Annotated in this window: 100 protein-coding genes and 5 pseudogenes (2 of these 105 running past the window's edge); 50 read left to right on the top strand and 55 right to left on the bottom strand. The window is 60.1% G+C overall.

What is annotated here, in order from left to right:
* Nucleotides 1-417, bottom strand: partial view of a glycosyltransferase gene (locus tag U5914_RS09050; protein WP_336135428.1) — the 5' portion only. It extends 819 nt beyond the left edge of the window; 417 of the gene's 1236 nt are visible here — the first part of the coding sequence; it begins with the start codon at nt 415-417; its stop codon lies beyond the left edge, outside the window.
* Between the two features lie 308 nt (nt 418-725).
* Between U5914_RS09050 and U5914_RS09045 the strand changes: the two genes are divergently transcribed.
* Nucleotides 726-2192, top strand: coding sequence for a right-handed parallel beta-helix repeat-containing protein (locus U5914_RS09045; protein WP_336135427.1), 1467 nt, complete (start codon nt 726-728; stop codon nt 2190-2192).
* Between the two features lie 56 nt (nt 2193-2248).
* On the opposite strand, the gene U5914_RS09040 is transcribed toward U5914_RS09045, so the two are convergent.
* Nucleotides 2249-3223 (bottom strand): glycosyltransferase family 2 protein, encoded by a 975-nt coding sequence (locus U5914_RS09040; RefSeq protein WP_336135426.1) that lies wholly within the window; start codon nt 3221-3223, stop codon nt 2249-2251.
* Between the two features lie 402 nt (nt 3224-3625).
* On the opposite strand from U5914_RS09040, the gene U5914_RS09035 reads away from it, so the two are divergent.
* The gene (locus U5914_RS09035; RefSeq protein WP_336135425.1) at nt 3626-4837 is read left to right on the top strand and encodes a glycosyltransferase family 4 protein; all 1212 of its coding nucleotides are present in this window, start codon (nt 3626-3628) and stop codon (nt 4835-4837) included.
* Here U5914_RS09035 and U5914_RS09030 read toward each other — a convergent pair.
* The 3 genes from U5914_RS09030 to U5914_RS09020 all read right to left on the bottom strand — a co-directional run bounded on the left by U5914_RS09030 (nt 4827) and on the right by U5914_RS09020 (nt 8627).
* Nucleotides 4827-6644: an ABC transporter ATP-binding protein gene (locus U5914_RS09030; RefSeq protein ID WP_336135424.1), complete on the bottom strand. Its 1818-nt coding sequence runs from the start codon at nt 6642-6644 to the stop codon at nt 4827-4829. The two genes, U5914_RS09035 and U5914_RS09030, sit on opposite strands and share 11 nt — an antisense overlap.
* Nucleotides 6645-6823: 179 nt before the next feature.
* Nucleotides 6824-7579: a hypothetical protein gene (locus U5914_RS09025; RefSeq protein WP_336135423.1), complete on the bottom strand. Its 756-nt coding sequence runs from the start codon at nt 7577-7579 to the stop codon at nt 6824-6826.
* A 169-nt stretch (nt 7580-7748) separates the two neighbouring features.
* Nucleotides 7749-8627 (bottom strand): aldo/keto reductase, encoded by an 879-nt coding sequence (locus U5914_RS09020; protein ID WP_336135593.1) that lies wholly within the window; start codon nt 8625-8627, stop codon nt 7749-7751.
* A gap of 310 nt (nt 8628-8937) precedes the next feature.
* Here U5914_RS09020 and U5914_RS09015 point away from each other — a divergent pair, with 310 nt between their 5' ends.
* Together U5914_RS09015 and U5914_RS09010 are read left to right on the top strand one after the other, a co-directional pair.
* Nucleotides 8938-9885, top strand: a complete 948-nt coding sequence (locus tag U5914_RS09015) for a glycosyltransferase family 2 protein (RefSeq protein WP_336135422.1) — start codon at nt 8938-8940, stop codon at nt 9883-9885.
* A 406-nt stretch (nt 9886-10291) separates the two neighbouring features.
* Nucleotides 10292-11116, top strand: coding sequence for a hypothetical protein (locus tag U5914_RS09010; RefSeq protein WP_336135421.1), 825 nt, complete (start codon nt 10292-10294; stop codon nt 11114-11116).
* Nucleotides 11117-11344: 228 nt separating this feature from the next.
* Here U5914_RS09010 and U5914_RS09005 read toward each other — a convergent pair whose 3' ends face one another.
* A complete protein-coding gene (locus U5914_RS09005) occupies nt 11345-12466 on the bottom strand; it encodes a Gfo/Idh/MocA family protein (protein WP_336135420.1) in 1122 nt (373 codons plus the stop codon).
* A gap of 224 nt (nt 12467-12690) precedes the next feature.
* Between U5914_RS09005 and U5914_RS09000 the strand changes: the two genes are divergently transcribed.
* Entirely contained in the window at nt 12691-13683 is a 993-nt protein-coding gene (locus U5914_RS09000; RefSeq protein ID WP_336135419.1) for a DUF1616 domain-containing protein, read from the top strand.
* A gap of 19 nt (nt 13684-13702) precedes the next feature.
* Here U5914_RS09000 and U5914_RS08995 read toward each other — a convergent pair whose 3' ends face one another.
* The 5 genes from U5914_RS08995 to U5914_RS08975 form a co-directional block, all read right to left on the bottom strand.
* Nucleotides 13703-14899: an FG-GAP repeat domain-containing protein gene (locus tag U5914_RS08995; RefSeq protein WP_336135418.1), complete on the bottom strand. Its 1197-nt coding sequence runs from the start codon at nt 14897-14899 to the stop codon at nt 13703-13705.
* 108 nt (nt 14900-15007) lie between these two features.
* Complete coding sequence (locus U5914_RS08990) at nt 15008-15601, bottom strand: zinc dependent phospholipase C family protein (protein WP_336135417.1); 594 nt, start codon at nt 15599-15601, stop codon at nt 15008-15010.
* 140 nt (nt 15602-15741) lie between these two features.
* Nucleotides 15742-16185: a hypothetical protein gene (locus U5914_RS08985; RefSeq protein ID WP_336135416.1), complete on the bottom strand. Its 444-nt coding sequence runs from the start codon at nt 16183-16185 to the stop codon at nt 15742-15744.
* A gap of 505 nt (nt 16186-16690) precedes the next feature.
* Nucleotides 16691-17044: a hypothetical protein gene (locus U5914_RS08980; protein WP_336135415.1), complete on the bottom strand. Its 354-nt coding sequence runs from the start codon at nt 17042-17044 to the stop codon at nt 16691-16693.
* Nucleotides 17045-17142: 98 nt separating this feature from the next.
* Entirely contained in the window at nt 17143-18381 is a 1239-nt protein-coding gene (locus U5914_RS08975) for a tRNA pseudouridine(54/55) synthase Pus10 (protein ID WP_336135414.1), read from the bottom strand.
* A gap of 163 nt (nt 18382-18544) precedes the next feature.
* On the opposite strand from U5914_RS08975, the gene U5914_RS08970 reads away from it, so the two are divergent.
* Genes U5914_RS08970 through U5914_RS08955 form a run of 4 tightly spaced genes read left to right on the top strand, consistent with a single transcriptional unit; the run spans nt 18545 to nt 23920 of the window.
* Entirely contained in the window at nt 18545-20431 is a 1887-nt protein-coding gene (locus U5914_RS08970; protein WP_336135413.1) for a DUF4129 domain-containing protein, read from the top strand.
* A complete protein-coding gene (locus U5914_RS08965) occupies nt 20428-21081 on the top strand; it encodes a DUF7269 family protein (protein WP_336135412.1) in 654 nt (217 codons plus the stop codon). The genes U5914_RS08970 and U5914_RS08965 overlap by 4 nt, the downstream gene beginning before the upstream one ends.
* On the top strand, nt 21081-22337 hold the full coding sequence (locus U5914_RS08960) for a DUF58 domain-containing protein (RefSeq protein ID WP_336135411.1): 1257 nt from the start codon (nt 21081-21083) through the stop codon (nt 22335-22337). The genes U5914_RS08965 and U5914_RS08960 overlap by 1 nt, the downstream gene beginning before the upstream one ends.
* Nucleotides 22334-23920, top strand: coding sequence for a DUF7519 family protein (locus U5914_RS08955; RefSeq protein WP_336135410.1), 1587 nt, complete (start codon nt 22334-22336; stop codon nt 23918-23920). Before U5914_RS08960 ends, U5914_RS08955 begins: the two co-directional genes overlap by 4 nt.
* 49 nt (nt 23921-23969) lie before the next feature.
* Here U5914_RS08955 and U5914_RS08950 read toward each other — a convergent pair whose 3' ends face one another.
* Nucleotides 23970-25247: an RNA-guided endonuclease InsQ/TnpB family protein gene (locus U5914_RS08950; RefSeq protein ID WP_336135409.1), complete on the bottom strand. Its 1278-nt coding sequence runs from the start codon at nt 25245-25247 to the stop codon at nt 23970-23972.
* Nucleotides 25248-25300: 53 nt separating this feature from the next.
* Here U5914_RS08950 and U5914_RS08945 point away from each other — a divergent pair, with 53 nt between their 5' ends.
* From U5914_RS08945 to U5914_RS08935, 3 genes are all read left to right on the top strand, one after another.
* On the top strand, nt 25301-25438 hold the full coding sequence (locus tag U5914_RS08945) for a hypothetical protein (protein ID WP_336135408.1): 138 nt from the start codon (nt 25301-25303) through the stop codon (nt 25436-25438).
* Between the two features lie 138 nt (nt 25439-25576).
* Nucleotides 25577-27337 carry a hybrid sensor histidine kinase/response regulator gene (locus tag U5914_RS08940; protein WP_336135407.1) on the top strand — a complete coding sequence of 587 codons (1761 nt, stop codon included), beginning with the start codon at nt 25577-25579 and terminating at the stop codon, nt 27335-27337.
* Between the two features lie 136 nt (nt 27338-27473).
* Entirely contained in the window at nt 27474-28649 is a 1176-nt protein-coding gene (locus tag U5914_RS08935) for a Fic family protein (protein WP_336135406.1), read from the top strand.
* 37 nt (nt 28650-28686) lie between these two features.
* On the opposite strand, the gene U5914_RS08930 is transcribed toward U5914_RS08935, so the two are convergent.
* A complete protein-coding gene (locus U5914_RS08930) occupies nt 28687-29640 on the bottom strand; it encodes an AAA family ATPase (protein ID WP_336135405.1) in 954 nt (317 codons plus the stop codon).
* A 116-nt stretch (nt 29641-29756) separates the two neighbouring features.
* Between U5914_RS08930 and U5914_RS08925 the strand changes: the two genes are divergently transcribed.
* The 5 genes from U5914_RS08925 (at nt 29757) to U5914_RS08905 (ending at nt 37445) form a co-directional block, all read left to right on the top strand.
* On the top strand, nt 29757-30944 hold the full coding sequence (locus tag U5914_RS08925) for a sugar phosphate nucleotidyltransferase (protein WP_336135404.1): 1188 nt from the start codon (nt 29757-29759) through the stop codon (nt 30942-30944).
* On the top strand, nt 30944-32734 hold the full coding sequence (gene glmS, locus U5914_RS08920; protein ID WP_336135403.1) for a glutamine--fructose-6-phosphate transaminase (isomerizing): 1791 nt from the start codon (nt 30944-30946) through the stop codon (nt 32732-32734). Before U5914_RS08925 ends, glmS begins: the two co-directional genes overlap by 1 nt.
* Nucleotides 32735-33092: 358 nt before the next feature.
* Nucleotides 33093-34235: a hypothetical protein gene (locus tag U5914_RS08915; protein WP_336135402.1), complete on the top strand. Its 1143-nt coding sequence runs from the start codon at nt 33093-33095 to the stop codon at nt 34233-34235.
* On the top strand, nt 34228-36057 hold the full coding sequence (locus U5914_RS08910) for a DNRLRE domain-containing protein (RefSeq protein WP_336135401.1): 1830 nt from the start codon (nt 34228-34230) through the stop codon (nt 36055-36057). The genes U5914_RS08915 and U5914_RS08910 overlap by 8 nt, the downstream gene beginning before the upstream one ends.
* Nucleotides 36054-37445, top strand: a complete 1392-nt coding sequence (locus U5914_RS08905; RefSeq protein ID WP_336135400.1) for a cohesin domain-containing protein — start codon at nt 36054-36056, stop codon at nt 37443-37445. The genes U5914_RS08910 and U5914_RS08905 overlap by 4 nt, the downstream gene beginning before the upstream one ends.
* Nucleotides 37446-37493: 48 nt before the next feature.
* On the opposite strand, the gene U5914_RS08900 is transcribed toward U5914_RS08905, so the two are convergent.
* The gene (locus U5914_RS08900; RefSeq protein ID WP_336135399.1) at nt 37494-38282 is read right to left on the bottom strand and encodes a glycosyltransferase family 2 protein; all 789 of its coding nucleotides are present in this window, start codon (nt 38280-38282) and stop codon (nt 37494-37496) included.
* 185 nt (nt 38283-38467) lie between these two features.
* Nucleotides 38468-39007 (bottom strand): hypothetical protein, encoded by a 540-nt coding sequence (locus U5914_RS08895; protein ID WP_336135398.1) that lies wholly within the window; start codon nt 39005-39007, stop codon nt 38468-38470.
* A 167-nt stretch (nt 39008-39174) separates the two neighbouring features.
* Here U5914_RS08895 and U5914_RS08890 point away from each other — a divergent pair, with 167 nt between their 5' ends.
* Both U5914_RS08890 and U5914_RS08885 read left to right on the top strand, forming a co-directional pair.
* Nucleotides 39175-39465, top strand: coding sequence for a ribbon-helix-helix domain-containing protein (locus U5914_RS08890; RefSeq protein ID WP_336135397.1), 291 nt, complete (start codon nt 39175-39177; stop codon nt 39463-39465).
* Nucleotides 39452-39742 carry a type II toxin-antitoxin system RelE family toxin gene (locus U5914_RS08885; protein WP_336135396.1) on the top strand — a complete coding sequence of 97 codons (291 nt, stop codon included), beginning with the start codon at nt 39452-39454 and terminating at the stop codon, nt 39740-39742. The genes U5914_RS08890 and U5914_RS08885 overlap by 14 nt, the downstream gene beginning before the upstream one ends.
* 23 nt (nt 39743-39765) lie before the next feature.
* Here the strand turns inward: U5914_RS08885 and U5914_RS08880 are convergent, their stop codons facing one another.
* The 5 genes from U5914_RS08880 to U5914_RS08860 all read right to left on the bottom strand — a co-directional run bounded on the left by U5914_RS08880 (nt 39766) and on the right by U5914_RS08860 (nt 44221).
* Nucleotides 39766-40518, bottom strand: a complete 753-nt coding sequence (locus U5914_RS08880; RefSeq protein WP_336135395.1) for a DUF4330 domain-containing protein — start codon at nt 40516-40518, stop codon at nt 39766-39768.
* A 158-nt stretch (nt 40519-40676) separates the two neighbouring features.
* A complete protein-coding gene (locus tag U5914_RS08875) occupies nt 40677-41264 on the bottom strand; it encodes a methyltransferase family protein (RefSeq protein ID WP_336135394.1) in 588 nt (195 codons plus the stop codon).
* Between the two features lie 136 nt (nt 41265-41400).
* The gene (locus tag U5914_RS08870) at nt 41401-42054 is read right to left on the bottom strand and encodes a hypothetical protein (protein ID WP_336135393.1); all 654 of its coding nucleotides are present in this window, start codon (nt 42052-42054) and stop codon (nt 41401-41403) included.
* Between the two features lie 28 nt (nt 42055-42082).
* Nucleotides 42083-44002 (bottom strand): heavy metal translocating P-type ATPase, encoded by a 1920-nt coding sequence (locus U5914_RS08865; protein WP_336135392.1) that lies wholly within the window; start codon nt 44000-44002, stop codon nt 42083-42085.
* 3 nt (nt 44003-44005) lie between these two features.
* Complete coding sequence (locus tag U5914_RS08860) at nt 44006-44221, bottom strand: heavy-metal-associated domain-containing protein (protein ID WP_336135391.1); 216 nt, start codon at nt 44219-44221, stop codon at nt 44006-44008.
* Nucleotides 44222-44368: 147 nt separating this feature from the next.
* Between U5914_RS08860 and U5914_RS08855 the strand changes: the two genes are divergently transcribed.
* The gene (locus U5914_RS08855; protein ID WP_336135390.1) at nt 44369-44893 is read left to right on the top strand and encodes an ArsR/SmtB family transcription factor; all 525 of its coding nucleotides are present in this window, start codon (nt 44369-44371) and stop codon (nt 44891-44893) included.
* A gap of 193 nt (nt 44894-45086) precedes the next feature.
* Here the strand turns inward: U5914_RS08855 and U5914_RS08850 are convergent, their stop codons facing one another.
* Both U5914_RS08850 and U5914_RS08845 read right to left on the bottom strand, forming a co-directional pair.
* Nucleotides 45087-45959, bottom strand: coding sequence for an SDR family oxidoreductase (locus U5914_RS08850; protein WP_336135389.1), 873 nt, complete (start codon nt 45957-45959; stop codon nt 45087-45089).
* Nucleotides 45960-46152: 193 nt separating this feature from the next.
* Nucleotides 46153-47397 carry an inorganic phosphate transporter gene (locus tag U5914_RS08845; protein ID WP_336135388.1) on the bottom strand — a complete coding sequence of 415 codons (1245 nt, stop codon included), beginning with the start codon at nt 47395-47397 and terminating at the stop codon, nt 46153-46155.
* 930 nt (nt 47398-48327) lie between these two features.
* On the opposite strand from U5914_RS08845, the gene U5914_RS08840 reads away from it, so the two are divergent.
* From U5914_RS08840 to mobA, 3 genes are read left to right on the top strand one after another with little or no spacing between them, the layout of a single operon-like run.
* The gene (locus U5914_RS08840; protein WP_336135387.1) at nt 48328-48765 is read left to right on the top strand and encodes a 4Fe-4S ferredoxin N-terminal domain-containing protein; all 438 of its coding nucleotides are present in this window, start codon (nt 48328-48330) and stop codon (nt 48763-48765) included.
* On the top strand, nt 48765-49265 hold the full coding sequence (locus U5914_RS08835; protein WP_336135386.1) for a molybdopterin-dependent oxidoreductase: 501 nt from the start codon (nt 48765-48767) through the stop codon (nt 49263-49265). Before U5914_RS08840 ends, U5914_RS08835 begins: the two co-directional genes overlap by 1 nt.
* A complete protein-coding gene (gene mobA / locus U5914_RS08830; RefSeq protein ID WP_336135385.1) occupies nt 49262-49918 on the top strand; it encodes a molybdenum cofactor guanylyltransferase in 657 nt (218 codons plus the stop codon). Before U5914_RS08835 ends, mobA begins: the two co-directional genes overlap by 4 nt.
* Nucleotides 49919-50048: 130 nt before the next feature.
* Here mobA and U5914_RS08825 read toward each other — a convergent pair whose 3' ends face one another.
* Nucleotides 50049-51887: a bacterio-opsin activator domain-containing protein gene (locus U5914_RS08825; RefSeq protein ID WP_336135384.1), complete on the bottom strand. Its 1839-nt coding sequence runs from the start codon at nt 51885-51887 to the stop codon at nt 50049-50051.
* Nucleotides 51888-52222: 335 nt separating this feature from the next.
* Between U5914_RS08825 and U5914_RS08820 the strand changes: the two genes are divergently transcribed.
* The 7 genes from U5914_RS08820 (at nt 52223) to U5914_RS08790 (ending at nt 61189) form a co-directional block, all read left to right on the top strand.
* Nucleotides 52223-53254: a 4Fe-4S dicluster domain-containing protein gene (locus U5914_RS08820; protein ID WP_336135383.1), complete on the top strand. Its 1032-nt coding sequence runs from the start codon at nt 52223-52225 to the stop codon at nt 53252-53254.
* Between the two features lie 4 nt (nt 53255-53258).
* Nucleotides 53259-54530, top strand: coding sequence for an NrfD/PsrC family molybdoenzyme membrane anchor subunit (nrfD, locus tag U5914_RS08815; RefSeq protein WP_336135382.1), 1272 nt, complete (start codon nt 53259-53261; stop codon nt 54528-54530).
* On the top strand, nt 54527-57784 hold the full coding sequence (locus U5914_RS08810) for a molybdopterin-dependent oxidoreductase (protein WP_336135381.1): 3258 nt from the start codon (nt 54527-54529) through the stop codon (nt 57782-57784). The genes nrfD and U5914_RS08810 overlap by 4 nt, the downstream gene beginning before the upstream one ends.
* A gap of 6 nt (nt 57785-57790) precedes the next feature.
* A complete protein-coding gene (locus tag U5914_RS08805) occupies nt 57791-58522 on the top strand; it encodes a TorD/DmsD family molecular chaperone (RefSeq protein WP_336135380.1) in 732 nt (243 codons plus the stop codon).
* Complete coding sequence (locus U5914_RS08800) at nt 58519-59598, top strand: P-loop NTPase (protein ID WP_418766757.1); 1080 nt, start codon at nt 58519-58521, stop codon at nt 59596-59598. Before U5914_RS08805 ends, U5914_RS08800 begins: the two co-directional genes overlap by 4 nt.
* Before the next feature lie 103 nt (nt 59599-59701).
* A complete protein-coding gene (locus tag U5914_RS08795) occupies nt 59702-60292 on the top strand; it encodes a hypothetical protein (protein ID WP_336135379.1) in 591 nt (196 codons plus the stop codon).
* Nucleotides 60293-60391: 99 nt separating this feature from the next.
* Nucleotides 60392-61189: a hypothetical protein gene (locus U5914_RS08790; RefSeq protein WP_336135378.1), complete on the top strand. Its 798-nt coding sequence runs from the start codon at nt 60392-60394 to the stop codon at nt 61187-61189.
* A gap of 197 nt (nt 61190-61386) precedes the next feature.
* On the opposite strand, the gene U5914_RS08785 is transcribed toward U5914_RS08790, so the two are convergent.
* From U5914_RS08785 to U5914_RS08750, 8 genes are all read right to left on the bottom strand, one after another.
* Complete coding sequence (locus tag U5914_RS08785; protein ID WP_336135377.1) at nt 61387-61794, bottom strand: DUF8118 domain-containing protein; 408 nt, start codon at nt 61792-61794, stop codon at nt 61387-61389.
* A 273-nt stretch (nt 61795-62067) separates the two neighbouring features.
* Nucleotides 62068-62349, bottom strand: a complete 282-nt coding sequence (locus U5914_RS08780; RefSeq protein WP_336135376.1) for a type II toxin-antitoxin system RelE family toxin — start codon at nt 62347-62349, stop codon at nt 62068-62070.
* Nucleotides 62342-62629: a ribbon-helix-helix domain-containing protein gene (locus tag U5914_RS08775; RefSeq protein WP_336135375.1), complete on the bottom strand. Its 288-nt coding sequence runs from the start codon at nt 62627-62629 to the stop codon at nt 62342-62344. The genes U5914_RS08780 and U5914_RS08775 overlap by 8 nt, the downstream gene beginning before the upstream one ends.
* A gap of 258 nt (nt 62630-62887) precedes the next feature.
* Nucleotides 62888-63505: a DUF6735 family protein gene (locus U5914_RS08770; protein ID WP_336135374.1), complete on the bottom strand. Its 618-nt coding sequence runs from the start codon at nt 63503-63505 to the stop codon at nt 62888-62890.
* A 68-nt stretch (nt 63506-63573) separates the two neighbouring features.
* Nucleotides 63574-64434 carry a transcription initiation factor IIB gene (locus tag U5914_RS08765; RefSeq protein WP_336135591.1) on the bottom strand — a complete coding sequence of 287 codons (861 nt, stop codon included), beginning with the start codon at nt 64432-64434 and terminating at the stop codon, nt 63574-63576.
* 264 nt (nt 64435-64698) lie between these two features.
* On the bottom strand, nt 64699-64836 hold the full coding sequence (locus tag U5914_RS08760) for a hypothetical protein (protein ID WP_336135373.1): 138 nt from the start codon (nt 64834-64836) through the stop codon (nt 64699-64701).
* A gap of 2 nt (nt 64837-64838) precedes the next feature.
* A complete protein-coding gene (locus U5914_RS08755) occupies nt 64839-65357 on the bottom strand; it encodes a type II toxin-antitoxin system death-on-curing family toxin (RefSeq protein ID WP_336135372.1) in 519 nt (172 codons plus the stop codon).
* A 55-nt stretch (nt 65358-65412) separates the two neighbouring features.
* On the bottom strand, nt 65413-66663 hold the full coding sequence (locus U5914_RS08750) for an RNA-guided endonuclease InsQ/TnpB family protein (protein WP_336135371.1): 1251 nt from the start codon (nt 66661-66663) through the stop codon (nt 65413-65415).
* 381 nt (nt 66664-67044) lie between these two features.
* Between U5914_RS08750 and U5914_RS08745 the strand changes: the two genes are divergently transcribed.
* Entirely contained in the window at nt 67045-68217 is a 1173-nt protein-coding gene (locus U5914_RS08745; protein ID WP_336135370.1) for a Fic family protein, read from the top strand.
* 297 nt (nt 68218-68514) lie between these two features.
* Here U5914_RS08745 and U5914_RS08740 read toward each other — a convergent pair.
* Nucleotides 68515-69755: pseudogene (locus U5914_RS08740) on the bottom strand (RNA-guided endonuclease InsQ/TnpB family protein).
* Between the two features lie 290 nt (nt 69756-70045).
* Here U5914_RS08740 and U5914_RS08735 point away from each other — a divergent pair.
* Entirely contained in the window at nt 70046-71494 is a 1449-nt protein-coding gene (locus U5914_RS08735) for a hypothetical protein (protein ID WP_336135369.1), read from the top strand.
* Between the two features lie 42 nt (nt 71495-71536).
* Here the strand turns inward: U5914_RS08735 and U5914_RS08730 are convergent, their stop codons facing one another.
* Together U5914_RS08730 and U5914_RS08725 are read right to left on the bottom strand one after the other, a co-directional pair.
* Nucleotides 71537-72046: a PIN domain-containing protein gene (locus tag U5914_RS08730; protein ID WP_336135368.1), complete on the bottom strand. Its 510-nt coding sequence runs from the start codon at nt 72044-72046 to the stop codon at nt 71537-71539.
* Complete coding sequence (locus U5914_RS08725; protein WP_336135367.1) at nt 72047-72349, bottom strand: hypothetical protein; 303 nt, start codon at nt 72347-72349, stop codon at nt 72047-72049.
* A 193-nt stretch (nt 72350-72542) separates the two neighbouring features.
* On the opposite strand from U5914_RS08725, the gene U5914_RS08720 reads away from it, so the two are divergent.
* The 3 genes from U5914_RS08720 (at nt 72543) to U5914_RS08710 (ending at nt 74277) form a co-directional block, all read left to right on the top strand.
* Entirely contained in the window at nt 72543-72833 is a 291-nt protein-coding gene (locus U5914_RS08720) for a UPF0175 family protein (protein WP_336135366.1), read from the top strand.
* Nucleotides 72834-73346 (top strand): DUF3368 domain-containing protein, encoded by a 513-nt coding sequence (locus U5914_RS08715; protein WP_336135365.1) that lies wholly within the window; start codon nt 72834-72836, stop codon nt 73344-73346.
* Between the two features lie 130 nt (nt 73347-73476).
* Entirely contained in the window at nt 73477-74277 is an 801-nt protein-coding gene (locus U5914_RS08710) for a phage NrS-1 polymerase family protein (RefSeq protein WP_336135364.1), read from the top strand.
* Between the two features lie 853 nt (nt 74278-75130).
* On the opposite strand, the gene U5914_RS08705 is transcribed toward U5914_RS08710, so the two are convergent.
* Nucleotides 75131-75370: a hypothetical protein gene (locus U5914_RS08705; RefSeq protein ID WP_336135363.1), complete on the bottom strand. Its 240-nt coding sequence runs from the start codon at nt 75368-75370 to the stop codon at nt 75131-75133.
* Between the two features lie 113 nt (nt 75371-75483).
* Here U5914_RS08705 and U5914_RS08700 point away from each other — a divergent pair, with 113 nt between their 5' ends.
* Complete coding sequence (locus U5914_RS08700) at nt 75484-75789, top strand: DUF433 domain-containing protein (protein WP_336135362.1); 306 nt, start codon at nt 75484-75486, stop codon at nt 75787-75789.
* A gap of 2 nt (nt 75790-75791) precedes the next feature.
* Complete coding sequence (locus tag U5914_RS08695; protein ID WP_336135361.1) at nt 75792-76136, top strand: DUF5615 family PIN-like protein; 345 nt, start codon at nt 75792-75794, stop codon at nt 76134-76136.
* 731 nt (nt 76137-76867) lie between these two features.
* Here the strand turns inward: U5914_RS08695 and U5914_RS08690 are convergent.
* The gene (locus U5914_RS08690) at nt 76868-78166 is read right to left on the bottom strand and encodes an RNA-guided endonuclease InsQ/TnpB family protein (RefSeq protein WP_336135360.1); all 1299 of its coding nucleotides are present in this window, start codon (nt 78164-78166) and stop codon (nt 76868-76870) included.
* Nucleotides 78167-78469: 303 nt separating this feature from the next.
* On the opposite strand from U5914_RS08690, the gene U5914_RS08685 reads away from it, so the two are divergent.
* A complete protein-coding gene (locus U5914_RS08685) occupies nt 78470-78682 on the top strand; it encodes a hypothetical protein (RefSeq protein ID WP_336135359.1) in 213 nt (70 codons plus the stop codon).
* Between the two features lie 64 nt (nt 78683-78746).
* Here the strand turns inward: U5914_RS08685 and U5914_RS08680 are convergent, their stop codons facing one another.
* The 8 genes and pseudogenes from U5914_RS08680 to U5914_RS08645 form a co-directional block, all read right to left on the bottom strand.
* Nucleotides 78747-79568, bottom strand: a complete 822-nt coding sequence (locus U5914_RS08680; RefSeq protein WP_336135358.1) for an IS5 family transposase — start codon at nt 79566-79568, stop codon at nt 78747-78749.
* A gap of 125 nt (nt 79569-79693) precedes the next feature.
* Nucleotides 79694-83272: an ATP-binding protein gene (locus U5914_RS08675; protein ID WP_336135357.1), complete on the bottom strand. Its 3579-nt coding sequence runs from the start codon at nt 83270-83272 to the stop codon at nt 79694-79696.
* Between the two features lie 552 nt (nt 83273-83824).
* A pseudogene (locus U5914_RS08670) lies at nt 83825-83980 on the bottom strand (transposase); the annotation flags it as partial.
* A gap of 144 nt (nt 83981-84124) precedes the next feature.
* Nucleotides 84125-84298, bottom strand: a pseudogene (locus tag U5914_RS08665) (DUF7342 family protein); the annotation flags it as partial.
* Between the two features lie 55 nt (nt 84299-84353).
* A complete protein-coding gene (locus U5914_RS08660; RefSeq protein ID WP_336135356.1) occupies nt 84354-84851 on the bottom strand; it encodes a type II toxin-antitoxin system VapC family toxin in 498 nt (165 codons plus the stop codon).
* A gap of 6 nt (nt 84852-84857) precedes the next feature.
* Nucleotides 84858-85169 (bottom strand): hypothetical protein, encoded by a 312-nt coding sequence (locus tag U5914_RS08655; RefSeq protein ID WP_336135355.1) that lies wholly within the window; start codon nt 85167-85169, stop codon nt 84858-84860.
* A gap of 359 nt (nt 85170-85528) precedes the next feature.
* Nucleotides 85529-86017 carry a hypothetical protein gene (locus U5914_RS16865; protein WP_418766756.1) on the bottom strand — a complete coding sequence of 163 codons (489 nt, stop codon included), beginning with the start codon at nt 86015-86017 and terminating at the stop codon, nt 85529-85531.
* A gap of 17 nt (nt 86018-86034) precedes the next feature.
* Nucleotides 86035-86586 (bottom strand): DUF7342 family protein, encoded by a 552-nt coding sequence (locus U5914_RS08645; protein WP_336135353.1) that lies wholly within the window; start codon nt 86584-86586, stop codon nt 86035-86037.
* A gap of 622 nt (nt 86587-87208) precedes the next feature.
* Here U5914_RS08645 and U5914_RS08640 point away from each other — a divergent pair.
* The 3 genes from U5914_RS08640 to U5914_RS08630 all read left to right on the top strand — a co-directional run bounded on the left by U5914_RS08640 (nt 87209) and on the right by U5914_RS08630 (nt 91090).
* Nucleotides 87209-88273, top strand: a complete 1065-nt coding sequence (locus tag U5914_RS08640; protein ID WP_336135352.1) for a transcription initiation factor IIB family protein — start codon at nt 87209-87211, stop codon at nt 88271-88273.
* A 274-nt stretch (nt 88274-88547) separates the two neighbouring features.
* The gene (locus tag U5914_RS08635; protein ID WP_336135351.1) at nt 88548-89075 is read left to right on the top strand and encodes a hypothetical protein; all 528 of its coding nucleotides are present in this window, start codon (nt 88548-88550) and stop codon (nt 89073-89075) included.
* Between the two features lie 806 nt (nt 89076-89881).
* Nucleotides 89882-91090: an orc1/cdc6 family replication initiation protein gene (locus U5914_RS08630; protein ID WP_336135350.1), complete on the top strand. Its 1209-nt coding sequence runs from the start codon at nt 89882-89884 to the stop codon at nt 91088-91090.
* Nucleotides 91091-91259: 169 nt separating this feature from the next.
* Here the strand turns inward: U5914_RS08630 and U5914_RS08625 are convergent.
* Nucleotides 91260-91553: pseudogene (locus U5914_RS08625) on the bottom strand (GDP-mannose 4,6-dehydratase); the annotation flags it as partial.
* Between the two features lie 258 nt (nt 91554-91811).
* On the opposite strand from U5914_RS08625, the gene U5914_RS08620 reads away from it, so the two are divergent.
* On the top strand, nt 91812-92942 hold the full coding sequence (locus U5914_RS08620; protein ID WP_336135349.1) for a glycosyltransferase family 4 protein: 1131 nt from the start codon (nt 91812-91814) through the stop codon (nt 92940-92942).
* Between the two features lie 119 nt (nt 92943-93061).
* On the opposite strand, the gene U5914_RS08615 is transcribed toward U5914_RS08620, so the two are convergent.
* The 3 genes from U5914_RS08615 to U5914_RS08605 form a co-directional block, all read right to left on the bottom strand.
* Nucleotides 93062-94201 carry a glycosyltransferase family 39 protein gene (locus tag U5914_RS08615; protein ID WP_336135348.1) on the bottom strand — a complete coding sequence of 380 codons (1140 nt, stop codon included), beginning with the start codon at nt 94199-94201 and terminating at the stop codon, nt 93062-93064.
* Between the two features lie 156 nt (nt 94202-94357).
* Nucleotides 94358-95989, bottom strand: coding sequence for an alkaline phosphatase family protein (locus U5914_RS08610; RefSeq protein ID WP_336135347.1), 1632 nt, complete (start codon nt 95987-95989; stop codon nt 94358-94360).
* Nucleotides 95990-95994: 5 nt separating this feature from the next.
* Nucleotides 95995-97116, bottom strand: coding sequence for a glycosyltransferase (locus U5914_RS08605; protein ID WP_336135346.1), 1122 nt, complete (start codon nt 97114-97116; stop codon nt 95995-95997).
* A gap of 61 nt (nt 97117-97177) precedes the next feature.
* Between U5914_RS08605 and U5914_RS08600 the strand changes: the two genes are divergently transcribed.
* A complete protein-coding gene (locus tag U5914_RS08600; RefSeq protein ID WP_336135345.1) occupies nt 97178-98101 on the top strand; it encodes a hypothetical protein in 924 nt (307 codons plus the stop codon).
* Nucleotides 98098-99246 (top strand): glycosyltransferase family 4 protein, encoded by a 1149-nt coding sequence (locus U5914_RS08595; protein WP_336135344.1) that lies wholly within the window; start codon nt 98098-98100, stop codon nt 99244-99246. Before U5914_RS08600 ends, U5914_RS08595 begins: the two co-directional genes overlap by 4 nt.
* Before the next feature lie 56 nt (nt 99247-99302).
* Here the strand turns inward: U5914_RS08595 and U5914_RS08590 are convergent, their stop codons facing one another.
* A complete protein-coding gene (locus U5914_RS08590; RefSeq protein ID WP_336135343.1) occupies nt 99303-100808 on the bottom strand; it encodes a sulfatase-like hydrolase/transferase in 1506 nt (501 codons plus the stop codon).
* A gap of 309 nt (nt 100809-101117) precedes the next feature.
* Here U5914_RS08590 and U5914_RS08585 point away from each other — a divergent pair, with 309 nt between their 5' ends.
* From U5914_RS08585 to U5914_RS08575, 3 genes are all read left to right on the top strand, one after another.
* The gene (locus tag U5914_RS08585; RefSeq protein WP_336135342.1) at nt 101118-102860 is read left to right on the top strand and encodes a carbamoyltransferase family protein; all 1743 of its coding nucleotides are present in this window, start codon (nt 101118-101120) and stop codon (nt 102858-102860) included.
* 22 nt (nt 102861-102882) lie between these two features.
* A complete protein-coding gene (locus U5914_RS08580; RefSeq protein WP_336135341.1) occupies nt 102883-104085 on the top strand; it encodes a glycosyltransferase in 1203 nt (400 codons plus the stop codon).
* Nucleotides 104086-104164: 79 nt separating this feature from the next.
* Nucleotides 104165-105655, top strand: a complete 1491-nt coding sequence (locus U5914_RS08575; protein ID WP_336135340.1) for an alkaline phosphatase family protein — start codon at nt 104165-104167, stop codon at nt 105653-105655.
* Here U5914_RS08575 and U5914_RS08570 read toward each other — a convergent pair.
* The 4 genes from U5914_RS08570 to U5914_RS08555 form a co-directional block, all read right to left on the bottom strand.
* Nucleotides 105652-106374, bottom strand: a complete 723-nt coding sequence (locus U5914_RS08570) for a class I SAM-dependent methyltransferase (RefSeq protein ID WP_336135339.1) — start codon at nt 106372-106374, stop codon at nt 105652-105654. The genes U5914_RS08575 and U5914_RS08570 overlap by 4 nt on opposite strands.
* A gap of 143 nt (nt 106375-106517) precedes the next feature.
* Complete coding sequence (locus tag U5914_RS08565; RefSeq protein WP_336135338.1) at nt 106518-107507, bottom strand: alkaline phosphatase family protein; 990 nt, start codon at nt 107505-107507, stop codon at nt 106518-106520.
* Nucleotides 107508-107711: 204 nt separating this feature from the next.
* Nucleotides 107712-109517 (bottom strand): ABC transporter ATP-binding protein, encoded by a 1806-nt coding sequence (locus U5914_RS08560; protein ID WP_336135337.1) that lies wholly within the window; start codon nt 109515-109517, stop codon nt 107712-107714.
* Between the two features lie 859 nt (nt 109518-110376).
* Nucleotides 110377-111786, bottom strand: a complete 1410-nt coding sequence (locus tag U5914_RS08555) for a sugar transferase (protein ID WP_336135589.1) — start codon at nt 111784-111786, stop codon at nt 110377-110379.
* Nucleotides 111787-111911: 125 nt separating this feature from the next.
* On the opposite strand from U5914_RS08555, the gene U5914_RS08550 reads away from it, so the two are divergent.
* The 3 genes and pseudogenes from U5914_RS08550 (at nt 111912) to U5914_RS08535 (ending at nt 114121) form a co-directional block, all read left to right on the top strand.
* Nucleotides 111912-113153, top strand: coding sequence for an MFS transporter (locus U5914_RS08550; protein WP_336135336.1), 1242 nt, complete (start codon nt 111912-111914; stop codon nt 113151-113153).
* Nucleotides 113154-113528: 375 nt separating this feature from the next.
* Nucleotides 113529-113726 (top strand): DUF7557 family protein, encoded by a 198-nt coding sequence (locus tag U5914_RS08545; protein WP_336135335.1) that lies wholly within the window; start codon nt 113529-113531, stop codon nt 113724-113726.
* Nucleotides 113723-114121 (top strand): annotated as a pseudogene (locus tag U5914_RS08535) (PIN domain-containing protein). The gene U5914_RS08545 and the pseudogene U5914_RS08535 overlap by 4 nt, the downstream one beginning before the upstream one ends.
* A gap of 80 nt (nt 114122-114201) precedes the next feature.
* Here the strand turns inward: U5914_RS08535 and U5914_RS08530 are convergent.
* Both U5914_RS08530 and aglF read right to left on the bottom strand, forming a co-directional pair.
* Nucleotides 114202-115191 carry a GDP-mannose 4,6-dehydratase gene (locus U5914_RS08530; protein WP_336135332.1) on the bottom strand — a complete coding sequence of 330 codons (990 nt, stop codon included), beginning with the start codon at nt 115189-115191 and terminating at the stop codon, nt 114202-114204.
* Nucleotides 115192-115239: 48 nt separating this feature from the next.
* Nucleotides 115240-115343: the final stretch of a UTP--glucose-1-phosphate uridylyltransferase AglF gene (gene aglF / locus U5914_RS08525; protein WP_336135331.1), read on the bottom strand. It continues 655 nt past the right edge of the window; the window shows 104 of its 759 coding nt (coding positions 656-759); its start codon lies off the right edge, out of view; the stop codon is at nt 115240-115242.

Genomic DNA, 115343 nt, shown 5'->3' with positions numbered 1-115343 from the left:
GGCTAGCGAAACCACATTCGCATGGTCTTGATGTGAAAAGAGCACCGCCGGCTCCTCCCTGCGGATATAGTCTACGAGGGCCGGAAGATTCATCGCCACGCCGAGGACGGGAGACCACGACGGCGGGAGCGCGACGATGTCCACCTCACTAGCGAGTTCGGACTGTAAGGACCCACCGGGCTGTGACAGGAGCAACTCGACGTTGTACCCTCGGGCCGAGAGGCCATTGACGAGGTTTATTGTCACCTGTTCGGCGCCGCCCTGTCCGAGGCGGGGAATAAAAAAGGACAGAAGCGGTGAATGTTTTTCGCCTCTATCCGCCAGCGCTCTATTCTTGGCCAACTTCGCCGGGCATTCCGTCTCGGAGCGCGTCGCTGACGCGGTTTCCGCTACGTGCCGCTCAGTCGTCTCTCGCATCTGGCTGGGAATTCGCCCAGGTGAGGTTTGTTATGAGTTCCGTAACCGGATATCTGACCATGCTGGCGGTATCAGTCTGATAGACGCCTCCAGTATCGGCCCGAAGAGATCCGAACGGTGTTGTGTCGGACGATCAAAACGAGCAGACAAACTGGAACCACGGATCCTCAGAGTAGAGCCGTGGACGGTGTCGTAGTTTTCTTAGGAAGCGCTTAACAATGCGTACAGCCGACCAGTTCGCCTATATCATATGGATAGCGACCCACTTTTTTACCCTCGTGTCACGCGATATAAGCCGCCTGCGTACCATGACTGACGAGCAGCGTGATCCGTCCCCGGGGCGAACGATGACTCGCCGGAAAGTGCTGGCTCTCGTCAGTACTGGCGCCGTCTCCGTCGGAGGAGGGATCTCCCGCTCGGTAACTGACCCGAACATCGAGTCCGACGTCGAGGAGACCGACAAAGAGCCCGAAGAGGCACCCCACGAAAACATCGAAGACCACGGCGGCATTGAGGGAGATCCTTCTATAGAGGCGGCGGAGACGAACGTCGCCGCGATTCACCGAGCGTCAGTCGCCAGCGACGAGAACACTGTGTATCTCCCCGAGGGAGAGTGGTACGTCGCCAACGAGGATTCAGGCCGATTCCTCCATTCGGGCGACCCAGACACCGACCGTGGCGCTGCCGGTTTGGGATTCGTCGGAGACGGTCCTGAAAAGACGTTTCTCACCGTGGCTCCACATATACCGACCCGATCTACGAATATGCAGGTTCGGTACTCCGAGGAGGCACACCACCCCGACGTCATGTGGCGAGACCTGACGTACGACGGGAACGACGACGCGCTGAATCTTCCGCCAGACAGGAGTCAGTGGGGCATCTACATTCGAGGACCCGGCAGCTTTCGTTTCGAAAACGTCCGGTTCCGGAATTTCCACGCCAACGGTATTCGCGGTACGTCGTCGGGAGGATACTCGATAGATATCAACCGCTGTAGCTTCTACAGGACCGCAATCGGACGGCACAACAACATGGACGGAAACACGGTCGGTCACCACCTCGCTGGCGCGATCGACAGCGACCAGTATCTGACTGTCAGGAACACAGAGTTCGAACTCGTCTCCGGGACCTGTCTGGACCTCAGCAGCGGTTCCAGAGGGCCCGTCACCTTCGAGAACTGCTGGGCACGGGGCTGTGGGGACGCGTTCATCAAGGTGCACGATGGCGGAACGACACGAATATCTCGGCTGTACTTCCAGAGCGCGTCGCCGGAACTGACCGACGCACTCGAGACCGACCCCGGGCTCGGCGAACACCACGGCCGACATTTCATCTATCGACTTGACGGCGACCAGTCGAACATCCCGCGATTCGTTCTGAACGACGTTGAATCTCGTAAGACGCCGTATCACGCGATACAGGTCCGGAGGGGCTACAGCATAGCCGTCGAGGGGGGGCAGGAAGGACCACTAGCGTTCAGCGATATCGCTGGGTACGAAAACTTCGACGGAGCGTTTCGGGACGACGCGGACGAGGAGTCGAAGATCCAGTTTAAGATCGGTGAGTTGTCGGTCCACAATACCGTCGGCGATGTCTTTAGGACGCCGAGTTCTCTAGGGACGATAGCGACTCTCAACAGGGGCGGAACCGGCGGGCTTGGTGACGTCGGTGATGTCAATATTTTGACCGATAATGACGGCGCCGTACCGTTCGCCCCGGATACGCCGTCGCGGGACGACGTCGGAATTAACAGTGCTGACGACGACCGCGAATGAGCGTAGTGAGCGGCGGTAAGAGTCAAATGTGCGACCGTCGAGAGGAGAGGTAAGCGTCAGGCAAACGAGGCTCGGAGCTTTGTGACCTTTTTCCGCAGGGACGACGCGGATTCATACGTCCACTTGCCACCGAGAGACGCGATGAGGTCCGGATACACCGGCCGGAACAGCGGGTTCGCGAGAAACGCCCACAGGAAATACTTCCGTGCCTCCTGGTAGCGACCGGCGTGGACCGCAGAACGTGCCAAATTCCGCCGCATCGTGGCGAGAAACATGCGGGCGAGATACAGCCCGTGTTCCCTCGCAAACGGATAATGTTTCTCGACGAACAGCGGATAGGCTACGTCCCGTTTCGCTTCGAAGTTACTCGTGATGTTGTTAGGGGTACCACCCCGTCTAAACGTGAGCGTCTCCCGGACGGGTTTGAAGTGGCAGTGTTTGGCGAGACGGAAGAACCACTCGCGGTCCTGCCAGGCCGGAAACCGCTCATCCGGGAGCCCCGCGGCCTCGATGGCATCGGCCCCTACCATGACCGAGGAGAACTGCCCGAAGTTCGTCCCTCTCAACAGGTCTTCAACGACATCGCCTTCGGCGGTCGGCGCCGAGACTGTCGTTCCGGCGGGGCTGTTCGTGCGTTTGCCGGTGTAGACGACGCCGACCTCCGGGGCCGACGACTCGAATGTTTCAACCTGCCGACTGACCTTCGACTCGTGCCAGCGGTCGTCATCGTCCAGAAACGCGACGTACTCGCCCGTCGCCGCTCGAATACCGTTGTTCCGAGCGACGTTTGCGCCCCTATTCTCATTGTGCCGGATGAACGTCACCGAATCGAGTCGGTCGAGGTCACAGCCTGTCAGGGTTTCAGCGACCGGCTCCGGCGAGCCATCGTCGACGATGAACAGTTCGATACTGTCGTAGGTCTGTTCGACGACGCTTTCGACCGCCTCTGGGAGGTACTCGCTGCGGTTGTACGTCGGGATGACCACGCTAACACGTGGCTGATTCTCGTCCGTTGGTGCCCCTAGTGTCATTCTCGTCTACGTTCCTTCGCTCTCGTAGATATTTAACTAATAGACGCCTAATGCGGCCGGCAGTGTGTTTCACGACCCAGTAACGGTGGACTCTCCGGGGAGGGAGGATGCTGCGTTTCTGATTTCCTGTCGACGAAGTCCGCTGCGTCTGAGTTTATACACGCTCGGCATCCGTAGCGACAGTTCGACGATTCGGTTGTCCGGAAACGGATACGTGACCGGGAGTTTCAGAGCAAGCCTGCGACGAAACCCGACACTTCCAGTTGCCGATGCTCGACCGGCTCGATGCGGCGTTCGGGTGACTGCGTGGCGTGTGAAAATCGACGGCAGAGGACCACTCGGCCAGTAGATAGCCTATAACTTTTCTAATCTGGGTCGGAGAGAGATTAAGGAGTCATCTTGATGTACACCGTTCTCGGAAGCGCGATCAATCATCCCGACGGTATCAACCCGTATCGCGGCATCTTCAACCACCGGATTCTCAAATCGCTCGCAGACGCGGGAATAGATCTCGACGTCGTCTCAGCTCGCCCGTTCGCGCCGCCGTGGGGGCCGTATTCCGAATACGCCTCGATTCCCGAAATCGAAAACTGGGGCGCATACACGGTTCATCATCCGCGTTTCTGGTATCTCCTGCCGAAACGGTTCTTTTACGGAATATCGGGTGAATCGTTCGCGAAACGGGTTCCGAAATACGTCGAGAAAACCTTCGCTCCACCCGACGTCGTTCACGCGTGTCACATCTACCCAGACGGCTACGGAATGTTGCCGTATGTCCGGAATCACGACCTCCCGCTTTTCGTCGTCGCCCACGGGACGCTTCTCAACTCGTTGGAGAACCAGCCCCGGGGCGTCGGTCGAAAGATACGAGAGACGCTCGACGCCGCCACGGGCGTGCTTTGCGTAAGCGACGAACTCTCGACGATAGCGGGCGATCTCACCGATACCTCGAAAGTGACAACCGTCCCCATCGGTGCGGACCCCGAAAAGTTCCCGGTCGACCAGCGACAGCGTTTACGCGACGAACTCGATATTCCACGTGATGCGACCGTGGTTCTCTTCGTCGGACAGTTCACCGCTGCGAAAGGCGTTGGCGAGATAATCGAACTGCTTCCGGAACTCGAACTCGAGGACACCGTATTCGTATTCGTCGGGTCTAGTGGGGCGCTGGAGACCGAACTGAGACAGGCCGTCGGAGAGAGCGCGTTTTCCAACAGGCACGTCTATGCAGGTCTGTCACCGCTGGCTCTCAGACGATGGTACGCTATCGCGGACCTGTTGTTGTTACCGAGTCACTCCGAGGGCCGGCCGACGGTCATCTACGAGGCGATGGCCAGCGAAACGGCAGTGCTCGCCTCGACGGTCGGCGGTATCCCCGAACAAGTCATCGACGGCGAGACTGGTGTATTGATTCCGCCAGGTGACGCGGCTGCACTCAAGTCCGCCCTCGAGTCGTTGACCCAAGACAGAGATCGACTGCGGCGCATGGGGAAGGCAGGTTTCCAGCGGCTTCACGACCAGCGGTGGACCTGGAGCGACCACGCCGACCGCGTGAGAAGGCTCCACGAAGAAGCCATCGAACACAGGGCGTCGACGCCCGAGATTACTCGGTGACGTTGGCGTTCGACTGAATGGTATACAGCTCCGCGTACTTCCCGTTATTGGCGACGAGCTCTCCGTGTTCGCCCTGTTCCGAAATCCGTCCGTTCTCCATCGTGTATATGCGATCGGCGTTTTCGACGGTCGACAGCCTGTGTGCGATTGCAATGATCGCATACTCGCTTTCCATCTCCTCGATGGACCGCTGGACTTCCTTCTCGAGGTTCGAATCCAGATCGCTCGTCGCCTCGTCGAGGACCAACACGTCCGCGTCCTTCAGGAGGGCACGAGCGAGCGAGACGCGCTGTTTCTGCCCGCCCGACAGTCGGACCCCATCATCACCAAGCTCTGAGTCGTATCCGTTCGGCAGGTCCTCGAGGAACTCGTCTACTTTCGAGATCTCACAGGCCCTCTCGATCTCCTCCTGGGTCGCCTCACGGTTGCCGACCGTGAGGTTGTACCTGAGCGTCTCGTTGAAGATGAACGGGTTCTGCCGAACGATAGCCAGCCGCTTTCGCCACTCGTTCGGCGACATCTCGTCTATCTGGTCGCCGTTGGCGAGGATACGACCGCTGTCGGGTTCGTAGAACCGAGCAAGCAGGGAGACGATCGTCGATTTCCCGGCACCGGATTGCCCGACGAACCCGATGAATTCGCCTTTCTGGATTTCGAAGTCCACCCCTCGTAAGACGGTCTCGTCGTCGTTGTACGAAAACCAGACGTCGTCGAACTCGACGGCATCGACCTCGGCCGGGACGGCTCTCTCTCCATCCGCGGGCTCTTTCCACTGGTCTATCTCCTGGAGATACTTGTGCGTCCGGACCATATGCGGCAGGTTGTTCTCGATCTGGTAGAACTGCTTGTTGAGGCCGCTAACCTTCGGTCCGAGCTGGAACATCACGAAAAGGAAGAGTCCCAGTTCACCGAACGACAGATTGGCGATCGAGAGCGCGAGATATATCAGAACGAAGACGAACACGGCGACGGCGAGATTGTAGAACTTGTTGAGTGCCGCCTCGTTTCGACGGAGTTTGATCTGGTCGCGGGTGTACCGGTCTACCGTGTCGCCGAAGGAGTCCCGAAGTTCGGCAGCTAGATTGAAAACCCGGATATCGCGGATTCCCATCACGCCTGCCTGTGCGATCTCCTGTCGACGCTGGTTCGCGCTGGCAACTCGATCACCGATATCGTATCCCGGTTCGACGACCCTTCTGAGAAGGTGCGTGATTCCACCGAGGGCGACGATCGCGATCAACGTGAGCATCGGCGATATCCACAGCGCGATGCCGAGATACACCAGGGTCAACAACAGTTGGTCGAACAGTTTTACACTCCTGTTGAGAACCTCCGAGGAGACTTTCGCCTCGGTGATTATCGCGTTCAGGATGTCGTCGGAACCCCGCTTGTCGAAGAACTCCACGCGGGTCTCCACCGCACCATTGAACAGTCGCTCCTGCAGGTCACGAAAGTAGTTGTATCGAAGTATGCCTCGAAACCAGTGAAGCAAGAAACTGGTCGTATACCGCAGGCTCATGACGAGTGCGACGCCGACTATAACGGACCCGAGCGTGAGGGGAGCCCCGAGTATCTGATAGAATCGTACGAACGCGAGCATGATGCCGTCTGCCTCGGCAGCAGGGTCACCAGCCTGAACGATCTCGATTATCGGGATGATGAACGTCAATCCGACGCCTTCGAGTACGGCCGATACGAGCCCGAGCGCGACGATAAGCAGGGCAAATTTCGGATTATAAAGGATCGCCGTACGGAGCGCTTCTATCTTCTCCTCTCGTGAGGTGGGTGCGGCATCTGTTGTATCCATAATCTTCCAGTTATTGTCCGCCAGCCATCAGGGTTGTTCGACGACCGATAGAGTTTGATTCGACAGGACCCGGGGACGCTGCTGTCATTGCCGAATCAAGGAAGGATAGATACGTTGTTATAGACGCTTTACTCTCGGGGCCATCCTTCCCTCCACGGTGTTCTCGGCGACGTTCAATATCACTGGACATCCGGCACCTCTGGATGGCTCACTTCGGGCGTATCCGGGTGGTGGAGATGTTCGTCGAGGTGGCGTATCTCGTCGGTCGAATCCGCATCGTAGAACGCGCGTCGGATATCCTGCCACTTCCGGTGTCTGAATCTGATCCGAACGGGTATGGCGTCGACGCCTACGATACTGGCGATCGTCCGTCGGTGGTTCCCCTGTCCGACGATCCACTCGCCGTTTCTGCCGAGGTGGACGATTATCGCCGAAGACGGGTCGTAGCCGTTGGTTTGTATGTCCTCGTATAACGCGTCGAGCGCGTCGAGGTACTCCCACAGGTGCTGTCTCGTGTTCGGCCCATCCAGATAGGGAAGCGGGTCACCGGCTTCCAGCCGTTCGATACTGAACTGATAGTACGTCGTCTCCTCCCACGCGTTTCCGTCCTCGAACCGTTCGCACAACCCACTCCAGAGTCGCGAGTCCCGCCATCGGTATTTGTGGGTATCCCAGTCGCCGTCGAGGATGCCGAATCGCGGATAGGTCCGGTCCTCGTCGAACATCTTGCTGGCCGACGTGGAGTACTCGATGTGCTGTGGGTCGACCCACAGAATCTCGTTCGGCTGGGGTGCCAAAGCGCCGTACTGCTGTTTATAAACGTACCTCAGCCATTCGTCCCTGATACGACTGGAGACGAAGTCCGTCAACGAATCGGCCAATTCGAAGAGTCCCTCGTCGCGGTAGATCTCCAGAGAGCGGGTAATCGTGTTCATCGAGTGAATAGAGATACGCCCGGTACGGTCGTGAGTAATTGGTGCTTACGTCCCGTTGTGGACGGAGCAGGAAGCATCCAGTTAACGGAGTCGGCTCGCACTTCGGCATGCAGCGACAGTCGAAAACCTGCTAGCCGCATTGTGGAGCTCCATTCTCGTACCTCACTGCTTATAACTTGCTGAGAACTGGCTCGGGTATCAGCGGTCCAACGATTCCGCGGGCCCGATAGAAGTGGCCACCTTCCCTGTTCTGTCGGTACCAGAACGGCCCCTCCAGTTCGGCTATCCTTTGCATCTCCCGTTCCGAAAGTTCGAAGTCGAAGACGTCGATGTTCTCCCGCGTATGTGCTGGCGTTACGCTCTTCGGAATCGTAACCACGTTGTCCTGCTGGATCAACCACCGTATCGCGACCTGTGCGGGTGATTTCCCGTACCGGGCGCCGATAGCGGCAAGCACCTCGTCGTCGACGAGTTCTCCTTCGCCGAGCGGACTGTACGCCGTCAGAACGATGTCGTTCTCCTGGCAGAATTCGAGGAGCTCCTCCTGCTTCCAGTAAGGGTGATACTCGATCTGATTCGTGAAGATCGGCGTCTCGGAAACGTCCATCGCCCGTTGGAGTTGGTCGACCGAGAAATTGCTCACGCCGACACGATCAACGGCTCCCTCGTCGACGAGCCGATCCAGCGCCGCGAACGTCTGTTCCATATCGCCTTTCGGGTTCCACCAGTGAATCAACAAGAGGTCGACGTGGTCGGTCCCCAGACGTGTGAGGCATTTCCGTGTCGCTTCGAGCACCCGATCGTAGTTCAGGAACTCCGGGTAGCCCTTTATTTTCGTCGTCAGGAACACGTCCTCTCGGTCGGTCGGCGAAGCCTCGATCGCGCGTCCGACCACCGCCTCGTTTTCGTAGGCCATCGCGGTATCGATGTGGCGGTATCCAGCATCGAGTGCGTCTCGCACGGCGTCGAAACACTCGTATCCACCTGTCCGAAACGTCCCCAAGCCAACTGAAGGTAGTTCAGAGGGAGGTGTGTGGTTCTCGGTCATTCGTCTTTCATGCCGACGAACGGTGTACTGTGTGATTGTTAAGCGGCCTATTACTCTCCGCCGTGCGCGATGTCTTTGGGCCGCCGGTCGGCAAAGCGCAGTCCCGCACAGAGCTACTGCTTTGAGGTTTCCGCGTGAGGTCCCGTCGTTCCCAAAACCGGGGGTTTCGGACGCATTATACGGTAAATAATTATTCATTCAGTAGCTCAACGTTGAGACAGAGTGCGAATGAAGAACAGCCCTACTCGCTGGATATCCGGGATGGAACCCCATGACGGCCGTCGACACCGGAAGTGTCTATAAGCCAGCCATGAACCCGAAAATCTCGGTGATTATCCCGACATATTATCGAAACGACCTGCTCCCGGGGGCCATCGAGAGCGTAGCAGGCCAGACGTACGAACCCGTCGAGTTGATAGTCGTCGACGATTCGGGGGAGGGACACGCCGAGCCCGTCCTGAACGAATACGAGTCGGTGATCGATCGGGCGATAATCAGAGACGAAAACGGCGGTTGGGCGGCGGCGTACACGACGGGTATCGAAGCCTCGACGGGCGAGTACATCCAGTTTCTCGACGACGACGACCGCCTTCTGGAAGGCAAACTGACGAAAACGGCCGAGATACTACAGGAGAAGCCGGAGGTCGGTGTCTCCTACTGTGGCGTACTGCGGGGCGACGAACCAAAACTCCCGAAGCCCAACGTGTCCGGGGATATCTTGGAACCGGCGCTCCGGTTCCAGACGTTTCCCCTGTGGACCGCGTCGATGCTCATGAGACGGGAGGTCCTCGAGGACTGTCTGCCGTTGGCAGGGATGGGCGAGGACGACGATTTGGATATCGAACTGGGTGATACGGACCTGAAAATCGAACTGGCGAAGCGAACCGAGTTCGATTACATCGACGAATGTCTCGCGTTCTATCGGCAGGAAGGCAACGAGCTCTGGACCGGACTGCGACGGCTCAAGAAGGTCAAGCAGAACGTCGAACACCAGCGCGAAATATACGACCAGTACCCGGAGATTCGTCGCTCGCTCCTCTCCAGTTGGTACGAGAGACAGGGAAACCTCTGGCTAGAGGAGCGTCCGTGGTCGCCGAGGGCAATCCTATGTTTCGCGAAGTCCACGTACTACGCCGACGAAAGCAGGCACCTGAAGGCCGCTCTGACGATGGCATCAGTATTCGGCCGCCCGGGAGTACGCGCCGCCAAATCGGGGCGGGAAGTCGTTCTCAGCGAACCTACCGCGAATTCGGGATAGGCTCGTTTTCGCAGTACGCACGAATCCCGGCTTACGTACACACGCAACCGTTCTGCACGGAGGCTGTGCTGTAAGTGGGTGCTTCGGGCGGTCCGTCAGGTATTCTAATCAATTGGGTTCTTTGAAATGATTAGAATTCGATAATTTTTTGGAACCGATTTCTGAATACAGAGATTCGGTCTTCCAGAGGGACGGAACCGTATTCCCAGTCGAGATAGTAGTACCGAAATTCCACCATACAGAGCGGCCTACAGTGGACAATTAACTATAACGCAGGTTCCCATAGAGAGAGGCCATGCGTGACTGGCATTCGCCCTCTTTCTGGAAGAACGCGGCTATTCCTCGGATTACAGACGTGTTGATGCGCAACTACTTCTCCCGTTTTCCGAGAGATAGGTCGAACGTTATGGACGAGGACTGGGACAATCTCCTTCTCTTAGACGCCTGTCGATACGATCTCTTTAAAGAGGTAAATGCCATCCAAGGAACACTCGAATATAGGTTGTCGAAAGGGTCATACACTGGCGGGTTTTTTGAGGGTAACTTCTCGGATACGGAACACCACGATACGGTCTATGTGACTGCTAATCCGGTACCCAGAGTGGAGGAATGGTGTAGTGTCAACGTGGACACTGTATTTCATGACGTCATAGATGTTTGGGAAACCAACTGGGACGAGCAAGAAAACACGGTACGGCCGAAACCCGTTGCAGATGCGATTGAAAAAGCACATGCGGACTACCCCGATAAACGGATTCTTGGGCATTTTATTCAACCCCATCAGCCGTTCATTGGCAAGACCGGGCAGAAAATAGACGAAACAGGGATGGAAGCATATAGTAGAATCACCGGAGACGAAAGGCCCGTCGGAAAACAGGTGTGGAAACAGCTGGAAGACGGTGAAATCCCCACTGAGGTTGTATGGCAGGCGTACACTGAGAACCTCGAACTGGCTCTCCCGTACGTTCAGGACCTCTGTACTGAATTGACCGGAAAGACGGTTGTTACCTCCGATCATGGAAACCTTTTCGGGGAATTTGCATGGCCGTTCCCGGTACGCAAATACGGTCATCCTGTAGGAGTACATACCAAAAAACTGATTAAAGTCCCCTGGCTGGAAACCGAATTTAAAGAGCGTCGTGAAATCACATCGGAATCGCCCAACAGAACCGAGTCAGAGACTGACGAGGAAGAACGCCTCAAGCGGCTTCAGCATCTCGGATACCGGTGAAAACGCCGGGGTCAGGGTATCGGGTATTTGTGAATGAAGTATTCGTCAGCCGATTTCGGTCGTCACCTGTCGCAGGAATCGCCAGTGGTGAACCCACACCAGTCTTCAGCACGACTCTAGCAAACCCTCAGTATTTGAGTATTTCAATAAATCCCATCGAATAGCAACACGTTCCCGTACCTCGTCGGTCGTAACCGAACGGAGACGATTCGGTCGGTTCGACGTGGGCTATGGGTTCGACGAAACGGTTCCCTCGGCTTCGACCATCGCTTGCAGTGGATTGTCGTCGATATCGAGCGGTAAGTCGACGCGCCCGCCCTGTCGGGCCGACTCCCAGCAGGCGAAGATGACCTCCGTCGTCTGCAGGGCGTTCTTCGCGGCGAGTTCCGGTGGGCGCCCCTCACGTAAGGAATCCACGACGTCCGCTATCGCACGGTCGACGTACGTCGGGTCGCTGAACAGCCTGTCTGGACCGACGGGCACCCGCTCGAGAATCCTATCGAAGGGGTGTGGCCCCGGCCGCCAGATGCCGTCCCGACCCGTATCGACGTCCACCCACTCGGCGCCGTCGACTCGAACCCGAAGCGGCGGGCCGCCCTCGTGGCCGACCTCGATAACCCCGTCATCGCCGAGGAGACGCAACTCACAGCGAACCATTCCGTCTTCGCCCGTCGATGCGAGCCCGTCGACGCCCGACTCGTAGCGCCACCTCGCTAGCGCCTGCGTCTCCTGGTGCAGTCCGTACAGGGTCTCCGTATCCTGACAGTCGACCGCTGCCAGTACCCATTCGGTCGGCGTCTGGTCGGTCAGATACCCGCACATATCGAACAGGTGCGTTCCGTAATCGAACAGGTCGTGACCGCCGATTTCTATCCGTCTGAGCGTCCCGATTCTGCCGTCATCCAGCATCGACTTCGCCTTCCGGTATGGGGCTGCGAACCGGCGCTGATGGTTGAAGGTCAACTGGACGTCGTGTCGGTCACAGGCCGCCACCATCTCGCGACACTCCTTCCACGTTGCGGCCATCGGTTTCTCGCAGTGTATCGCGTCGACGAGGCCACTCTCCGCACAGTCGATGACGATATCGGCGTGCGTCTTCGGCGGCGTACAGACGCTCACCACGTCGGGCGACGCCTCCTCGAGCATCGCCTCGTAGTCCTCATAGATTCCGGATTCGTCGATGTCGAACGTGCGCGCGAACGCCAGCGCGTTCTCCCTGACGATGTCCGCACAGGCGACCAGTTCACAGCCGTCAAGCCGTTCGTACCCCTGTGCGTGCCGGTAGGCCATCGCGTACCCGTCGGCGTTCTCAGGTGCTCCCGTCCCGATAACCGCGACCTCGTATACCATCTACAGTAAACCGAGGGATGTGCGGTAATCGTTATATCTCGGTTAATAGCTCGGTCGGTCGATGCGGGGAGTACTCGGACACAGGTGGCGACACAGTCCATCGTCCGGCCATACCACTGATGGTGCCACCGTTCCGCGAAGCGTCGACTCCCGGGCACGGGACGACGGAGCGACAGCCGGTTAGTCAGCATCTACTTATGCCGTTCCGGTGTTTCGGCCTCCCTATGTCGAAACGCTCGGGAACGCGGTCGTACGCGAGCACCGTCCCGTGGGACCTCGTTTTCGAGGTCGTCCTCGGGCTCTGGACGACCGCCATCGCACTCGGACTCGTCTCCACCGATGTCGGTCGGGTACTACTCGGTGCGCTCGCGGTGCTTTTCGCGCCGGGATACGCCCTCGTCGCCGTCCTGTTCCCGGGTCGGAGTACCGGTATCGACGTGTTCAGACGGCTCGAGCGCGGTGTCGAACTGGAACGTAGAGCGGTTACACCCCTCGAGCGGCTCGTGCTCGCGGTCGGCTTGAGTGTTTGTACGGTCCCGCTGATCGGAGTCGGGCTACATTACACGTCGGGTATCACCCAATCTAGTTTCCTCGGAACCATCGGCGTGATGACCACGCTGCTGGCTGTCGTTGCTGGCATCCGCCGGTATCGGGTATCGCCGGAGAAGCGCTTCGCCCCCCGGCTCGTCCGGGGTCCACTCGCGGCCGCAAGCCGTCTCGAAACCGGGAACGGCGGGGCGGCCATGAGCGTCCTCCTGATACTCGGGTTCGTCATCGCCGGCAGTGGAATCGGCATCGCCGTGCTGGGGGCAGAGCCCGGCGAGCAGTTCACCGAGTTCTACCTGACGACGGACGACCCGGAGACCGGAGAGGCCATAGCGGGCGAATATCCCGACGAAGTCACTCGAGGCGAAGCGGTGACGGTCGACCTCGGTATCACCAATCAGGAAGGTGAAAGGGTAGAGTACACCGTCGTCGTTCTCCTGCAGCGCTTCGACGGAGGCGGCGAGTTGGTGGCGGCGAACGGCTTGGATACGTTTACGACGACCGTCGAGGCCGGGGAGACGTGGGAGCGATCACACACCACCCGCCCGGAGACGACCGGTGAGGGCGTCAGGCTAACGTATCTGCTCTACGTTGGAGACCCACCGGCGGAAACGACCCCCCGAGCCGACAGCGCGTATCGGAGCGTTCACATCTGGATATCCGAACAGTAAACGGCGACAACGGTCCGTATCAGGTCCTGTTGTGCCAGACGTCGACGTGGGTGTTGGGTTCGTAGGATTTCCCGACGATGTCGATGCGGCCGTCACCGTCGATATCGACCGCTTTCGCCTCGTGGGTAGGGACACCGCGCTCGATAACGGTTTCTTCGAACCGGCCGTTCCCCCGATTTCGGAAGAGGAGGTGTTCCGCCTCCGAGTCGTGGTTGCCCAGTCCCATCTCGGCGACGTAGATGTCGAGGCGACCGTTCCCATCGAAGTCGGCGAGTTGGACGGAGTGGGGACAGTAGAGGTCGTTCCGGAGGATGTGGGCCGTCCAGTCGGGCGGGTCGAACCAGCCGACTCGCCCCATGTGGTTGCCGAGGAGTGGCGAGTCGCCTTCGGTGAACACCAACTCCAGTTCCCCGTCGCCGTCCACGTCGCCGGCTTCGACCCGGGTCCAGTCCCAGCCGGTGACGACGTCCTCACGGTGCCAGCCGTCGGCAACGTTCTCCTGGCCCCCATCGGCTTCGATGGAGTCCAGCGGCCGGTCTTTCTCGGCCGCTGCCCGTTGTCGATAGATGCTGGTCCCGGCGACGAGTTCGTTCTGTCCATCGCCGTCGATATCGACTATCTCGAGGCCTTCGACGTTCGTATCACGGGCGATGACGTGCCGGCACTCCTCGGGCCACGGTGACTGGTAGGGGTCCCCCGGAACGTCGTAATAAAAGACCGTCTCGCTATCCTGGGAGGCGCCGACGATCTCGGGGTGGCCGTCGTTGTCGATATCGCCGAACGCGAGGTCGTGATACTTCTCGAAATCCGAGGCAACCAGATGCTGTGGCCACGGCTGTCGGGGGTTTTCGGGCTGTTCGAACCAGTAGATGTCGTTGGCGCGGTATCCCTGGCCGACGATCAGGTCCGACCGGCCGTTCCCGTTTACGTCTCCCAGCGTCGACCCGAGCGCCCGGAGGTCGGACCGAGAAGAGATGACGTGTCGCTCCCAGCCGGGGTTCTCGTACCAGAAGAGGTCCGTTTCGAGACGCCGAAACAGTCGAGGAACCAGTGGGATGCCGCCGGGATACGGTCCCAGATGGTCGGAGAGCTTCTCGAATCCCATCCCACCGACGATCAGGTCCGGCCGTCCGTTCCCCGTGAGGTCGGTGTGCTGGCAGACGAACAGCCGTCCGCAGGGTGGGGACGCGTCGATGACTTCGTGGTCGAATCTCATGGCGATATTCGATTCGAAGGGGGCTGTCGGTGTTACTATTGAGCGGTTAACCGACCCGCGAGTCGTCGAATCCGGTCGTAAAGTTCGGTGAATCGTGGCTGCACACGGCTACCGGTTGGCAACCGCTGTGAGCGCGCGACGGAACGGGTCGGTGACCAATCGGAGTCCCGGGCGGCCGTCGTAGAGCCAGAGTCCGGTGCCGAGAACGACCGAAAGTAGCTGTAAGGTGAGAACAGGGGTCAGTTCGAAGGAGAGAAGTTGACCGATATACTGGGCGAAGAGATACTGGACGCCACCGCTGAAGGACTCGTGATTCTGGCTCACCGTCGGATTCCCGACGGGCCACAGGATGGGTTCGAGGTAGAGCCGGTTTCTCGACAGCGAGGCGGGGAGCACGTCACCAGCGAAATGGAGCAGGTAGCCGAACCCGAAGGCGATGCCGACGCGGTTGTGACCCCAGCGGCGCGCCACGGCATACACCAAAAGCGAGATTGGGACGGCGACGAATATCGAATGGGCGACGTTCCAGCCGGTTTCGAACAGCCCGAACTGCCAGGCGAGCGGTTTGTCGACGATATCGGGGAACACGGAGCCAAAGGCCAGCGCCACGACGGAGAACTCACCGGGCGGAACGCGGTACCAAAGATGGACGTACGCTGAAAAGAAAACGTAGGCGAACAGCGCGTGCTCCCAGGGCCACATTGTATCACCACCTGCGACTAAGCGTACTATAATTATACGTGGGATATCCGGCCGCCGTGGACAGTAGTGAGTCGAAACAGCACTCCGCTCTAGGCGCCACGGTCTATGGGACGACCAGTTCGGCTCGGGAAGAAACCGGATTATTCGAGATGGGGACGCTCCGTTCCGATGTAGACGCCCGCCTCGCCGTCGATCATCATATCGCGTATTTCACCGCTGAACCGGTATCGCCGCTCCTCGTTTCTGACGATTCCTTCGACACTACTGCCGGAGATGCGGACATCAGCGTCACTACTCGCATCCCTGCCGGGGGCGAGCCGCCCATCGACGGTCAATTCGTATCTCGTTACATCGTCGCGCCCACGTATCAGTAAGTGTCGTTCGAGCCCACCCGTCTGATTTCCCGATGCAGTATCCGATGCATCCGTCCGTCCCGTCCCCGTGATGAGAAACAGGAGACCCATCACCCCCATCTGAGTGTACGCTCTCCGGTTGATACGGACGGTGCCGGGTTCGTCGTTCGGTTCGTCGTTCGGAGAGGTGTCCCTCTCGATGTCATCGACCTCGTCCAGCCCGTGTGCCATGCGGGCGGTAATACAATCATACCCACAATAAATATTGGGATTATTATATATTCATCAGGCCGTGAGTAACCAACTGAATTATAATAACCCATAGTTCGAGTTCTATTTCATTTCGCACTATATCGCGCTTCTAGTGAAGGTATCAAAATCAGAATTCTCCATAATACCATATTAAGTATATAATACCGCCCCTTTCGTTACGGTTCGCTTATACTTCAGACGGGAGCAGGTCCGGCTGCTGTAGACGTTCAGCTTGAACCGTGGTATCCGATATACGAGTCAACCAGAAACTACTCCAGCAGTTCTGCTGGCAAAGGCCCCGAGCACTCCCCCCAGGTGCTGGCACACAGGCTGGCGGGTGAGTACGGAGGGGCCACTCTGACATAGACCATACGAAAGCATAAAACCACGGATAGCAGCGGTGCTAATTTTGGCCGAGACGCACCGAACCGATGCCGCGCGAAGTACGGAGGTGCGACGTATCTTCGTCGAACTCGTCCAGTGGTCACTCGCCGGTCGCGACGACCTCGTAGGACGTATACGCGATGTCATCCGGGGGTCCTGCGAGTAGCGGGTCGAGGATGTCGTCTTCCCACACGTTCCACCCGTCGGGGTACTCGGATTTCGGGACGGGGTCGTCGACCGGCCCCCAGAGCGCTTCCCACGTCTCCCGACTCTCGTAGGTCCAGACTGCGGTATAGCCGTCCGTTCGGTTGCCCTTGATGCCGCGCAGGAAACGATACTCGACGAGGCCCGGCAGGTCGAAGCAACCCCGACGTTCAGCCTCGGCGATGGCGGCCTCGAAATCCTCAGCTGTGGTGTCGACTCCCAACTCGTACCGATGGATGCTGATGATCACGAGTATCGTGATACGGGCGTCGAGGCGGTTAATCCTCCGGGGAGAGGCCGGTGGAGAGCGGACGGTGCTTTTCCCGCTTCGAGGCCGGTAGGCTGATGCTACTCCCCGGAAACGGGCTCGCCATCTCGCTCCAGCCGATACTCGTCGGTGAGGAACGGCTCGTCGACACCCTGTACCGAAATCACGTCGAGGGCAGAAACTTCGGCGTCGACGCCCAGTTCACCGGCGAGGCTCGGCTCCGTCCGCCCCTCGTCGCTACTGACGAGTTCCTTGATGTAGAGGCCGCCCTCGCCGTGGACGTCGACAGTCGCGGTGTATTCGTCCTCCAGTTCGCCCTCGATGGAGAGGACCTGTCGCTCGCGGACGAGGTCGGCCCGTCGGTGGTCGACCCGGTGGGGCGTCCGCTGTTCGATGGTCGCGCCGTCGAGTGCCTCCAGCGCCGCCTCGAAGTCGGCCTCGTCGACGGGTTCGTGGAAGTCGACGGTCGCCCGATAGGTCTTCGAGGCGTCGAGTTCCTTGACCCGTTCGACCATGTCGTAGCGGGCGAAGGCGAGGTTCTCGACTTCGGCCTTGCCGTCGGTGCTGGCGTTGACCTCGGCTTCGAGTTCCTTCAGGTCGGCGTCGCGACGGCGGGGGTTCTTGACCTCCAGCACGAACGGCCGGCCGGTCCCGAGCATGAGCGCGTCGACATCCTCGCGGCCGGCGCCGTGGAAGACGGCTTCCGTGCCGCGGAAGGCGCTCATGAAGGGCGGTGCGACCAGTTCCTCGACGCTCTCGTCGAACTTCACCCACTCGGTCTGGGGGATGTCGCGTTCGAGTTTCCGATAGCGGCCGTAGATGGCGATGGAGTTGCGCTGGACGTCGATTTCGTCGGCTTCGAGGTCGACGGTGAACTGGACGTCGGGGCGCTCGAAATCGACTTCGGCATCGAGTTTCGCGCCGACGCGACGGCCGACCTCGCGGTTGACCTCGGTTTTGAGTTGCTCGCCGACGTCCTCTTCGAGGCCGGCATCGAGGCGGAGCAGGCGGTCGTTCTCCTCGACGAGCGGCGGGACGCGGGTGCCGACCTGATAGGTGTACAGTTCGGTCTCGCCGAGCGCCTCGACGACGCGGTCGGCGAGTTCGTCGAACCGCTCGCAGATGCCCTCACAGACCCAACAGTCCTCGTCGGGGGTCTCGAAAGGGTCGTCGTCCTCCAGCGCGACGGTCGTCCGGAGCGCGCGGCCCCGTTCGGCGTTCGTCAGGCCGAAACTGCGGTCGGCAAAGGGGCGGCCGAGACAGGAATCACAGAGCGGCCCCGTCGCCAACAGCTCGCGGGCGTCGTCGATGACGGTCATTACCCTCCCTCGCAGGTGCGTGGCCTTCGGTCTTCCGTTACGGAGAACGGCACGGCGTCGCCCTCTTCGTCGCGCCCGGAAACCGAATGTCGGCATCCGATTCTTCGGAAAGACGTAAGGGGGTCGGGTTGGCAATCCGGGACATGCATCGGGGGTCGGGCGAGTGAGCAGTCGAGAGCCGTTTCGCGCGCTGGTGACCGTGCTGGCCGTCGTCGCGTTGGTCTTCGCCGCGGGGCTGTTGCCCGCCTTCGGCGGCGCGGCGCCGGCAAGCCAAATCGCCGCCGAGTTGCCCAGTGTCGGGGACGACGCGCCGAGTCCGTCCCAGCAGCAACCGCCCGGTCAGCAACCGGCGCAACGACCGCAGAGCGGGGAATCGGGGACCGGGCCGGAAATCGACCTCTCCGGGATGGACTTCGACCTCTCGGGCGCCGAGGGCTGGGGAAGCCCACCGAATAGCGGGGTTCTCGATGGCCTTCTGGACCTGTTTTCTATCGCGGGCGGCGGTCCCGGTAGCGGGCCGGGTGGCGGTGAAACGCAACCGAGCGACGCCGGCGACAGCGGTGAATCCAGCAGCGACGAATCGGATGGCGGAAGCGGTTCGGACCAACAGACCGGCGACGGTGGCGAGGGGACCGAAGAATCGGACCCCGCCGATTCCGAGCGGTGTCGCCCCGCCAACGACCCTTACGTCGTCTGTTTCGACGAGCAACTCGTCCCGGGCACGACGACCACGCTGCTCGTGTTGGACGGCAACGGCGACTCCGTCTCAGAGGTCGGCGTTCGCGTCAACGGCGAACCCGCGGGGACGACCGACGGGAACGGCCTCGTCGAGGTCGACGTCCCCTACGCCGAACGGATGACCGTGAGCATCGAGTCGGGCGGCACTACCTCGACCGGCGCCTTCTACGCGGTGAGCGCCGCCGAGGACGGCGCTTCGATGACGGTCGAATCCGAGGTCACCATCGAGTTCGCTTCCGAACCCGGCCCCGGCGAGGAGGTCGCCCTCCGAGCGACCGTCTCGGACCAGCCGTTTGCCGATGCCGCGGTGTTGGTCGACGGCGAGGAGCGAGCACGGACCGACGAAAACGGCGTGGCGACGGTGACGATGCCGGCCGAAACCGACGCGACGGTGACGGTGACCCGCGGCGACCTCGAAGGCCAGCGGGAGGTCACGCTCGCGGCGCCGCGTATCGCCCTCGACGGCGAGGGGCCGCTCGGTATCGCGCTGCCCGGACAGTCGGCGACGGTCGTCGTGACCGAATCCGGCGACCCCGTCGCCGACGCCGAGGTCCGCCTCGGCGGTGAGACGATAGGAACCACGGACACCCAAGGCCGCGTCAACGCGACCCTGCCGACCGCGCCGACCGCAACTATCGAGACGACGCTTCCCCCGGGTGTCACCCACGAGCGGACGGCCTATATCGGGCTGGTTCCGGGCATCGTCGGCGCGTTCGTCCTGTTCGTGGTCGCTGGCCTCGCGCTCGTCGTTCGACGGTCGAACGCACGCAGTCCGCGGGAACTCGGGACGGCACTCACGGCGACGGTACAGGGACTCGCCCGCGGCGGCGTCGACCGCGTGGTCGGCCTCGCGGCGACCGTCGAGGCGATGGGGGCCGCGCTTCGGGAGGCGCTAGAATCCCTCTGGGCGGCCCTGCGCTCGAAGGACCCCATCAATGCGCTGCAGGCGCTTTTCGCCCGGTTCCGACGGCGGGTTCGGAACGCCGGTACCGGCGCCGTCGAACGCGTCACGGCCATCGCCACTCGCGGGGGCAGTGGCGGCGACGCGGCCGCGACGACAGCAGACGACGGACCGCCCGTCGTCGAGCGCGCGTGGTGGTCGCTCGTCTCGCTTGTCGGCCTCCGACGCGTCAGCAGGCGAACGCCGGGCGACGTGGCCCGGAAGGCGAAAGCCGCGGGCCTGCCGGACGGGCCGGTCGACCGCCTGACCGAGGCGTTCCGCGCGGTGAAATACGGCGGTCGCGAACCCGAACAGTACGCCGACGAGGCAACTCGTGCGGAGGCCGAACTCGACGGGGGTGAGGACGGATGACGGAAAGACGGGGAGTCCGCAGCGGCATCGTCGCCGTCAGCCTCCTTGCCTTGGTCGGTGCAGGCGTGGCCGTCTTCGCGTCCGGGATGATACCGTCGCCCGTCATCGCCGCTGTCACGAGTCCGTCGCCGGGCGTCCTCATCGCGCTGGTGGCGGCCTTCGGCGGCCTCCTGTGGCTGGCCTCGCTGCAGGGGCGGACGCCCTACTCGGAGGCGCCGCTGGTGTCGCGCCGGGAGCCGACCCCCGAGGCGCCACGCCTCGGCGCCACCGTCGATGCGACCCTCGACCGGGCGACCGACCTCGATATCGCCCGCGACCGGCGCGTCACGACCCGCGAGGACCTCCGCGAGACGCTGTTCGACCTCGCGGTCGACACCTACGCGGGCGCGGCCGCCTGTTCATCGGCGGTGGCCGAACGCGCCATCGAGACGGGGGCGTGGACCGACGACCGGCGGGCGGCCGCGACCCTCAGCGACGACACGGGCCCGGACCTGCCGCTGTGGCTGTGGCTCCTCGACCTGTTCCGCGGCGAGTCGGCGTTCCGCCGTCGCGTCCGCCACACCCTGCGCGCAATCGACGAATTGAGTCGTGCCGACCCCGGCAGCATCGAGGCGTCCGACGAGCGGGCCACCGAGGAGGGCGACGCATGATGCGCTGGCGCGCGGCCGGCGTGGCCGCCCTCGCTGCCGGCACCCTCGGGTTCCTGTTCGGGAATCCGCTGTTTCTCATCATCGCGACAGTACCGACAGTCTACGCGGTGTACGGCTACCTGAGCGGCATCCCCTCGCCGGAGTTGGCCGTCGAGCGGTCGGTCGAGCCCGAGGCCCCCGAACCGGGCGAGGCGGTGACCGTCCGACTGACCGTCGAGAACGTCGGTGAGTCTCCCTTGCCGGACCTGCGGGTCGCGGACGACCCGCCGCCGGTGCCGGTCGACGGGTCGACGGAGGCCGCCAGCGCGCTCCGCGTCGGCGAGTCGCTGACGGTCGAATACGACCTCTCGCTGCCGCGCGGCACCCACGAGTTCGGCGACCCGAGGATAACCGCTCGGGGCGTCGCCGGCCGCCGCGGTGAGGAAGCCGACCACGACGTCGACGGCGCGACCGAAATCACCTGCCGGACGCTGCTCGACGATGTGCCGCTACGGGACCGAACCATCCACTACGTCGGCCGGACACCGACTGATACCGGCGGCAGCGGCGTCGAGTTCTTCAGCACCCGCGAGTACCAGCGCGGCGACCCGGTCAACCGCATCGACTGGCGACGCTTCGCCCGCACCGGCGAATTGACGACCGTCGACATGCGCGTCGAGCGGGCGATAACCGTCGTCTTCGTCATCGACGACCGGGCGGGCGTCCAGCGCTCGTGGCCCGGGTACGGCCCCGACACGCTGGATCTGACGACCTACGCGGTCTCGCGGGCGCTGCCCTCCCTGCTGGAGTCGAACCACCGCGTCGGCGTCGCCGCCTGCAGCGGCTTGGCGGCCGACGACCTCGCGAGTTACACCGACCCCGGCCGCGACGCGGCGACCCGGTCGGCGGCCAGCGAGACGGTCGAGTACGCACAGGCCGACGGCGGGGGCGTCTCGGCGGAGCGGGCGATTCGCGCCCTCCGGGAGCGCCTGCCCGCGAACGCGCAGGTGGTCCTGTGTACGCCGCTGACCGACGGCTTCGCCGAGGACCTCGTCGAGGAACTGGAAGCCGGCTCTCACGGCGTGACGATACTCTCGCCCGACCTGACGACGGCGGGCGGGGACCCCTCGCTCGGCGCGGCGACGGAAGCGCTCCAGCGCCGGGCGCGGGCCGACCGCCTGCAACGCCGCGGCGTCCCGGTCGTCGACTGGTCGCTCGAGGACCCGCTGGCGCTGACGCTCTCGAAGGTCTTCGAGACGTGGGGTGAGACCCGATGAGTTCGACCTCGCCGCTCGTCGAGGCCAGTCGCCCGACGCTCCGGCAGCGAGTCGCCGAAGCGCTCGACGACGCCCGCCATCGGTTGACGGCGCCGCGACTCAGCGACGCCGTCGCCGCCGCCGTCGCGGTCGTCGCGACCGCGCTGGTCGGCAGCCTCGTCCTCGGGGAGACGGTCCTCGTCGGTCTCGGTGGGGGCGCCGCCATCGCCGTCGCGCTGTATCTGCTCAACAGCGACCGAACGCCCGTCCGCTTTTTGGGCGGCATCGCCGTCTTCGTCGCGGGACTGGCGTGTGCACTCACGCTGGAGGCCGCCGTCGGCGCGCTGGAGACCTCGCCCGTGGCGGCCCTCGTCACGCTCGTCGCGACGGGCGCGACCGTCGCCGTCGGCGTCGCCGCGCCGCTGGCGGCGACCCGAGCGCCCGACCGCGGCCGGTTCCTCGTCGCGACCAAGCGGGCCGTCCTCGCCTTGCTCGGCGCGCTCGCGTTGCTCGCGGCGTTCATCTCGCCGAACCTCACGCTGGCGACGACGGCGCTGGACCTCGCGGTCGGCGTCGGCCGCTCGATTCTCGGCCATCTGCTGGCCTCGCCGCCGACCTACGCCGTCCTGACCGCGCCATTCGTCGTCCTCGGGGCGACGCTGGGCCTGCTGTGGGCGGTGCGGGTCGTCCCCATCGACGCGCTGGTGCCACCGTCCTCGCGGGACGCCGTCGTCAACGCGCTGGACGGCACCGAGCGAGCGCTGGGCTACCTCTTTTTGGCCAGTTTCGTCTGGATAATCGGCGTCGCCGGCCTCGTCGCCTCCGTCGGGACGCCCCGGCTACAGGCGCTTCTGGTCGCCGTCCCGCCGAACGCCGCACGGGCGCTGGCTCTCTTGGCGCTGCCGGCCGGCCTGCGGGTGGCACTGCTCGGCCTCACGACGGTCGCGGTGGGCGCGGGCCTTCTCACGCGCCTCCTGCGGCGCGTCCGCCGGATGAACGCCCAGTGGCTCGCCCGCGCGCTCGCACCGACGCTCGGCGGGGCGGCCGTCACCGCCGCGCTCGGCTGGTATCTCTCGCAGGGGGCCGGACTGGCGACCTTCCGGCGAGGGCTTCGGGCCGTGAACAACCCCGCCGCCGAGTTCCTCGCCACGCTGGGGCCGTATCGACTGGCCGTCGCGTTGCTTTTGGCCTGCGGCGTCGTCGCCCTGCTGGCGCTGTTCGGCTTCTCGGTGCTGACGGTACTGGTCCTACCGAACCGACTCACGGGGCCGGCACTGGCCGCCTTCGGCGTCTTCACCTGCGCGCTCGTGGCCGCACTCGTCGGGGCGGCCCTGCCCGCGCTCGTGGGCGCCGTCGCGGCCGTCGTCGTCTGGGATGCCAACACCTTCGGGCGGGAACTCCGCGACCAGTTGCCGAGCGGGCCCTCCTCGGCGAGAACCGAACTCGTCCATCTCGCCGGCAGTCTCGCGGTCGGCGCGGTCGCCGTCGGCGTCGCGGTTCTCGTCGCCGGGTCGGTCGGCACGGTCGCGGCACCGTCGGCGACCGCGTTGGTCGCGCTCCTGTTGGCGGCCGGCGCTGGACTGACACTTCTCAGCGTCTCATGACATCCTCCCCGCCGTGAACGGCGGGGTTTCCTCGCGCTGGGAGTATCGACTACCGGCCCACGGAGGCAACTTGCGGGTTCGTATGCTCCTCGTTGGGACGGGGAGAGTGTGATGACTCCAACCATTCGTGGTTGTCCCACTTGAGGCATACAGGCCGTGCCATCGGCCGTGTTACCGTTGTCTGCCGCCGAAGGAACGTCTCTGACGCCACGAGGTCGGCGTTCCCTTCGAAGCCACACGGACACGTCAGCGTATCGCGGTGGCGCGTCGTATCCTCTGTCGAACCACAGTTCGGACACTCCTGACTCGTCCACGCCTCAGACCGTACTTCCACCGAGATACCGTATTCCTCAGCGGTACACGCCAGTCGATTCACGAACGCTCTAAACGCCCAGAAGTTGTGCGTCTTGGCGTTCGTCTCTACCGACCAGTGCGTCTCAAGCACGTCCGTCAGCGCCCCGACGTACACTGTCGATACACCTTCGTCGTACAGGCGTTCGATGAGGTCACGGGCCAGTGCGTCTTGAGCGTGGTCACGTCGCTTGGTACGGCGGTCGTACAGGCGTCGGATTCGGTGACTGCTGTATCGACCGTCCTCCAAGAGTGATTGGAGTCGGGCGATTTCTCGCGTTGTCGCGCGGAATCGTTTGAACAGGTCGCGTCCTTCGTACAGGAGTTGCTGGCCGGTTGTTGTCGTGCAGGCGACGAGGTTGTTCGCACCAATATCCAGAGCGGCTTCTTCCGAAGCCAGTGGTTGTGCCAGTCGAGAATCATCGACAGTGACTGGCTGAAAGGCCCTGAATGTCTGTGCTTGCTCGTCGTAGAACAACTCCAACCGACCTTGCTTCTCGTACTCCTTCCAATTGGGGTCGCCTCGAACTTCGAGGCGTAGACGTTCGCGGTGTCCCAACCCGAACTCGTCTTTCAGGTCTTCCCCGACGAGAATTTCGAGGCGGGAGTATTCGCCCCACTCGACGGAGTATGACGTGTTTCGGATGTACGTTCGGAGTTCTCGTCCATCGTCTGCGTTACCCCAGAATCCGGGTTTGCCGTTGGCTTCGCCCTTCTTCTTGAGGCTGAAGAACGACTTCCACGCTTCGCGGTTCTTGCGTTCGATTTGCTGAACCGTGGACGCGCCGAGAACACCGCCATAGCAACCGCGATACTCGCTGATTCCCCATACGTCGCAGTCTGGGTCAGCGTAGTTCCCGCGGCGCTCGTAGTTGATTTCGTTCCAGAGAGCGGCAGAAGCGTCCAACAGGCGGCGAAGTAACTCCTCGTCCTCGTCGGACTGCGGAATCACCTCGAACGTGTTGGCTCGCTTCATCGACTACTGTTTGTATCGGAACACACATAAATATGAGGTTTGTGTGTTACTGTATGGTCGAAGTCCGAATCGAGTTCGATGACGAAGAACAGTACGGGCGATTGAAGGAACTGAAGAAACACCGAGGGTTGACGTGGAAGGGATTGCTCCTCGAAGGGGAGAAGAAGGTCAGAGAGGATACCCCGGAGTAAGCGTCGAGCGTGGTCTGTGTCGTGGAGTGTCGGATTCACGCCCGCGCTAAAGTGCGGGACTCTCTCCTTGATTCAGGTAGCGTCTCGGGGCCGAATTCGGCCTTGGAGTTTATGCCGCAGTATCCTTTATGCGGGGATATGGCCCGCCCAATCGAGGTTCTCCACGTCGACGACGACGCGGCGTTCGGAGACCTCGTCTCGGACGCTCTCGAGCGCGAGGCCGACTGGCTGTCGGTCCGCACCGAGACGAACGCGGCGGACGCGCTGGAACGTATCGAGGCCGAGTCGCCGGATTGTGTCGTCAGCGACTACGAGATGCCCGAGATGGACGGCATCGAGTTCCTCGGGGCCGTCCGAGAGGAGCATCCGGAACTTCCGTTCATCCTCTTTACCGGCCAAGGAAGCGAGGCGGTCGCCAGCGAGGCGATGTCGGCGGGCGCGACCGAGTACCTCCAGAAGACCACCGGCAGCAACCAGTACGAACTGCTCGCCAACCGCATCCGAAACGCCGTCGAGAAGTACCGTTCCCAGAAACGCCTCGAACGGGAACGGTCCCGGATGCAGTTCGCGCTCGAATCAGCGAACGCCGCCATCTGGACCCGCGATATCGAGACGGACGGAATGGAGATACACCCCACCGTCTGCCCGGTGTTCGACACCCCCATCGACTGCTTCGATGACTTCCTCGCCGAAGTCCACCCGGCCGACCGCGACAGCGTCGAGGAGACGGTGCGGTCCGCCGCAGCGAACGGCGACGCCTACTCGATGCAGTTCCGCTTTCCCGGCACCGACGGCACCCGCTGGGGCGAGATGAACGGCCGAACCATCCACGAGGACGGCACCCCCGCCTTCCAGACCGGCATCACGCGCGATATCACGCCGCAGAAGGAGCGAAAGCGCCGCTTCGAGACGCTCATCAGCAACCTGCCGGGGATGGTCTATCGGTGTCGGAACGAACCGGGGTGGCCGATGGAGGACGTCCGCGGCGACGTCGCCTCCTTTACGGGATACACCGCCACGGAACTGGAGACGGGAACGGTCCAGTGGGGTGAGCAGGTCCTCCATCCCGACGACAGCGAGTGGATCTGGGAGGCGGTTCAGTCGTCGCTGGAATCGACCGGCTCCTTCGAGGTCACCTACCGCATCCGGACCCGCGAGGGCGAGACGCGATGGGCGTGGGAGCGCGGCCACGGCATCTACGGCCCCGACGACCAACTGGAGGCCCTCGAAGGGTTCATCACCGACATCACCGACCAGAAGGAGCGGGAGCGGCGCCTCGAACGGCAGAACGAACGCTTCGACGAACTGGCGAGCGTCGTCTCCCACGACCTGCAGACGCCGCTTTCGGTCGCGCGCGGTCGGCTGAAGTTGGCCGCCGAAACCGGCGATATCGAGCACATCGAGGAAGCACGGTCGTCGCTGGACCGCCTCGACGACCTCCGCGAGGACCTCGTCGGGCTACTGCGGACCGGCGACATCGTCAGCGCGACCGAACGCGTCGACGTGGCGACGCTCGCGGCCGACGCGTGGGAGCGCGTCAACGCACCCGAAAGCGCGCGACTGGATGCCGAGGACGCGCCTCGAACCGACGGTGACCCCGATGCCATCCGTCGGCTCCTGCAGAACCTGCTTTCGAACTCGGTCGAACACGGACGCGAGGATGGTGACACGACTATTCGGGTCGGCGCCCTCGACGACGGTTTCTACGTCGAAGACGACGGCCCCGGTATCCCACCCGAGGACCGCAAGGACGTCTTCACGCCCGGCTTTACGACCAAGACCGGCGGAACCGGCATGGGAATGGCCAGCGTCGCCGGCGTCGTCGACGCCCACGGCTGGGACATCGACATTACCGACGCCGAGGAACTCGACGGTGTACGGTTCGAGATTCGGGAGTAATCGGGGGAGTCGCGCTCCTATTTCGCTTGAATTCATAGACGGGTAGATAGTGCAATAAAGGACAAAAACCACCCTCCTTGGTTGCATTAGAAGTAGTTAAATTCATGCTTCTCGGGTTTCTGCTATGGATAGATGCATGCAGAAGAGTGAGTTAGCAGAGACGGCGCCGGGGAAACTCATCTCATACGGGAGAGAGTCGTATTACAAACCGGACCCGTTGCCACCGTCCCGTGACCTCGAGTTAGAAACTGAGTTCTACGAAACAGTCGCCGACGCCACCTTTTGGCTCGGAAAACTGTGTGGCGTCAGTCTCGAGTTGGATTTCCCACCGGTCCTGTATACGTCCCTCCTTCGGAAAGAGGCGATGGAGTCCGCTGAAATCGAAGGCGCGGATGTCGATTACAACGCCGTTTATAGCCGCGAAACGCGCCGCCTCGACGAATCCACAGGAGCTGTTGGTACCATCTCCAATAAGACAGGGACGAAGGATACCCAAGAAGTTCTGAACTACGAGCGAGCAGTCACAGAAGGTATCGAGACACTGGATGCCGGTAACGAGATTACAACTACTCTCCTCCACGAACTTCACGAGACACTACTGACCGGTGTTCCGGATGACCGCGTTGACACCGATACGATTGGCGCGTATAAATCAACCCCGAACCACATAGGGGACTTCCTCCCACCTATCCCAAGCGTCGTTGACGGGTTGATGGATGCATTGATGACGTATTATCGTACTGGCGGCAGTTATCATGCACTCGTCGACCTCGCTCTGTTTCACTATCAGTTCGAAACGATCCATCCATATGGCGATGGAAACGGTCGTCTCGGCCGATTACTCATCACGCTCCAGTTGTACGATGCTGGCTATCTCGAACGCCCGAATCTCTACCTTAGTGAGTACTTCAACCGGAACAAGGCGGCGTACATCGACCGACTGCAGGCCGTTCGAACTGACGGTGACTGGGAGGCGTGGCTGTCGTTCTTCATCGAAGGGGTCGCCAAGCAGGCCGAAGAGTCAGTCACTCGAACCATAGCGTTGGACGAACTCCGACGCCGGTATGACGATGAGTACGGTGGTGTCTCGTACACAAAGAATCGTCTTGCCTGCACCCTTTTCGAGCAACCCTATGTCACCACCCAGACCGTCGCAGACAGGTTCGACGTCGAACGATCAACGGCCTATCGCGCGATCTCGAAACTGGTAGACGAGGATATCTTGGAGGAAGTAACTGGCAAGAAACGCAACAAGGAGTACCGTGCGAAGGAGATTTTCGACATCCTCGAACAGCCCCCCCAAACGTATTGAACCGCTTGGGTACCGGATACCTCGGTTACGACGACGACTACCCGTCCATCTCGGGGACGGCCACCCGGTCGAGGACGGCCTCGATGACCTCGGATTTCTCGGTATCGCGGACCTGTGCCTCCCCGGTGAGAACGAGGCGGTGGGCGAGGACGGACTGGGCGACGGCCTGCACGTCGTCCGGAGCGACGAACGACCGGCCTGAAAGGACCGCCCGCGCACGAGCGGCCTCGAAGAACCGCTGGACGCCGCGCGGAGAGACGCCCACGTCGACGCGGCTGTCCTGTCGGGTCTCTCGGCCGAGGTCGACGATGTACTCCCGGACGTTCTTCTGAACGTCGACGGTCTCGGGGACCGTCTGGAGGTCAGCGACCGTCTCGCGGTCGACCATCGATTCGGCATCCGGCGCCTTCTCCGTCCGGTCGGCGCGGCGGTCGATGAGTTCGAGTTCACCGTCGCGGTCCGGATAGCCCATCGAGGTCTTGACCGTAAAGCGGTCGACCTGCGCCTCGGGCAACTGGAAGGTGCCCTCCTGTTCGACGGGGTTCTGCGTCGCGAGCACGAAGAAGGGCGAGGGCAACTCGTGGGTCGTTCCGTCGACGGAGACCTGTTCTTCCTCCATCGCTTCCAGCAGGGCGGCCTGCGTCTTCGGCGGCGCGCGATTGATTTCGTCCGCGAGGACGACGTTGGCGAAGATGGGCCCCTCGGAGAACTCGAACTCCCGGTCCTTCTCGTTGAAGACGTGCGTGCCGGTGATGTCGGCGGGCAGGAGGTCCGGCGTGAACTGGATGCGGTTGAACTCCAGGCCGAGCGCCGTCGAGAGCGTCCGAGCGGTCAGCGTCTTGCCGGTTCCCGGCACGTCCTCCAAGAGCGCGTGGCCGTCCGCCAGCACCGCCGTCAGCACGGTTTCGAAGAACTCGCGGTCCCCGATGACGGTCCGTTCGACTTCGTCGAGTACCTCCCCACACACCTGCGACGCGTCCGCGTGATCCATACTCCAGAGGGACGGAGGGAACTACAAATAGCTACGCCTTGGGGCGGCGGTCGATAATCGCCGAGCATGCCACCGCCTGCCGACAGTTTGATTCGGTGGCAGGACAACCGAGAGATATGAACGTTGCAACAGGGGTCGTCCTCGCGGCGGGGGAAGGGACGCGGCTCCGCCCCCTGACCCACAACCGCCCGAAGACGATGCTGCCGGCGGCCGACCGGCCGATACTCGAACACGTCCTCGACGTCCTCGTCGAGGCCGGTATCGAGCGGCTCTGTCTGGTCGTCGGCTACCAGCGCGAACGCGTCCAGGAACACTTCGGCCACGCCTACCGCGACGTGCCCATCAGTTACGTCCATCAGGAGAAACAACTCGGGAGCGGCCACGCCCTCCAGCAGGCCGACGGCGACATCGAGGGGCCGGTACTCGTCCTCAACGGCGACCGAGTCATCGACGAGCGAATCGTCGACGACACGCTCGACACCTTCGACGGAAGACCGACCGTCGCGGTGCTCGACCATCCGACACCCTCCGAGTACGGCGCCGTCGAGGTCGACGGGGACCGCCTCGTCGAGTTGGTCGAGAAACCCGACTCCGACGAGTACGGCCTCATCAACGCCGGGGTCTATGCGTTCGATACCGACGTCTTCGATGCCATCGAGCGGACGCCCCGACGCGAGGGCGAACTCCAGTTGCCCGACGTCATCGGGACGCTGATGGACGACGGCGAGGTGCGGGCGGCCCGAACCGACGGCCTCTGGGTCGACGCCACCTACCCGTGGGACCTGCTGTATCTGACGCGAAAGCTCCTCGCGGAAGGCCGGGTCGACCTTCCCGAACGGGGCGAGTCGGGCGTCTGGGTCGCCGACAGCGCCCGGGTTCACGAGGACGCGACGCTGCAGGCACCCGTCGTCGTCGGTCCGGACGCCGAAATCGCCGCGGGGGCAGTCCTCGGTCCGAACGTCGTCGTCGGCCGGAACGCGACGGTCGGGTCGAACGCCACCGTCGAGGACGCCTTACTGGACGCCGACACGCGCGTCGGGGCAGGGTCGACGCTGATTGATTGTGTCGCCGGCCAGAGCGTCACCGTCGGCGCGGGAACCGTCGTTCCCGGCGGCCCCGCAGACGTTCGTGTCGGCACCTCCGTCTTCGAGACCCAGCGACTCGGTGCGGTGCTGGCCGACCGCGCGAGCGTCGGCGGCGGCGTCACCGTCGCACCGGGGACGCTCGTCGGCGCCGACGCAACGGTCGGTGACGGCGCGACCATCGCCGGGTGGATCGAAAACGACGTGGAGGTGGTCCGCTGATGTGCGGCATCATCGGCTGTGTCGGCGGTGACGGCACGCTGGATACCCTGATGCACGGCCTCTCGAAGTTGGAGTACCGGGGCTACGACTCGGCGGGCGTCGCCCTCGTGGGCAACGGCGGCCTCGACGTCGTCAAGAAGGCCGGCGAACTCGACGCGCTCCGGGAGACGCTCGAAACCCGGACCGTCTCCGGGACGGTCGGTATCGGCCACACGCGCTGGAGTACCCACGGCCCGCCGACGGACGCCAACGCCCACCCCCACCGGGATTGCTCCGACCGCGTCGCCGTCGTCCACAACGGCATCATCGAGAACTATCAGGAACTGCGGGACGAACTCGCCGGGTCGGGCCATACCTTCGACAGCGAGACCGACACCGAAGTCGTCCCCCATCTCGTTGAGGTCGGCCTCGGTTCGGGCCTCGACGCCGAGGCCGCCTTTCGGGAAGCTATCGAGCGACTGGAGGGCAGTTTCGCCATCGCGTGTGTCATCGAGGGCACCGAGACGGTCTTCGTCGCGCGCAACGACTCGCCGCTCGTGCTCGGCATCGGCGACGACGCGACCTACCTCGGCAGCGACGTGCCCGCCTTCCGGGAGTTCACCGACAAAGTGGTCTATCTCGAAGACGGCGAAATCGCGTGTCTGACCGCCGACGGCTGGGAGGTCTCGACGCTCGACGGCACATCCGTCGAGAAATCCGTCGAGACCGTCGAGTGGGACGCCGAGGAGACCGGCAAGAGCGGCTACGACCACTTCATGCTCAAGGAGATTCACGAGCAGCCGCGGGCCCTGCGGCAGTGCCTGCAGGGCCGGGTCGACGAACTCGCCGGCGAGGTGACCCTCGAGGAGTTGGGCGACCTCGAACTCGACCGCGTGCATCTGGTGGCCGCGGGGACGAGCTATCATGCCGCCGTTTACGGCGCCCAACTGCTTCAGGCCGAGGGCGTCCCCGCCCAAGCGTTCTTCTCCCACGAGTACGCCAGTTCGTCGCCGCCCACCGAGGACGCCCTCGTGGTCGGCGTCTCCCAGAGCGGCGAAACCGCGGACACGCTGGCCGCGACGCGTGCGGCGCGCCGACGCGGCGCCGAGACGCTCGCGCTGACTAACACCGTCGGCTCGACGATGGCACGGGAGTGCGACCACGTTCTCTACATCCGGTCGGGGCCGGAAATCGGCGTCGCCGCGACCAAGACCTTCGCCGGCCAGCAGGTCGCGCTGAACCTGCTGACGCTGGCGACGACCGACGGCGAGACCGACCGCGACGTCATCGCCGCGCTTCGGGACCTCCCGAGCGACGTCCAAGAGGTGCTGGATACCTCGCAGGCCGAGGCCGTCGCCGAAGAACTGCTCGACAGCGACGCCTACTTCTTCATCGGCCGCGGGCTCGAATACCCCGTCGCGCTGGAGGGCGCGCTGAAGATGAAGGAGATAACCTACGAACACGCCGAGGGCTTCGCGGCCGGGGAGTTGAAACACGGCCCGCTGGCGCTGGTGACCGGAAACACGCCCGTCTTCGCGACGGTAATCGGCGACGGCGAGATGGCCCGCAAGACCATCGGGAACGTCAAAGAGGTCGAAGCACGGGACGCGCCCGTCGTGGCGGTGACCGATGGACAAAGCGACGTCGAGCGATACGCCGACTACGTGCTGGAGATTCCCGAGACGCATCCGCGTGCGGCGGCCGTACTGGCGAACGTCCAGTTGCAGTTGGCGTCGTATCACACCGCCGCGAAGTTGGGCAGGTCGATCGACAAGCCACGGAATCTGGCGAAAAGCGTCACTGTGGAGTAGGTTCGAACTGCTTGCGGAACGCTCGGCCGACGAAGCCGTCGCCGGCACGTTTTCACACTTGGCCGCCCGGCATTGACCATACCGCACTAGACGTCAGGGTCTCGCAGGACGCGCTGGCCTAACCGGCGGTTGATTACAACTCAGTTACTGCGACGGCATTCCTTGCCGATTTACTCAAAACCGTCCCATTGCGAGTCGACAGTACGGCCAGCTTACTGAAGGCGACGTTCAGAGGAGACTGTATGCTGAATATTACTAAACGATAGCTACGGTATTGGTTTGGTCATGGTACCAGCTGCAGTTGAAGCATCGATAAAAGGGAACATCGGTTCGGGGAATCCGGGGCGATGGTGAACTGATGCGATCGAGTTATTTCGACTTCTTCGGGGAAGTTCTCCTCGAAGTTCGGGGCGAGGGCGGACGCTCTACCTCGCAGTTCCGGGAGATGTACCCGTACTTTGAAAGCGATGTTTCTGAAAGTGAACCAGACATCGTCGTCGAACGTACGACGGCAACTCCGGACCCCGATATCGTTCTGGGGGACCCGACGGATTACTACGGCTGGACTGGGGACCTGTTCGTGGTCCGGAACGGTTCGAACTTCATGGCGGTCGAACCCGGCTGGGAGCATATCTACGTCAGTCCCGGCTGGGAACCGTTCTACGCTACATACCCCATCGAGTTCGCCATTCGGAGCCGTCTAGTCGAACGGAACGAGGCGCTCATTCACGCCTCCGGGGTCGAACTCGACGGCGAGACCACGGTGTTCCCTGCCTGGCGCGGCGCTGGCAAGACCAACACGCTGCTGTCCCTGCTCCGGGCCGGCGGGCACTTCCTCGCTGACGACCGACTCTGGGTCGGTGCCGACGGCGACGCGCGCGGATATCCGCTCGGAGTCAACCTCCAGCCGTACAACGTCGAGTCGTTTCCGGAAATCGAACTCGAGTACGACGGTCTCGTCGACCGAGCGAAGCCCGAGATCGATCAGTACATCAAAGAGCACTTCGCCAGCGGTACCTCGATACCCGAGAAGGGCGTTCGATTCCTCGCCAGACAGGTCCTCGAATCCAACGAGCGGAACTTTACCCACATCGATTCGCTGTTCCCGGATGCGGAGTACACGGAAACATCCAGTATTGACAACGTCATTCTCCTCCGTGCGGCGCCGAACTCGGAGACCGTCTCCCTCGAACCGGCGTCTCCCGAAACCATGCTGCCAGCCCTTCGCGCAATAAACAACTACGAGTGGAACCATCGCCTCGGGGAGTACTTCAACGCGTACGACTCCCTCGTTCCGGGCGCCTCGATGGCCGACCGCCTGCACGACGTCATCGAACGCGAGGAGGAGATACTGGTCGACCTGCTTCGCCAAAAGAACACCTACGTTGCTGAGATTCCGCGTAATAAAGACTGGGGCGAGAGCGGAATCGACCGAGACGTCGTCGAGACGATTCGGTCGCTGGAGGGACGACACGACAGAGAGGTCGCGTACCATGACTGACCCAGAGACCGACTCGGGGGCACGATTCCCGGGGGAGACGACCCGACGGACGGTCCTGAAGACCATTTCTGTCGGGGCCGGACTGGCGACTATCGGCGGGACGGTCAGTTCCGCGGCGTCGGAGGACTACTGGACCGTCGTCGCGCTGACGGACACGCAGTTCTACGCGAGAGACGAGCGGTTCGGCCGCGAACAGACCGAGTGGATCGTGAACAACCTCGAGGCGGAGAACATCGTGTTCGTCTCTCACGGGGGCGACATCGTCAACAACGCCGACAACGACGACGAGTGGGCCTACATGACCGACGCGATGTCCCTTCTCGACGGGCAGGTACCGTACGGGACGGTGACCGGAAACCACGAGTACGAGGAGTGGTTCGACCGCAGTTCCTCGATCGAGAACTACAAGCAGTACTTCGGCCCCCAGAACTTCACGGACCGGGACTGGTACGGCGGTGCCGGACCCACGAACGGCGACCCGAACCGCGACGAGTTGAACTCCTATCAGCTGTTCTCGGCTGGCGGCTACGACTTCCTGCACCTGGCGCTGGAGTGGGAAGCCCCCGGAAGCGTCGACGACCCGGACACGCCGCTGGGCTGGGCACAGTCGGTCCTCGATGACTATCCCGACCGACCGACGATTCTGACGACCCACTCCTATCTCAGAGACGACACGGAGGACTGGTCGACCGTCGTCCAGGAGGTGGATGACGACGGCAACACCGGGGCGACGGTGTGGGAGAGCCTCGTGAAACCGAACCCGCAGGTGTTCATGACCCTCAGTGGCCACTGGTTCAACGACGACGGCGAGTATCGGCAGGTGTCGATGAACGACGCCGGCAGCCCCGTCTACCAGATGCTCGCGAACTATCAGGGGCGGGACTTGCGGGGAGAGGGATACCTCCGGCGAATCGAGTTCCACCCCGGCGGAGGGACCGACGCGCCCGACCGCATCCAGGTGCGCTCGTACTCGCCGGTCCTCGAGGAGTACTACGAGGACGCGGACAGCAAGTTCGGGTTCGACCTCGACTTCGACGAGCGATTCGACGCGTCCGGCTCGGATTCCGGTGACGACTCCGAGGCGAGCGCCGACTTCCGACAGGGAGTGGACGGCTACGCGGGCACGGTGGACACCAATCTCGTCGAGAAGGACCCCGAGACGAGTTTCGAAACGGCCTCGACGATCACCGTCGACGCGAAAGAGCCACAGGACACCCAGAACAGGGCACAGGCGCTCGTCCGCTTCGACGACGTCTTCGGCTCCGGTGAGACACAGGTACCGCCGTCCTCGACGATCACGAACGCGACACTGTCGGTCGAAACGGTCGACGAGGGAAGCGGCGCAGCGGTTCATCGGATGCTCACCGAGTGGAGTGCGGGAGAGACGTGGGATTCGGCTGGTGACGGCATCCAACCGGACGGCGAGCAAGCGACAGTCGACCCCGACACGGAGGTCGGTCCTGTCGGGACGGGGCCGACGTCTATCGATGTCACCGGAAGCGTCCAGGCATGGGCTGACGGCGAGACGAACGCCGGTTGGGCGTTCCTGCCGCTCGGAGACGACGGGTGGGACTTCGCGACCGCCGACAGCGAGAGTCCACCCCGCCTGACGGTCGAATACGAACCACCGGACACCTCCGAAGGCGGGAGTGGCGACGCCGACGGTGACGGGGATGTCGACGGCGACGATGTCGACGTCGTGCAGGAGCACATCGCGGACAAGGACGTCGACATCGACACCGAAGCCGCCGACGTGGACGGCGACGGTGACGTCGACATCGGCGATGCCGTCCGTATCCGGACGGAGGCCGGAGGAGAATGATGAACGAACGCTGGAAATCCGTCGCGACCGTGTCGATACTCGTCCTCTTGGTAGTCGCTTCCCCGTTTGCGGTCGCGTCTGCGGAGACGAGAGCCGGCACGGCTATCAGTATCGGCCCCGAGGCGAGCGACAGCCCCGACGGGACGGCCACTGAAGCCCCGGGTGAGACGATTACGCTGACCGTGTGGGCGAACGCCACGAACGTCTCCGGCTACCAATCGAGGGTGACCTTCGATTCGGACGTGCTAGCAGTCACTGACATCACCGGGACTTCGGACTTCGAGTCCCCGGTTGCGAACGTCGATAACGAGAACGGAACAGTGACGTTCAACCAACTCCGTTCGGACGAAGCGACGGACCCGCTGCTGGCCGAAATTTCGGTCGAGGTCGTCGGCACTGACGGCCAGCAGAGCGACCTGTCGTTCGATATCTCGGAGACGAAATTCAGCAACAATACTGGCGGGACGTTCCAACCCGATAGTTCGGGCTCGCTGACTATCAACGTCGAGTCGACGTCTACAGGGACCGAAACGCCGACCGAGACTACCACGGCGACACCCACCGAAACGGCGACGCCGACCGAGACGACCACAGCAACGCCTACCGAAACGACAACGCCCACAGAGACCACCACGGCGACGCCCACGGAGACTGAAACGCCCACCGAGACGGCAATACCAACAGAAACGGCGACGCCTACCGAAACGGCGACGCCTACCGAAACGGCGACACCCACCGAAACCGCGACACCGACCGAGACTACCACGGCAACACCAACACCCACCAGCGGTACTGGCTCGAACGCCGGTGGAGGTGGCGATAGCAGCGACAACAGCGGGTCCAGCGCTGGTGGTAGCACCGGTGGAGGGACCGAAAGACCGTCGCCTTCGTTCCACATCAGATCGGTGGAGATCAACAGGACCAACGCCACCGCTGGAGAGGAGGTAACAGTCGGGGCGGAGGTTCGGAACAGTGGCGGAGACGGAACCTACACAGTACAGTTCGCAGTCAATGAGACCGCGATCGAGACATCGAACGTCGACATCGATTCGGGAGACACCCGAACGATAACGTTCACACGACGGCTCTCGAATCCGGGGACCTACGAGTTCAGTCTCAACGGTCAAGCCGTCGGGACGACGAACGTTACGGCGGCGACATCGACCCCCACGTCCTCCCCGCAGGAGACCGACACGGAAACGTCGACGGCAACCGATCGCTCGACGCCAGCGCAGACCACGACTGACCCCGCGAATCAATCGCCGGGAACGACGACCGAAACGAGTGGGATAGTCGGCCGGTCCGGATCGGGCTTCGGCGCGTCCGCCGTACTCTCCGCGGTCGCGATACTCGTCAGCGGACTACTGCTCTACAGGCGTCAAAAGTGATAGCGTCAGACCCGCCACACCGCGGTTGAACTCGCCTCGGTGTGCCGGTTAGGTCTTCTCGGACCGATGGTCCAACTGCGGTATCGACTCGTCGCGTCCGCCGTTCGCATCGAGAATACCCCGAAGCTGTCCCGCAGTCCGGGAGATTCGTGCGCCTGTTTGAACGACGGTCGGGAGGACCCCTCGACGCACGTACTTGCGCGGATTCAACGAATTCGAGACGACTTGCCGGAGTTGGTCGCCGGTCGAGTACCCGTACTTGTGCCAGAGATAGGGGGTCTGGGTTTCGAGTTTGTACAGTTTTCGCCAGTAGTCCGTAACCGACTCGGCGTAGGGATGGTAAACGACGAGGTCCGGGTGGTATCTGATGTCGAATTTCTGGATGACGCGGTTGGCGAGTTCCTTTTCTTCGTGGCCCCAACCCATGTTCTCGTCCCACCCGCCGACAGCATCGAACACGTCGCGGCGTGCGCCCATGTTGTTTCCCCAGAACCGCTGTACGTACTGCGGTGAGTCGCCCCAGTCGTAGTGGCCGGTGAAATGCCGGGCGAAAACGTCGTCTCTCGGGTGGATAGTTCGTCCCGCGAAGGCGGCCTCCCGGTCGAGAATTTCGGATGCGAGCTGGAGGTAGTTTCGAGTCGGACACGAGTCGTCGTCAAGGAACACGAGCTTGTCGGCACTCGCGCGTTTGATTCCCTCGTTGCGGGCCCTCGTTACCGGCACGTCATCCCGAACGATGACCTCGAAGTCCTCGAACGTGCCGCGTTCGAGACACTGGACGGCCTCGATTTCGTCCCTCGGTTTGAGTGTCGGGATGACGATACTGATCTCTACCATCGAATCCGATTCAATATTCGCCTATGGCGTGTTTTAGTATCCACATCCTTCTCCGAACGACGTGCCCGAGTATGGCCCACTTAACGGGTGGATGGCATCGTCATACGACTCCCCGGGTTCGGGCTATCCCGTCCGATTCCGGAATCAGGCGCCGAGAATCTTCGACCACGCAACCCGTTTCGGCCTCACGACTCGTCGTCGCGCTCGGGCGGCTCCGGCGGCTCGAATGCCGCGATGAGCCCCCGCCCCACCCGCGTCTCGGCGAGTTCGGAGGCCGACCGTCGTTCACGGATCGCAAGAAGGCCGAACCCAGCCAACAGAAGCCAGCCAGCGGAGAGGCTACCGGAGACGAAACTGGTTGCCAGCCCGCCGAGCGCGAAGGCAAAGAGGATCCATCCAACGACGCTAAGCGGTTCGGCCTCGATGCGCTGGGTCGTCCGTCGCAGGGCGCTCGTGAGGCCGGTGCGTTCGGCCAGCCGGTCGCCACGCGCAACTGCCCAATCCAGCGCGCGGATAACCGGTCCCACCGTGTAGGTTTCCCGCAGGTCGATGACGATGACCTCCGGTTCCGGTTCGGCGAGAAACCACCGGACGATGCGAGAGCCACTGGCCCACTGCTGGAGTGTCGATTCGATTCCTTCGAACGCTCCGATTACGCGTGACCGTTCGACGGCGCTGGCCAAGCGGTCACGAAACCCCCCGAGATAGGTCCCCACCAGACTCATTCACGCGAAACGATGTCGCCCCGGAACTCGTATCCATCGGTTTCGGATCAGGATTGCCCGTCCATCCGACGCCACTCACCACAGACGGTAGGAGTTTCCTTCGTAACGTATCGAATAGGATCGACCCCACACGAACGCTTTTGTGACCGCAGATGTATCACACACGTATGTCAAAAGCCAATACAGGAGACGGAGGAAGAGATGACCCGGAGACGACGACGATCAACATCCGCGTTACCGAACGACAGCTCGAAGAGATCGACAGGGTCTGGAAAGAGGAAGGGTTCACCTCCCGAAGCGAATTCCTCCGACATGCGATCCGGGACGCGACCGAGAACCCCGGAGTGTCCCGGCAAATGCTTGCTACGATCGCCGCGGAAGAATACGCCATGCGACACGGTGAATCCGAGGCAGTAAGCCGAGAGGAAATCGTCTCGATGATGGATGACGACGAGTAAGGACTGGACGTGGGAGTTCAGACCACCGGCAGCAGACGCGTTCGATACCCTCGACGACCACGTTCAGAAACGCATCGTCAGAAAGCTCGACGAGATAATCGCTGATGAGTGGCGTGAGCCACACGAGCATATCGAACCGCTTCGCGGAATGCCCCACGGAAAGATTCGGGTCGGAGATTTTCGGCTCGGGGCTGCTGCCGACCGCGAGGACCGAACACTAACGATTTACGATATCGAGCATCGCTCTGGAGCCTACAAGCCCGGAGACGATGATTAGATACGGTTCAGATCGTCAGCCGTTCATTCCCGTTCGACGATGTCGCCCCGGAACTCGTATCCATCGGTTCCGAATCCGAGCGTCCGACCCAACCGCACCGGCCGGCCCGCGTAGTGTGGCGTCCCGTCGACCGCCCGAGTTTCGAGTTCGAGCGTGACTTCGAGGTCGCTGTGGGTCTCGTTGACGGCAGTTCGGTTGACGGCGGTGACCGCCGCGACAGCGTCGTAGCTGACCCGCTGGCGGTCGCCGTATTCGACCGCCTCGGCGACGGGCGTTCGAACCGTCGAGACGAGCGTGACGTTGGTGGTGTCGGTCTCGAAGCGCTCGTCGGTGTCGCGTTCGACGACTCGCGTCCCGGTCCGGAGCGTCTCGTCGGCCAGCGTGAGGCCATCGCCGAGACGGACCGGGTTCCCACCGAAGCGGAAGCCGGCCTCGGTTTCGTTTCCGTCGAGTTGTAGCCGGAGATAGGTTCGGGGACCCGGCGTTCGGTGAACGGCCGTTATGTTGGCCGGCGTGCCGTCGACGTTGATCTCGCCCGTGGATAGTTCGGTTGCCGGCTGCCCGCCCGTAACGACGGTCACGTACATCGTGCGTTCGGGCGGTTCCTCGGGTTCGGGCGTGGGTGTCGGTGTCTGTGCGGGTTGGTCGTCCGTGCCCCCGCCGCCGAAGACGAGCGCGGCACCGGCGACGATGATGGCGAGAGCGAACAGCACGACCAGCGCGTCGATGATGTTGACGCGGCCGAAGATGCGGCCCTGCTCGTCGAGGAGTTCCATTTGTCCGACGTGTTCGCGGCGTTTATAAACCAGTTTTGTTCGCGGGACGGGGCCGCATTGCTGTGGACCACGAAGCAACGGCGGGACCGGTAGGCGTCGAAAGAGGTCCGTTACGCATTGAGTGTCTCTGAAGCTCTTTTCCACGAACAGCCCCAACCTCAGTTCGAGGACGCTGCTGGACGGAACGTGCGGAAGCCGATGAATCGCGGGACACGCTCACGGTAGCGGTCGTACTCCTCGCCGAACTGCTCGCGAAGCCACGGCTCCTCGGCGAACGGTAGCAACACGACCCAGAAGATGTGCAGTATAGCAAGACCCGCGACTGACGGGGCGTTCACGAGCAGCGCGAACCCCGTAATGCCGATAATCATCCCGACGTACTGCGGGTTTCGGGACCGCGCGTAGGGGCCATCGGTGTACAGCGTCTCCGGATTCCCGCCAGAGGTCTCCTCGGCGTCCATCACCCGAACGCTGTAGCCGAACACGACGGCCCCCACCAGCGCCAAGCCGACGCCGATGACGAGCGAGGTCGGCCGCGGGAGCACCCACGAGTTCCAGTCCAGAACTGCCGTCCCGACGAGCGCGATGTTGAACACTGTGACAAGGCCCCAGTGCAGGCGGGCCTTCCACGCCGTTTCCCCGGGTGGCCAGAACCTGACGTCGCCGACGGTCGTCGCGAGAAGCGTCGCGAGGATACAGACCGCGGCAGCCGACCCGAGCGCGAATAGCCATCCCGCGAGTGCCATATCCGAACCCGCACTTCGCAGCCATTTGAAACCGTCGCCGGAGCCCAGTCTATCGGCGTTCTCGCTGGGTTCATCGCACAAGACGTCGTCGTTTCGATACACCGATTTCGGAGTCGATGATTCCGCTAACGGCCTGTTACATTGTTTCGATGGTGAAAAGCGAGTCGTCGCTGAGGACGACCTGTACGCGGCGGTGCCAGGCCTCAGCGAAGGCTGCCCGTTGCTGGTCGCTCGCCGTCCCGTCGAGAATCCCCTGGAGGTTCCCGATTGCAGGTCCACCGTCGGGAACGTCGCTGACGTGGTAGGTCACCTGCACCGTCTCGTCCGTGTCGGTTCGCCGGAACCGGAACGTCGGGTCCGCCGTGTCCGCGTCGAACGCGTCGAAGCACAGGAGGTCGCGACGCCCGCCGTAGCCGCCAGCGAGTCCGCCGAAGCCGTCGTCTTCGGTCGCGCCGGTCACGTACGAGATGATGCGGCTCATCACGCCGTACGTCGCGTCGTCCCGCGAGCGGGGCGCTCGCACCTCGATATCGCTTCGGACCGGATAGCTATCGGGATACAGAGCGTCGAGCCCGAGTTGGACGATCCGGTAGGCGCCCGAGGCGGTCGGACAGGAGTGTCCGGCCTCTTTCACCGCGTCCCTGTAAGTGACGACGAACGGGTCGCCCGGTTCGAGGACGCCGAGAGCTTCCGCGACGGGGTCGCGAATCTCGATCGGGGCGACGTCGTAGTCGACCTGCCAGTTCGTACTCTTCTGGGTCGTGTCGGTCGCAGTCGAATCTGTTGTCATGGGTGGTAGTTGGGTTCGTGTCGAGTAGTCAGTATCGGAGCAGTCGCATCCCGTTGAGGATGACTGCGAGGACGCTGGCCTCGTGGACCAACATTCCGGCGGCGAGGGTGACGTAGCTCGTGAGCACGCCCGCGAGAAGGACGGTCACGGTCAGCACCGCGAGTCCGACGTTCTCGAGGACGTTCCAGCGCGTCGCCTTGCTCAGCGTGACCGCGTACGGGATGCGTTCGAGGTCGTCGGCCATCAGCGCCATGTCCGCCGTCTCGATGGCGGTGTCCGTCCCCGCGGCACCCATCGCGATGCCGACGTCGGCGGTCGCCAGCGATGGCGCGTCGTTGATGCCGTCGCCGACCATCGCGACGACGTGCCCGTCGGCCTGATAACCCTCGATGACGGACTGCTTGTCCTCGGGGAGGAGTTCGGCACGGTACTCGTCGATACCGACCTCCTCGGCAACGGCAGCGGCCGTCCGCTCGTTGTCGCCGGTGAGCATCACCGTCTCGATGCCAGCGTCTTGGAGCGCCGCGACGACCCCAGGAGCGGCCTCCCGGAGCTCGTCCCGCATCGCAATCGCGCCGATGATGCCCCCATCGCGGACGACGTGGACGACCGTCTCGCCGCGTCCCTCACGCTCGCGGACGTAGTCGGCGACGCGCCCGGGGACGTCGGTGTCGCGGTCGTCCAGCAGTTCGCGGTTCCCGACGACTACCTCGTGGCCGTCGGTGTGGGCGACGACGCCCTTCCCGGCGACCACGTCGAAATCGTCCGGGTCTGGAATCGACCGGGCGTCCCGGTCCGCTTTGACCGCGTTCGCGACCGTTGCGCCGCCGTCCGTCGCAGCGGTCGGGCGCTCGCGGGCCGCGTCGACGATGGCGTCGGCGAGGTGGTGTTCGCTCTTCTTCTCGGCGGTCGCCGCGAGCGAGAGGACCTCGTCATTAGTGACGCCGAATCCCTCGACGTCGGCGACGGTGGTTTCGCCCTTCGTGAGGGTGCCGGTCTTGTCGAACGCGACGAGGTCGATCTTGCCGGCGCGTTCGAGGTGTTCGCCGCCCTTCATCAACACGCCCGACCGGGCGGCGTTGCCGATGGCCGAGACGATGCTGACCGGCGGCCCGATGACCAGCGCACCGGGACAGCCGATGACCAGCAGCGTCAGCGACAGGATCGCGTTCTGCGTGACTGCATACGCGCCGATAGCCAAGGCGATGACGGCCGGCGTGTAGTACTTCGCGAACCGGTCGATGAGACTCTCCGTCGGTGACTGTGCCTCTTGTGCCTCCTCGACGCGACGGATGATGCGTTCGAGCGTCGTATCCGAGCCCGCACCGGTCGTTCGGATTTCTAGCGCACCGTCCTGGTTGACCGTCCCGGCGTAGACCTCGTCGCCGTCGGCCTTGTGGACGGGCGCGCTCTCGCCGGTGACCGGCGCTTGATTGACGGCGCTTTCGCCGTCGACGACGGTACCGTCGACCGGGATCTTCCCGCCCGGTTTGACGATGACGACCTCGCCCTCCTTGACGTCGCGGGCGGGGACCTCCTGAAGTGTCCCGTCGCGGCGAACGGTCGCCGTATCGGGCGTCATCTCCAGCAGTTCCTGGAGGGCCGTCCGGGTCTTCCGCATCGTCCGGCCCTCGAGATAGCTGCCGAGGCTGAACAGGAAGACCACGGCCGCGGCCTCCCAGTACTCCCCGATGACGATGGCGCCGATGGCGGCCAGCGTCACCAGCGTCTTGATACCGAGCGTCCAGTTGGTGACCTCGTGGTAGGCGGTCTTGGCGATGTCGTAGCCCCCCACGACCGTCGCCAAGACGAGGATGGCGGCACCTGCCGTGTCGTAACTCGTGAGGTAGCCCAGACTCCAGCCGCCCCCGTAGAGCAGACCGCTCGTCGCCGTGACGACGGCCTTCCGGTGTTTCCGGTAGTACTGCGTGATCGTTTGTCCGTTCATGGTTCAGGCGGGTTGGGGCGTGTAGCCCTGGTTTTCGATGGCCTGTGCGAAGGCGTCGGGGTCTGCGACGCTATCGTCGTACTCGACCTCGACACGGCCGGTCGTGTAGTGGACCTCGACGTGCTGGACGCCGTCGACGTTCGAGAGGGCGCGTTCGACGGTGCTCGCACAGGTCGGGCAGTCGAAGTCGAGGACGCGGAACTGGGTTGTGTCGCTCATTACAGTTCGAAGTAGTTCCCATACCCCGATAAGTATTTTTTATATGATATGTTTGAATGTGTATATGAGTCGTTGGAACGGTCAAACGGGTCGTCTAGAGCTTTCGCTCCCGCTACCTTTTCCCGCGTGCTCACACTCAGTTCTCGTATGAGTAATTCCGGTACCGACCATCGTCTCGAGGACATCGCGGTGCGAGACACCCGGGTTTCGGACGCCATCGACGAACCGATGCGAGCGATGATTCTCGATATTCTGGCCGACGAGGCCCTGACCGCGACCGAGGTCCACGAACGCCTCGGCGAACGCGGCGTCGACCGCACGGAGAACACGGTTCGCCATCACATCAACGAGTTGCGGGACGCCGGCCTCGTCGACGTCGTCCGCTTCGAGGAGGGCCGCGGTGGGACGACGAAGTACTACCACGCGAACACGATCGTCCTCTCGTACTCCCTGCCGGATTCGGCCGACGCCGCCGTCGACGAAATGACCGACGCCGTCCAGCCCCAGATTACGGACGCGCTCACCACGCTCACCGACGAGTACGACGACGCTATCGAAGATATCGTCGCGGACATGCAGCCCTGTGAGCACTGTCGAACCCAGAAGTACGAGACGTACGTCCTCTTGACCGTCCTGCGACGGGCGTTCGTTCGCGCTCACAGGGAGTCCTAAGAGAAGAAAAATGCGGGTTTCTCGAACGCCGATTCGTCAGAGACGACACGGCACGAAACAACCGGTCGCTGAGGGTTCCTACGGGAGGGAGTTGTAACGGAATCGTTGGCTGGGACGTGCTGCACAGGGGACGTACGTTTCCTGTGGGTTCAGCTATCCTTCTTCGAAACCGTCGGCCATCTCGAATAGCCGGTCACGGCCAATCAGGGTCAACGCCGACGAGGTCGGCGCTTATCTCCCAGAGTTGCTGCCGATTCTCCGAATCGGTTGCTTCTGACGAGGGGGGCGTGATTCCGTCTCCGGTGACGTAGGTACCGGTTCGGTCACCGAATTCCGGGGCCGTGACGAGTTTGCAGAGTCGCTGTGCGCCTTCCCGTTGCGTGGTGCCGATACCAGGGATGATGGCTGCGGCGCGGATCATAAGCCGCGTCCAGAGAGGGGCGTCGCGGAACAGGTTCGTCGAGGGAACGAAACCGGGGTGAAAGCAGTTCGCCGTAATCTCGGTCCCTTCGAGTCGGTCGGCGAGTTCGACCGTGAACGCGATGGTGGCGAGTTTCGACCGGGCGTACGCCTGAAGCGAATCGTAGTCGTCGGCGAACTGGAGGTCGTCGAAATCGAGGGTGGCGCGACGGTGGATATCCGAGGCCGTGACGACGACCCTAGCTGGTGCTGAGGTTCCGAGTTGGCCCAGTAGTTCGTGTGTCAGGAGGTACGGGGCGAGGTGGTTAACGGCGAACGTGAGTTCGACGCCGTCCTCGGTTTCCGACCGGCGGCGAGACGAGAGTCCAGCGTTGTGAACGAGCGCGTCGATTCGGTCGTATGTATCGAGGAGTTCCGCAGCAAGGGACCGAACGGTCGCTTGCGTTGCGAGGTCCGCCCGATGGAATCGAATATCGCCGTCGAGCGTGGTCGCGTCAGCGGCGAGTGCGTCACCGCGCGTCTGGTCTCGTCCGATAACCGCAACGGTCGCTCCCTGTGCAGCAAGTTCCGTTGCGGCGATGCGGCCGATACCGCTTGTCCCCCCGGTCAGCACCACGAGGCGCTGTGTGTCCGTGGTCGCTGTCACGTGTAGTTGGGGGATTCAAACGGCAGACCCGTGTGAATTTCGGTCAGTTGTGCGATGGAAGCATGTCGGTGAGCGACCACAGGCGGTAGTGACTGTCACGGCCGAACCCATCGAGCGATGACGACCCCACCGAACCGACGCACACGTGGCGAGATGTACGCTCTATGCCTCCACAGCATCGTATGAGCGCCACTCACAGCAGAAACACGAAGACTGGATACGAGGTGACGATAGCCAGCGACGGCGTCAACACCCACATCGTTACGATACGCTTGGCCGCCCTCGGGTCGAAGAGACTCCGCTCGTCGAGGTCCGCGGGACCCTCCGCGCCGACGTCCGGGACGTCGGGAATCTCCTCCGGCTTTTCTGCCGGTTGCTCGTGACGAGCGATATCCCCGATGGTCGGGCTAGCCGGCGCCTCCTCGGCGCGTGAGGTGACCAACGCACCCGTCGCGACGTCCAGATCCGGACGGTCGGGCGCTGGCGTCGCTATCTCCGCCAGTGTCGCTGCCCGACTCGCCCGACCCCACCCGAGCCCGATGATCGTCGACGTCGTGCTGACCGCGAGACTCGCGGGAATGCCGAGATACGAGAGAATCGTGATAACGGTCCCACCGACGACGGAGACGATCAATGACGCGAGAATCGGTAACTCCGTGATATCGTCCCCGACCGTCTCCAGCGTGCGACGGGCGATCGTGAAACTGCCCAACCCGAACGCCGCCACCGCGAGCAGGACGCCCTGATTGACGGTGAGCGATCCCCCCGCACCGACGAGCGGGGCCACGGCGTTCGCCGCGTTCGAGGCCCCCGCCGAGAACGCCATATAGCAGGCGATGACGACCACCGAGAGCGACCCGACGATGTCCTGTGGCGACGCGTTCGGATTCACGTACGGCCGTGGAATCGTCCCCGAACGGTCGAGTTGGATGAAATGAAGATCGAATTTCGTGAACGCGATGTAGCGGTCGAGATACGGGTAGATGTAGCGTCCGACCACGAGCCCGATGAGGAAGCTCAACAGCGGTGCGGCGATCCACGCCGAGACGATAACGAACATCAGCGCCTGATTGAGGGTGCCGGACGCCAGACCCAATCCCACGATGGCACCGACAGCCGTCATCGATGTCGAGGCTGGAACGCCATAGAGGTTCGATACCAACAGCGACGCGCCGGTGAAAAACAGGACCGCGACGCTCGCGATGGGCGTGAACTGGGCTGCCGGCACGATACTGCTGCTCATCGTCGCGATGACGTTCCGACCGACGGTCCACGCACCTACGAAGCCGAAGCCGACGAACAGCGCCGCTGCGGTCGGCTTCCGAACGAGACGTGAGCCGACCGCCGGCCCGAACGCCACGCCCGTCGATGAGCCCCCGATGTTGAACCCGACGAAGACGGCGACAGCGATACCGACGACAGTTAGCAGCATCACCATCGTATCGTACCTGCTTGACACCCTCCCACTCCTTCAAGGGTGGGATTCCTACGGTGGGGATGTTGGCCATGCTGTACCCACGGAGGCAAGTTTCCCCCTGCGGGGACGCCGGTTTGTGCGTCCCTCACCCGTTCAGGGGCCAAAAGACGGTACTATCGGAAGCAAGCAATCGTTCTCTCTATCGAACTTGTATGTCTTTTTACAACCGATTCGACTGAAATAGCTGTATGAAAGAACATTCGCATCGTCAGTATCAGAACGAATACGGTTCTATCCGAACCAGAGAACACAACGAATTAGTTTTTCAGAGGGGCAATGGTACTCGATACAGGGATGCCCTCTGAGAAGACCTGCCCTGATTGCGAGGAACCACTGGAGCAGATGGAACTGCAAGGGACCGATGCCGTTGGCGAATTATCTATCGTCTCACCGTCGACGGACGACGGATTTCTTAGTAGTATCCGAGCGGATGACATCCTGACGCCCGTTCCATACGTTTGTCCCGACTGCCGACGAACCCTCTTGTATGCCGAAAAGTAGTCGATAGCTCAGCTCCCTACACCAATCGATTTCTCTCCAGTGTACCAACAAACGAGAGACCGGACCTCTCATGAGTAGCGAATGGGACTTGCGTCCGTTTGATCCGCCAGATAGGACCGAACATCCTGCTCCCTCCAGCCAAGTGGTGAAAGGACACTCTCGGTAGCCCGGTACAGGTTCACCCCACGCGTGGCCACCTCCGTCGATGTCGAGACGTCACTCGGACGACGGAGGACCCCAAGATTCCAAACAGTATTGGTGCCCGCACTATACCCCGAACGCCTCGTCGTATCTGTCCCCAACAGTATTGGAAGTACGCTCAACAACCGGGATTGCGTATCCCTACTTGTATGTCGACAATCGCCGTCGATGTGAAAGGAGGTGCTAGCCGTGAGTAGTACCGACGAGTGGCTTCCGGGGATCCCCGATGCGGGAATGAACGAGTTAGACCTGATGGCCGATGCGGAGCAGACAAATCCGCGAGAGGAACTCAAAAAGACCGACCACGACACGGAACTGGGGCTCGCGATGACCGAGGACGCACAACGGGTCTCGCGCGGTGAACTGTCCAGCGACGAGTACTGGAAGAAGTACGGCGAGATTTCGAACGCGGAGTTCGGGGAGGCGTACCGCGCGACGCCGAACCTGGCTATCGAAAGCCCGAATCAGACTATCTTCGTGGAGACCGTCGAGTCGCTGGAATGTTCGGTCGGGTCCGTGAACGGGGTCCCGTGTGGCCTGTCCGAGGGTAGTCAAGAGGCTGCCGCCGCCGAGCCAGCAACGTCCGGCGACGAAGTGGCGACTGAGACCGTACGAGGTGACGTCTGATGGATGGCGGCGTCGTCTTTGACGGTGACGACCCGAACGAACTTGCGGACGCGCCGACGAGCTTTGTTATCGGCAGCGGTGGTGAGCGGCGTGCGGTCGACGCCGCCGCCTGCGCCGACCGGTCGACCGTCACCCGCGAGTACACGATTCGCTGTGCGACCGGCGAGCGGACGACCGCCTCCTGGACTGGCGTCCCGGTGACCGACCTGTTGAATCTCGTCGACGCCCCGGCGGAGACGACGCATTTCCGTGTCGAGAGCGAGGACGGCTACGCGATCTGTGTCCCGGTCGCCGACGCACTCGACGGGGTCATCGCGTTCGAACGCGACGGCAAACAGCTTCTGGAGACGCGGCCGTACGCGCTGCGGTTTCTGGCCGGCGATATCGACGGCGAGCGACTGGTGAAAGGGGTCCACCGGATCGACCTGCTCAGCCTCCCGGCCGATGCTGATCCGGACCGGTACGAAACAGTGACCCTCGACAACCCCGAGTACGAATGAGCGACGAGCACAACCAGGACGACCGAAACTCCCGGGCCGTGTCGGTCACGCCCATCGTGCTCGCCGGCGGCGGAAGTGAGCGCTTCGGGCCCGAGTCGAAGTCGCTGGCGACGGTCCAAGATCAGCCGATGATCGCTCGCATCGTCGACGCGGTGCGGGCCGCGACCAGTCGGACGCCGCTCGTCGCCGTCGGCGATTCGGAGAAGCGGTCCGTCGTCGACCCAGTCCTCTCGCCGCCAGTCCGCTATCGGTACGATGTCGAGTGGGGACGCGGCCCGCTCGCGGGAATCGCGGGGGCGATCGATGCGGTCGAAACGGACGCCGTGTTCGTCTGCGGATGTGATATGCCCCAACTCGATCCCAGCGCGGTCGAGTGGCTCGTAGACGAATACGCAAGCCGACCCGCCGCCGCGATCATCCCGGCGACCGACGCAGGACACCACCCCTTGCACGCCGTGTACGACTGTCGGGCGCTGGAACGGTACTGTTCGCAGCAACCTTCGGACCTCTGCCTGCAGCGGCTCGTGTCCGAACTCGATGCAACGGTCGTGCAGGACCAGGACGCCCCCGACCGTGTTCCGCTGAACCGTTCGGTCTCGAATACGAACACGCAGGCCGAACTGTGTGCCGTGCGAACGCGAATCCGCGACTGACACGGTGCAAGCGGAAGCCCCCGGTTTCAGCCGTGGGAGGACATCAACTCTATCGGCCACTCTCACTCGACAGTGATAATCCACAACAGCAGACCGGCGAGGATGAACCAGAGTAGCGACGTTCGCTCAACTAAGTGGCTACCGTTCCGTCGAACAGTGCCTCGAAGAGTTTCTTTTCCGCGGCCCGAAGGTGCTGCGTGAACGTCGTCTGTGAGATGTCCATCATCGATGCGACTTCCTCTCCGCTGTGCTCACGGGGCCAATCGAAGAACCCTGAAAAGTACGCGGTTCGAGCTGCCTCTCGTTGTCGCTCCGTCAACGCAGTTGTCAGCTGTTTGCGAAAGGCGGCTTCAGTCTGTACGTCCCGCTCGCGCTCCCGCTGTGCGATCAGCGTCAGCCCATCGTATGTCGTTCGAAGCGCGTTGACGACGCTTCGAATGTCGTTCGAACTGGCTACCTGTGCGACCAGTCGTCCGGTGGTTCCGGTAATCGAAAACGACTCGATGCTTGCCCCGTACTGCGCTAACGTAGTGACGACCGACCGTTCGTCGACCGATAGCCGGAAAAGTGCCCGGTCGTCGTATGTGTAGACGTGCTGTACGGTACCGATGAAGTCAGCGTCGGTCGCGTACTCGACGACGGCGTCCGGCTCGGGCCCGGTAACGGTAACGTACTGAACCTGATTCTTGTCGCCGTCATCGGCGACGTGCTCGACTGTGACCGTACAATCGAGCTGTGCTGCCATCTTCGCCAACGGCTCGTCGACGCCGGTCAATTGGAATTCCAATTCAGTTACGCTGTTGGAAATAAGCGTCTGCTTGCTCTCGACAGCGCTGATGGTGTCCGCGATCGTTTGACCGAGTTCGACGAAAACATCCCGTTCGATCAGGTCGAACGCGTTCGGGTTGCTAGTCACTACACCGAGGACGCCATACTCCGCGTCGCGGTAGGCGAGCGGAACTACGACACACCGTTTTTTGCCGACTGTCTGCGATTGGTCGTCTGCTACGTCGGTAAACACAGGGTCCTGTCCCTCTAGTGCCTGCTCGACGGGTGTCGGATCGGTGTTACACATCGCTTCGATATGCGTCTCGAGGGAGGCGAGGTCGCTGCCGGCCCACGAGTGCGGACTAACTGTGCCGTCGACGAGTCCGCGACTACCGATCCAAGCGACATCGAAGAGATCCGACGAGGCGAACTGTTCACAGACGGCGGCCTCGATATCGTCGCGTGTCGACGCATCGACGAGTTCGCGGTTGATATCGCGGAGCACTTCGTTCGTGTTGTTCAGTACCGTTAAGCGCTCGTTCTGGTCTTCGATGCGTATTTCGCGCTCCTTTCGTTCGGTAATGTCGCGCTCGATCGCGACGTAGCGATTCACGTCCCCATCCTCGGTGATCGGTGCGATTGTTGCGTCTATCCACCGGAGTTCACCCGATTTCCGGCGATTCGTCAGCTCGCCCTCCCAGACCGACCCTGACGTGATTTGTTCCCAGAGATCGGTGTAGAAGTCGTCGCCGTGTTTCCCGGATTGCCAGAGCCGCGGGTTCTCTCCGATTACCTCGTCCCGCTCGTACCCAGTGACCGACTCGACAGCTGGGTTTGCGTACTCGATAGTTCCATCGGGGTCGGTGAGAAAGATCGCGTGCCCGGCGTGTTCGATGGCCTTCCGAAAGCTCTGGAGGCGCTCGTTCACCGTCCTAAACTCCGTCTTGAGCGCGTCTTCCTCAGTCACGTATTCCGAGAGATAGTACACCGTCAGCAAGGTGAGCGCGCTCACAACGAGGCCGGGAAGCTCTTCGAGTCCGGTACTCGCCGTTTGTACGGTGAGCAGTTGCCGAAGCGTCATAAATGAAAACAGCAGCGTCAAAAAGCCGAACCGTCGGTCGCGGGTGCGAGCGAGCAGCAGAACCGAATAACCGACGCCCAGCAGCCGCAGTCCGATCGATAGGGCGATAATCGAGTTCATAGGGTTCGCGTCTGCCTCTGACAGCTGAGGGTCCCTCGGTCGCGGAGCGTTCGTCCGCTTCGATTCGAGCGGTTCATACTCGGAGGTAACTGGCCTCTCCGAATAACCCCTGTGGTCGGTGCTTCGTTCGAGACGCGGCCCGATTCGTCCCCGACCCAAACAGTATTGGCACTCTCGATATGGGGTATCTCTCCGGTTTCGGGCCGACTCAGACTATATTGGTATCACCCTCTCCACGGGGAGCCCCGTACGAATACGTGTATGAGTTCCAGGACGAACCGGCCGACGCGGGAGCAGGTGCCCGTCGACAAGACGACCGGTGACGGGTGGTGGCGATGAGCACTACAGACGACGACACGCTTCCCGGTATTCCGAACGTCGGGAAAGCTGACCTCGACGCGATGGTCGAGAACGAGCGACCCGATCCGCGAGAGGAACTCGCAGACGTCGAGGCGGACACGGATCTCGGCGTCGCGATGGCCGAGGACGCACAGCGCGTCGCCCGCGGTGAAATCTCCGGCGACGAGTACTGGAAAAAGTACGATGAAGCCGCGGCCGCCGAGTTCGGCGAGGCGTACCAAGAGACACCGAACCCCGCGGTTGATGCTGGCGACCAGACAGTCTCGATGGAAACGGCCGAGTCGTTGAGCTGTGCCGTCGGGTCGATGGACACCGTTGCGGCGGAATCGACGCAGGGTGAAGGAGACGAGTCCGACGGTGGGATTGGCGCAGGCGACGAGAAGTGGGGGATGGTGATCGACCTGCAGAAGTGCGTCGGCTGTGACTCGTGTACGGTCGCGTGTAAGTCCGAAAACCGGACACCGCCCGGCGTTTCGTACAACGTGGTGATGGAAGAGGAACACGGCGAGTTCCCGAACGTCACGCGGACGAACGTGCCTCGACCGTGCATGCAGTGCGACAACCCGCCGTGCGTGCAGGTGTGTCCGGTCTCGGCGACGTACAAGATGGACGACGGCGTGGTCAACATCGACTACGACCGGTGTATCGGCTGCCGATACTGCAACATCGCCTGCCCGTACGGTGCGCGGTACTTCGACTTCGGCGAGAACTACGACGACGAGGTCGACGGAGCCGGCGAACTGACCAGCCCCGAGTACGGCGTCGACCGTGGACCGCGCGAGGAGGGGAAATCGCCGATCGGCAACATCCGCAAGTGCAGCTTCTGTACTCACCGGTTAGAGCGCGGCGAAGAGCCGGCGTGCGTCGAGACGTGCGTCGGCGACGCCCGCAACATGGGCGACCTCGAGAACCCCGACAGCGACGTCGCACAGATGGCCGACTCGTCACGCGCGTTTCAACTAAAAGAAGACGAGGGAACCGACCCCAACGTCTACTACCTCAAATAGACAGATGGCGACACAGAGTTCATATATCGAGTTCGATCCGGGGTTCGAAGACGAACGGCTGCGCGTCGCCTGGTACGCGATCGTCGGCGTCCTCGTCGCCGTCGGCGCGTACGCGACGTATCTGCGGCTCACGGGCGGGATGGCGAGTACCAACCTTACGAGCATCGTCCCGTGGGGCGCGTGGGTCGCCTTCTACATCTACTTCGTCGGCCTCTCCGCCGGCGCGTTCCTCGTGAGTACGATGGCCAACGTCTTCGAGGTCGAGGGAATGCACAGGATCGACCGCGACGCGCTGTTCGCGGCCATCATCAGCATGGCGGTGGCGCTGCTGTTCGTCTGGATCGACCTCGGGCGGATGGACCGCATGTACTTCCCGTTCATCTGGCGCCAACTGACCTCCGCACTCTCGTGGGAGGTCCACGCGTACGTGGCCTATATCGGAATCCTAGTCACAGAGCTGTACCTCTCGATGCGGGTCGACCTCGCGCGAGTCGCCGAGCGAACCTCGGGGCTCCGAGAGACGTTCTACGCGGCGCTCGCGCTCGGTCGACTGGACACGAGCGAGGAGTCCCAAGCGTTCGACCAGCGGTGGCTCAAGCGAGTCGGCATCGTCGGAATCCCGCTGGCGATCTTCATGGTCCACGGCGGTACCGGCGTGCTGTTCGCCGTCTCGAAGGCCCGTCCGTACTGGAACAGCGGGCTGTTCCCGGTGATCTTCGTCATCTCAGCGCTGCTCAGCGGGACCGCGCTCGTGATGATGATTTACGTGCTTCGGACCCGGCTGTTCGACGGCGAGTCGGTCGACCCGGATCTGCTGGACCGACTCGCACAGCTCCTGATAGGCTTCATCGTCGTTGACGCCGCCCTGACAGCTATCGAGATGTTCATCGCGATTGCCAGTCTCCACCCCCACGAAATCGAGACCTGGCAGGTCATCATGTACGGCCCGATGTCGTGGTCGTTCTGGTGGTTCATGGTCGGCTTTAGCTGGGTCTTCCCGATGGTCCTGCTGAGCAAGAAGTCGTGGCGGCGCACGCCGTCGGTGATGGTGCTCGCCGGACTGAGCGTCGTCGTCGGAATCATCGCGGTGCGGTTCAACATCGTCGTCCCGGCACAGATCATGCCGGTGATGGAGGGGCTCCCCCACGGGTCGTACTTCCCGACGCTGGTCGAGTGGGGGACGAGCATCGGCATGATCGGTGTCGGCCTGCTGTTGTACACGCTTGGAGCGGAGACGCTGCCGTTGACGCCACTTACCGGAGGTGACCACGAATGAGTACTGATGATTCAGGCGATAGCGGCGCGGGGGTTTCGCGTCGTGATTTCGTCAAGGCGGTTGGGAGTATCGGAGTCATCGCGGCGGCCAGCAATGCCGCGGTCGAGGTGGACGTCGACGACCTGTGGACGGACGACCAGCACCACTACGTCGGGGACGACTACGGCGAGTACGGCGCGAGCGACGTGATTCACACCACCTGCGGACAGTGTAACACGTTCTGTCCGATCAAGGTCCAACTCGCGGACGGGAGCGGGACCGGCGAGTACAGCTCCCTCGTCCGGAAGCTCGCCGGGAACCCGTACTCGTTTCTCAACACGCAGCCGTTCTCGCAGGTGCCCTACGAGAGCGACCCGGAGGACGTGGCGATGGGCGATGTCGAGGGAAGCGGCGACGTCGACACCGACCGCTGGTCGCTCTCTGGCGGCCGAATCTGCTTAAAAGGGCAGGCAGGCATTCAGACGGCCTTCGACAGCTATCGCGTCCGTCAGCCGATGAAACGGGTCGGCCCGCGCGGGTCGGGCGAGTGGAAGACCGTCTCGTGGGACCAGGTGATTCGAGACATCGTCGAGGGCGACGACGACCTCGGCCATCCCGGACTGGAAGACATCTGGGGATACGCCCCACAGGAGACGGTGATGAGCGACTGGGAGGCCGTCCAGAACGGCGAACTGTCCAAGTCGGCGTTCGACGAGAAGTACGCGGACGACCTCATCGACACCGACCACCCCGACCTCGGGCCGAAGTCCAACCAGATCGTCGATGTCGGCGGATTCCGACGTAATTTCATCCGGAACCGGCTCTGGCATCAGGGACTTGGGTCGATAAACAGCATCCACCACGCCGGAACCTGCGGCGTCTCGAGCGTGATGGGCAACGTTCGCTCCCACGCCGCCCAGAAGAAGCGGCAGTACCCCGACATCGAGAACTGCGAGTACCTCATCGTCTGGGGGACCAACCCGATGGTCGCCAACAAGGGCCCGACGTGGCTCGCCCCGAAGTTGACGAACGCCATCGAGGACGGGATGCGGATGGACGTCGTCGACCCGCGCCTGTCGAAGACCGCCGAGAAGGCCGACACGTGGGTGCCCGTCGAACCCGGCGCGGACGGGGCGCTCGCGCTCGGGATGGCGCGGTGGATCATCGAGAACGACCGACACGACCTGACGTACCTCCAGAACCCCTCACAGTCGGCCGCGAGCGACGACGACGAGCCCACGTGGAGCGACGCGTCGCACCTCGTCCTCGTCGACGAGGAGGCGGGGCCGAAGGCACGCGCCACCGACCTCGGACTCGTTCCAGAAGACGCCGACACCGCTGACGACTTCGTCGCTGTCGACGCGGCGACGGGCGAGCCGCACCCCGCAAGCGAGGTCGACACGGCCGTTCTCGACGTCGACGTGACCGTCGACGGGACGGCGGTTCGGAGCGTCTGGAGCCAGTACCGCGAGCGCGTCTTCGAACACACCGTCAAGGAGTATGCCGAGATGGCCGGCGTGCCGGCCGAACAAATCGCCGAAATCGCCGACGAGTTCACAAGCCACGGCAAGCGGGCGGCGATTATGGCCTACCGCGGCCCGGCGAAGCACACCAACGGCTTCTACAACACGCGGGCGATCGCCACCCTCCAGCACCTCATCGGGAACTACGACTGGAAGGGCGGCCAGATCACGCCCTACGCGGGCTACGACACCATGTCCGGGCGATACGAACTCGGCGCGGTCCCGGACGGACACACACCATGGGGGATTCCCCTGCTTCGGGGCGGCGTTAATTACGAGGACACCTCGTTGTTCGACCGCGACGACGGCTACCCGGCGAAGCGGCCGTGGTTCCCGGTCGCGCCGCCGCAGGCGACCCAAGAGCTCTACGGCAGCGCCGCCGACGAGTACCCCTACGGTGTGGAGGCGCTGTTCATCCGGCCGTACTCGAACAATCACGTGATGGCGATTGCCGGCGGCGACGAGATTCCGGCGATCCTCAAAGACACCGAGACGATCCCGCTGATCGTCGCCTCCGACACGGTCATCGGCGATACGAGCCAGTACGCTGACTACATCCTCCCCGAACCGACCTACCTCGAACGGTGGGAGAACTTCGGGACGTACCCGAACAAGCGGCTGGCCGACGAGAAGATCAGCCAGCCAGCCGTCTCTGTCGTCCCCGACGCGCGTCCGTTCGAGGACGTGCTCATCGAGCTGTGGTCGGAACTCGATCTCCCCGGCGTCGGTGAGGACGCCATCCCCGACGCGGACGGCGACCTGTGGCCCCTCGAACAGGCCGAGGACTTCTACCTGAAGCTCGCGGCCAACATCGCGTACGGTCGCGATCCCGTCGCGGACGCGAGCGAGGACGAACTGCGGGTGTTCCGCGAGAGCCACGAGAACGGACTCGGCGAGCAGTTCGATCTCGACCGCTGGAAGGCAGCGGTCACCGACGAGGAGTGGGCAAAGGTCGTCACGGTGTTGAACCGCGGCGGCCGCTTCGAGGAGCCGACCGAGGGCTACGAGGAGGCGTTCGCAGAGCACGGTCACGGATACGATTACGCCGAGCGCGCGGACGACTCGAACGCCTATGACGGCGAACACATGCGCTACAAGCTCGAGTCGCGGGTCGACTTCTACAGCGAGGTCGTCCCGAAGGGGAAACACTCCTTTACCGGCGAGCGGTTCGACCCGCTCCCGAGGATCGACGATGTCGAGCACTACGACGGAACCGTGCAGGCCGCGGTGAGCGGCGACGACAACCGGGAGCGCCCGCTCCGACTGATCAACTGGAAACCCCGGACCCAGGGGATGCACCGCACCCAGAACAGCCCGTGGCTCCGCGAGACCCGTCCGGAGAACCCCGTGTGGATCAACCCCCGCGACGCCGAGGATCGCGGCATCGAGAACGGCGACGACATCGTCCTCGATGCAGGCCGCAAGACCGTCGACGCGGTCGCGATGGTCACGAGCGGAATCCGCCCCGGTGTCGTCGGCGCGATGTGGGGGTGGGGGCGAACGGGCGGCGGTGCGACGTCCGAGACGATCGACGGCGAAACGCGGCCGGCGGTCGAGGCCGACGGACACAGCGACTACCAGTTCGACGAGCCGATGACCGAGGAAGCCGGGTACGCGAAGGGGCGCGACGCCGGCTTCGCGATCAACCACGTCCAGCCGTTAGACGAGGAGCTCGGGGACACTGGTCTCTCGGATCTGGTCGGTGGAAGCAACGCGCAGTACGACGCTTTCGTCAACGTGGAGCGGCGGTGATCTGAAATGCCCACGCACACAGCCGACAGCCACGACGAAGCGGCGATGGCGACGGCCCGTGCCCGCCTGTACGGGCTGTTGGCCGCGACCTTCGACGGCGAGACAGAGACGATTGCCGCCGCGCTCGAACGGGAGTCCTTCGCGGCTGTTGCCGAGGTGTTCCCAATCGACATCGAGACAGCGAATCTACGCGGCGACGACTACGACGCTGGCTCGCTGGCGATCGGGTACGACAACCTGTTCGTCGTACCGGGGACCCACTACGTCCCGCCGTTCGCCTCCGCTCACGCGACCGATCCGAGCGAGGCGTTCGAATCCGACTCACGGTATCACACCGCCGGGGAGGCTGGCGAGTTCCTCGGCGATCCGGCGGCCGACATGGCACAGTTGTACGCCGCCGCCGAGTTCTCGCCTGAGCGGGGAGACGACATCCCCGACCACATCGCCGCCTACTTCGAGTTCATGCGCACGCTCTGCGAGCGAGAGGCGGCGTTTCTCCAGGGCGACGAAACCGATGCGAACCTCAATGCCGTCCGTGAGCTTCAGGCTCGAACACTCTCCCATCTGGGCTGGATCGACCGGTTCGAAGAGGCTGTCGCGAGCAGTGACACGGTCGAAGGCGTCTTCGCCGCAATCGCTCGTCTCGCGCGGACGTTCACCGCGTGGGACGCACGAGAAGTCGTACAGACCGATCTGCAGCCGTCCGAAACCACATCCTCAGAACTCCCCGACAAATGACAACCACAGACATCTCAGACGCCGACCTCCGTAATCGCCTCCGCGCCGTCGATGACCCGGCGCTCGATACAGACATCGTCACTGCCGGACTCGTCAACGAGATTACCGTCGACGACGGAACCGCCGCCATCGAGCTCGCACTCGGCGCGCCGCACGCACCGGACGAGTCTGCCATCGCGGAGCGCGTCCGTGAGGTCGCCGATGAAACGGGAATCGACGTCGAACTCTCGGCGAACGTGCCGCTGTTCGATCCCGCCGAGTCGTCGGTTCTGCCCGGCGTCAAAAACGTGATTGCCGTCGCCTCCGGGAAGGGCGGCGTCGGGAAAAGCACCGTCGCTGTCAACCTCGCCGCCGGCCTCGCTGATCGCGGGGCGAACGTCGGGCTGTTCGACGCTGACGTATACGGGCCGAACGTCCCGCAGATGCTCGGCGCCGATACCGGTCCCGACGTGACGACTGTCGACGGCGAAGACCGAATTGAACCGCCGACCGCCCACGGGCTCAAGCTGATGAGCGTCGGACTGATGATCGAGGACGACGATCCGGTCGTCTGGCGTGGCCCGGTCGCGCAGAACACACTCACTGACCTCTTTGCCGACGTTTCATGGGGAACGCTGGACTACCTCGTCGTGGATCTCCCGCCGGGTACCGGTGACGTCCAGCTGACGGTGCTTCAGCACTTACCCGTCACGGGGACTGTCGTCGTCACGACACCGCAGTCCGTCGCCGTCGGCGATACCCGTAGAGGTATCGAGATGTTTGGTGAGTACCAGACCAACGTGTTGGGTGTCGTCGAAAACATGAGCGGCTTTGTTTGCCCTAGTTGCGGAGACGCTCACGAGATCTTCGGTGAAGGCGGTGGCCGATCTCTGGCCGACGCAGTCGATGTCCCGTACCTCGGATCGCTTCCGCTGGATCCGGCGGTTCGTGTAGGCGCCGACGACGGCGAGCCGATCGTTCGTCAGGACGACGCCAAGACCGCGGAAGCGTTCCAAGACCTAGCGGTAAGGGTTGCGAACAAAGTTGGCGTGCTGCGACGTCACCACCGCCAGACTGCTACAGACGGTGGTGAATAAACCCGGATCGGTTCGGAGACCGCCCTCGAAACGGGCCTGACCGAATTGCCGGTGGCGCGAAAACCGAAACCGGGACAAGGGAGACGTGCGGGCGATTCGCTGTATGCTGACCGACGTTGCACGGACGTATTCCGAGGTGTTCGCCCCCGAGTTCTTCGTCCTCATCTGTAGTCTGCTGGTCATCAGTTACGAATGGCGAGCCGACTCAGCGCGTTCCTTCACAGGACTGGGTGGTCGTGTGGGTGTTCTCGGTTTGGGATGGGTCGTCGCATTCGCCATCTATCAAGGCGTGCCACGGATACTGGGAGACCTTCCGGAGTGGGGAATGGATTTCACGGGGAGTGCCGGCTTGGGTGTCGGCATCCTCCTGATATGGTTCGTCTGGCGGCGCCGAGACTGGGGCGACCTCGTTCCGGCGTTCTCGCTGCTTCTCGTGGCTGTCACCGTTCCGCATCTCCTGATTACGCCGGTCTGGGACGTCTCGAGTCACGTCATCTACGCGGTGGTGCCGGCGGGCTACCTGTTGGTAGTGGACACGCGTTTCACGCCGGTAGCGTTCATCGCGGTCGGGATGGTGGTCGCCCGGCCACTCGCCGGCGCTCACACGTGGCTGCAGTCGATTGTCGGGCTGCTCCTTTCGGTGGTTGTTCTGGTCGGCCTCGTTCGATTCAGGTCGCTGCCGGAAAGGGAGTAAGCGGCGGACGATACTAGGTTGCATCGGCATCGGTCATCAGCAGCACCGAGTACGGAGGCGCAAAACCATTAGGCGACTGGGCCCGAGCGTCCGGTAGCGATGATTCGAGACGAGTCGGAACTCCTGGCACTCGTCTCGCGACTCCGGCGGGCCCAACAGGCGGGGAAGGGATTCTTCACGACCCATTCGCTCCCGGAGTACACGGCCGTCGACGAGTTGGACCTCACCGCTACAGAGGCCGCCCGATTCCTGACGCTGTCGCTCGTCCCATTTCACGCCCATCCATCCGGGCAGCCGAAACCGCAGGTCGGGCGGGCGGGATTCTGGCGCGTCTGTACGAACCTCTGGCAACAGCACCAGTGGGTGTACGATCCCCACCGACTGGTCACTAGCGAGGGTGAAGGCGAACTCGAGCGGTTCTTCGACCGGCTCTCTATCATGGACCCCTACGACGCACACTGGTGGTTCAGGTCCGCCGTCACACTGTACGAGCGGTTCGATGGGGGCCCGGAGGGACTCTTGCGCCAGGCCGACCATGTCGCACCGCATGCGGCGCGACTGGTCCGTCGCGCCGTGTTGCCGGGGATCGCAGACGCCGTCAGCACGCCGTTGTGGATACGGCTGATGCACGATCGCGTGGCGTCGCTGGCGGGGATGCGCTGGGTCTCGCTGCCGGTCGACCACACGCTGTTCGCGGTGACGACAGCCCTCGGCGACCTCACTGTCGACATCGAGAATCACGATGACCGCGAGACGATCCAGACGTTCTGGGACGTGTTCTGCGAGAAGCACAAACTCGTCCCAAGTCGTGTCGAGAAGCCACTCCGAATCGTCGGTCTCTACTGGCACCGCGGCGGCCGAGACTACGTCGAATCAGTGCTCGAAGAGTGTCGGTAGGATGGGCAATTCACGATATCATCCCCGTCCCACGTCAGAGAGTACGAGCGAGCGACGGGGACACTGAACAGTTTCTGCGCCGCAGTACCGACGTGATGAAGATCCTGATTGACGCCAGTTAGAACATCGAAGAGGGGTGCTTGAGAACGTTTCTGATTGCTTCGACAAAGCTCGTCGCGTCTTCGTTTTGTCGTGCTTCATTTTTTTGCTGCCTCACAGCAGCCCTCCAGATCTCGCTTTCGCATCGCTTCGGCGCCACAGGCCCGGCATCGGTAGTACTCCTCGCCGGTCCATGCGCCGTAGGCGTCGAATTCGGGGATAGGACCGCGAATTCGACTGGTAGCGTTCCCATCTTCTACCTGAGACTCAGCGGTTACACCGCCGTCAGAGGCGACTCGCTTCGGAATCCGACCATCAGGTGTCGGGACCCGTTTCGCGCGAATCTCCATCTCGACGCGGCGTCGATGCTTGCAGCCATTCTCCGGGTCGTTTTCCCGGTGATCTGCGCAGGTGCAGGTGTCCTCGATGACGTCGACGGTGTAGGTGTTCCCGGACTCGGCATAGACGGTGTACTGACCGCCAGCCCGTTCGAGTGTGACCTGCATCGATTCCGTGTACGCACGTCGCGTTCGTGGCTCGAGATCGTCGATACTGTTCGGTTGTGGGCTAAAGGCATCTCGTCGGTCCATGATCGAGCGAGAGCGCTATCTCACGCGCCCTCGCCCGTCAGGGCGCAAAATACACTCTGCGTCCTAACGGTTCATGGCAGGTACGTCATCGAGTGAGAAATGCTATCTGGTCCGCTGAGTGTTGATAACAGGTCCGGGGGTATACCCGAGACGTTGGGAATCAGCTGTCCGAATGAGTACGCCTACGAATCAGTCGTCATCACTGCGGTATGCATCTCCGCCGCGTTTTCGAATTCGCAAGACGTACAGGATCTGTTCGGTGCGGTCAACACGACATCCGAGTCGAAACGGACCGATACGAAGTTTTTCGTGGGGTGCCCCCTGCAACGGTTCGAGATGTTCGGGTGGGTCTCGCCATTCGTCAGTCACGATTTCGTCGAGTTTGGCGGCGATACGGTCACGTGCGTGATCGTCGAGGCCATCGAAATCCCGTCGTGACGTGTCGGTAAGTTCCCAGTCCCACTCACTCATCACTGCTACGCACTGTCTCGTCGAGACCGTATTCGGCCTTTACGTCGTCGCTATTGTGGGTGCGACCCTCGCGAATTTCAGCTTCGCTGGCGAGCATCGCCTTCAGATCTGCGCGGTTAAATTCAGGATGTTTGAGCGCATCGCGGAGGACGGCTCGGATGAACTCGCTTCGACTGTTGAAGCCGTATTCTTCCCACGTCGCGTCAACATCCTCCAAAAACGTCTCTGTCATCCGGATGTTCACCGTCGTTTTCTCGGGAGGTGATTCTGCTTCTGCCATAGGCTGTGTTGAATTTGTGTGTGAATAAGCATTACGACGAATAAGTCCTCTCTATCATCGACCGAATTGGGAGTGGCATAGTTCCAACGCGACGTGAGTGAGTCAACCGATTAAGGAGATCGGCAGTATTAGGTCGTGGCTGCGCGCGCAGTGAACGGAGTGAGCGAGCACGGAGCGGAGGGTGGGGCGGTGGCTGGCGGGTGGTGGCCGAACACGACCAACGCACCGTCGAAGGGACACATCGGCCCCTCGACCGACTTACCGAAGCTCCAGCAGCCGCCGTCCAGAGGAAATCACCTGGCCAGCAACCGGAACCTCGTTCTCTCGGGGATCCAACCCCGAGGCGAAGACGACGTCGTGGCCGCTCGCAGCATAGCCCGCCACGAGCCCACGAAGGCGGCTCCGAGCGGTCTCCGGGGCTAGGTCCCCCGCATCAACCAGTCCGCCGAGCATCGCTTTCGCCGCCTCGATGCTGGTACAGACTGTCCCATCCCCGACCGCCTCACCATCGACGTGTGAGACGCCGATGATGGCGCCATTGCCGAACGCATCGCTTTCGTAGACCGTCTCGCTCCATTCGGAGAGGCCGAACCAGATGGCCCGATACGGTCTCACCTCAAACCGGTCGGAGACCCTGACGACTGCCCCGAACCGGCTGAAATCGAGCCTGTCGACCATCCTCTGGAGCGACACCCCCTCCTCGAGCGGTGTTTCCTCCACGAGCGCCGGCTCGTAGTCGCCATCGCCATGTCCGTAGGGCGTCTCCGAACTGATACGTGCCGCCAACTGCAGGTTCCGTCCAATGTACGTCGACCGATGCGCAGCGTAGCTTCCGTCCGATGCTTCGTACAACACGAGTGCGTGCCGTTGATTCATTCTCATTGGCTCTCGCAGGCCAGTACAGGCCGGCCCGCACCCGTCAGGGCCAACAAAAACCGCCGCGTTCAGTTCATTACGTCCTCAAGATCCCGATACCGCTCTCGTACCGTCACGGTCGCGACGTCGGCTGCATCCGCGAGTTCCTGCTGGTTCAGGAATTCGCCGGTCGCTTGGGCGGCGAGATACAGCGCTCCCGCCGCAGAACCAAGGGGATTTCGTCCATTGGCGATTTGTGCTTGGTCTGCTCTCTCGAGGAGGGCTCGGGCCCGCCGTTGGGTTTCCTGCGAGGCGCCCACGTCCGAGGCGATTTGAGCGACGTACTGCGAGGGCTGGGCTGGCGGCACCGGCAGGTCCAGCTCCCGATTCATGACTGTATACCCGGTTTTGATGCGCGCTTCGGCGACCTTCGAGACGCGGGCGATCACTTCGAAGGACCGCGGATGTTCGTTGAGACGACAGACTGCGTAGAGACAGCCTGACGCGATTGCCTCGATGGAGCGACCCACGAGGAGTCCCGTCTCTTGGGCGCGACGGAAGAGTTGACACGCCTGATCGCGGACGCTCGTCGAGAGGCCGAGAGCAGCCGTCATCCGCCTGATCTCGGTGAAGCCGGTGATCCGGTTCTGATCGGCTTTCGAGCCGACTTTCGCCCGCTTGTGCTCGCGTCGCAGCCGGTTCAGGTGCCGGCGTTTCTTACTGTCGATCTTCCGGCCTTTCCAGTCGCGCTTCCGACCGATTTCGGTTCCAATGCCTCTGTCGTGACGGGCAACGGTGTTCGGCGCACCCACGCGGCGCCCGCTCCGGTCGTTCTCGAACTCGCGCCATTCCGGCCCGCGATCGACCTGCTGGTCGTCGACGACGAGGCCACACCCGTCGCAGACCGTCTCGTGGGTGTTCGATGTTACTCGGCCACCGCACTCCGGCAGGTGTTGTGTTCGTTCTGCTGTACGTCCTCGTCGAACGTCTGCTCGTAGATGTTTCTCGAAGCCATCTCACGTCACGAGGCACGCTACTGTGCGCCCCTCGCCCGTTCAGGGGCCAAAAAACCGAACCGTAGACGTATCCACTCTGACTACGGCTGAACGGAGAAGATGAGTCGGTCTACGTTATCGTCGACAGACTGCTCTTCGAGCCGTCCAAACCAGTCGCAAATCTCTCTATGTACTGGCGTACACAGGAAGGTATTGTGCTCACTCGGTGGCGAGCTCGTCGTAGATCTCCTCGTGTTCGTCGAGGTCTTGCCGTCCAAGGAACCGGATGAGATACTGCCGCGCCTCTTCAGGGGACATCTCATCGGGAATCTCGGGCTGGTCACTTCCGGCGGCCATACTCATTCCTCACTATGGGATTCGTGGTCATAATCGTTCGGTTCGTGGGATTCGTCGTCGACCATGTCGTGTTCCTTGGGTACCTGATCTGTACCTTCAATACGGGACAACCAGAGGTTGATAGTCGCCTCGTATTCTGGTGCGAGCGGTTCTGTGTGCGCTCGCAGATACTCAATTACGTCGTCCTCATCAACACTGCTCTCATCCGTCGCGAGCGCCTTCAGGATCTCTTTGATTGTCCGATTGTAATCGAATCGGAGACCGTTCAGCGCGTAGAAAATTCGGGTCGACATAAGCGCGGTTCGCTTGTTGCCATCGACGAATGGATGATTTGCCGCAATGAGCCGAAGCAGCTGGAATGCCTTCTCGTGGAGTGACTCGGGCACGTGACCGAAATGTCCGTCCTGGATGTGTTCAACGGTGTATTCGATATCGCCTGGCGAAGAGACGCCAGCGGTTGTCTCCGCGTTTGACTCCACGATTAACTCATGAATGTCGTGAATATCGTCCGCCGGTGACATCCTCCCCGCCGTGAACGGCGGGGCTTCCCGTACCGGAGGTGGGATATTTGCCGGTCTACGACACGGCCTGTTCTCTCGTGTGAAACGTCCCGCTCTCGCGGTCGAACAAGTGTGTCGATGGCTGTGCCACACAGCCGTTACTCCTATCCTCGCCGTGAGGACTCGGAGTTATCTTCTGACGCATATTCTCCGCTCCGTTGCAATCCGCGTTGGCTACCAACTCGCATGACGAGCAGACGTACAGTCCACGCTCGACACGGTTCGACTTCGTATCGTCACCACATCGTGAACACGTTTTCGAGGTTTCCCACTCGTTCTCCTTCAGCACCTCGACGCCACGAATCTCGCCTTTGTATTCGAGGTACTGGTAGATACGGTCGAACGCCCACGAGTGCAGCTTCTTGTTACCGGTCTTCCCCCAATCCGACTCACGCACGTCTTCAGGCCAACTCACCGCGAGCGTCCCAACACTGCGCTCGACACACTCCGTGATGATGGCGTCTGTCAGCGTGTGGTAGAAGTGTGTCTCGCGCTCTGTGAGTTTCCGACGTGCCCACATCGACTTTTCGGACGGCCCGTTCTCACCCTCGGTGTCGTACTCTGATCGGGTGAAGTAGTGCTTGTCTTCTTTGAGTGAGCTGCCGGGGTAGAGAACGTATTCGTCGGGGAAGGCGACCGTGGCGATGTTCTTGATGCCGAGATCGATTCCTGCCACACCATCGCCTGTTGAGCCGTTGGTTTCACATTCAACTTTGCAGACGAAGTGCAGCTCCCACTCGTCACCGTTCCAGACCGCACGAACGTTCTGTACCCGATTGACTTCTGAGCGGTCAACGTCTGGGCTGGTCTGGTACTCACAGAGCAGGAAGTCCGAACGGTGATCTTTCAGGTTCTTCCCCTTCGAGAGGCGAACGCGGTTGTTCTCTGGGTCGTGTTTGAACCCGTCTTCTTTGAACGTGACCGTACTCTGGGGGCGAGCGTCGCCGTGTTTGCGGTAGCCGGGCGGATTCGCCTCGTCGTCCTTGTGTCGCAAGTCGAACCACGACTGGAAAGCGTCGGAAAGTTCTTCGATGACTTGCTGACTGGATTGTGCGTTCAAATCTTTCCAGCACTCCCGGTTCTTCATGTACGCTTTGAGCGTTCCCTCGTCTGGGATTTCGCCTGTTTCGTCCCAGATGCGGTCGGCTGTCCAGCGGGCGACGTTCCAGATTTTGGAGGCGGAGTCTCCGAGCGAATCGAGGCCATCGTAAACCTGCCGCTGGTTCTGGATGGAACCAACGTAGGTGCGCGTGACCTCAATCGCCATACATAGCTTATGTCGATTAACTTACTTAACGGTGCGGGTGTGCGTTGAATATCCGGCCTGCCAGCGACAGTAGGGAGTTGTCGGATTCACTCCCGCCTTAAAGGGCGGGATTCTCTCCTCGTAGGAAGATAGCCAACATCCCCACCGGAGGAATCCCACCCCTTCAGGGGTGGGAGGATGTCAAGAAACAACTGTCCTAATCGCTCGAGTTGCAGACACACTGAGCAGGTGTTCCCCCGCAAAACCAGCGAAGAGATATATGCCTCCAAACCTCTCCCCAAAGATCCTGAGTAGTTGTAACAGCGCAATCAGCCAGACTGTTATTTTGATTTAGTACCAAAAATGCCAATAGTGGTGAATGTATTCGTAGGGATACCACTAATGGAGCGAGATGACTTCGACGAGGCAGCGCCCGGTGAGATCGTTCCCACGACGACATCGAAAGGGACGTATTCGGCGTTTCGACCTGACCCGCTTCCGCCCTCAATCAATACTGGACAGCTCATTACGCCGCTAGCGGAGGCAACACAGGCACTCGGTCGGCTCCATGGCATTGGTCCACGTGTCGGTTCGAGAGAAATCCTTATCGAGCCGTTCATCCGAAAAGAAGCGCTGGAATCCTCCCAAATCGAGGGGACACATGCTACTCTCTCGGATATCTACGCCTATGAGGCTGGACAGGAGGCTCTCATCGACGAAGACAGACAGCAGGGCACCCAAGAAGTCGTGAACTATCTGCACGCGCTGACGCACGGATTGGATGCAATCACAGCTGGCGATCCAATCACCGTCGAATTGCTATGCGAGATGCACGACCGGTTGCTTTCGGGTGTCCGTGGAGATGAGGCTGACCCAGGGGAACTCCGTTCGACTCAGAACTTCATCGGCAGTACGCCATACATCCAAGACGCCAGATACGTCCCGCCACCACCGAACGAGATTCTTGACCTTCTCGAAGACTTGCTCGAGTATGCGAACCAAGAGACGAATCTGCATCCACTTCTTCGAATCGGGCTAATCCACTACCAGTTCGAGACGATTCACCCGTTTCTCGATGGGAATGGACGACTTGGGCGACTATTGATCAGTCTCCTCCTGCAACGTGACGGTCTCCTGCCTGAGCCGTATCTCTACCTGAGTTCGTATTTCAACGCACGACGTTCAGCGTACGTCGATCATCTCTTGGCAGTCAGTCAGCACGGTGACTGGGAAGAGTGGCTCCTGTTTTTCCTGCGTGGCGTGCAGTCGCAAGCAGATGAGGCCCACCAGCGGGCCAACCTGCTAGTCGACCTCCGGGAAGACTATCAACAGCGCTATCAGAGCGAGCGATCTGAGAATATCCTTGAACTGGTGATGCGGCTCTTCGAAGATCCGTACCTGGACGTGAACACAGCAGCGGACTGGTTGGATGTCGAATACAGCACGGCTAACCGACTGATCGGACAGCTCGAAGATGACGGAATACTCGAAGAACTCACCGGGAAAGACCGGAATCGGTTCTACCGGGCGAGCGAAGTCTTCCAGATCATCAACAAGCCGATCGATCAGCTCTGAACGACTGAGCAGAGAGGGCTTGAGGCATACGCATTCAGATGTCCGGCCTCAACTACCAAGAACGTCCTGTCGTTCATCGAGCACGCCGAGAATCCGAAGCAAGTTATCGACGAGATCGAGGCGTTCGCTCCCGTCTAGTACTGGTTTTCTCTTTTATTGAACGCGAGTCGTGTAGTTCGGTTGCACGCGGTCGTGCCACGACTGAGACGGAGGTTCGATTCGTTCCTCGCGCACTCGGACCTTAGCTCGTCAACCGCCTCGGGGTCAAGCCCCGAGGCTTGTCAGTGGACTCCCGTTCTAACCGAGTAACTCGGCAGGCGTGTAATCGCCGTTCACGTTCAACGTCCCTGACTTGAGGGCTAGTTGACTGGTAGCCCATCCACCGCGAGACGTCTGCCCGCGATGGATATATCCGCAGTATCGGTTGGCGATGTTCTTCGCTGCGTTGTAATCCGCGTTCACCTCATACCCACAGTCCTGACAATTGAACTCCTTGTCGTCACGATTGTCCACGTGGGTAAACCCACAGTGCGAACACCGTTGACTCGTGTACGCAGGATTCACTGTATCCACGAACAACTCTGTAGATTCGACTTTGTACTCAACGAGTTCCACGAACTTCGCGTAGACCCACTGCTGGAACTTCGACCCATTAGCGATGTTCTCGCGAATGTGGTCAAGGTTCTCGAAAATAATGCCGTCAGCGTCAGCAGACTGGGCTTCCGCAATGAGGTGGTTCGCTCTGTTGTGCAACCAGTCCAACGACCAATCACTAAACCGGCTCCCGATGGATTGAATCGTGAGGTGAGCCGACCGTGTACCCGTCTGTTGGAGTCGGGCGCGGCGTCGCTCGTACTGGTCGCGCTTGTGGGTGAGGTAGTCCGCACTGCCAATGAACTCCCCCGTGGAGGTGACGGCGAACGCGCCAGTCACGTTCAGGTCCACGCCGAGAACCACTCCGTTCTCGGCTCCCTCATCATTGTGACTGGCTTCTTGGCGTTCCGTTCCGTCAACCGTGTAGTCAGGGTTCTTCAGCGTGACGTGTAGGTAGAACGTGTCGTCCTGCTCGTCATACTGAAGCGTGGCACTCGACGCATCCCACGCCTCGCTCTCGTAGTACCTGCCGAACGGCGTGTCTTCTCGCTCGTCTTCGGGCGGGAAGGGCGTGGAGAGTGTGGCGTGGTCGGCGTTGAATGTTGCGGAGCGTTTGTCGTGACGCTCCACGAGTCGAACTCTGGTTGACTCGTCTTTTCACCCTGTTTCAGTTTCTCGACGCCACCTGTGACGGCTTCGATGGCGCGACGGATGCCTTTCTGGACGAGGTTGGCGGTGAGGTCGGTTTCCTCTCGCAACTCGTCGTACAGGGCGTTTTCTGCTTTCGACTTGCTGGTGACGCAGTAGTCGTCGTAGCGCCACGCCCACTCGCTGGTGCGGTTGGCGCAGTGCAGGAATTGCTTCTTGGTTTGATGGAGGTCGCCACGACGCTCTTCGGGTACGTCGAGTTTGATGGGTACGGTGCGTCGTGGCGCGTCGTCCATCTGTAATTCACATTTTCGGTTGTTACCTAATAAAAGCTTACAGGTGAGGTGGGGGAGTTGGCCTTGCCATCGAGCGCGGTGTGTTTCATCGAGTGTCGGCTTCCTCCATGGGGTCAAGCCCCGTGGCATCCCCCTCGTACCGCCTGTGAAAGAACGACTCATCGGTGTTCCCGGTCTTGAGTCGATCAGACGCATCTACTGAGCGGTTCCGGATATCCTATCCCTTCGTGTCGAGCCACAAATTTACAGTTAACATAATTTTAAATACATTATATCCATATTTGATTGACATGGCTGCTGGAGGGCCTGACGATTCCAGTACACATGCTGAACCGACGACGGTCGTCGGCCGGAATCCGGATGACCTGACGCAGAGAGTCACTCTGCCAGATGGCGCGCTCGATGCTGGCTGTTACGTCGAGGGGGCTGAAACACATACGCAGACGGGGCTGTTGCAGTCCTGGTGCGTCCAGTGGGCAGAGGCGGGTCACGGCTTCTGTTATGTGCATCCGCGAGGGCCGGAGCCGTTCGACCTCCTGCGGCGGCTTCCGGAACACCGCCTCGACGACGTCGTCTGGGTCGATATCGACCGCCGCAAGAACGTCCGGCGGTATGGCCTGCCCCCACTCACCCGTGTCGCCATCGACCAGTTCGACGTTCCGTCCTCGGACGGCTATCGAATCGACCCGGTGACCCTTCGGGTGAACGCGTATCTCGACGCGTATGCGGCAGATTCGAAGTTCGACTGGGTGACGGCGTCGGTCCTGCAGGCGGTGCTCCCAACGCTGTGCAGCAAGGACGTACAAGTGACGGAGGTCACGAGGGCGCTGCGGAAAGCCGAACTGGACGGGGCGCTGGAACCCATCGAACGCTGCTTGACGGGATCAGCGGAACCACGGTCTGTCTTCCGCACAGCTCGTGCCCGGGATCCGACGGCATTCGTTCGGGCTGCGAGCATGTTGGGTATGCCACGCGATCCGTATCCGGAAAACCCGCTCATGCTGGAGACGACGTACGACCCGGCGAACGCCATCCGGAACGACGACATCCTGCTCGTGACAGGGGCGATTCCACCAGCGGAAGGCCAACTTGACGGCGCCCCCCGACCGATCGGCACGCGACTCCTGATTGCGGCGATATGTGCGCGGCTCTGGGAGGGCGCCAAGACGGCGGCTGCCGACACGGGGCTGTTTCCCCTCGTACTCGAGGGGCTCGGCGACATCGCGACAGGCGAGGGCGACCTCTATCGGCAGCTTCTCGCAAAGCGGGCGGACGAACCACTGGCGCCCGTTTATAGCGGCCCGACGACGACGGCGCTTCCGGATCCGCTCCGGTATGCGATCGGTGACCACGTCGGGACACGGCTCGTCGTCGCCGGGCAACCGGATGCCGCGTCACACCCCGGCCAGCCGGATGAATCAGGTCACGAGATCAGTGACGCGCTGCCGACGCCGTCGCTCGATGCCGTCGAACGGTATCTGCAACAGGAGGCGACCGGGGCGGTCGGCGAGGGAACCCTCTGTTGGCTCCAAACCGACGCGGCCGGCCGGCTCGTTGGAATCGACGATCTGGACCAGTCGATGCGGCCGGTGCGTCCGCCGTCGATGCCCGAGACCCGACACAATCCGACGGTCGCTGCAGAGGCGATCACGGCGAGCGTTCGGCGCCACGGCGCTGAACCGACGTACATGGATGCGGAGATGAAACAGCGAGCACGCGAGCGATACCGCGAACGATGACGATCCTATCGGTACACTATCGAGAGATACTGCTGGAGGTCGTCACTTCTCGAGCAACGAGCGGGCCCGTTGCACGTAGCTGTTCGCGCCCCAACTGCGAGCGTCGCTGATTTCGTCGAGGAAGGTTCGAGCGTCGGCTGCCGACAGGCGCTCGGTTCGAACGAGAATCGAGAGTAATGTCGGCGTCGTAACGAGCCGGGTATCAGCGAGCGAGGCGTGAATCAGACCGAGTTGGTTGAATTCGTCACAGAGCAGCAATGCCGCATCGAGTTCGTTTGCGAGTGTTACTGCCGCGTTCTCGCCATCATCGAGCGGAAACTCGGCATCGAGGTCGACTGACCGTCTATCGAGCGCAGCGGTTTGTTCGAGGATAGCAGTTGCAGCACGACCGTGCGCGTCGTCATATGAGGCCACCTCCCGAAGCTCTGCCATGACGGCCGCTGGCACGACGACCTCGTATCGAGCCAGACACAGCGAGAGCGGGTCGGGATCCACCTCAGCGACAACGCCGAGACTCACGAGCGCGGAGGCGTCTGCGACAAGTTCCGACATCTATGCGTCGACAACCTCGTCGATGAAGTCCTCATCCAGTTGCTGTTTCAACACCCGGAGATTCGCCGCCTCCTCGGCACCGACGAGCGCTTTGAGCTGTTCGAACGAAATCTCGTCGTCGTAGTAGGCGGCCGCGATCTCCTGAGTCAGCGCGTCATCGTGGGTGGCTTCCTGCAGATACTCCCGTAGCGCAGTCACGAGGATATCCGTTCGGTCCTCCCCAAGGACGTCCGCGAGGGCATCGGTCCGATCGATGAGTCGGTGCGGCGCCCGAAACTGGACGCGCTTCTTCTCGCTACTCATTATGTGTACATTGTGAGCCAATTTACTTAGCCCTTGGCGTGTGTACGACGTCAGCTATCGACTGTGGTTTGCGTAGTTGATTATCGGATTCATCCCCGCCCAAAGGTCGGGAATTTCTTCTTGATGCTCCGTAAGTGCAGTACCACGATTCTCCGACAAAGCCTTTGTATGCACTGCATACATTGTATACAGTATGGGAACGATCTCGACACGCGTCCCCGATGAGTTGGAGGCCGAACTCGACGCATATCTCGAGGAGGAGAACCTCGACCGGAGTACGGCCGTTCGGAAACTCCTCTCCGAGGGTCTGGAGGAGTGGCGGCGCGAACAGGCGCTCGACCAACTCGCGGCTGGAAGCATCTCGTTCAGTAAAGCCGCCGAGCTGGCAGGGATGTCGGTCTGGGACTTCGCGCAACTCGCCAAGGAGCGTGATATCACGTGGGTGGCGGACGACCATCTCGACGCGGATCTCGAGGCGCTATGAATGTGGGTCTTTGACGCCACGCCGCTCATCTATCTCGCGAAGGTCGACCGACTCGCGCTCGTCCAGCACCTCGAGGCGCCATGTGTGATTCCCGAGCGCGTCTACGACGAAGTCGTCGCCACCGGCATCGAAGAAGGGTATCCGGACGCACGTCGCATCGAGCGGAGCGTCGAAGCCGACGTGTTCGATATAGTGACGGTAGGGACGGGGCCGCTGCTGTCACGGCTCCAAGACAATAGCAATCTCAGCGACGCCGATGTCGCTGTCCTCGCCTACGCCGACGCACAGGACGGTGTGGCTGTCATGGACGAGACCTACGGTCGTGACGTTGCCGCCGCCGAGGGCATCACAACCCGGGGAACGGCGTTTCTCGTTCTGAAATTCGCGAAAGAGGGGGAGATCGGAGTCGACGACGCCCGGACTGTCATCGATGCGATGATCGACGCGGGGTGGTATTGTGCGCCCGATGTCTATACGAAAATCGTACAGAAACTCGAAACGCTTTCCGATTGACATCCTCCCCGTCCTGAAGTGAGGAGGGTTTCTCCTCGACGTTCCGAACAGTAGCTCGTTCGTCCGAGAACCCCACACGCATCGATGCGTTCACTTGCGTTGTGTTCGACGGCCATAAGAATCGTTTCTAATGATTTCGCACGTAAGCCCCTCGGGAACCGGCTATCACGTGCTCGTGGCCGGTTCGCTTCCGGCCAGCCGCAATCGCAAGGGCGAATTAGAACTCTACGAGTCGGCGCGATTCTTCACCGTGACCGCCGACCCCGTCGACGGAACGCCTGCGGAAATCAAGGACGCACTCGCGACGGTGTACGACGAGTATCTCGCCCCCAATGAGCCTGAGAATGCAGGGGCTGATGGCGGACCCCAAACCGAGCGTGGAACTCGGTCCCTCGACGATGAAGCCCTCCTCCAGAAGGCCAAGAACGCCGCGAACGGCGAGAAGTTCGAAGCCCTCTATCGTGGCACCACCAGCGGGTACGAGAGCCAGTCGGAAGCCGATATGGCGTTGTGCTCGCTGCTGGCGTTCTGGACCGGCGGCGATGCCCGGCAGATGGATCGACTCTTCCGTCAGTCGGGCCTCATGCGGGAGAAATGGGACGAACAGCACTTCGCAGACGGGAGTACCTACGGCGAGAAAACCATCGAGCGGGCGATTGCAAGCACGAGCGACTTCTACGAACCATCTAGCAACTCAGCCGAAACGTCGACGTCACCGGAGCAACCGACATCCGAGTCGGCAAATCGTGCTCCCCGTGAACGGGAACGACTCGACCGAATCGAAGAGCTGGAACAGCGACTTAGTGAGGTGCTCGAAGAGAAGGCCGAGTTGGAGGCCGAACTGGAGAAGGAACGCACTCGGCGGAAAGCCCTAGAAGCGGAATTGGAAGAGGAACGCGAATCGGATGGGTCGATCTTCAGTTGGCAGTAACACTCCACAATCAGGTCTCGTGTCCCAAATCGGGTTCTTAGTCCTTCTCGCGCTCAAAATAGCTACTTCTGATTGACGGGTAGACGGGAATATGCGAGGCACGAAACCGGCGATACCGCGCTCACGATCGGGACACAACTACCCACGCTGAATTCGGTTCTCGAGGATAACGCTCTCGACAAGGTATCTCGTCCCCGTCTGGATCACTACGAGAATCATGAAGATCCTCGACGATTCCTTGGCTGTCGCTAAACTGATTATCCAGTATCGAGCGAGCTACAAGATGTTTCATAATCAGTCTCAGGTGGTCTATCGCTCGAAAATTGACATCTGACTTTCAGAGCAAGCGTTCATATCTGGGTGCCTGTCCGCAAGATCCAATCCGTGGTTAATTCGATACGGAAGCTAGTCGGCCAAAGCATAGACAGTTATTACCCTTAATAGAGAGTCTCTCATAGTGTTTTAGCTACGTATCCTGTCTCTATTGAGTTGCTGGCTATGGGTTCGAGATCCGTTTGAGCGAGCGATCTATCCCTCCATAATCGGTTGCAGTCATGCGATTTTGATTGGAGCCGCTGTCGCAGCGCTTCATCGCGAGATTCATAATCCATCCATTTCGTTGTATATCCTGTTTACAGAGTCGTACGCAGGCGATTCGGATTTCATCAGTGATACCGAGATTCGTCTTCCTAACTCGGGGTCACACCCGGGAATACCCCAAGCTTTCGGACGATACGGCCGATTATGAAGATTTGGCGACGTCGAGATTCTTCCTTTCTGCGAGGAGAAAACCCCGCCGGGGACGGCAGGGGGTCACGGAGTGCGCGTTTCGAATGCGGGGAGTCGAACGGTTTCAGTCACTCAGTCCGTCCCACGCCTCGTCCGAAGCGACATCCCACGCTTCACTCAACTCCTCCGCACTCTTGGAAGCCTCGCGGTATGCAGCGGCCAGTTCGTCTTCGTCAGGACAATCGGAGTCCACCTCTACGACAGCGACGGTCACGCGCTTGTTCGCGTACTCCGTACCGAGGTACACTCGACCCCGATCGTCCGTCTCCCTCGTTTGCAAGTCCTCTGCTTCAACTTTCGTCATGCTACCCACTGTTGCCCATATGGAATTAAACACTGGCCACTAGTACCCACAACTTCTCCGCTGACTGCCTATACCGGCAAAGACTGAAGGCCACTGCAATGGTAGTATACACTATGTCGAAGCAGATGAACACCGTCGTCTCAGGTGACGAGTCGGAGATTCACGACGAGCCCCACATTCGGGACCGGCGAATCACCGTGAGCCACATTCACGCGCTGGTCGAAGAGCGCGGCCTCGACGCGCAGACGGTTGCGGACCGCTTCGACCTCACCGTCTCGGACGTCTACCATGCACTGGCGTACTATCACGACCATCCCGAAGAGATGCGGGCGGTCGAAGAACACCGCCGAGAGCTTCACGAGGCCGCAGAAGACGACCCGGACATCATCACCGGCCCCGAGGACCTGCCACAATCGTAGTCATGGAGGTGTCGTTTCTGCTTGACGAGAACATCGCAGCTCCGCTGGCCGACAAACTCGGCAAAGCAGGCCACGACGTAGAGCGTGTCGTTGACGTGAGTGAGTTGGGCGAAGGGGTCGACGACACCACAATTCGCCTGTACGCCGTCCAAGAGGGCCGTCTAATCGTCACCAGCGACGACGACTTCGTCCAGATGCCTGTCGACTCACATCGTGGCGTGTTCTACGTCCATGACCAGTCGCTTTCCCCCCGTGAACTCTACCATATCATCCAGCACGTTATCGAAGCGTTCCCCGATCGAGAGGCGATGGATACAGTGACGTACATTACTGCCGACTGGCTTTGAGTTACCTACCGCTTTAGTGGTGGGATTCAGCGTGAAGTCCCGTGCTGGTCTCAGTAAGCTCCCTAATCCTACTCCCTCGGCGCTGACACGCTTCGGTCCTTGAGGGCGGGGCTTTGATGTGAGCTCCCGGCAATCAGTCGCCAGCAATAGCGGTGTGTCGGCCACGCGTTCCTTTACTCGCAGGGGTTGGTCTATTGTCCGCCTCCTTCGCAGTCCCCGATGAGTTCAATAGTGTCGGGGAATCCTCTAACTGCCATCGAAACCCCCATCGACAGCGCAAGACACCCCGCTGTGTCGAGTGTTCTCAGATTTCGCTTCTGCGAGTCACACTCGTGTATATCAACACAGTATATATGCAGACGTCTCGGCGGATACAGCCGAACTGTCGTGGGTGTACGCGGGTGTACGCTCGTTCAAGTATCCGAAGCGTGGGGAAGGTGGGGGTCTGTTCTGACCGTGTTTCGAAAAAAGCAGACAAAAGAGGAGACACGACCTTCATTCACGGCAACTCAGGACTGAACGCGTCTCCGACCGCGCCACTCGAGCGTTGCGGTACCGGTGGCTCGGTACCTACTCGCTGCCGGCGTTGTTGAGCGCGCTGTTCAACTCGAAGAGTTCGCGAACGACGTCGCTGTCCGCGACTCGGTACCGGCGGGGCGACGTGTTCGGCACCTCCTCAATGAGTTCAACCTCGGTCAGCAGCTCGGTGTAGTTGCCGACGGTCTGGCGCGTCAGTTACCCACGACTGAAGTCGTGGGCTTGTCAGTGGACTCCCCTTCTGCCGTCGAAGTGACGGAGGCGTGGAAATCGCCGTTCAGGTTCAGCGTCCCTGACGTTAGCGCACACTGACAGGGTACGCCTCCACTCGAAGACTTCTGCCCCGGGTGGAGTTTCTTGAGAAGTTTACGAGCGATGTTCTTGCTCGCGTTGTAATCCGCGTTCAGTTCGTACTCACACTTCTGACACACGAACTGATGCTTCGACCGCCGATTGTTCTCATGGGTAAAACCACACTTGGAACACCGCTGACTCGTGTATGCAGGACTCACCTGCTCGACCTCGATACCGAACATCTCGGCTTTGTATTCCACATACTGGAACAAGCGTCGGAACGCCCATGCGTGGAACCGCTTTGCACCAGCCATCCGCTTGCGAATATCTGTCAGATTCTCGAACGCGATATGCGTACAGTCGTGGTTGTGGGCTTCTTCGAGAATCTGGTTCGAGGCGCGGTGCAGTTCGTCTTGCATCCAGCGGTGTTCGCGGTCTTTCATCGACTGAATCGACAAGTGTGCTGACCGCGTTCCCGTCTGTTGCATCGCCTCACGAGTCTTCTCGAACTCGCGGCGTCGATGGTTCATCTCGTCTGCGTTCCCGATGAACGCGCCTGTGGAAGTCACGGCGAGCGAGCTGTCCACGTTCAGGTCAACGCCAAGGACTGTTCTGTGCTTGGCCTCAGAAGAAATCGTGGACTGCTCTTGTTCGTCTGTAGTTCGGCGCATTCGTGCGTGGAGATAAAACGACTCTGTGGGGCGGTCGTACTGCAACGTGGACATGCGGAACTCGTAGTCATCGTTCAACAGGTACTCTCCAATCGGTGTTCCTTCGGTGTCGTCTGGAAGCACGTAGTCACACTCGACGCGACCGTTCACTGTAGACAGGGAAACGTGGTCGCGGTGGAACGTCGCACTTCGCTTGTCGTAGACGACGCTCCACGCGTCGAAGTGCGGTTGACTGGTGTTGTCGCCTTTCTTGAGTCGGGCGACCCCGCTTTTGGTGGCCTCGATAGCGCGCCGAATCCCTTTCTGGACGAGGTTCGCGGTCAACTCCGTTTCGCTACGAAGTTGGTCGTAGAGGGCTTTCTCGGCTTTCTGTTTTGAGGTCACGCAGTAGTCGTTCGGGTGTCTCCACGCCCACTCTGCGGTGGTGTTCGCACAGTAGATGAACTGGTTTTTCGTCTGATGGAGGTCGTCACACCGCTCTGTGGGTACGTCGAGTTTGACCTTGACGGTGCGAATCACGTCCCCCATCCGTGATTCACATATTGAATTATGTTTTTATAAGAGTTCGGCTTGACGTGGGGGAGTCGGACTGCTATCGCTCGTGGTTTGTTTCGAGCCTTGTCGGATTCCTCCCACGGCTAAAGCCGTGGGCTTCCTCCTTGCATCTCTGTGATCGAGGAAAATAATACCTCCGAATAGCCTATTTCAAAATAGGCTAATATGGCTCTGTTGAAATCCTACTCTTCAGACACATTCTCTTCTGAAACAGCCGGTCGATGAGAGCTGCGTATTGGGCGTTAGTTTATCAGGATGGGAAACAATCAACTATCAATGGCTACAGACAGCCGTCAGTCAGATAGTCCCACCTTGGTCAGGCCACAATTATTCCTGTCGTTAGTTGTGATCGCCGCACTCGCAATTGCTGTTGACCTCGTAGGACTACTCACCCTGTTCGGGGTAGAGACTCTTACCGATGGAATCGCACCGTTTGTGGCGATAGTTCTCGGAGGATATCTGGGAATCGTCATCTCTGACCGCCTCTGAACGAAACGGCTCATACTCGTTGGGCTCTCTGAGCGTCGGTACGTAGTTCGTCTGTATAGACCGCTCAGAGCGACCGGTCGAGATTATGAACGAGACAGGCGATGGTGAGTTCACGGAACTGTTTCCACCATCGTCGTGATCGGACGAACGCACCGTACTTCCGCTTGAGCGTAGAGTTGACGGTCTCGGATTGACTACGCTGTCCGTAAAGATCAGCATCTAAGCGCGCGTTCCATGCCTTATGAATTGGTGTGAACTCACGGTGCTTGATCAGTGGGCGACCCTCGTATTCACGGACGAGTCGCCTGATTTTCTGGTCGTCGTAGCCTTTGTCACCGAGCAGAATATCGATGTCCTCGGGATTGCGCTTAATCAAAGAGGGGGCGATCTGGCTGTCGTGCTTTCGTGTCGTCGTCACATGTAGGTCGATGATCGCGTTCACCTTCGCATCGACCAACAGCGTCACTTTGAGCTGCTGAATCGTGAGTTCGGCGCGTTTCGTGTAATGTTTCGAGGCGTGACTGCGGTCGAACCCTGACGCATCAACTCCAACGACGCCACTCGTCGGAAGGAGCGCCGTTGAGAGAGTCAGTATGACACGCCACACAGCCATATCAAGCCGATTGAACGCCTTACAGAGCGTTGACGGCGTAGGGAGTTCAGCTAATCCGAGGGCGCGACGAATGCGTGGCATCTCGATCAGTTCATCAAGCAGACCACGATAGGTCGTGTTCTTCCGCACTTTGAGACAGAGCAGAACAACGTGCTGTGGAAGTGTATAGCGGTGTTTGGAAAACTTCGAGGAGTATCGAGAGACTGCTCGGCGGGCCAGATGGATCGCTTTCTCAGTAAAGCGGAGAATCTGTGACTTCGGGAGGGCCTTCATATCGTGGAATTACAGGATGGACGTGTAACTCTCTGAGGATTTCAACAGAGCCGCTAATATGAAATTCCTTATTTCCTCCTCCTTGTCCGCCTCTCCCTTGCGATACTTCAGGCCCCGACTTGGTGCTATTCAAGCCGCTCGCGGACCCACGTGATCGGGTACATCCCGGTGAGGCCGGGCTCGTCGATGCGGAACTGTTGTGGTGGCGTCGTATTGGCGTAGGTTTTCTCGACGCGGTCGCTCTTGTTGAGCGCCTGGAGGACGTCGTGGCCGGCCGACTGGGACATGACGACCCAGATGGCTTCCTCGGGGTCGCAAGCAGCCATCTTGTCGAAATCGGCGGGGACGGCTTCGGCGACGTCGTTGTTGATGCGTTCGACCTCGATACAGACGGCGACCTCACCGTTGTCGTCAAGACCAGCAATGTCGAGGCGGCTGGCGTTGCCGCTCTCGTCGCGGTCGATATCGTCCGCGATGACCGACTCGTCGAGCTCGAAGTAGGGAACGACGGTTTCGACAGGCGAGTCCGGGTCGCGGACGTACTCCTGGTGGAGCCAGCGCCGCGCGATCTCGACGCCCATGATGTGCTGGGTTGACTCGCCGAGGTCGCCGGTGGCATGGCCGTGGTCGACACCGAGACGGTATTCCTCGCCGAGCAGCTCGCGGCCCTCGGGGCTCACGGTGTAGAGGCGGTGGGGGTGGTCGGTGTCGTGGCGGAGAAGGCCGTCGTCGAGCAGTTCGTCGACAGCGTCCGCCTCGACACCGACGTATTCACGGAGCCGGAGCATGCTGTCGGTGAGGAGGTCGTAGGCCGGTTCCTCGTAGCGGAGCTGGGCGGCGTTGTAGACGGCCTTGAGGAACATGAGCTGGCCGTCCGTGTAATCCAGTTCGCGGCGCTCCTCGCGGGTGAGTTTCAGCGTCACGTCACAGATCGGGATGTCATCGGCGTCGATCTCGCCGTCGGGACAGCATTTGAGGACGCGTTCCATGCCATCCGAATTGGGGTCGTATCTCGTGTCACATCCCAGGCACTCCAGCGCGTGGCGGTCGGCGTCGTAGGTGACGTGGTCGGGCAGCCGCTTCGTGTAGGGAAGCGTCGTGTCGACGCGCGGCCGGAGGTCGTCGGTTTCGTCAGCGTCTTCGGAACCCGGTGTTTCTGGACCGGCTTGGGCGCCGTCGTCCACGGTACTCGGCTGGGCGACCGTCAGGCCGGCTTGCTCGCGGGTGCGTTCCCTGCAGAGATGGAGCGCGGCGTCGAAGGCCGTCAGGCGGGCGGGCGAAAGCGGGTCGTCGCTCGCGGGATGGCCAGCCGGTGGATCGGCCGACGCCAAAAGGAAGGGTCGCGGTTCGGGGTCATCGAAGCCGGCCGGGAGTTTCGCGAGCCACTGGCCGCGCCGGAGCCCACGGAGCCGGTTGGCGACGTCGCTGGGTGGCATGTCGTCGGTCGCGAGCCGCTCGGCCAGCGGCGTGTCGCGACCGACGTTGCCCGTCACGAGCGTGGAAACGTTGTTCAGCACCTCGTCGTAGACGCGGGGCGAGGATTCCCGAAGCTGGGCGGGAAACTGCATCGCGAGCGTGACCGACAGCCCGAAGCCCCGGGATTTCGCGAGCAGATCGCTCATCAGCGACGTGTCAGCGATATCGGCGGCTTCCTCGACGTAGAGGTTGACGAGTGGTGGATCGTCGGCCGCCGCCCGCTGGTCGCGTCGGCGTTCGCGCTTCCGCAGCGCGGCCCAGAGGTTCGAGAGGACGACCAGGACGAGCGCGCGCTGGGCTTCGGTTCGGAGCCCGCCGGTATCGAGAATGATGACCGCGTCCTCGTCGAGGTGGTCCGCGAGGTCGAAGCTTGGCGTGGCTGTCGAAGCGGCCGTGTCAGCGGGCGGCGTGTGTTCGAAGAGCCGGGCGGTGCGGCTGTCGCGGCTGACCTTCTCGATGCGGCCGTTCACGCCCTGCATGACGCTCTGGAAGACGTCCGAGCGGTCGGCGGCCACGCCCGAGAGCATGCGTTCGAGGTGTGGATCCGAGACGGCTGGCGGCGACTGGCGCTGTGTCATCCGCTTGACGGCGGTGTCGAACTCGCTTTGGGTGAACGCGTCGCCGCCGTGGACCGGGTCGTACATCGCCTTCAGGAGATACCGGATGACGTCCGGCGCGCGCTTCGACTGGAATGCCTCTTCGCCCATGATACCCTCGAGGATCTCGATGTAGTGGTCGACCTTGTCCTCGACGGCGGTCGCTCGCGGGACGCCAGCCTCGATGTCGTCGCTGATGTCGAAAAACGGGATGGCGGGCACGAAGCGGTCACAGTCGAAATAGTAGACGTTATCCAGATCCCCGTGGCGCCGGTAGTGGGCCTTCAGGAGGTCCTCGGCCATGCCGTCGCCCTTCGAGTCGATCAGGATCGTGGGGCCGTCCGTCGCCACGATGTTGTCGTAGATAGCGCGGATGAGCGCGACCGATTTGCCGGCGCCGGTCTTCCCGAACCACGCGGCATGCAACGGCTGGAGGGTGGGTGGGAGTGCGATCGTGCGGTCGGTGCGTTCGTCGTCGGCATCGAGCAGGCGGCCCAGCGTCAGCCCCCGGTCGTAGCGGTCCAGCTGATCGTCGGTCGGCGGCGTGACACCCGACTGTTCGCCGGGCGTCGTATCCAGCGCCTGCCGGCCAGGCTGGGTCAGCGCATCGCCGTCGAGAAACCAGAAGGCAGGCGCCGTCGCCGGGTCGGTGAAGATCGCCGGCCGCGTGTTCGGCACGATCGGCAAGCGCTTGCCGAGGCGGCGCGCGAGGCCGTGATCGAGTCGGTGCCGGCGCTTTCGGATCGCCGCCAGCATGTCGTGGGCGTCCTCGCCGGTGAGCCGATGCGGTGAGACGCTGTAGAACTCGCCGTCGAGGCCGCCGAACGGGCGTTCGAGGTCGTCAACGACGGCGTCGGCGCCGTCGCCTCCCACGTACAGGCGGGCGTTGATCGCCCAGGTTTTCTTCGGGGCGGCCGCCTCGAGTTCCGCGAGCCGCTCCCGATTCCCGCGAGTGAGGCCGTCCTCGTCGGGCTTTTCGAACTTGCCCATGATGAACCGGCTGAGCCGCTGGCCGCGCGTGTCGCGGTTCCACTCCAGTTGGTCGCGGCGGAGTCCCTCCTTGACCGACCAATCCTCGTAGGGTTCGAGGAGCGCCTGATAGACGGCGACCGTATCGGCTGGTGTCGCCGCCAGCGCGTCGACGATCCCCGAAAGCGGCGACTGAATGGTCTCTTGCTCCGGGTCGACAGCCGGTTGCAACTGCATTTGCCAGTCGTCACGCCGTGTGCCCCAGCCGAGATACCTGACGGCCGCAGCAGGCGGTTCAGACGCGTCCGCGTCCGTGTCTTCGTCGGACGACTGGGCCGCGTCGGTCGTGGACGTAGGAAGCTCCGCGAGGATCTCCTGCGGTGACGTCTCCGGAGTCGTGACTGAGGTTTCCTCGGGGAACACCGTATGCAGCATATGCCGAACCGTGCGGTCGTCGTCGGCATCGGTGCCGAGGTAGTATTCGACGCCATCGCCGCGGGCGATAAGCAGACACTCCAGCTGGAACTGTGACCCGCGGTGGAGCCGACGGAAAGCTCGTTCGAGGTCGGTTGGGTCGGCTGCTTCGGCTGCCGGTTCGATTTTGAAATACGTTCGACTACTATCCGTCTCAGAGAGACTTGCCGACTGTCTCCATGGCAGCATGTGTTGTCAGTCGAGAGGTCATTCATTACGTGCTATTCAGTCGAAAGTATACGTTACGTCTCATCGGCTGTCGCCAACGGGACCGTTCATCGATCCTCATCCATCCGATGGTGGCATCCTCCTGCGTACAGGCCGCAAGTACAGATATCCACTTCACTGGAATCATATGTGGATCAACTAGGCGTCGGCGGAGACGTGTTTCCTGCCCAGTTTCTCGACGTTCGTGAACGACTCGCCTGTACTGGGTTGGCCCCGTTTGTCTTAACCAACAGTACGCTCCGTGTGTTGGTTAACTCGCCGAGTGGCACGCAGAATCCCTTCCGTTCGCCGCCCGGTCGGGCTTTGGGGGACGGTTGCCCGGTGAGCGGAGTCTGTTCACCGCGCTCGGCGCTGCCGCCCTCCACGCGCTCACGGCTCACTGCTCGCGGGTCACTACGTTCCCCGCTCGCTGTCGTGGTCTCCCGTTGGTCGACCACGCACCGTTCGCCGTTCGCTTTCGAGACGCTCCCTCCGGTCGCGTCTCGCCTCGCTCGCGACCGACCATTCCGGCGGGTCGATCTTGAAGTCGTCTGCAATCTCGTGGGCGACTTCGGCGACGCGCTCCAATCGCTCATCGTTGAGGATGTCGGCGCGGTACTTCGTGACGGTCACGAAGTGATACTGGAGCGCGTAGACCGTGTGCGACCCGGATTGCAGGTGATACTCCATTTGGCCTTACGAAATAAAAGACACCCAATTTCAATAATTCTTATGCCGGGTGGTATTCAGTCGGACAGACCCGCGTTGACTGCCGCACCGGGCTTACGCGATTCACGCCCGCTGTGAACGGCGGGATTCTCTCGCTGGAAGAAGATAGCGCGTTGTCTCGCCGGTCTCGATGCGACGCAGCTGTCCCTGGTCGACCAGATCCTGCAGTTCCTCGTTGGTCGTACTCCAGGCGGCGTCGGCCTGCTCGCTGATCCAGTTGACCGACCGGGGTTCGCGAAGCGTCTCGGCGACTGACCGAATGCGGTCGCGGGCGCTCATCGACTCGGCCCACGACTGGACGCCATCCGTGGGGATTCGGACATGCTTGGCACCTCTAGTCCTGATTGTGATATGGGAGCGTTGTCACGTCGAACGCATCGTAGTGCCGGTCGTAGGTGAGGATGTGATCGACCGCTAAGGCCTCCATATGGGCTGCAACAGTAAAATCGGTGAGTGACGCATCCAGATCCGTCCACTCAACGAACGTCGCTTTCGCGTCATCAAACACAGCCTCGGGGACGGATTCGACCTGATAGAGCGTGCTCTCGTCCAGCGTTGTCAGGAACGACGCAGCATTCCGCATCGACGCCTGTTTTTTCAGCCGTGTGGCCGCCTCGTCGACGATGTGATCGTTGACGATGAGGCGACGATAGGGGAGGTCGCCGTCGCGGACGAACGCCATGAACGCCCGCGAGACTGCGTGCATCTGATCGCGAGGATTGAACAGCGCGTAGAGGAACTTCGGGCCGACAACGACCTGATGTTGGACGTGCCCTGGGCGAAAATGCTCGGCCGTGACCGTACCGATCGGGGTTTCGACTGGCTCTGCCATCTGTGGTCAGGACTGGGCGGGCGGATCATCGGCGAGCGTGAACGATTCGTCGCTGCCGTGCCACTCGTCGGTGAGATCGTCTTCCTCGCGGGCATCCGTCGCCGCTGACGCTGGAAGGGATTCGTCCTCGAGGTCGTCGAGGACGGTAAACGCGGGGTCGTTGGGATCCGCTTGCTGCTGGCGTTCGATCCACTCGATGAGCGCCTCGTGGCCGGCTTCTTTCAGCGAGAGTCCGTGTTCTCTCGCAAACTCGCGGAAGCGTTCGTATTCGTCCTCGTTCAGTTCAGTTTGAACGTGCTTGGTGTCGTTACTGCTCATTGGAGCCCCAATTACTACGCCTGTCTACTTGCTCATGGAATATAAGATGTTTGCATGACTTAGTTCATGTGTCATGCAGGAGACGGAGCGAAGAAGACAGCAGATGGGGGAAGGTTCTTGTCTTCTGCTCCCACGGGGATCTGGGAGATTGTTCCGGCGACGGTAATTCGGCGATCTGTTCGCAGTCTCTTTCCCGTTGGTCAGCCGGCCGAGCTGGAAGGAACGGGTGGTCGGTGTGTGCTCTGCGGTTCGCCGCGCTCGGCGCTGCCGCCCTTCACGCGCTCGCGCCAGCAGTTCGTTTCGCGCACAGCCACGACCGGTCTCGGAAACGAAGAGTCGATCAACCACCTACAAACGGTTCAAACTGGCCACGTAGGTAGCGAAGGGGTCCCATCCACCCAACGAATCGACGCCACTGCTGCCGGGAGCTGCTGAAGGCGATCATCGAGGACAGCGAGTGAGTGCGCATCGAGAAAGGTCGCACCATGCCGATCGACGGGCGTATTCTCGTGATCGAGCTGGATGTGACATGGCCCAAGGTCCGGATGGTCGGCGTCCTGGTGGAAGCCGAGCATCAGGTTTCGTTCCGGTTCGACCCAGTTGATGCGGTAGTATTCGTGGTCGACACCGGCCGGGTACCAGAAGCGAACTTCCAGCCGTGCGTGCCCCACGTCATAGGAGTCACCCAAGAACGTGGTCGGATCGACATCCGCGATGACGTACCGGGGTCGGCGTCGAGACGGGCGATAGCGGACATCTTCACAGCCAGCCTGAGTCGTCAATCGGTCGTGAACGTCTCGAAGAAGGGTCCGCTGTGTATAGCGGTCGCGACCGGCGAGAAAGAACATGCTGTATGAACCGGAAATTAGCTCGTGGCGCGGTCAACCACGTCCGTCGTTTGTTTGCGAGCGGCTTCGACATCCGAGTAGAGTTCCAGGGCGTGTTTGATGAGTCGGCGATCTTCCTCGTTTTCGCGCCAGAATCCGATCACATCGCGGCGTTCACGGAGCTCGTCACTTGTGAGGTCACCGTCGGCCAGCGACTGTTCGAGCTCCTCCCACGTCTCGACGTCGAAGGTCGCCTGCCACGCCTCGATCTCCTCGGTGATGGCCGCTAATTCGTCGCGCAACTCCTCGCGCGTGTTCTCCTCGATGAGTCGACGGATTTCATCGAAGAGCAGTCGCGTGTAATCCGGCTGGTAGCGCGTCGTTTCGCCGGCCTCGACGCGGCGCAGCTGTCCCTGGTCGACCAGATCCTGCAGTTCCTCGTTGGTCGTACTCCAGGCTGCGTCGGCCTGCTCGCTGATCCAGTTGACCGACCGGGGTTCGCGAAGCGTCTCGGCGACTGACCGAATGCGGTCGCGGGCGCTCATCGACTCGGTCCACGACTGGACGCCCTCCTGGGGGGACTCGGACATACTGGGCACCTCTACCAACAGTGTTGGTGCCTGACACTCATATAATTTTGTATCCTCTAGAATAATCAGGAGGCCCTACGGGAACGGTTCTCTTGACATAGGATCATTCCCCAGCCGAACCTCTGTACCGTCAGCCGGTCGGGCTGGAATGGACGGTTGCCCGGTGTGTACTCGACGGTTCGCCGCGCTCGGCGCTGCCGCCCTCCACGCGCTCACGGCTCACTTCGTTCGCCGTTCGCTTTCGAGACGCTCCCTCCGGTCGCGTCTCGCCTCGCTCGCGACCGACCATTCCGGGCGTGCGGGCGCTCTCCGCACCGCCCGCGCCAGTTCCGGGCTAAAGTGCATATGGTCTCGCGCCAGCGGGTAAGCGCCGGGGGCTGCGCGGCGTGGCTGCTCACCCCCGACGCTTACTCCGCTGGACGCGCGTTCCGGGCGGATCACCGCGCGCGGCTTGTTTGTAGCACCTCACCTGGGCGCGCTCTCGCTCGCGCCCAGAGGGCGCTCGCGAAGGCGCGAGCGAGAGCGCGCAGCCGTGACTGGTCGGTTCGAGTCTGTGGAAAACCCGCGATGTAGGGATCGCGGGCGTCGGGCGCTCAGCGAGCGCCTTCAGGGTGTTGCACCCATGAGTTCTAGGGAAATCATCGAACTTGAAGATTCGGGTGAACAGGATGCAACCGAAAGTGACGATGCGGTCGTGGTCGACGTGCGCGGTGCCGAGTGGCAGGCGACGTGTCCGGAATGCGGTGGCCGGGTGCGGAAGCCGGACCACGAGTCGGTGTGTGCGGACTGCGGCCTCGTGGTGAGCATCGAGACGCTGGATCGGACGCCGACGCTGGTGGATCACGCACCGGATAACCGGAGTCGGAACGGCGAGTGGTCGTGTGAACCGACGAACCAGCTGCGGGTCGACAAGGGCCTGCATACGACGTTCTTCCTCAACACCGATGGGAAGGGCAACCAGCTGAGTTCGGAGCGGAAGGATCGGATGGAGCGGTTGCGGCGTCGGCACAAGCGCTTCACGATGCACGACAAGCGCGACCAGCGGCTGAACGAGGGCATGCGTGATATCGGGATGCTCGGGGCGAACCTCGCGCTTCCGGAGCACGTCCAGACGGACGCTGGCCGATACCTGAAGGCGGCCAAACGCGAGCGGCTCCCGGGCGGCCGGATGCCCTGGGAGGGCCTGGCGGCTGGGGCGGTACTCCTGGCAGCGCGGAACGCCGGAATCGAGCGCACACCGACGGACGTTGCTCGACATGCGAAGGCGTCGCTGGATCGGGTGTGTGCCGGCGCTCGGAAGGTCAGGCTCGAAACGGACGTGGACGCTCCCCCGGTGCGAGATAGAGCGGTCGATCGGGTCGTCGCGGCGCTGGATGACGTTGTCGACGTCGAGGCGGCGATCGAGCTGGTCCGGGTCGGAGAGCGACTCCTCGATGTGGCCGATAGCGAGGCCATCGGGTCGGGCACCCACCGGATGGCGATGGCCGGGGCGGCCGTCTACGCGGCCGATCGGCTCACTCCTAACAAGCATCTGACGCAGGCTGAGGTGGTCGAGGCGGCCTCAACAGTCGTGCCGACGTCGCAGTACCAAATCCGGAACTACTCGCGAGAGGTGCACGATATCGGGCAGGCACGACTCGCTGCCGAGCCAGAGGATGCCGTGACGGGGCTCGTCCAGGCCGACTGAGGGGTCGGCTCCCTCGTTTTTTCGCGGCCACCACTCCTCGCCCGCCGCCCCACCCTCCGCTCCGTGCTTGCTCACGACAGGCGCTCCCGCCGGTCGCGCCTGCGCTTCGCTGCGCGCGCAGCCACGACCTCTAGGTGGTTTACCCGAGAGTTATGATGAAACCCGAGTTGGTCACCTTCCCCGAGGGCTCTGATGGACCGCTTATACCAGGAACCGGATACGAAATATGCGTCCTTTCCGTAGATATTATCGCAATCGTATCTAACTAGAATCTATGGGTGTTGAGTACGACATTGCGACGGCGCTTGACGGTCTCGAGATCGGTTGCGAATCCGGCGAGGTGATCTGTGACCACCCCCACGAGGGTCCGCAATCGGTGGACGTGGAACGCCGTGTGCAGTACGAATGCATTCGTATCGACGAATCGATATCGGTCTTCGAGACGTTCGGGGTGGACTGCTACGACGTCTGGCTTCCCGATCTGTTACGCTGTAGCGACTGTGAGATCGAAACGCTTTCGACACCCACCGCCGGCTTCGATGAAGCGCTCGTCGACCTCGACGTGACGTGGAACGGCACTGAATACGTTCTCGATACGAAGGAACTGACCGTCATTGCGTATTCGCCTCGGGACGAGGGGGAGGCCCCACCCTCAGTTCCGGCTCCACTCGTGACACCGATGATCGAACGCGGCGATCCCGGCGGGATTCGCCGGAGTCGAATCGAGCGGATGGTGCCAGAGCTACGCGCCGAGGGAGCGGTTGAACTCGCCGACGTTCTCGACGCAGAACTGAATCGCTAACGCCTGTGGTTTCGGCCGACTGTTACCATATCGCGGCTGTAGAAAATCAGTTTGTGTCGACTCGCCTGCTCTAGGGAATCCGGGCGGCCCGGAGGCAGGTATAGACGAATCCCGAGATTCAGTATGAACGCGTTCTCGTCCATCGTGGTCCGCGGTTGAACTGGTCACTGGAGAGTGGGACAGCGGTCCTCGTGTGGATCGTGTCGCTGTTGGCGGCCATCGTTGAACGAGGCGTTCGAAGAGTCGGTGAGATATTTGCGTTACCATGGTCGCACGCACATCCAAACTGGGTGAAGGTGTCTCGAGATGTGGAATTCCTTTCGAACCACATAGAGACACCCCACCGTGTCGAATGAAACTGAGTACTGATTCGCTAGTTGAGGCCTGAGCGACTGGGTCTATTATTCGATGTAGACTGTTGTGACTCGCAGAAGCCGAATCTGAGAACACTCGACACATCGGGGTGTCTTGCGCTGACGATAGGTGGTTGGGGATGCTCCCTAATGATTCGTGTGCGGGCATCCCTCGAGTATGTCAAAGCCACACCCCACCTCGTCGAGTGTTCTGCGAGAATTCCCGTCGGGTGAAAACGGTTGGGCTGTAACTCGTCTATATAAGTGGGACATCGAAATAGCCGTATCGTAAATCAATACGAGGAATGCGGACGGTTAAACTCTCGTTCAGCAACCTTCCACTACCACACCCCACCATGTCGAGTGTTCTCTCCGAGTGGTCTAGTCGAAGAACATTCGACGCACTTGACGCGGTGGTTTTATGCATAAGCCATGATGACGATTCAGTATCGAATGTCGACATTCAGTCGGGATACCGAAATCTTCCGTGACGAGGATATGCTCCGGGAGGATTACCAACCGGAGTCAATCACCGCACGAGAAGAGGAACTAGAAGCGTACAAAACCGCTCTCCAGCCCGTCGTCAACGGGGCACAGCCTCGAAACATCTTCCTGTATGGGAAGACGGGTGTTGGGAAGACTGCCGTCTCGCGGTACTTGCTGACCCGTCTCCAGCAAGATACAGCCCAGTACGACGACGTCGACCTCTCCGTTGTCTGGCTCAACTGCACGAACCTCTCCTCGTCGTATCAGGTGGCCGTAAATCTCGTCAATGAGCTTCGAGAACCCGATGAACAGATCAGTACGACCGGCTACCCACAGCAGCGCGTGTTCGATATTCTGTACGAGGAACTCGAATCGATCGGTGGGACGATTCTCCTCGTGTTCGACGAGATCGACCACATCGGGAGCGACGACGAGATACTGTACGAGTTGCCCCGCGCTCGGTCGAACGGGTATCTCGAGTCGGTCAAACCGGGCGTCATCGGAATCAGCAACGATTTCGGGTTCCGAGACGAGCTTTCGCCGAAGGTCAAGGATACCCTCTGTGAGGAGGAGATCCATTTCCCGCCATATCAGGCGCCGGAACTGGAAGCAATTTTGCAACGCCGTGTCGACGGCGCACTGTACGATAATGCGACGGCTGCCGGTGTTATTTCGCTGTGTGCGGCGCTATCGGCACAGGATACCGGGAGTGCACGGCAGGCACTCAACCTCCTGTACAAAGCCGGTGAGTTAGCACGCGCCGCTGGCGAGTCGACGATTATCGAATCACACGTGCATGAGGCTCGAGACGCCCTCGAACAAAGTCAGATCGAGCACGGAATGCGCGAACTCACCCGGCACGGCCATCTCGCACTCGTCGCCACGCTCGATCTCGCGTTGCAGGACGCGACGCCGGCCCGTGTTCGAGACATCTATCCGCGATATCGGACGATTGCCGAACACTCCGATGCTGACCCGCTCGTTCGGCGTCGGATGCACGATCACCTCGCCGATCTGTCGATGCTCGGGATTCTCGACCGCTGGGCCCGCAACGAGGGCCGCGCTGGGGGACAGTACTACGAGTACGAATTTAAGGTCGATTTGACGACGGTCTGTGAAGTTGTGGCCGATTTCGAGGGTATTTCGCTTCCGGATACCGTAGCTCGACATACCTGAGTCGAGAGCGGCTAAACACTCGACAAGGTGGGGTTTGTTGCCTTTCGGTGAGCGGTATTTGACGCAGTAAGTGTTCGAAATACATCCCGAGATCCAGTCACCTGCTGTGGGTATTTCCTTATGGTAGAACACTCGACGCGATGGGGTGTGTCTGGGAGCTTAGCGTCGCTCAATCAAGATAGTACTCGACAGCCTGCTGGAGCCCCTCTTCGAAAGACCAAGATGGCTGCCAGCCGAGTGCTTCGAGTTTGGAGCTGTCGAGTGCGTATCGCTGGTCGTGTCCCGGCCGGTCCTCGACGAACTCGATGAGATCAGCATCGACGGCCCCCAGAACCTCGTGGGCGACCCCCAGATTCGTGCGTTCGGCACCACTGCCGATGTTGTATACCTCGCCGACATCGCCGTCCGTCCGAACCTTCTCGATGGCAAGGCAGTTGTCCTCGACGTAAATCCGCCCCCGGACGAAATCTGTTCAGGGTTCATGGAGTATAACAGAGGCTTACTTCCGCTTTCGATCGTGTTTGATCCAGATATCTATCTTATTCGTAGATCATCATATAATCGGCCCCACTAGATTTCATTAACCTAATTTCATCTGCAATGTCTGATATCTAAATTGTAATTTATGATTTGATAGATCGATTAATAGAGGTGAATAAGTATCTGCCGAATAAGATGATTTTTATACGCCCCGACACGTTCAACAATCTATGATCGTCTAATGACAACGGACGGACGCCCCCGGGTCTTCCAGTTTATCACACGCTTACTCAAAGGCGGCGCTGAAGACCATCTAATCGACACCGTTCTTGATCTAGAAGAGTACGACTTTACCGTAGGACATGGGGCATCGTACGACCAGAAACAAATCGATCGTCTCCAGCGGAACGGTGTCGAAACCGAGGAGTTTCCGCTCGTTCGACACTATAATGCCGTGACTGCTATTCCTGCGGTCGTCTCTGTTATACGGTATCTCCGTCAACACGACTTCGATATTGTACACACAAATAGCACAGAAGCAGGAATCATCGGCCGATTTGCTGCCGCAACTGTCGGTAGTTCCAACGTCGTCCACACCGTTCACGGTGTTCCGTTCGCCGACGACCGAAACGCCATACTGAATCGGTTCGTCCTCGCCTGTGAGCGTGCAGCTGCCCACCGTACCGACCGTATCATCACGAACGCGGATATCATGGCCGACAAATATCTCAAGCGTGGCATCGGAACACCTCAACAGTACACGACGATTTATAGCGGTATCCACCTCGATCGTTTCCGGGATGCAGACCCAGCAAATGACCTGCCAGGAACCCGACCGCGTGTCGTCATGATTAGCCGACTCGCAGATGGGAAGGGGTTCGACGTGCTGCTTGAAGCCGTAGAAGCTATCGACGCCGAGGAGTTGTCAGTATGTCTCGTCGGTGACGGACCGCTATACGACTCAGTACGGACTTCGATTGAACGTCGTGGACTGTCGAATCGGGTGTTCCTTACCGGTTACCGCGAGGACGTCCCCCGGATACTGGCAGCTAGTGACGTTCTGGTGTTGCCGTCGTTTCGGGAGGGTACACCACGCGTAATCACAGAGGCGATGGCCAGCGGTCTCCCCGTAATCGCGACGGACATTGCTGGAATCCCAGAACAGGTGGCCGACGGAGAGTCAGGCTATCTGATTCCGCCCGGCGACGCACACGCACTCGCAGACCGTCTGAGTGAGTTGCTCTCTGACCCTGAACTCAGAGAGCAGATGGGCAGACATGGGGCCGATCAGGCCCAGCGCTTTTCGGTCGAAGCGATGCGTGCGGCGACCGACGAGCTGTATTCTGATCTCTTGTCCTCGTCAGACGGCTGACTACTCGGGGTTTCCCTAGTATACGATGCTCCATTTCGGAATCACGGAGACCAAACGTCAGGGGCCGCGACGAACGAGATGTATACCGTAAGAATTCTCCATCAAGATATCGTTGACTCTTAATCGAAGTATCGTCGACTTCCCCACACGAAACGTACGTGTTCGGTGATTCCGACCGCGCCGAAAATGAATATCACCCAAATAAACATCTGCCGGTGTCGCATACCTGTCCCATAGTTAACGGTACCGACTCCATACAGGACGATACCCAGCAGAAGGCCTACGAGCAGGCCGACAGTCGCGGGGCGGTTTTGTTTTGCCATCGATCGAATTCCCCACGGAGAAGCGAGAGTAAATCCGATGCTGATGATACCTTCCATACCGACTAGGAGATCGGGGATCGTCTCGATCATCCACGGGAACGGAGCGTAGAGAAAGTACGCTGCCCCAACCCAGCTGAACGCCAATAACTCGATGAGGGTTTGTGGAATCACCTCTGGGAGGTAGACGGTCCGACCACCTGCCCGGATGTTACGTATTCGCGCTAGATAATCTATTCCCTCTCGAACAAACCCAGTAACAATTGCCACTCCAATCACCGTGATACCGGCCGTTACGAGAGCAGGCCAGACGGTCGGTGATGATCGCTCTGTTCCGTGCACGAGCAGCCCTGTGCCAATTGCTACCGCGTAGATCACGGCATTTTCAGGCCGCATGATGTAGGCGATGTATAGCAAGGCAGCAACGACTGTGTAGGTCGATAGTACGGGCAGTCGTCGTCTCTGAACAATCAGCAAGCGTGTAGCTGTCGTTATCGCGAACAGGACGATCGTCTCACGCAACACCGTGCTGTGAATAGCGACGACACTTGGATACAACAGGAGTGGAAGCGCAGCGAGTACTCCCGCTTGCCGTGAGTGATACGCCCGAGCAATACAGTAGACGTTGTAGACGGCAATTGCCCCGAGAAACGCGTTCCCGAGCCGTGCATAGAACCCGCTGGGACCCGGAAGCAACCAAAATGGAGCGAGAAACGCCCCCCAGAGGTCGTAAATATAGCCCTGCCCGGGGGCGACGAGCCCCCCACGCATGAGTCCTGCCGCGATTGTCTCTGCTGCACGCGCAAATCCCACGGCGTCGGCCGTCGAGTCGGGGTTGAGCGTCGTGACCGTCGTGATTGCCGCACCTACTACCCTGATTGCGAACGCGACAAGGAAGACAACCAGTCCTTCTCCTATCGCCGCGGTCTTTCGAGACATTAGTCTATCGTTCTCGGGGGGCCTTGCGCCACTTCGGTACCACGTTCATCTCGCTATTGGGCGGACTGCTCGCTCGAGTCACCACTCCCTGCTTCTTGTATCTCACGCCCTGTTTTTTCGACGTTCCGATAGACGGTGGTTTCTGTATAGCCATGCTCACTCCATGTATCCCATGTCTCGGAGTCGATCCGCCACGACGGAATCTGTTTCAGTCGTGTCTCCGTCACCCAGATAGCGACGCCCGCCGACGGTTGGGGGCCGTTCGGTCGATTGATCGGACGTACAAATCGATTCAAGGACTGCTCCGCTCATCTCTGCCGGTGGGGAGACGCCGAGCAAGGATAGTATCGTTGGCGCGATATCCGTCGCGTGCGGCTGTCCCGGCCGTTTCCACTCGATATCGGGGCCCGCAGCGATCAATAAACCACTATAGTTGTGGTTGAAGACTTCCGTAGATTCGAATGGGTCCGACTTCACGATGTCCGAGATTTCCCATCTCATATCATTCGGGCGGTAGATGATGTCCGGAGCGGAGGACTCGTTGGGGATATCGTCCCCCCACACATCGTGACGGTCTAGAACTTCGTCGAAGACCGGTTCACCGTCCGGCGACTCGATGGCTTCGAGTTCTTCGATGAGGCGCTTCCTTGCCGTTTCGAAGGAGTCTGACGAAACCACACCATCGGTTTCTCGTTCTTCGACGTTGAATCGGAGTCCAAGGCTTGATGTCGACCGGCAGTATACATCCGAATTCGACCAGTCGACGTGTCGTATCGAGTCTTCGAGGATTTCGTTCGGTAGGAGTTTGCGAACGGCGGTATCTAGTCCGACTTTCGCCAGTAGCGCCTCTGCCACCTGTGGACTGAGGCCCACGCGGTCGAGGGCACCGATGACGGCTCCACCGATCCGTGCCGACGTCGAGCCAGTCTCGCCGTGATCGCCCTTGAGCTTCTCTTTCGTGGTCGCGTTCCAGCCGATTCTGTTCGAGTCTGCAGTCGTCGCGAGATAGCCGTTCTCTTTGAGCCACGAGTTGACGTAGAAGACCGATTCGTATTGCCAGATTCCGTGATCTGAAACGACCAGTACGTTACATTCCTCGTCAATCCCGTCCAGTAGTGAGCCAATCGCCTTATCGACGGCCGAATACACGCGGGAAGCAGCCTCTTCGTCGGCACCAAATGTGTGATAGACGGAGTCAGTCCGCTGAAACTGGACCATCATAAACGACCAGTCGTATTCGTCGGCGAGTCGTTTCGACAGCGACGCCCGAGAGTGAATCAGTCTCTCGTATTCATCGAGCGTGGCTTCGTCCGGGTCGTTCCTATCAGCATAGATCCGATACTCTGGATCGATCTCCGATAGGGGGCGGGCTTCACCATCGACCAAACAGGTCGGGTTTTCGGGTGCGAGATAGCCTGGAATCAACGTACCGTCGAACGCGTGGGCCGGGTTCGTGACTGGCACATTAACCACGATGGAGGACTGGCCCCGTTCGGAGAGGTACTCCCACAGAAACGGGACTTGGATATCCTTGGCTGAGACCAGTTCGTGTTCGTAGTCGGGACCATGATTGAAAAAGTCGTAGACGCCGTGTGCTTGTGGCTCCGTCCCGGTTACGATAGACGGCCACGCTGATGGTGTCCACGGCGGTGTCGTCGTCTCTAGGTCCGTCCCACCGCCTCGATCGAGCAACCGTTGCAGATTTGGAAGGTCGCCGCGCTCGAGAAACGGATCGATCCGATCGAAACACGCCGCGTCTAGTCCTATGACAACTACCTTCTCACTCATTAGCTTTAGATTTCGTCCTTGCTCTGGTCTTCGTGCAGTAGTTTTCTGTACAGGCGGATATGCGCTTCGAGTGTCTTGCTGATGTCGAACTGCGTTCGAACACGGTCGAATCCTGCCTTTCCGAACGCTTCCTGCCGCTCCGAGTCGCTTAGCGCGAGCATCCTCTCTGCTAGTACCTTCGGCGCTTTCGGTGGGACGAGATAGCCCGTCTCCCCGTCGACGACCAGTTCGTCCACACCCGGGATCGTCGTCCCGACGACGGGGAGTTCCGCGGCCATCGCTTCCAGAAGTGTGATCGGAAGTCCCTCCCGAACCGACGCGGAGACGAAGACATCCGCGAGGGCATAGTATTCTACGACCGATGGCACGTGTCCGGTCAGTTTGACGTGCTGCTCAAGGTTCTCGTCTCGGATTTTCGTCCGGAGTTCGTCTTCCAGACTCCCGCTACCAACCAGCAGTAGCATCACGTCCTTGCGCTGGTCGGTCACCCGTGCCATCGTCTCGATGAGATCCGACTGAGACTTTTCGGCCTCGTACCGTGCGATGTTCAGGAATACGATGTCGTCTTCAATGTCCCATTTTTCTCGAACGCGATCCAAGTTCGCGGCACGTACCTCCTCGTTGTACGATTCGACATCGAGCCCGTTGTAGATGGTCTCCCACGTCTGTCCGTTAGTGTCGAAGGACTGTCGAACGCCTTCTGAGACGGCGATCGTCCGGGTGTCGAGACGCCGCGTGAGTCGTTCGAGCGTGCCGGTAATCGGGTGATAATTGTCCGCGACGTTGTGCTGGGTGCTGACGATGGTCTCGATATCTGTGAGTCTACCGAGTGGTCGCCCGAGCGCGTGCGAGAGGGGAAGATGAGTATGCAGGATATCGAACTCCTGCTGACGGAAATACCGCTCCATTCTGACGATCGATCGCGGATCGAACTTGAACGCCGCTCCAAAGTTCTGCACCTCGACACCGAGGTCGCGGAACTCCTCCGCTAGCGGTGCAGCCTCCTCGATCGAACAGACCGTCAGCGAAAGGCCCGTGTTCGCCTGCTGATTCGCGCGTGCCATCTCGAGGAGATGCGTCTCTGCCCCGCCGTATTCGAGTGAATTTACCAGATGGCAGACGTGCATTAGCCGCTTATCTATACCCGAAAGCGAAAGGGTATAAAAGCATGAGGAATCTCTCTGAGATATGTACTCTCTCTCGCAACTCCGGCGTGGGATTCAAAACCCGTGGCTGTTCTTTCGGGAAGCGAATCGACTCTATCACAGCCGAGCATACTCTCGCCCGTTCAATACGGAGGGCATAGATATCTTCGAAGAAGATTGGGACAATCTGCTCATTCTAGATGCCTGTCGATACGATATGTTCGAAAAGCATGCCGACCTCACTGGTCGTCTCGAATCGCGCATCTCCAGAAGCTCAAGTACCCAAGAGTTCCTTAAGGCGAATTTTCGCGATCGATCGCTGCTCGATACTATCTACGTCACAGCCAACCCACAGCTCTATCGTCACCGGGACTGGGTCAACGTCCAGTTCCATGAGGTTCGGCACATCTGGCAGGAAGACGGTTGGGACGATCAGTATCAAACCGTGTTGCCAGAGACGACCACCGACTATGCCCTGCAAGCGGCCGCTGACCATCCAGACAAGCGACTCATCGTTCACTACATCCAGCCGCACTATCCGTTTCTCACCGATGACGGGGGCCCGTTCCGCAATGACGAGATATTCCTCAAGCCCGACAAAGTCGGTGGCTGGGAGCGCGTGATGACTGGCGATTTAGAAGTCTCACGATCCGAGGTCTGGGACGCCTACGTCGAGACGCTCCAGCGCACACTACCAGCGGTCGAACGCCTCATCAAGGGCATCGACGGGAAGACGGTCGTCACGTCCGACCACGGGAACATGGTGGGCGAACGCGCGCGGCCGTTTCCGATCAGTGAATGGGGACATCCACGTGGCATCTACACTGAAGAGTTGGTGAAGGTCCCTTGGCTCGTGATCGACGATGAGCGGCGAAGGATTGTCGCGGAAGAACCAGTCGCTTCCGACGACGACGATGTCGCCGACGGGCTGGTGCAGGAACGACTGCAGAACCTGGGCTATCGATGAGTGCTACTGTATTCGTCACTGTCGTCGATCTCTCGACGATCTCCGGGAGTGGTGTCGCAACGCGTGAAATAATCAGGGGAGTGGGGGCAGTGTCGGACGACCGGTTGGTCGTACTCTGTCCAGAACCTACGGACGCGTTTCCTGACCGTCTGAAAGCGATTGTCGACGAGTTCGTCTTCTTGCCGGAGATGACGAATCCCGGATCGCCGCGATGGCATCTGCAAATGGAAGTGAGTATTCTCCGGAAGCTCTGGACGGTACTCCGAACAGAGAATCCCTCGGTAGTAGTGACACGGTTGTCGCCATCGACGCTGTTCCCGACACCGCTCTGCAAACTCTTCAACGTGCCGCACGTCCTATTGATCCGCGGCTGGGTGCGACGCCAAGACGAGTACGGTGGGACGAAGTTCGGTCGGGGAGTTGAGGAACTCGTCCGGATGAACGTCCGCCTCTCTACAAACGTGTACGTTGCGTTCGACGAACTCAAGACGTGGATCGATCCGTACCGCGGAGGCTCACAATCACCCGTCGAGGTATTACCAAACGCAGTCGATCCCACCCTGTTTTCGTCACAGTCCATTGGAGAGGCACGATCCGAAATCGGGATCGAGACAGACGACTTCATCGTCGGATTCGTCGGATCACTGGCTCCCCGACACGAGGTTTCGACGTTACTTCATGCGGCATCCCATCTCGACGACGTGGAACTCCTGCTCGTCGGCGATGGAGAGCTCCGGGAAGAACTGGAACAGCTCGCAACAGATCTCGGTATCCAAGACCGGGTGATCTTCACGGGCCAAGTTCCTCACGAGAGAGTCCCAACCTACATCGCGTCGTTCGATGCTGGCTACGGGGTCGTGAGTCCCGGGAAGGCATCGAACCCCATCAAGTGCTACGAATACCTTGCCTGCGAACGACCTGTCATCACGAGCCAGAAAGACGAATTCGAGTTCGTCTCAGAGATTGATACCGGTGAAGTCGTCGAGTCAGTGTCGTCTGAGGGGGTCCAGAATGCCATCAAGCGATTGCAACGACGTTCCCAAGCGGACCGTCTCGCGGCTGGCGAGCGTGGGCGACGATACGTCCGTCAGCATCACACTTGGGAGGCTGTGGGTGAACGCATCCTCGAAGATCGCGAGCAGTAAACCGCAGTCGTCCGAAGCGATGCTCAATCACGAGACAGCGCCGCAGGGACGCGACTTCACATGTACCCGAGCGCCTCAAGCTGCGAAATATCTTCCTGGGAGAGTTCGGAATCGTCTGACTCGGCTTCGAACATACGCGTGAGATTTTCCTCGCAAGACTCACGCAGGGCGGTAGGCGCGTCTCGATAGTCCTGTTCGGTACTGTTCTCGAACGCGAGACGTTGGCCGGTAGAATCAGCGATTGTCAGCCAGTCCTCGTCGATTGCGACCGAGTGGTGGACCGACGTCCGTAGTCCGAGGGCCTCCCGGGAGACGTTGGGATGGCGATTATAAATCTCGTTCCCACCAGTCGCTGGATATTCGACACAGACAGGGCCGTCGGTGACGAACGCGTCTTCAGCGGCCCGGACATCGGTATGCTCAGTACCGAACAGGCCGGTCAGGAAATCGAATATCCGCCGATTCGAGACGGGTTCGGAGACCGACCGTGGTTCCATATCCGGGTGGACAACCATCAGCGGCACTCGGAGTAACGGCTCGCTGATCGACGCCTCGTGGCCCATTCGACGATTGCCCAGAAAATCCGTCTCCCCCAAATTCTCGCCGTGGTCGCTGGTCACAATGAGGATCGTGTCCTCGAAATGATCGTTCTTTTTGAGAAACTCGACGAGCTGTCGCAGATGGTGATCTGCGGCGGCGACCTCGCCAGCGTAGAGCGATCGGATCTGTTCCAGTTCTCTATCGAGCGCCTCCCCCCGGTCGGTCCGTTCGATGAACTCCCAAGGCGCCGCGATTCGGTTCAGTCTCGCCGCGTCGATGTACGACAGTGATTCGGTCCGTTCGTCACGGAACTCGGCCCGCGGGTAGTACGGACGATGTGTGTCCATGTAGTTGGCGAAGACGAAGAACGGATCTTCGGCCTCCGAGATGAACGATTTGATTGCGTCAGTATTCCGCCCAGGGTCGTAGCTGTACTGGGTGTTCGAATCGAATAGTGGGTGCGGAATCCGTTGAAGAAGACTTGACCGCGTCGCGACCCGATTCAGCAGCACCGTCCCGAAGTTCAGGAGACTCCGCACGGGATATTCGTGAGACAGTGCTTCGAGCAGTGACGCCTTCGCGATCTCTTTCGACGTGATCGTGTCCCGACCTCCGCGAAGTTCGTAGGCGAACTCTGTGACATTCAGCCCCTTCGAGGCCGGCCCCCAATCGGCGGTGTAGGCGAACTCGTCGAACGGGACGTCGAAGCCGTTTCGTTGATTGGCGAACCCGTTTCCGGATACGCCGCACGTCTCGTAACCCTGCTCGGCGAACGCCTCTACTAGCGGTAGCTCGTCCATCCGCTGGTCGGCGACCCGATAGGACCCGTGTTCGCTCGGGAGTTGGCCGTTGAACAACGACGGATGTGAGGGGAGCGACCACGTTGAGGGTGCATACGCGTTTTCGAACCAGAGGTTTTCTTCACGAAGCTCATTCAGGAAGGATGCGTGGTCTCGAACATAGTCAAAACGAGTCGCGTCCCAGACCAGAAAGAGTACGTTTGGTTGCGTCTCTCGTGACATCTAGTCACCCACCCGTCCGTTCGATGAGCTGAGAGAAGAATATCAGCGAAACGATTGTCTGTCTCATGAAGTGTTGATACACAGCCACAGATTTAGAATCCTGTGGTCTGAGGGAGAAGCGAATGTCAGGAACTGCCGAGACCATCTAGCTCTCTGTTAGTCAGACCCCGATAAAGACGACCGCTGTCTGTAGGGTGAGGCCCTTATTGTGACATATCCGTTATTTGTGGGTAGACGCTGAACGAACAGAGGAGGGTTTGGTAATGCCAGACCGATTATTTTATCTAGATAGCTGCCAGGCGTATTGATATGTATATCCTCGGCGTCAAACCATCTCTCGGTCTCGCAGATGTCTTCCGATTTTGGGGGGTTCACGACGGAGGAGCTTGTTTAATAAAGAATGGTGACATCGTTGCGGCTGTACAAGAAGAGCGATTCACCAGGGAAAAGCGGGCGAAAAATACGTTTCCATCTGAAAGTGTTGAGTTCGTTCTTGACCGGGAAGGTATCGATCTCTCCGACGTAGATGCAGTCGCCATCGGCCGTGACCCGAAACGGAAAATTAGCTACTACCGCAACCGGATTCGAGAAGATCCACTATCGGCGATTCCGACGAGCAAGAAAGAGGCCTTGGATGCTCTCGAGGAAGCCAAGACGGCAGTCGCCGCGCTCAATGACGTCCACACGTATCGCGTCGAACAGGAGTTAGCGGACTTGGACTGCGGTGAGTTTGACGGGGCATTTCACACAGTCGCACATCATCGCTCACACGCAACCTCAGCGTGTTACTGTGCCCCCTTCGATCGTCCGATCACGATCACGATTGATGGCCGGGGAGAGGACGACAGCACCGTGCTCTGGGATGAGAGTCTGAACCGGGTCAAAGAATTCTCTAAGGAGAATTCGATCGGTCTCCTGTACTCCTATGCGACGCAGTATCTCGGGTTCCGCCACGGCGGCGATGCGGGGAAGGTGATGGGACTTGCGCCATACGGGGAGCGACGTCCTGCGTTCAAGCGAGCCTTCCAGTCTATACTCACGTTCGGAGACGGGGAGTACGACGTGACTTCGATTACAGCAGCTTCGGACCCAATTTCTGTGTTCGAAGAGCACTTCGGTCCGCGCCGCATTCATCCCGAGGAATTCACGCAACGACATCGGGATTTCGCGTACCACCTGCAGAAAACGACCGAAGAAATCGTACTCGACCTAGTGGAACACCACGTCAAAGCCCAAGGGAACAGAAACGTCGCACTGGCTGGGGGCGTCGCGATGAACTGTAAGCTGAATCGCGAGATTCTCGAACTGGATTGTGTCGACGACGTATTCATCCAACCAGCTGCTGACGATGCTGGCATCTGTCTCGGAGCTGCTCTTGACGTGGAAAACAAGCTTGGGGATGGTACTCCTAATCCTGAATTTACTAACGTATACTTCGGGCCGGAATACGACAACGCAGAGATAGAGAAGTGTCTCGAGAACGCGAAACTCGAGTACGAGCAACCCGACGACATCGCCGCTGAGGTCGCAGAGTTATTGGCCGATGGCAACCTCGTTGGGTGGTTCCAAGGTAGGATGGAGTTCGGTTCGCGTGCGCTCGGAAACCGGAGTATTCTCGCAGACCCGACCGACGAAGCGTCGCTCGATCGAGTGAACAAGAACGTGAAACATCGTGAGGCATGGCGGCCGTTCGCTCCGAGCCTCCTGTATGAGGCCAAGGAAGAATATCTCGAAGGTGGCGAAGAGGCTCCGTTCATGATTCTGCTCGATACGGTCAAAGAAGACAAACGGGACAAGATTCCTGCCGTAACACATGTGGACAATACGACACGCCCACAGACAGTCCGTGAGGAGGTCAATCCGAAGTATTATCGCATGATTGATGAATTTGGCGAGCGTACCGGAACCCCTGTCGTGTTGAATACGTCCTTCAATGTTGCTGGTGAACCGATCGTCGAGTCTCCTGCACAGGCAGTCGCAGACTTTTATAGCACGGGGCTGGACGCGTTGGCAATCGGAGATTATCTCCTGTTGAAACCAGGAGTCCGATGATCGCTGATATCATCTTATTTAGATGACGCTCCGTGTAGCGTTTCTCGTCGACACGTTTCCCAGGGAGAGTCAACGGTTCATCGTAAATCAGGTCACAGGGCTTCTCGATCGCGGACACGAGGTGACAGTATATTCGACCAATAGACCCGACGAAGGCGACTTCGCAAATACACATCACGATCTGGTTGAGTACACAGTCTATACTCCGATACCGACCAATCGGAAGCGACGAGTCATCAAGAGCGGTCGGCATTTCCTTAGTGGGGCTCTCACGTCGCCACTATCTGTTGCGCAGGCGTCAAACCCACTCCAGTTCGGAAAAGATGCCCTTTCCCTCCGGCCGCTCTATCGGCTCGCCCCGATGCTCAGGAAGTCGTTCGATATCGTCCACGTCCACTTCGGGCCAAACGGGCGGATTGCGGCGATTTTGAAACAAATCGGGATGTTTGGGTCATTCGTCACGACCTTACATGGATTCGGTGTCCGGCAGGCTCGTGAACATCCCGAGCAGTACTCGCGGTTGTTCGCTGTCGGTGATCGTTTCCTCGCTAATTCGCAGTACACGTACCAGCAATTACGCGATCTCGGAGTTGACGAAGAAAAGCTCGAACTCCATTACAACAGCATCGAGGTTGAGGAATTCCCATTCCGGTGGTCGGGACCCCTTCAGAGCATCCCCGAGCCACTCAAGTTGATCACGGTTGGACGGCTCGAAGATGTCAAGGGGATTGAGCACGGGCTCCGAGCCGTCGCTCAATTGCAAGAAGGGAGAGACGAGCCGATCGAGTATCACGTCGTCGGCGATGGGTCCAGACGGCCGGCTCTCGAATCATTGGCCGAGAAACTCGGGATTGGTTCGGCAGTAACCTTCCATGGCCACAGACACAGGGACGAGGTAAAGGACCACCTATCCGAGTCGCACCTTTTCATCCTCCCGAGTGTTGAGGAAGCGTTTGGGATGGTGCTAGTCGAGGCACAAGCAGTCGGGTTGCCGATCGTTGCCTCGGATGTCGGTGGCATCCCGGAAGCCGTGCGCGAAGGCGTAACGGCGAAGCTCGTCCCACCCGGAGAGTCACAGGCGATTGCAGCGGGATTGGAAGGCTGGATAAACCGTTTTGATGAATGGCCGGAAATTGGAGCAGAAGGACGGGAGTACGCCAAGAGTAAGTTCGAGAAAAACGCATTAATAGACGAACTGATTAAGATTTATCGAGAGACTCGGTAAGCAGCTAAGATTGGAAAAGAAAATAGAAAACACGTATTACCAGCTTATTCCAATCAGAACATAACCGATAGCTACAACCATGACAATGATTGTAATTGGACTTGATGGATTTCATACCAATTTACTTGAGTTCACACCTTTCACTCAGGAACAATTTGAACAAGGAAATAGCGGGACGCTATCAAGCACGCAACCGCCCGTAACCGCGCCTGCGTGGGCATCGTTCCAAACAGGAGTTAATCAGGGGAAACACGGTGTTTTTGATTTTATTGAATATACTGAAAACTATGAAATGGAGTTTGTAGACGGGAAGAAACTACGAGCAAAACCAGTCTACGAGCGGCTCGATGAATCGGGCTACGATTGCTATCTCCAGAATTTGCCTTTCTCCATGCCACCTCGTATTGAAGGAGATATAATGCCGTCTTGGCTCGATGGCGAAGAAACAGAACCTATGCCTCCCGATCTTACAGACAAGTATAACGTCCGAAGGCCAGTTTATCCTGATCTGGACGGAGACCATTTGGAAAACATCGAAGAGATGGCTGATTCGTTCAAATTTAACTCAGAGATTTTCACTTCGATCTTGGACGAGGGAGATCACGATTTCTATTTCTTTTTGGTGAGCGTTACAGACTGGCTACAACATGAGGCGTATGATTCCCTAATTAGTGAACCAAATTCTGAGATAGCTCAGTCAGCGAAGGGTCTTTTGGGATCTGTAGATAGTTTCGTTAAAAAACTATTCTCAAACGTCTCTAATAAAACTGATATTCTCCTACTGAGCGACCATGGATTCCGATTATACGAAGGCGCTTTTTTTGTAAATGACTGGTTAGCGGAACAGGGATATTTGAATCAGTCAGCTGATGGCGTTCGGTTCACAACAAAGAACGAAACGGATAGTACAATCGTGACTGGGGGTGACTTCGGCAGATGGATACGTAATAGATGGTTCTGGAAATTCCTTAGACCATTAAAAAATGCGGTTGAAAGGGGATCCGAGATATCTTTCTCCGCTGAACAAGGGATTAATCTCGATAAAACAATCGTATACTGCCGATCAAAAGACGAAAAGGCAATCCGAGTTAATGAAAGCTACATCGGGAACGACAAGGTGAATATTGAAGGTATTGTTGCTGAGTTAGATGAGGATGACCGTGTCAGCGCTAATCTGGGTTCAAATCTGTATTCAGGGCCATATACTGATGAAGGCGGCGAGATAATCCTGAAGGATGAAACACATCTTGTTAAACGTGGGCCAGTGGGCGAAGTAGCCACCGATGAAACAATAGCGCATCATGCTCAAGAGGGAATTATCATTGGAAGTGGTCCTTCGTTTAGCGATGATCCAGAAAACGCAAGTCTAGTTGATGTTATGCCGACGATATTACTTCAATTCGGACTCCCCATTCCAGAGTATCTTGACGGGAAAGTTCTAGCTGAGTTTATAGATAAAAAGAACGCTAACTTCATCCATGAGACGGAGTACGACCCGAAGTTCTATTCCAAGTCAGAATCATCCGAGGAGGTACAGGATCGACTTGAGAATCTCGGATATTTAAACTAAGATTGAAGAATAATAAGCTTATTTTGATGATTTGTCCAGAGGCCTCCAGCCAGAATCCCCGGAGCAACCATCTGTTTTAAAACATTTGATTTTGGAAGCTTAGATATAAATTGGAATCCAATTGGGCGGATAGGCAAATCAACAATGTCAATAATTGATAGTCCTGCTTTTTTGAATGCTTTTTTATACTGTGACCGAGGCCTTTCATAAAAATGAGATTTTTCTGACTTCTTTCCTAATGGCTCTTTTTCCCAATTAATCCGACATAGAACATAGCCACTATCTTTAACAACCCTACTCATTTCCATAATCGCATTTTCCCACAGTTGGTCATCGGTAATGTGGTATAACACAGAAAATGCGGAAACAATATCAAAATTAGTCGTAAAGGGCAAATAAGATGCAGTTCCTTGACAGTATTCACCCAACTCATCCGATTCTTTTGCTTGTTGGACAGCAGTTCTGGAGAAGTCAATCCCATATAGTGATCCGACAGATTTTGCAAGCCGTGAGGAGACTAGCCCTGGTCCGGATCCGACACATAAGACTCTCTTTTCACTTAGTGACCCATCCAATCTTTGTAGATTATCAATTACTATGTCTGCAAACCGGGCTTTGGCCTCGCTATTTAGGGCATCTGGATCCGTATACACAGATGAACCGGTGCTCCGATGGTTAGCTCTATATCTCGATTCCCAGTATCTTTTTAATGAATCCATAATCGTGGCTTTCTTTCGTGAGATAAAAAGTTGGTCGTGTCGTCTGGAACTTCATTCGTCAGCTGACGTTTATCCATCTAGTACTTTGTTCGATGAATGTCGATTGTAGTGTCTGCACCAAATTGAGAGGTTGACAACAGCGGTTAAAAATACCCGAGTTCTTTAAGATGGTCTTTTGTCTGGTCACCGATTTCCATACTAACAGATTCACTTGGCGTTTTAGGTCCGTGATCCTCCAATTCAGCTTCTAATATCTCTCGTAATCTCTCCATCTTGGGTTTCTCATCGTCCCAGAGATTTTTTGTAGAGCCAAAAAACGCGCGATGTGAGTGAAGACCGGATCGATTCATTCCATGGTCTGATAGGACGACAAGAGTGTCATTGCTATCTAATTCGGACTGCACTTGTCGGACAATATTGTCGTAGAATCGATACCAACGACTGATTATCTCCTCAGACTCTCCAAACATATGTTGTATGAAATCGAGACCAGCAAAATGTGCCCATACTAGGTCATGGCCATCATTGATTTTTTGTAAGGTCTGGGCGAGATGGCCAGAATCAAGCTCAAATGCACGTTTTTCATATAATTCTGCTGATACACCTAGCGAATACTCTGAGGGATTATCTGCATTTTCTTTCTTTACCATCTCGTTCAAGTCATAATTTCTCATATCCTCGTTGATCCCTGGGATTGAGACGAGAGAGGGAGACTCAGCTGCAGTAACCAAAGACGACTGATTCTCGATGAGTACTTTTCCAGCACTATGTTTATCAAACTCGTTTGAATTCTCAATAATGCCTAATCTTTTTGCGATTGTAGAGGCTGCTGGTAGTGCAGAAGCTGGTAGTATTTCTTTAATATAACTAATATAAGTCGCATTCGTAGTAACTCCTTGATCACTATCGGAGGAATTATACCCACTCTTTCCTTCATAGAATTCTGGCCATATATTCTTGGGACTTTTGCCATAAAGCATGGCAGGCCACAACACCTGAGTGACCAGTTCACCAGCTGCCAGACCATCAAATGGCCGTAATTCGTGTTTTTCTTCTAGTCCACTGACTGTTGGTGTTGAGTATTGTTGATATCGCTTATAATCCCAACTATCTAACCCCAAAACTACGAGCATATGCTATTGTCAGACTGGATACGGTATAAACTCGTCGTTAGGCTTACCAGGTCGCAAACTGTTCTTTACAAACGGCCACCAAATAAAGATATATACTTCTCTTCAATCTATAGGACTAAATATTTTCACAAAGGTTGTTAATTATCTTTTGTTTATATTGTATCCGGAGTGATTTATTCTTATTTTTTATAGTTCTCTTGTTATTTATGCCTGCGATTGTATCTCATACAAATTAGAGTATGGACCATCATTATCAAGTAGATCTTCGTGGCTTCCCCGCTCAACTATCTCTCCATCTTCTATTGAATAAATTCTATCCGCATTCTTAACTGTCGAAAGTCGATGTGCAATTCCGATTATCGCATAGTCACGCTCCATATTTTCAATCGATTGCTGTACTTCTTTTTCTAGATTAGAATCAAGATCGCTTGTTGCCTCATCTAACACTAACACGTCAGCGTCTTTCAGGAGCGCTCGTGCCAGCGCCACGCGCTGGCGCTGCCCCCCTGAAAGTCGGACACCCTCATCACCGAGTTGAGTTTCGTATCCATCCGGTAACTCGTCGAAGAACTCGTCAACCTTAGCGATTCGTACTACATGGTTGAGTTGCTCTTCCGAAACATCTCGGTTTCCGATTGTGAGATTATACCGTAGCGTATCGTTGAAGATGAACGGGTCCTGTCGTACTACTGCAATTCTTGATCGCCATTCGCTGATATCCATTTCATGGATTGGATGGTGATTTGCTCTTATCTCGCCAAAATCCGGCTCATACATACGAACCAATAATGAAGCAATTGTCGACTTTCCGGCACCAGATTGACCTACAAATCCAACGAACTCCCCTTTCTCGAATTCAAATGAGATTCCTGAAAGTGCTTCGTCCTCTTGTCCTTGATAGGTGAATTGGACATCATCGAACTCTACAGTTCGAACTTCCTCCGGCGCTGGCTCTTCATCGCCCCTCAGTTCACTATTCGCTTCCAGTTCGTCAATGAACTGCTGCGTTCGAACTAGATGAGGGAGATTGTTCTCGATTTTATAGAACTTAGAGTTCAGATTGCTAGCTTTCGGCCCAAGTCGGAACATCGCGAATAAGAAAACTCCGAGTGCTCCAAGAGAAAGGTTCAAAAACGAGAGGGCGAGGTAAATCAACACAAATACTGAGATGGCCGTCAGAAGATTATAGAAGTTTTGTATAGCCTGTTCGTTCCGATGCAGAGTGATGCTTGAGATGGCGAACTGATTGACGCCATCAAGAAAGTCTTCGAACAGTTCTTCCTCTAATGCGAATAATTTTGTATCTCGAATCCCCTTCGTCCCAGCCTGTGCAGCCTGTTGAATATTTTCGTTTGCGTCAGCAACCTCGTCACCTAGTTCATACCCTGGCTCTATGACAAACCGGAATATGGCCGCAAAGCCACCGAGAAAGACAAGCGTAAAGAGGGTCAGTAGTGGTGAAATAACTAGCGCGACTAAGAGGTACATCAGCGCGAGAAAGCCTTGTTCGAGAAAATTAATAACGATTTGAATCGTTCGAGCCGCATACTCAGCCTGTGTCACGATTGCGTTTAGAATATCATCAGACCCCTCCTGATCGAAATATTCGATACGTGCTTCGAGAGCATTATCGAAAGATTGCTTCTGAAGCTCTCGCGTATAATCGAAAACCATCGCACTCCGCATCCATCGAACGAAGAACGTCAGCGTCCACCGCACAGTCAGCACGGCACTCACGCCGACGACGACGAACCCGAGCGTGAAAGGTATTCCCAGAAAGTCGTACAGAGAGACGAACGCCAGCAGGATACCGTCGGCCTGTTGTGCCGGATCACCGGGAGACTGGACGATTTCCACGATCGGCAAGATAAATCCGAGACCGACGCCTTCCAATAGTGCGGCGAATACCCCGCCGACGATGATTGCAGCAGTAAGACGCGGTCGGTATCTGGCAACCCGAATCAGCGCCCGGAGTTGCTCTCGCCGACCGATGTCTTCCGATTCGTTCATTGAGAGAGGAGTTTCTCCTCTCTGATTTTATATTCGTTGGTTTCCCGACCACCGTGTGAGGGCCCCCATCGTGTCGCAAGGTTCAGGAGCTATGGTAAAGCACAGACACGATCCGCGCGGCACCAAACCACGCTCCTGTGCGAGGACCATTCCACAGTATCATCGATACGAGGAACGCTGTTCGGGTTTGTCAAAGTCGTTGACACGCTGGTCGTGTTAGCCACGTCGTTACTGGGATTATGCGAGCCGTGTTCGTTCTCATCTCCGGCGTCGTCTACGCTCACAAACACGAACCACGCCATGATCAGTTTCGGCATCCAGCATCGCAACGGCAATCAACGAGAACTACACCAATAGTCCGGCCCACAATAGCGTCTGACGACCAGAGATGATGTCGAGGAGTAGCTCATAGCATCTCGAAGCGATCGGCAAGACGCTCTGGAGGTGCCCCCGAAGAGGACTGGAAGGTCGTTCTTGAGGCGCTCCCAGAATCGATGTCCGTCGATGTACTGAATCACCGGAATGTTAGTGACGAGTTCCGGAAGTACGGCCGTCGACCCCTTGGTACGACGGTTTCAGTCCACATTCTGGGCAACGAACGATTGGCCTCACCAGAGATACATCCGTAGTCTACAACCAAGCTGATGGATAACCCACGGCCAGTTAAGACAGCAATAGGCCGTGACTTCGAATCGAGAGTATCAGGGCAGTCTCTGGACTGCTTTGCGACGCGATCCGGAGATGAGTATCGAAATCCGATAATTCGTGAGGAGATGACCGGAAGTCCGCGCCTGTACTGAGACAGCGATTCATCCGAGAAGGTCATCTCAATTCTCAAAAAGAACCGTGGAAACGCAAGTCATTCCTTGCCAATAAGATTGCGTCCGACTATCCAAATCTGCCGTATTACAATCTTCAAATCGAACCACAGTGACTGCCGCCGAATATATTCCACGTCGTAGCGCAGCTTCTTCTCCGGTTCCGTACTCGAAACGTCGTTGATCTGTGCCAGCCCTGTCAGTCCGGGCTTCACGAACCAGCGCTTTCGCCAGTCATCGGCGACCGACTCCAACTCAACCTCCTCTTCGACCCACGCGGCCCGAGGGCCGACGACGCTCATGTCGCCTTTCAGAATCGACCACAGCTGTGGAACCTCATCCAGATGCGTCCGACGAAGCACCGCACCGACACGCGTAATATGAGGATTCTCCTCGTCATCGACCGGCTCAGCGTCCTCAGCGTTCTCTATCATACTTCGGAACTTGTACACCCGGAACGTATCACCGAACGAGGCCGTCCGTTCCTGCCCGTACAATACTGACCCACCATCCTCCAGTTTGATTGCAACCGCAATCAGCAACATAACAGGCGACAGCACAAGCAATCCAACCCCGGCAAACACCGAATCGAAGATTCGCTTCATGACGTGATCAAGCGGGTCCCACGGCTCCAGATCCACGTCGACCAACTCTTCGCTCCCGAAGCCGGTCGTCAGCACGCTATCGGCGTGTTCGCGGTGGATCTTCGCGGTCACGCCGTACTCGTAGCAAGCGTCAAGCGCACCGAAGAACTCCGCGCGATCCGGTTGAGCGAACGCGAGTGCAACCGTGTCAATGTCGTACTCCACCAGCACCTCGTCGAGCCGTGAAAGGCCACCGAGACACGCCAGTTCGTCGAGTGTCTCCGGCCGGCCGCCGTCAGCGCTCGCCGGCACGGCTGGCTGTGGCTCGCGGTCGGCCCCGAAGTACGCCGACGGTGGTGAGACGTACCCGACGACACCACCGTCGAGCGCCGCAAGGATGTCGTCCATCGTATCAGGGTCGTCGCCGACGATGAGCGTCCGCCCCGCCTCCCCACGGGGACGCCGTCGGATGGCCACGAACCACGACGGCATCACCACCAGCGCAATCACACCTACCACCACGAGCGTCGCCCGCGGGAGTCGATAGGTGTAGTCGAAATAGCCGATCGCGGCCAGGGCGATACAGGCCAGCAGGACGCGCCGGGCGGCCAGTTCGGCGGCATCGAGAATCCGACGCGGCCGCGGCTTGTAGAGCGGCACGAGCGCGGCCAGCATGACGAGCGCAGTCGTCGCCGCCTCGAAGGCGAACTCCGTGCCGTATGCTGGCTCGAAGGGCAGATGGCCGATAACGGGAACGAACGCGAACCCAGCCTGCAGCGCCGGGACGTTGGCAAGGCGGACGGCGAGTACGGAAAGCGAGACTACCCCGAGGACACTCGCGATCCGATACCGCCACCCGCCAGTCATATTCTGCCCTCCGAATCCGAGGTGAATAAACGCTCCGACTGTGTCGGACGGTTGTTGGACTCCCCCTGCAGTCCCGGTCCCGAACAGACGTGAGTCTATTATGCCATCGCCGAATACGCCTCTTCGTGGACGAAAACGATCGTTCAATCGTCGGGTTCGTAATGGCCGGCCACGCGATGGTCCACATTTACGAGTTGTCGATACCCATCCTGATGACGGTGTGGCTCCTCGAGTTCTCGACGACGTCGGCCGTCCTGGGCACGGCCGTCGCGGTCGGCTACGGCCTCTTCGGCGTCGGCGCGCTACCCGGTGGCCTGCTGGTCGACCGCTTCGGCTCGCGACGCCTCATCAGTCTCTGTCTCGCCGGGATGGGAATCTCGTTTCTGACGTTGAGCATCGCCCCGAACGTTCTCGGTATCACGGCAGCCATTGCCATCTGGGGCGCGGCGGCCAGCGTCTACCATCCCGCTGGCCTCACGCTCATCAGCAACGGCGTCCGCGAGCGCGGTCGGGGGTTCGCCTACCACGGGATGGCCGGCAACGTCGGTATCGCGGGCGGGCCGCTCGTGACCGCGCTGCTCTTGCTTGTCTTCGAGTGGCAACTCGTCGTCGCACTCCTCGCAATCCCGGCGCTGATCGCCGCGGTCGTGGGGCTGTCCATCGAGTTCGACCCGACAGCAGCCGTCGAGATGGCCGACGGTGGCGAGCGTCAACCCCCGTCGTCGCCCGCCGAGTTCCTAACCGAGACCCGACAACTGTTCACGGTCGGCTTCGCGCTGGTCTTCGTCATCGTCGCGTTCAATGGCCTCTACTATCGCGGCGTCGTCACGTTTCTGCCCGAATTACTCGGCGAGTTCCTCACGGCGGCCATCGGTGATGCCCGCCTCGGACTCTTCGCCCCCGAGAGCGCCCTTGCCGAGGAGTTCGACCTCGCGCAGTACCTGTACGCCGGCCTGTTGATGGTCGGCATCGGCGGGCAGTATCTGGGCGGCCGCCTCACCGAACGCATCGAACCCGACCGCGGGATGTTGGTGATGCTCGGCTTGCTCACCACCTTCGCTCTGTTGTTCGTCCCGGCTGCCGAGACGGGGCTGTGGGGGCTGTTGGCGGTGAGTTTCCTGCTCGGGTTCGCGCTGTTCGCGATGCAACCGCTCTCTCAGGCGACCATCGCGAAGTACTCGCTCGCGGGGTCGCGAGGCCTATCCTTTGGGTATACGTATCTCGCCATCTTCGGCGTCGGCGCCCTCGGAGCCGCGATCATCGGCGCCGTGCGGACCTACGGTTCGACGTCGATACTGTTCGTCGTGTTGGCCGGGTTCTCGATGACGGCCGGCCTTCTGGCACTCCTTCTGATTCGAAGCGAGTAGCGCGCTCCTTGAACGGACAGCGAGCCGACGACGCCAACATGAGCGGTGCGTACTGTTTGCGGTTTTCGCACTGGGGAATGAACGCCTCGATGCATAGACGTGGATAGAACGTCAATCTCTCCTCGAACAGACCACTCCCACGAACGGGAGAAGCGAGGAGTATTGCAGATGCTGGTGCAGGATTTGGGATCAGAGCGAATCGACGACTGGTAAGCCAACAATCCGGGCTAGGCCGACGACCTTCCAGACCTCAGCGAAGACGAGGAGAATTCGGATTGACTCCCTCCCACCCTAAAGGAGTGGCTTTCGCCTCGCTATCGCTGTAACCTCCAAACCGGCGTAACTTAGTTAGGCCTGTATGCAGACCGTATACATATGAGTACGTCCATCCGAGTCTCCGACGACACGAAGGAGATGCTGGAGCAGTTGAAACGGGAAGACGAAACGTTTGACGAACTCTTAGAACGCCTCGCACAGAGCGAGAAACCCATCAACATCGGCGCGTGGAGCGAAGACCAGGCCGACCGCGCACGAGAGGCCGTAGAGCGTTCTCGGGAGAGCTTCGAGCAGTGACGTTCCTCGATTCCTCCGTCATCATCGACATGCTCGAAGGGGTGCCGGACGTCGTCGAATATGTCGAAGACCGCTCGCAACCCTATCTTACGTCCTCGGTCTGTGTCTTCGAGGTGATTAACTGACGGGTGGGGTCGGGAAAGACGGACGTCGTCGATGTTCGCCAAGAGTTCGGCGGTGTTCACTCGATCGATCTGAACGAGCAAATCGCTTTGGAGGCGGCCCGGATGCAAGACCAGCTGATGGAGGACGGGGAACGAATGGCCGCGCGCGACCTTCTCATCGCGGCGACCGCGCGGTCGACCGGGAGCGAACTTGTTGTCGCGGACACCGATTTCGAGACCCAACTTCTCACCGACCTGATGGACGTCACGAACCTCCGAACAGAAGACTAAGGGCTGTTACTCGCTAAGCGGCTGGCTATCGTTTCGCTCCTGAGACTCTACGTTGATACTCCAATTTCGCACACTGAGGGCTACGACGCCAACACCAACGGCTCGTACCACTCCCGATTCGCCCGGTACCACTCGATGAACTTCTCGACGCCCTCCCGAATCGTGTGGTCAGGGTCGTAGCCGAGAAGGTCCTCGGCTTTGGACGTATCCGCATGCGTGTGCTCGGCGTCGGCATCGTAGCGTTCGGCGTATTCGAGCTCCAACTCGGGCGCCAGTTGGTCTCGAATCTCCGCCGCCAGCGTCCGAATCTCAATGTTGTCCGTCGAGCCGATGTTGACCGCCTCGCCGTCAGCGGCGTCGCTGTCCAGTAGCGTCCGGTTGGCATCGATGACGTCGTCGATGTAGGTGAAGTCCCGCGTCTGGGTGCCGTCGCCGTAGACGACCGGCGGCTCGTCGTTCAGGCACCGGGAGACGAAATTCGAGATGGCCATGTTCGGCCGCATCCGCGGGCCGTAGACAGTAAAGTATCGCAGCGCAACCGCCGAGACGTCGTAGACCTCGTTGTACGCACAGGCATAGCGCTCGGCGGCGAGTTTCGAGGCGCCGTACGGCGAGACCGGCAGTGTCGGGTCAGTCTCCGAGAAGGGAACGTACTCCTCGCGGCCGCCGTAGACCGACGACGAGGAGGCCATCACGATTCGTTCGAGGTCCGTATTTCTGGCCGCATCCAGAATGTTGAGCGTCCCGTCGACGTTGACCGCGTCGTACTCCCGTGGCGCTTCGACGCTCGGTCGAACGCCCGCCTTGGCGGCCTGATGATAGACGTAGTCGGCCTCGTCGACGAGTTCCGAGACGAGATCCTCGTCTCGAATGTCGCCGTCGACGAACTCGTAGGCGACGCCCTCGCGGTCGGCAACCTCGCGATGAACGTCGAGGGTGTGTTCCTTGAGTCCCAGATCGTAGAAGGGGTCCATCGCGTCGATGACGGTCACGTCGTGGCCGTCATCGAGGAAGGCCTCGGCGAGATGGCCGCCGATGAACCCGGCGCCACCGGTGACGAGTACGTGCATAGGATTGGGTCGTTTCGACCGCACAAAAAGCCGCCCGGAATCGGCGCGCTATTCGGAGGTCGTACCGGCTTCCTCGCTCTCGTTTTCAACCTCGTAGCCGTCCTGCAAGCGCCGTTCGGCTTCCTCGCGGTCCTCGGGATAGCCGACGTCGA

This window comes from Natronomonas amylolytica, assembly GCF_037031205.1.
GTDB lineage: Archaea > Halobacteriota > Halobacteria > Halobacteriales > Haloarculaceae > Natronomonas > Natronomonas amylolytica.
Note: the sequence above shows the minus strand (reverse complement) of the source record. Positions and strands in the feature narration are given on the sequence as shown.

Bases quoted from the DNA above. Each gene is read 5' to 3' on its own strand.
- U5914_RS08960 (WP_336135411.1), top strand. From the start codon at position 21,081: ATGCGCTGGCGCGCGGCCGGCGTGGCCGCCCTCGCTGCCGGCACCCTC.
- U5914_RS08805 (WP_336135380.1), top strand. From the start codon at position 57,791: ATGCCCACGCACACAGCCGACAGCCACGACGAAGCGGCGATGGCGACG.
- U5914_RS09030 (WP_336135424.1), bottom strand. From the start codon at position 6,644: ATGGATACAACAGATGCCGCACCCACCTCACGAGAGGAGAAGATAGAA.
- U5914_RS08680 (WP_336135358.1), bottom strand. From the start codon at position 79,568: ATGAAGGCCCTCCCGAAGTCACAGATTCTCCGCTTTACTGAGAAAGCG.
- U5914_RS08720 (WP_336135366.1), top strand. From the start codon at position 72,543: ATGGGAACGATCTCGACACGCGTCCCCGATGAGTTGGAGGCCGAACTC.
- U5914_RS08715 (WP_336135365.1), top strand. From the start codon at position 72,834: ATGTGGGTCTTTGACGCCACGCCGCTCATCTATCTCGCGAAGGTCGAC.
- U5914_RS08975 (WP_336135414.1), bottom strand. From the start codon at position 18,381: ATGACCGTCATCGACGACGCCCGCGAGCTGTTGGCGACGGGGCCGCTC.
- U5914_RS08655 (WP_336135355.1), bottom strand. From the start codon at position 85,169: ATGAGCAGTAACGACACCAAGCACGTTCAAACTGAACTGAACGAGGAC.
- U5914_RS08575 (WP_336135340.1), top strand. From the start codon at position 104,165: ATGACAATGATTGTAATTGGACTTGATGGATTTCATACCAATTTACTT.
- U5914_RS08645 (WP_336135353.1), bottom strand. From the start codon at position 86,586: ATGTCCGAGTCCCCCCAGGAGGGCGTCCAGTCGTGGACCGAGTCGATG.
- U5914_RS08560 (WP_336135337.1), bottom strand. From the start codon at position 109,517: ATGAACGAATCGGAAGACATCGGTCGGCGAGAGCAACTCCGGGCGCTG.
- U5914_RS08735 (WP_336135369.1), top strand. From the start codon at position 70,046: ATGGCTGCTGGAGGGCCTGACGATTCCAGTACACATGCTGAACCGACG.
- U5914_RS08705 (WP_336135363.1), bottom strand. From the start codon at position 75,370: ATGACGAAAGTTGAAGCAGAGGACTTGCAAACGAGGGAGACGGACGAT.
- U5914_RS08620 (WP_336135349.1), top strand. From the start codon at position 91,812: ATGACAACGGACGGACGCCCCCGGGTCTTCCAGTTTATCACACGCTTA.
- mobA (WP_336135385.1), top strand. From the start codon at position 49,262: ATGAGCGACGAGCACAACCAGGACGACCGAAACTCCCGGGCCGTGTCG.
- U5914_RS08630 (WP_336135350.1), top strand. From the start codon at position 89,882: ATGTCGACATTCAGTCGGGATACCGAAATCTTCCGTGACGAGGATATG.
- U5914_RS08855 (WP_336135390.1), top strand. From the start codon at position 44,369: ATGAGTAATTCCGGTACCGACCATCGTCTCGAGGACATCGCGGTGCGA.
- U5914_RS08810 (WP_336135381.1), top strand. From the start codon at position 54,527: ATGAGTACTGATGATTCAGGCGATAGCGGCGCGGGGGTTTCGCGTCGT.
- U5914_RS08530 (WP_336135332.1), bottom strand. From the start codon at position 115,191: ATGCACGTACTCGTCACCGGTGGCGCCGGGTTCATCGGCGGCCATCTC.
- U5914_RS08710 (WP_336135364.1), top strand. From the start codon at position 73,477: ATGATTTCGCACGTAAGCCCCTCGGGAACCGGCTATCACGTGCTCGTG.
- U5914_RS08875 (WP_336135394.1), bottom strand. From the start codon at position 41,264: ATGGCACTCGCGGGATGGCTATTCGCGCTCGGGTCGGCTGCCGCGGTC.
- U5914_RS08930 (WP_336135405.1), bottom strand. From the start codon at position 29,640: ATGGATCACGCGGACGCGTCGCAGGTGTGTGGGGAGGTACTCGACGAA.
- U5914_RS08695 (WP_336135361.1), top strand. From the start codon at position 75,792: ATGGAGGTGTCGTTTCTGCTTGACGAGAACATCGCAGCTCCGCTGGCC.
- U5914_RS09010 (WP_336135421.1), top strand. From the start codon at position 10,292: ATGGACGAGGACTGGGACAATCTCCTTCTCTTAGACGCCTGTCGATAC.
- glmS (WP_336135403.1), top strand. From the start codon at position 30,944: ATGTGCGGCATCATCGGCTGTGTCGGCGGTGACGGCACGCTGGATACC.
- U5914_RS08760 (WP_336135373.1), bottom strand. From the start codon at position 64,836: ATGGCCGCCGGAAGTGACCAGCCCGAGATTCCCGATGAGATGTCCCCT.
- U5914_RS08690 (WP_336135360.1), bottom strand. From the start codon at position 78,166: ATGGGGGACGTGATTCGCACCGTCAAGGTCAAACTCGACGTACCCACA.
- U5914_RS09020 (WP_336135593.1), bottom strand. From the start codon at position 8,627: ATGACCGAGAACCACACACCTCCCTCTGAACTACCTTCAGTTGGCTTG.
- U5914_RS16865 (WP_418766756.1), bottom strand. From the start codon at position 86,017: ATGTTCTTTCTCGCCGGTCGCGACCGCTATACACAGCGGACCCTTCTT.
- U5914_RS08945 (WP_336135408.1), top strand. From the start codon at position 25,301: ATGGTCGAAGTCCGAATCGAGTTCGATGACGAAGAACAGTACGGGCGA.
- U5914_RS08745 (WP_336135370.1), top strand. From the start codon at position 67,045: ATGGAGCGAGATGACTTCGACGAGGCAGCGCCCGGTGAGATCGTTCCC.
- U5914_RS09005 (WP_336135420.1), bottom strand. From the start codon at position 12,466: ATGGTATACGAGGTCGCGGTTATCGGGACGGGAGCACCTGAGAACGCC.
- U5914_RS08895 (WP_336135398.1), bottom strand. From the start codon at position 39,007: ATGAGTCTGGTGGGGACCTATCTCGGGGGGTTTCGTGACCGCTTGGCC.
- U5914_RS08565 (WP_336135338.1), bottom strand. From the start codon at position 107,507: ATGCTCGTAGTTTTGGGGTTAGATAGTTGGGATTATAAGCGATATCAA.
- U5914_RS08890 (WP_336135397.1), top strand. From the start codon at position 39,175: ATGTCAAAAGCCAATACAGGAGACGGAGGAAGAGATGACCCGGAGACG.
- U5914_RS08940 (WP_336135407.1), top strand. From the start codon at position 25,577: ATGGCCCGCCCAATCGAGGTTCTCCACGTCGACGACGACGCGGCGTTC.
- U5914_RS08835 (WP_336135386.1), top strand. From the start codon at position 48,765: ATGGATGGCGGCGTCGTCTTTGACGGTGACGACCCGAACGAACTTGCG.
- U5914_RS08785 (WP_336135377.1), bottom strand. From the start codon at position 61,794: ATGCAGGTCACACTCGAACGGGCTGGCGGTCAGTACACCGTCTATGCC.
- U5914_RS08865 (WP_336135392.1), bottom strand. From the start codon at position 44,002: ATGAACGGACAAACGATCACGCAGTACTACCGGAAACACCGGAAGGCC.
- U5914_RS08900 (WP_336135399.1), bottom strand. From the start codon at position 38,282: ATGGTAGAGATCAGTATCGTCATCCCGACACTCAAACCGAGGGACGAA.
- U5914_RS08905 (WP_336135400.1), top strand. From the start codon at position 36,054: ATGATGAACGAACGCTGGAAATCCGTCGCGACCGTGTCGATACTCGTC.
- U5914_RS08610 (WP_336135347.1), bottom strand. From the start codon at position 95,989: ATGAGTGAGAAGGTAGTTGTCATAGGACTAGACGCGGCGTGTTTCGAT.
- U5914_RS08585 (WP_336135342.1), top strand. From the start codon at position 101,118: ATGTATATCCTCGGCGTCAAACCATCTCTCGGTCTCGCAGATGTCTTC.
- U5914_RS08845 (WP_336135388.1), bottom strand. From the start codon at position 47,397: ATGGTGATGCTGCTAACTGTCGTCGGTATCGCTGTCGCCGTCTTCGTC.
- U5914_RS09035 (WP_336135425.1), top strand. From the start codon at position 3,626: ATGTACACCGTTCTCGGAAGCGCGATCAATCATCCCGACGGTATCAAC.
- U5914_RS08860 (WP_336135391.1), bottom strand. From the start codon at position 44,221: ATGAGCGACACAACCCAGTTCCGCGTCCTCGACTTCGACTGCCCGACC.
- U5914_RS08730 (WP_336135368.1), bottom strand. From the start codon at position 72,046: ATGTCGGAACTTGTCGCAGACGCCTCCGCGCTCGTGAGTCTCGGCGTT.
- U5914_RS08580 (WP_336135341.1), top strand. From the start codon at position 102,883: ATGACGCTCCGTGTAGCGTTTCTCGTCGACACGTTTCCCAGGGAGAGT.
- U5914_RS08925 (WP_336135404.1), top strand. From the start codon at position 29,757: ATGAACGTTGCAACAGGGGTCGTCCTCGCGGCGGGGGAAGGGACGCGG.
- U5914_RS08605 (WP_336135346.1), bottom strand. From the start codon at position 97,116: ATGCACGTCTGCCATCTGGTAAATTCACTCGAATACGGCGGGGCAGAG.
- U5914_RS08635 (WP_336135351.1), top strand. From the start codon at position 88,548: ATGGGTGTTGAGTACGACATTGCGACGGCGCTTGACGGTCTCGAGATC.
- U5914_RS08915 (WP_336135402.1), top strand. From the start codon at position 33,093: ATGCGATCGAGTTATTTCGACTTCTTCGGGGAAGTTCTCCTCGAAGTT.
- U5914_RS08660 (WP_336135356.1), bottom strand. From the start codon at position 84,851: ATGGCAGAGCCAGTCGAAACCCCGATCGGTACGGTCACGGCCGAGCAT.
- U5914_RS08615 (WP_336135348.1), bottom strand. From the start codon at position 94,201: ATGTCTCGAAAGACCGCGGCGATAGGAGAAGGACTGGTTGTCTTCCTT.
- U5914_RS09015 (WP_336135422.1), top strand. From the start codon at position 8,938: ATGAACCCGAAAATCTCGGTGATTATCCCGACATATTATCGAAACGAC.
- U5914_RS08985 (WP_336135416.1), bottom strand. From the start codon at position 16,185: ATGGCACACGGGCTGGACGAGGTCGATGACATCGAGAGGGACACCTCT.
- U5914_RS08910 (WP_336135401.1), top strand. From the start codon at position 34,228: ATGACTGACCCAGAGACCGACTCGGGGGCACGATTCCCGGGGGAGACG.
- U5914_RS08990 (WP_336135417.1), bottom strand. From the start codon at position 15,601: ATGTGGCCCTGGGAGCACGCGCTGTTCGCCTACGTTTTCTTTTCAGCG.
- U5914_RS08780 (WP_336135376.1), bottom strand. From the start codon at position 62,349: ATGAGTGAGTGGGACTGGGAACTTACCGACACGTCACGACGGGATTTC.
- U5914_RS08950 (WP_336135409.1), bottom strand. From the start codon at position 25,247: ATGAAGCGAGCCAACACGTTCGAGGTGATTCCGCAGTCCGACGAGGAC.
- U5914_RS08755 (WP_336135372.1), bottom strand. From the start codon at position 65,357: ATGTCACCGGCGGACGATATTCACGACATTCATGAGTTAATCGTGGAG.
- U5914_RS08770 (WP_336135374.1), bottom strand. From the start codon at position 63,505: ATGAATCAACGGCACGCACTCGTGTTGTACGAAGCATCGGACGGAAGC.
- U5914_RS08555 (WP_336135589.1), bottom strand. From the start codon at position 111,786: ATGACTGGCGGGTGGCGGTATCGGATCGCGAGTGTCCTCGGGGTAGTC.
- U5914_RS08955 (WP_336135410.1), top strand. From the start codon at position 22,334: ATGAGTTCGACCTCGCCGCTCGTCGAGGCCAGTCGCCCGACGCTCCGG.
- U5914_RS08965 (WP_336135412.1), top strand. From the start codon at position 20,428: ATGACGGAAAGACGGGGAGTCCGCAGCGGCATCGTCGCCGTCAGCCTC.
- U5914_RS08935 (WP_336135406.1), top strand. From the start codon at position 27,474: ATGCAGAAGAGTGAGTTAGCAGAGACGGCGCCGGGGAAACTCATCTCA.
- U5914_RS08700 (WP_336135362.1), top strand. From the start codon at position 75,484: ATGTCGAAGCAGATGAACACCGTCGTCTCAGGTGACGAGTCGGAGATT.
- U5914_RS08545 (WP_336135335.1), top strand. From the start codon at position 113,529: ATGAGTACGTCCATCCGAGTCTCCGACGACACGAAGGAGATGCTGGAG.
- U5914_RS08995 (WP_336135418.1), bottom strand. From the start codon at position 14,899: ATGAGATTCGACCACGAAGTCATCGACGCGTCCCCACCCTGCGGACGG.
- U5914_RS09045 (WP_336135427.1), top strand. From the start codon at position 726: ATGACTGACGAGCAGCGTGATCCGTCCCCGGGGCGAACGATGACTCGC.
- U5914_RS08685 (WP_336135359.1), top strand. From the start codon at position 78,470: ATGGCTACAGACAGCCGTCAGTCAGATAGTCCCACCTTGGTCAGGCCA.
- U5914_RS08870 (WP_336135393.1), bottom strand. From the start codon at position 42,054: ATGACAACAGATTCGACTGCGACCGACACGACCCAGAAGAGTACGAAC.
- U5914_RS08675 (WP_336135357.1), bottom strand. From the start codon at position 83,272: ATGCTGCCATGGAGACAGTCGGCAAGTCTCTCTGAGACGGATAGTAGT.
- U5914_RS08795 (WP_336135379.1), top strand. From the start codon at position 59,702: ATGCTGACCGACGTTGCACGGACGTATTCCGAGGTGTTCGCCCCCGAG.
- U5914_RS08725 (WP_336135367.1), bottom strand. From the start codon at position 72,349: ATGAGTAGCGAGAAGAAGCGCGTCCAGTTTCGGGCGCCGCACCGACTC.
- U5914_RS08775 (WP_336135375.1), bottom strand. From the start codon at position 62,629: ATGGCAGAAGCAGAATCACCTCCCGAGAAAACGACGGTGAACATCCGG.
- U5914_RS09025 (WP_336135423.1), bottom strand. From the start codon at position 7,579: ATGAACACGATTACCCGCTCTCTGGAGATCTACCGCGACGAGGGACTC.
- U5914_RS09000 (WP_336135419.1), top strand. From the start codon at position 12,691: ATGTCGAAACGCTCGGGAACGCGGTCGTACGCGAGCACCGTCCCGTGG.
- U5914_RS08820 (WP_336135383.1), top strand. From the start codon at position 52,223: ATGAGCACTACAGACGACGACACGCTTCCCGGTATTCCGAACGTCGGG.
- U5914_RS08790 (WP_336135378.1), top strand. From the start codon at position 60,392: ATGATTCGAGACGAGTCGGAACTCCTGGCACTCGTCTCGCGACTCCGG.
- U5914_RS08640 (WP_336135352.1), top strand. From the start codon at position 87,209: ATGAGTTCTAGGGAAATCATCGAACTTGAAGATTCGGGTGAACAGGAT.
- nrfD (WP_336135382.1), top strand. From the start codon at position 53,259: ATGGCGACACAGAGTTCATATATCGAGTTCGATCCGGGGTTCGAAGAC.
- U5914_RS08600 (WP_336135345.1), top strand. From the start codon at position 97,178: ATGTACTCTCTCTCGCAACTCCGGCGTGGGATTCAAAACCCGTGGCTG.
- U5914_RS08570 (WP_336135339.1), bottom strand. From the start codon at position 106,374: ATGGATTCATTAAAAAGATACTGGGAATCGAGATATAGAGCTAACCAT.
- U5914_RS08885 (WP_336135396.1), top strand. From the start codon at position 39,452: ATGACGACGAGTAAGGACTGGACGTGGGAGTTCAGACCACCGGCAGCA.
- U5914_RS08800 (WP_418766757.1), top strand. From the start codon at position 58,519: ATGACAACCACAGACATCTCAGACGCCGACCTCCGTAATCGCCTCCGC.
- U5914_RS08750 (WP_336135371.1), bottom strand. From the start codon at position 66,663: ATGGCGATTGAGGTCACGCGCACCTACGTTGGTTCCATCCAGAACCAG.
- U5914_RS08825 (WP_336135384.1), bottom strand. From the start codon at position 51,887: ATGAACTCGATTATCGCCCTATCGATCGGACTGCGGCTGCTGGGCGTC.
- U5914_RS08590 (WP_336135343.1), bottom strand. From the start codon at position 100,808: ATGTCACGAGAGACGCAACCAAACGTACTCTTTCTGGTCTGGGACGCG.
- U5914_RS09040 (WP_336135426.1), bottom strand. From the start codon at position 3,223: ATGACACTAGGGGCACCAACGGACGAGAATCAGCCACGTGTTAGCGTG.
- U5914_RS08880 (WP_336135395.1), bottom strand. From the start codon at position 40,518: ATGGAACTCCTCGACGAGCAGGGCCGCATCTTCGGCCGCGTCAACATC.
- U5914_RS08595 (WP_336135344.1), top strand. From the start codon at position 98,098: ATGAGTGCTACTGTATTCGTCACTGTCGTCGATCTCTCGACGATCTCC.